The following is a 114,269-nucleotide window of genomic DNA, read 5'->3' as shown; positions in this document are numbered from 1 at the left end:
GCTCCGGGAGCGCGGCATCGACGCCTTCCGCGCCGACCTCGCCGGGCTGCTGCCCGCCATGCCCGCCGCCGTCGCGACGCTGCGCGACTGGGACGAGGTCAGCGTGCTCTCGGTCCGCGTGGACCGGCTCACCCGGTGGCACCTGCCCGGGCTGCTGGTCATCGGCGACGCCGCGCACGCCATGTCCCCGGTCGGCGGGGTCGGCATCAACCTCGCCATCCAGGACGCCGCCGCAGCAGCACGGCTGCTCGCCGCCCCGCTGCGCGACGGCGGGCCCGGGCCCGCGGTGCTGGCCCGCGTGCGGTGGCGTCGCCTGCTGCCGACCGTGCTGACCCAGTTCGGGCAGCGGCAGGTCCAGCAGCGGCTGCTCGCCCGCGTCCTGGCCGGCGACGTCACCGTCACCGCTCCGCGGCTGTTGCGGCTGCTGCAGCGGTACCCGCGGCTGCAGGGCGTGCCCGCCCGCGTCGTCGGGCTCGGGGTGCTCCCCGAGCACGCGCCGCGCGTTCTCCGCCGTCGCCGACCGGTCGGGTCGCCCACCCCCTGACCCCGTACCGGGCCTTCCTCAACTGACACCCAGTGCCATAACCTGTGGCGCGCATCACACGTCGAGGAGGAGGGAGCCTGGCATGGGACGGGTCGAGGGCAAGGTCGCGTTCATCACCGGCGCCGCGCGCGGGCAGGGTCGCAGTCACGCGATCCGGCTGGCCGAGGAGGGCGCCGACATCATCGCCGTCGACCTGTGCGCGCAAGTGGACACCGTCCCGTACCCGATGGCCACACCGGAGGACCTGGCCGAGACGGTCGAGGCCGTGGAGGCGCTCGACCGGCGGATCGTCGCCACGCAGGCCGACGTCCGGGACCTCGGCGCGATCCGGGCCGTCGTCGACCAGGGAGTGGCCGAGCTCGGCCGGCTCGACATCGTCTCGGCCAACGCCGGCATCGCCAGTACCGGGACCACCACGTCGGACATCAGCGAGGAGAGCTGGGCCGACATGGTCGACATCAACCTGACCGGCGTCTGGCACACCACCAAGGCCTGCGTGCCGCACATGGTCGAGGCGGGCAACGGCGGGTCCATCGTGCTGACCAGCTCGGCGGCCGGGCTGATGGCCTACCCCGGCATCGGGCACTACGTGGCGGCCAAGCACGGCGTGGTCGGGCTCATGCGCACCCTCGCGCTGGAGCTCGCCCCGCACATGATCCGGGTCAACAGCATCCACCCGACCCAGGTGGACACCGACATGATCCAGAACGAGACCATCTGGGGGTTGTTCGCCCCGGACGACCCCCATCCCTCCCGGGAGGCGTTCGCCCCGGTCTCGCAGGAGATGAACGCCCTGCCGATCCCGTGGGTCGAGGCCCGCGACATCTCCAACGCGCTGCTGTTCCTGGCCTCGGACGAGGCCCGCTACATCACCGGCGTCGCGTTGCCCGTCGACGCCGGCGCCGTCATCAAGTAGGGACCTGCGCGAGAGGAGACCGACCGTGACCGGACGCGTGGAGGACAAGGTCGCCTTCGTCACCGGCGCCGCGCGCGGGCAGGGGCGCAGTCACGCGATCCGGCTGGCCGAGGAGGGCGCCGACAGCGGTTCGATGGTGCTGACCAGCTCCACCGCCGGCCTCAACGCCCTGCCCATCCCGTGGGTCGAGCCGCGGGACATCAGCAACGCCGTGCTGTTCCTCGCCTCCGACGAGGCGCGCTACATCACCGGCGTGACCCTGCCGGTCGACGCCGGCTCCACCCAGGAGTGAGCGCGCGAGGAAGCGAGGAGCCGTCCTGAGCACCGACCCGGGCCGCGTGCCCGACGACATCACCGCCGTCCGCGCCCGGGTCGCCGCCCGGATCGTCGGCCGCGAGTCCGAGCTCGACCTCGTGCTCGCGGCCGTCGCCGCCGGCCGCGACATCGTGCTCGAGGGCCCGCCGGGGACCAGCAAGACGACCATGCTCAAGGCGATCACCGCGGAGTGGGGGATCCCGCTGCTGTTCGTCGAGGGCAACGCCGACCTGACCCCCGCGAAGATCGTCGGGCACCACAACCCGGCCCGCGTCCTGCGCGAGGACTACAGCAGCGACAACTTCGTGCCCGGGCCGCTGGTGCAGGCGATGCAGGAGGGCGGCTTCCTGTACATCGAGGAGTTCAACCGGGCGCCCGAGGACACGCTCAACACGCTGCTCACCGCGATCGCCGACCGCTCCATCGCCATCCCCCGGGTGGGCAGCGTGGCGGCCCGGCCGACCTTCCGGGTCATCGCCTCGATGAACCCCTACGACAACGTCGGCACCACCCGGCTGTCCACGAGCGTCCACGACCGGCTCTGCCGGCTGGCGATCGGCTACCAGGACGAGGCCGCCGAGCGCGACATCGTGGCGTTGCGGGCCGGCGGGGCCGACGGCGCACTGCGCGGCCGCCTCGTCGCCGACGGCGTGGCCGTGACCCGGGCGACCCGCGCGCACGCCGACGTGCGTCAGGGCAGCAGCGTCCGCGGCGCCATCGACACCGTCCTGGTCGCTACCCAGCTCGCGCAGCTGCGCGGCATCGGCACCGCGGCCGACGAGCGGTACGCCGGCACGGTCCTCGACGCCATGGTGGTGGCCCTGTCCGGGCGCATCCACCTCGACGAGGCCGCCGAGAACTCCCCCGAGCAGGTGCTCCGGGAGATCTGGGAGGACCACTTCGTGCTCGCTCCCGCCGCGGCCGCCCCCGGTTGAAGGCCGGTCGAGGCCGACTCCCCGCTGCGCCGCCCCGGGCCGCCGCGGGCGACGACCCGGCCTCCGCTGCGGCGCAAGCCCAAGCAGCTCACCGAGGACCCGACCCTGTTCGCGCCGTCCCCGGCCGGGGCGGGCGGCACCGTGCTCCCCGCGCTGCCCGGCCGGGGCCGGCGCGCGCCCGGCCCCCGCGGGGGCAGCGCGCCGGGCACCACCGAGGAGCCGGCGTCGGTGGTGACGCTGCCCGCCGACGGCCCCGGACCGGACCCCGAGGTGCGCGCCCGGGCCCGGCAGATCGCCGCGCGCCTGGCAGTGCCGCGACCACGGCTCGACGTGCTGTCCCGCCGCGGTGCCGGCGACCTGGCCAGCGTCCCGTACCGCGGCGGGTCCGACGACATCGACCTCGACCGGACCATCGAGGTGCTCGCCGAGCGTCCGGTGCCCGAGGAGGAGGACGTCGTCGTCCGCGAGCGGGTCCGCACCCGGCGCTCCGTGGTGCTCGCCGTCGACGTCTCCGGGTCGATGCGCGGCGAGCGGATCCGGACCGCGGCCGCCACCGTCGCGGCGCTGGCCGCGGAGCTCGTGCGTGACGACCTCGCCGTCCTCGCCTTCTGGTCCGACGCCGCCGTCCTGCTGCACCTCGGGCAGCCGGTGCAGCCGCTGGCCCTGCTCGACCAGCTGCTCGCCGTCCCGGCCAAGGGGCTGAGCAACGTGGCCTTCCCGCTGCAGCAGGCCGCCCGCGAGCTCTCCCGCGCGCCGGCCCGGGACGCGCGGGTGGTGCTGCTGTCCGACTGCGTGCACAACGCCGGCCCCGACCCCCGCCCGGAGGCCGCCCGGCTGCCCCGGCTCGACGTGCTGCTCGACGTCTCGGGGGAGCACGACCTCCAGCTGGGCCGGGAGCTGGCCCGGGCCGGGCGCGGCCGGGTGGCCCGCATCCGCACCCACCGCGACGTCGCCCCGGCGCTCAGCCGGGCGTTCGCCGGGTAGCCGGCGCGGGGGCCTCGGGCAGCAGCAGCGCCAGGACCTCGCCGACGGTCTCGAACAGGTCCGACCCGGGGTGGGCCAGCCAGTGCTCGTGGGCGGTGAGGGTGGCCGCGAGCACCGCGTGCCCCACCGCGAGCGGGAACACCGCGTCGGCCGGCTGGCCGTAGCGCGCGCTCACGAAGGCCGCCGCGGCGTCCCGCCAGTCGCGGTAGCGGGTCATGGCGTGCCCCTGCAGGGCCGGCACGGTCAGCAGCAGCTGCGCGCGGTGCCGGGCCCAGGTGGCCTCGTCGGGCGGGAAGCGCAGGGCCGCGGCCACCGAGCGCTGCACCACCGCCTCGTAGGACTCGCCGTCGCTGCCCGCGGCGAGGTGGTCGCGCAGCCGCCGCAGCTCGGCGGCCGACTCGACGAAGAGGACGTCGGCCTTGGTGGGGAAGTAGCGGAAGAAGGTACGGCGGCTGATCCCCGCCGCGGCGGCGATGTCGTCGACGCTGGTCTGCTCGAAGCCACGGTCGAGGAACAACCGCTGGGCCACGGCCGCCAGCTCGTGCGGGGTCGTGGCCGCCGGCCGCCCGCCGCGGTCGTCGCGGAGCCGCTCCGGCGTCCCGTCCACGGGTGCATGGTGCCCGACCGGGCCCGCGGAGCGGACCGGTGCGTCAGGCCCTCCGCGCCCGGGAACCGGTCAGCACCCGGCCGAGCACCAGCGCACCGATCCCGGCGAGGACGACGGTCAGCAGGGCCACCCGCAGGCTGGTCGCGTCCGCCACCACGCCCACCAGCGGCGGCGACAGCAGGAAGCCGATCCGCAGCAGCCAGTTGATCACCGTCAGGCCGGTGCCGTGGGCCAGCCCGGGGAGCTCGTCGGCGGCGGAGTAGACGGCCGGGACCAGCGTGGCGACCCCGAGACCGGCCAGCCCGAACCCGGCCAGCGTGAGCGGCACCGACGGCAGCGCGAGGGCCAGCCCCATGCCGACGGCGGTCAGCGCACCCCCGGCCCGCACCACCCGGCGCCGGCCGAACCGGTCGACGACGCGGTCGCCGGTGAGCCGGCCGATGGTCATGGCGACCGACAGCGCCACGAACCCCAGCCCGGCGGTGGCCGGCCCGGCGGAGAGCTCGGTGCGCAGGTACAGGGCGCTCCAGGAGGCGCCGGAGTCCTCGACGAACGCGCCGCAGGCGGCCAGCACCCCGAGGGCGGCCAGCGGCAGGACGGCGGCGCGGCGGGCGCCGGAGCCGGGGGACGCCGGGACCGCCTCGTCGTCGTCCGCCCGGTCGGCCTCGTCGGGGCCGGGCAGCAGGGCCCGGGAGACCACCAGGGCCAGGGCGCCGAAGACGACCGCGGAGACGGCCAGGTGCACCGGGAGCGGGACGCCGAGACCGGCGGCTGCCGAGCCCAGCAGCCCGCCGGCGACCGCGCCGATGCTCCAGATGCCGTGGAACGCGTTGAGGATCGACCGGCCGTAGCGCCGCTGCACGCGCAGGCCGTGCGCGTTCTGGGCGACGTCGACGACGGCGTCCAGGGCGCCGGCGACGAGCAGGGCCCCGGCGAGGGCACCCCAGTTCGGTGCGACGGCCACCGACCACACGGTGACCGCGAGCAGCACCAGCCCGGCGGAGGCGACCCGGCCGGAGCCGAACCGGCGGATGAGCACCGCCGAGGACAGCCCGGCGAGCAGCGCGCCGAGCGGCATCGCCCCCAGCGCGGCCCCGAGGGAGCCGTTGCTCAGCCCCAGCCGGTCCTTCACCTCCGGCAGCCGCGGGACGAGGTTCGCGTAGAGGACGGCGTTGATGAGGAAGCACGCGCCGACGGCGGTGCGCGCCCGGCGCAGCGCCGGGGCGACGGTCGGGGCGGTCACGCCGGTCAGCGGCCGAGGTGGGCGCGGATGGCGGCCACGACCATCGCGTGGTCGGCCAGCTGCGGCAGCCCGGAGACCGCCACCGCACCGATCGGGCCCACCGACCGCACCAGCACGGGGAAGGCGCCCCCGTGCGCGGCGAACCGTGCCGGGTCCAGGCCGAACTCCGCCTCGAAGGTGGTGCCGCGCTCGACCGACGCCTGGCGGACGTAGAGGCTGCTGTGGCCGAACCGGTGCACCACGCGCAGCTTGCGCGCGATCCAGGCGTCGTTGTCGGGGGTGGCGCCCGGGAGAGCGGCCGAGAACAGCCGGTGGCCGTTGCGCTCGATCGCGATCGCCACCGGCGCCTGCTGCGCGCGGGCGGCGGCCACCAGCGCCGAGCCGAGGTCCCACGCGTCGTCGTTGGTGAAGCCGGGGAACTGCAGGTCCTCCTCCTCGGCGGCGAGCTCGGCGAGGGAGGGGAAGGCGTCGGCCATGGGCCCTTCCTACCGGGCACCCCCGACACGGACCGCGCGTCCCGCGGCCGCGGCGGGGTATCGCTGCGGCCACCGGAGCAGACAGGGGTGCGCCATGACGATCGCCGAGCGCCTGGACCGGTTCCAGCGCCGGCACCGCTGGGCGGGGTTCCCGATCGCGGTGCTCTACAAGTTCCTGGACGACGACGGCCACTTCATGGCGGCCCTCGTCACCTACTACGGCTTCCTCGCGCTGTTCCCGATGCTGCTGCTCCTGGCGACGGTGCTCGGGCTGGTCCTCAGCGGGAGCCCGGAGCTGCAGCAGCGCCTGCTCGACTCCGCCCTCGCCGAGTTCCCGGTCATCGGGCCGCAGCTGGGCACGCCCGAACGCCTCGGTGGCGGCGTCGTCCCGTTCCTGGTCGGCGGCCTGGTGGCCCTCTACGGGGCCCTGGGCCTGGGCCAGGCCATCCAGCACACGATGAACACCGCCTGGGCGGTGCCGCGGCACAGCCGGCCGGACCCCATCACCTCCCGCGGCCGCAGCCTCCTGCTCCTGTGCACCCTCGGCCTGCTGGTCCTGGCCAGCACGGTGCTGTCGGCGGCCGGGACCGGCGCGGCCGCCTACGGCGTCTTCAGCACCTGGCTGCAGGTGCTCGTGACGGTGGCCTCCGTGCTGGCCAACGCGGCGGTGTTCGTGGTCGGCTTCCGGCTGACCACGGCCCGCCGTCTCACCGTCCGGCAGGTGGCGCCGGGAGCGCTCGCGGCGGCCATCGCCTGGCAGCTGCTGCAGTCCTTCGGCGGGGTCTACGTGGCGCGCGTCGTCGCCAACGCCAGCGCCGTCGACGCGGTGTTCGCCCTCGTCCTGGGGCTGATCGCCTTCATCTACCTGGCGTCGGTGGTCCTCGTCCTCTGCGTGGAGGTCAACGTCGTCCGCGTGGACCGCCTGCACCCCCGGGCCCTGCTCACGCCGTTCACCGACGACGTCGAGCTGACCCGCGGGGACGAGCGCGTCTACGCCGAGTCGGCCCGCGCCCAGCGCGCCGTCCGCCACCAGCGCGTCGACGTCTCGTTCGAGGACCGGGAGCGCCCGGCGTCGCCGGCCGGCGACGGGCCCGGGTGAGCGGCGCGCATGCCGGCGCGGGGCCGGTGGGTACCGCGCCGGCCATGAGCAGCGGAGCCGGACCGCGGGAGGGCCGCATCCGGCTCCGGGACGGGCGGACCCTCGCCTACGCCGAGTACGGCGACCCCGACGGCCGGCCGGTGCTCGGCTGCCACGGCTCGCCCAGCTCCCGCCTGGAGCGGCACGTCGAGGACCCCGGGGACTACCGCCGGTGGGGTGTGCGCTTCGTCGTCCCCGACCGGCCGGGCTTCGGCCGCTCGGACCCCCTGCCCGGGCGCCGGGTGGTCGACTGGCCGGCCGACGTCGCCGAGCTGCTCGAGGCCCTGGGCGTCGACCGGTTCAGCGTCCTCAGCCTCTCCGGTGGCGCGGCCTACGCGCTGGCCTGCGCCGCCGCCTTCGGGGACCGCGTGAGCGCCGTCGGGGTGCTCGGTGGGGCGCCACCGCCGGACGTCCCGTGGCCGTGGCCGGAGTGGGTGCCCCGCCGGCTGGTGGACGCCGCCCACCGGACCTCGCCGGCCGCGGCGCTGCTCCAGCCGGTCTTCGCGCCGGTGGCCGTGCGCCCGGGGCTGATCGCGCGCTACCTGCAGGTGCGGCTGAGCTCCGCCGACCGGCGGGTCATCGGGCGGCCGGGGGTCCGGCGGGTCCTCGACGAGACCTTCACGGAGGGCCTGCGGAACGGGGCGGCCGCGATGGCCGCCGACCGCGCGCTGCTGTTCCGGCCGTGGGGCTTCCCGCTCTCCGCGGTGCGCCGGCGGGTGCACCTGTGGCACGGCACGCGGGACCGCCAGGTGCCGGTGACGCTGGGCCGGGTGCTCGCGGCGATGCTGCCCGACTGCACTCCGCACTGGGTGGCCGGCGAGGGGCACTTCTTCGTCTTCGACCACGCCGAGGAGGTCTACGCGACCCTGCGCGGCTGAACGGGGCGGCGGGCGGGTAGGGACGACCGGGCGCGCGGGTCGGCGCCTCGTCGCAGCGGGGAGGACGCCGTGGCCGACAGGGGACTGCTGGCACGACTGCGGCACACGCTGGCCGGTTCGGGCGCGGTCCGCCGGCCGGAGCTGCGGACCGGTGACGAGCGGTCGGCCTCCCGGCTGGAGCTCTTCTTCGACCTGGCCTTCGTCCTGGTGGTCGCCGAGCTCGCGACCGCGCTGCGCGAGGACGTGACCTGGCACGGCGTCCTGGTCTTCGCCGGGTTGTTCACCACCGTCTGGTGGTCGTGGGTCAGCTCGACCCTCTACGCCAACCGGTTCGACCACGACGACGTCGTCTACCGGCTCTACAAGCTCGCCAGCATGGCCGCCGTCGTCGGGCTGGCCGCGTCGGCGACCGAGGCGACGGGGGCGCGCTTCGGGGTCTTCGTCGGCTGCCAGCTCCTGCTGCGCGCCATGCTCCTGCTGCAGTACCACCGCGCGTACCGGCACGTGGCCGACGCCCGGCCGATCGCCCGGCTCTACCTCTGGGGTGCGGCCGCGGGCGCGCTGCTGTGGGCCGTCTCCCTCGCCGTCCCCCGGCCGGTCGCCTTCGGGTTGTGGGCGGCCGCGGTGGCAGTGGAGGCGCTGGTGCCCCTGCTGGCCACCCGGGCCTCGGCCGACGTCCCCCTGCACGTGGAGCACCTGCCCGAGCGGTTCGCGCTCTTCGTGATCCTCGTGCTGGGCGAGTCGGTGGCCGGGGTCGCCCACGGGCTGTACGAGTCGGGGTGGGCGGGCGAGGCGCTGCCGGTGGCGATCGCCTCCTTCGTCCTCGCAGCCGCGCTGTGGTGGAGCTGGTTCGACCTGGCCGGGGCCCGCGCCAAGCGGCTCCTGGACGAGGTCGGCGGCGAGCGCAGCGACCACTCCCACGACGTGTACGTCTTCGGGCAGCTGCCGCTGACCCTGGCCCTGGCGGCCGTGGGGGCCGCGATCCAGCTGACCGTCGTGGAGGGTGGTCAGGGTGACGTCCCGGCCGGGACCCGGCTGCTGCTGGCCGGCGGGGTCGCGGTCTACCTGGTCACCATGACCGTGACCGACGCCGGCATGTCCCGCCGCGCACGGCGCGGCTGGTGGTGGCCGCTGGCCGCCGCGGTCCTCGCGGCCCTGGACGCCACCCTGGAACTCCCGGCGCTGGTCGTCGTCGGCGGGTTGGCCGTGCTGGTGGTGGGCGTCGTGGTCGTGGGCACCGTCGAGCGGGCCTCCGGACGGCTGCCGGTCGCGCCGGCCTGACCTCGGGCGGACGGCGGCCCGGCGGATCAGCGGCCGGGTATCTCGCCGGTGTGCGTCACGCGCGCGGCCACCTCGCGCAGCTTGGTGTTGGTGTCGTTGGAGATCCGCACGAGGACGTCGAAGGCCTGGTCGGCGGTCAGCCGGAAGCGCTCCATGACGATCCCCTTGGCCTGGTCGATGACCGCCCGGGTCGCCAGCGCGGTCTCGAGGTCCTCCACGTGCCGCACCGCGCTGTCGTGGCAGTACCGGTTCCACAGGGGGACGACGGCCAGCGCGGCGAACCGCGCCAGCACCGGGTCGCGTCCCCGGTCGGAGCCGTCGGGGAGGTGGAGGTTGAGGCTCCCGGTCACCGGCGTGCGTCCCGGGGCCGGGACCGACAGCACGCCGCGGCAGCTGCGCGCCGCCGCCGCACCGGCCAGTTCCGGCCAGCGGGGGTCGGTGCGAACGTCGGGCACGCCGACCGCCCGGCCGGTGGCCCCCGCGGCCAGGCACGGCCCGGACCGGGAGCCGTACTGCACCTCGTCGAGGTCCTCGGCGACCGCGTCGGTGGCCGCCACCGTCGTCGCGCGCCCGGACTGCAGGACGGTGATCGACGCGGCGGGTGGCGTACCGAGCAGGTCCCCGGCCAGCTCCCTGGTGCGTCGGAGGACCGACTGCAGGGAGTGCTCGGGGAAGGGGAGGAGGGCGAGCGCGACCAGGGCGGTCGACACGCGGTCGTCGTCGGGGCGGTCCACGGGGGTACCCCGGTGTGCCAGTGCTGCCGGAACCGCTGGGCGCCGGACGCGGACGCGCGACCCTGGGGATTCCAGGACCACGCTGGGGAGGGCCTCCAGCCCCCGCTCGCGCCGGCTGCCTGACGCGCGAGGGGCAGGGTACCGGTCACCCCCTGCCCTGACGGGGAGGGGGCGGGCGTGGGGACGGCGTGCCGCGGGGACCCGGGCCGGTCCCCGGGGGGTTGCCGCACCGGGTGAGCCGGAGGACGATCGTCGCCGCCACCGGCCGCAGGGCCCGGTGTGGTGCCGCTGCGACGTCCCGAGGAGGGCGAGGGATGGACCGCGCGCAGGAGCCCGACGGCGACTACGGCTACGACATGGCGCACGAGGCGCTCGGCACGCGGCCCGAGCCGGCACCGGCTCCGGAGCCCCGCGGGCCCGCACCGGCGCCGGGCGGGGTCGACCCCGGCAGCGACCTGGCCTACGACGAGAGCCACGACTTCTGAGGCGATCCCCGCGGCCGGGGCGGCGGCGGGAGGACCGCGGACCCGTCGCGGGCGGGGCTATTTTGCCGCCGTGTCGTCGTCGGAGCAGGAACAGTCCCGGTCGGTGCGGCCGCTCGAGAGCTCGATCCGCACCGACCTCACCGGTGCCACGACCTACGCCGGCTACCTCGACCTGGAGCACCTGCTGGCCGCCCAGCACCCGAGGAGCAACCCCGAGCACCACGACGAGCTGCTGTTCATCGTCCAGCACCAGACCAGCGAGCTGTGGCTGAAGCTGGTCCTGCACGAGCTGCGCGCCGCCTGCCGGTACCTGGCCGCGGACGCGCTGGCCCCGGCCCTGAAGTGCCTGGCCCGCGTGAAGCACGTCCAGCGGACGCTGATCGAGCAGTGGTCGGTCCTCGCCACGCTGACCCCGCGCGAGTACGCCCAGTTCCGCGGCGCCCTCGGGAGCGCGTCGGGCTTCCAGTCCGCCCAGTACCGCGCCGTCGAGTTCGTCCTCGGCAACAAGGACCCCGCGATGCTCGCGGTCTTCGCGGGTGACCCGCCCGCGCGGGACCTGCTGACCGAGCTGCTGGAGAGCCCGTCCCTCTACGACGAGTTCCTGCGTCACCTGGCCCGGCTGGGCCTCGCCGTCCCGGCAGCGGTGCTGGAGCGCGACGTGCGGCAGCCGTGGACGTACCGCGCCGACCTGCTCCCGCTGTTCCGGGGGGTCTACGAGTCGGAGGACACCCCGTGGGGGGTCTACGAGGCCTGCGAGAGCCTGGTGGACATCGAGGACAACGTGCAGCTGTGGCGGTTCCGCCACCTGCGCACCGTGCAGCGGACCATCGGGGCCAAGACGGGGACCGGCGGGTCGTCCGGCGTCGGCTTCCTGCGCCGGGCGCTGGACCTCACCTTCTTCCCGGAGCTCTACGCCGTCCGCACCGAGATCGGCACCTGAGCGCCGGTCAGCGGGCGCCGGCGCCGGTGCCCCCCACCAGCGCCAGGGCGGCCTCGACGGTCCGCGCGGTGGCCGTCCCGGCCGGCACCGGCGCCGGCGCCGCGAACGGCACGTCCTGCGGGCAGACGGTGTCCTCGGCCGGCAGCGTCCCGGCGACCAGGTAGGAGTCGGTCGCCGAGTCGATGCAGGCGGAGTTGCCGCCGTAGACCCCGTGCCCGTCGCCGTCCATGGTCAGCAGGACGGCGTTGCCCAGCTGCTCGGTCATCGCGACCGCGCCCTCGTACGGGGTGGCCGGGTCGTTGGTGCTCTGGACGACGAGCACCGGGGAGGCGTCGGGCGAGGCCACGAACGGGCCGCCGAAGGCGTCCTCGTCCTCGACCGGCCACAGGCCCCAGGGGATCTCGGAGTACGCCCAGCCGCCCCAGAAGTGCGGGAAGTCGGCCCACTCCTCCGCGCCGCGCTCGAGGTAGGCGTCGACGTCGGTCGGCCACTGCTGCTCGCTGGCGGAGATGGCGAAGAACCGGTCGGGCGAGGCGTCGTTCTCCGGGTAGACGACCAGGTCGACGAGTGCCCGGAAGACGGAGGCGTCGCCGGTCTCGGCCTGGGCCAGGGCCGCGGCGAGCAGGCCCCACAGGTCCTTGGAGTACAGCAGCGTGGCCGTGACCTGCCGGATGTCGGTGCCGCTCACCGGTGCCGGGTTCTCCGGGTAGTTGGGCGCCGGGATGGGCGTCTCGTCGGCCTGCGCGGTCAGGTCGTCGTAGGCGGTCGAGGGGTCCTCGCCGCCGAAGCCGGAGCACGCCGCCTGGTCCTCGGCGCAGGCGGCGAGGAACCGGTCGAGGGAGTTCTCGAAGCTGGCCAGCTGGTCGCGGCTGCCGGCGACCGGGTCGTTGATCCACTGGTCGGGGTCCAGCGCGCTGTCGAGGACCATCGCCCGGTAGCGGTCGGGGAACAGGGAGGCGTAGGTGGCGCCCAGGAACGTGCCGTAGGAGAACCCGAGGTAGTTCAGCTGCTCCTCACCGAGGCCCTCGCGGATCGCGTCGAGGTCGCGGGCGACGTTGGCCGTGGACAGGTGCTCGAGGATCTCGCCGTTGTTGGCCAGGCAGGCGTCGACGTAGGCCTGGGCCCGGGTGACCAGCGCCTCGGCGTCGACGTCGAGGGGGGTCGGCCACGGGTTGGGCGAGTACCCCGCGGTCTCGTCGTCGACCTGGCAGTCGACGGCCGGGGTGCTCTGCCCGACACCGCGCGGGTCGACCGCGACGATGTCGAAGCGCTGGTTCAGCGCGGCGAAGATGCCCGGACCGAGGGCCTGCAGGTAGTCCACCGCCGGGCCGCCGGGGCCGCCGAAGTTGTAGAAGAGCGAGCCGATCCGCTGCGCGGGGTCGGCGGCCGGCACCCGGGCGACGGCGATCTGCACCTGCTCGCCCTCGGGCTCGTCGTAGTCCATCGGCAGGGCCGCTGTGGCGCACTCGACGCCGGCCGCGGTCGCCTCCGGGGTCGCGCCGCAGGCGGCCCAGGAGAGCGTGACGGGGGTGAGCGACGCGCTCGCCGCGGGAGAGCGGGTGTCGTCGTCGGCCTGCGCGGCGGCGGGGGCGGTACCCACCAGCAGCGCGGCCAGGGCGCCGACGGCAACGTGAGAGCGACGACTCGTCATGCGGGACACCGGTCCTCTGGGGGACGGGGCGCTCCGCGTCGAGCACCCGCCTGCGTGGTCGCGGAGATTGAACCGCGGGCGGCGCGGCCGCCGCTTGCGGAGAGGTCGAGTTCCGATACGCACCGAGCGCGCCGTCACCCTCCGGCCCGGAGCGGTCACGGGCGCTCCGGGCGGGAGCGGGCCGGGGGGCGACGCGCCCGGGACGCGCGTCACCTGCGACGCCTGCGATTGCGCGGTGGCTCCGAGGGCAGGATGCTGCCCCGTACGAAGCCGGAGCAGGCGGCGTCGTCGGCGCTGACGACTCCGGCCCTGGAACGAGGCGGCCCCGCCCCTGCTCCGAGGAGGACCCGGTGACGGCGACACAGGCACGAACGGCCCGAACAGGCGGAAAGCTCCAGGGCCGGGTGGCCTTCGTGACCGGCGGGACCCGGGGGATCGGCGCGGCGATCTGCCGCAGCCTGGCCGCCCAGGGTGCCGACGTCGCGGCGGGCTACAGCGGCAACACCGAGCGGGCGGAGATGTTCGCCCAGGACTTCGCCGGGGCCTACCCCGACAGCCACATGAGCGTGCACCGCGGCGACATCGGCAACCCCGACGACTGCCGCCGCACCATCGGCGAGGTGATCGACCGGCACGGCCGGCTCGACATCCTCGTGAACAACGCCGGCATCACCGCCGACCGGACGGCGATGAAGATGACCGACGACGACTGGCGGCGGGTCATCGACGTCAACCTCTCCGGGGCCTTCTACCTGTCCCAGGCGGCGCTCAAGCACATGCTCGAGCGCGGCAGCGGGCGGATCGTGATGATCTCCTCGGTGATCGGGGAGACCGGCGGCATCGGGCAGGTCAACTACGCGTCGGCGAAGTCCGGCCTGTTCGGCCTCACCAAGACCCTCGCCCGGGAGGCCGCGATGCAGCTGCAGCGCAACGGCCAGGCCGACGGGATCGGGGTGACCGTCAACGCCGTCACCCCCGGCTACATCGCCACCGAGATGCTCGAGACGGTGCCCGACAAGGTGCTGGAGGGCCTCAAGGCCAAGATCCCGCTGGGCCGGCTGGGGCAGCCGGAGGAGATCGCCCGCGTCGTCCACTTCCTGGCCGCCGACGGGTCGGGCTACATCACCGGGCAGGTCTGGGGCGTCAACGGCGGGTTGGACATGTAGTCCCGCGCGCCCGGTCCGCCCAGCACCACCGACGCAAGGAGAGGCTCGGGTGTTCAACCGCATCGTCGTCGTCAACCGGGGGGAGCCGGCCGTCCGGCTCATCAGGGCCGTCCGGGAGCTCGACGCCGAGCACGGTTCCCGGACCCGGGTCGTCGCCCTGCACACCGAGGCCGAGCGGCGGGCGACGTTCGTGCGCGCCGCCGACGAGGCGGTGCTGCTCCGCGAGACCGGCGCCGCGTCGCCGTACCTCGACCACGACGAGCTGGCCCGGGCGCTGCGGGCCAGCCGGGCCGACGCGGCCTGGGTGGGCTGGGGGTTCGTCGCCGAGGACCCGGCCTTCGCCGAGCTGTGCGCCGACCTCGGCATCGTCTTCGTGGGCCCGCCACCGGAGGCGATGCGGCTGCTCGGGGCCAAGATCGAGGCCAAGGTCCTCGCGGAGAAGGCCGGCGTCCCGGTCGCGCCGTGGAGCCGCGGCCCGGTGGAGGGGCTCGAGGACGGCCGCCGGCACGCCGAGGTCATCGGCTACCCGCTGATCGTCAAGGCCCGCAGCGGCGGAGGTGGCCGCGGGATCCGTGTCGTCCGCACGGAGGCCGACCTCGCCGACGCGCTGGAGCGCACGCAGACCGAGGCCGAGCGCACCTTCGGCGACCCGGTCGTGTTCATGGAGCGGCTCGTGGAGGGCGGCCGCCACGTCGAGGTGCAGGTCATCGCCGACCAGCACGGCACCGTGTGGGCCCCGGGCGTGCGGGACTGCTCCGTGCAGCGGCGCAACCAGAAGATCATCGAGGAGTCCAGCTCCCCGGTGCTGAGCCCGGCCCAGGACGCCGCCCTGCGGGAGTCGGCCATCGCGCTGGTCAAGGCCGCCGGCTACGTCGGGGCCGGCACGGTGGAGTTCCTGCACCAGCCGCAGGAGCAGCTCACCACGTTCCTGGAGGTCAACACCCGGCTGCAGGTCGAGCACCCGGTGACCGAGATGACCACGGGGCTGGACCTGGTGAAGCTGCAGCTGCACGTGGCCGCCGGCGGCCGCCTGGGCGAGGGCCCGCCCGAGGCCGTGGGCCACGCGGTCGAGGCCCGGCTGAACGCCGAGGACGCCGAGCAGGGGTTCGCCCCCGCGCCCGGCCGGGTCGAGCTCATGCGCCTGGCCACCGGCCCCGGCGTCCGCGTCGACACCGGGATGGGCGTCGGCGACGTGATCCCGCCCCAGTACGACTCCATGATCGCCAAGGTGATCGCGTGGGGGCGGGACCGGCCCGAGTCCCTCGCCCGGCTGCGCTGCGCCCTGCGCGAGACCACCGTCGTCCTCCGCGGCGGCACCACGACGAAGTCCTTCCTGCTCAACCTGCTCGACCGGCCGGAGGTGGTGGAGGGCACCGCCGACACCGGCTGGCTGGACCGCACCGGCGTGGGCGGCGGAGCCCGGCCGGTGGGCACCGCCTGGGTGGCGCTGGTCCAGGTGGCCGTCGACCTGGCCGAGGCCGAGGAGGCGCGTGAGCGGCTGGCCTTCCTCGCCTCCGCCCGCGGCGGCCGGCCCCGGGCACCCCACGAGGTGGGGCGGACCTTCGAGCTGGGCCACCGGGGCCAGGTCTACCGGCTGACCGTCGCCACGGTCGACCGCGGCCGCTACCGGGTCGGCCTCGACGGCGCGGTCGTCGACGTCGAGGTCGACCGGCTCGGCCCGCTGGAGAGCCGCCTGACCGCGGCCGGGCAGCGGTTCTCCGTGGTGTCGGTGGAGGGCCCCGGCTCGCACCTGGTCGAGGTCGACGGGGAGACCCACCGGGTCAACCGTGACGTCGGCGGGGTCGTGCGGGCCCCGGCCCCGGCGGTCGTCGTCGCCATCCGCGCCGGGGTGGGGGAGGAGGTCGAGGCCGGCCAGGCGATCGTCGTCCTGGAGAGCATGAAGATGGAGACGGCGGTGCGCGCGCCGTTCGCCGGGCGGGTGCGGGAGCTGCGCGCCGCGGTCAACGCCCAGGTGGACGCCGGCGCCCCGCTGGTGAGCCTGGAACGGACCGGCGGCGAGGTCGAGGAGGCCACCGGGGAGCGGGTCGTGCTGCCCACCCGGGACGAGGCCCCGGACGGCGAGCCGCGGGAGCGCGCGCTGGCCCTGCAGCGGGCGCTGCGGGCGTTGATCACCGGCTACGACCTCAGCGCCGCCCACGCCCGGCAGCTGGTCGCCGAGTACGGCGCCGCCCGCGACGCGCTGCCGCTGGACGACGACGAGCTGCTGCACGGCGAGCTCGCCGTCCTCACCACCTTCGCCGACCTCTGCGAGCTGTCCCGGAACCGCCCGGCCAGCGAGGAGGAGGAGGCCGACGCGCAGGTGCACAGCCCGCGCGAGTACTTCCACGCCTACCTGCACTCCCTCGACGTCGAGCGCGAGGGACTGCCGGAGGCCTTCCGGGCCCGGCTGCGCCGGGCGCTGCTGCACTACGACGTCGACGACCTGGAGCCGGGGCCGGCGCTGCAGGAGGCGGTGCACCGCATCTTCCTCGCCCAGCAGCGGGTCGCCGAGCAGCTGCCGGCCGTGCAGGCGCTGCTGGACCGCTGGCTGACCGGCGCCCGGGTGCCCGAGGGCCCCTCCCGCGCGGAGGTCGGCGAGGTGCTCGACCGGCTGGTCGTGGCCACCCAGCTGCGCTACCCCTCGGTCGGCGACCTCGCCCGCGCCGTCCGCTACCGGTACTTCGAGGAGCCGGTGGTCCAGCAGGGTCGCCAGGAGGTGCTCGACCGCGCCGCCCGGCTGCTCGACGAGCTCGACGAGGCCGCCGCCCGCGGTGACACCGGCGAGAGCATGGCCCGGATGGAGGCCCTCGTCGCCAGCCCCGAGCCGCTGGTCCGGCTGCTCGCGCAGCGGTTCGGCCGCCCGACCGCGGTCCCCGACCCGGTCCTCGAGGTGCTCACGCGGCGCTACTACCGCAGCCGCAGCCTCGAGGACGTGCGGTCGAGCCTGCTCGACGGGCGGACCACGGTGTGGGCCGACTACGACCTCCAGGGGGTCCGGCTGCACCTGGTCGCGCTCATGGCCGAGATGGCCGACCTGCCCGCGGCGCTGGAGTCGCTGGCCGGCGCGCTCGCCGACGTCCCGGACCCCACCCAGCTGGTCGTCGACCTCTACCTCTCCTGGCCCGACCGCCCCGCCGACGCCGACGAGGTCTCCGACCGGTTGCGCGCGCTGCTCGCCGGCGTCCCGGCGCTGGGCACCGGCCGCCGGGTGACGGTGACGGTGTGCACCCCGGCGGGCGAGGTCGAGACGGTCACCTTCCGGCCGGCCCCGGGTGGCGGGCTGGCCGAGGAGCGGGTCATCCGCGGCCTGCACCCGCTGACCGCCCAGCGCTTCCAGATCTGGCGGCTCAAGGAGTTCGACGGCGAGCGCGTCCCGTCGGCCGAGGACACCTACCTGCTGCACGTCACGGCCAAGGAGAACCCGAACGACGAGCGGTTCATCGCCATGGCGGAGGTCCGCGACCTGACCCCGCTGCGCGACGAGACCGGCGCGGTCGTCGGCTTCCCGACGGTGGAGCGGCAGCTGACCTCCTGCCTGGACAGCCTCCGGCGGGCCCAGTCGCGGCGGCGCTCGCGGCGCCCGCTGGAGCACAACCGGGTCCACCTCTACGCCTGGCCCTCGATCGAGGTGCCGCTGGCGCAGGTCGCCGACTTCGCCCGGACGGCGGCGCCGCTGACCCTCGGCGCGGGCATCGACCAGATCGTGCTGCTGGCCCGCCTGCAGGAGGAGGAGGGCCGCGCGCCCCGCGACGTGGCGCTGCGCTTCTCCTACCGGCCCGGCACCGGGGTGCGCATGGAGGTCACCGACCGCCCCACCGAGCCCATGCGCCCGCTCGACGACTACACCGCCAAGGTGCTCAGCTCCCGGGCCCGCGGCGCGGTGTACCCCTACGAGCTCAGCGGCCTGCTGGCCGGCCCGCGGGGGACGTGGGTGGAGCACGACCTCGACGAGCACGGCCGGCTGGTGCCGGTGGAACGCCCTCCGGGACAGAACCGGGCCGGCATCGTCGCCGGGGTCATCAGCACCCCCACGGAGCGCTATCCCGAAGGGGTCACCCGGGTGCTGCTCATGGGCGACCCGACCAAGCAGCTCGGGACCGTCTCCGAGCCGGAGTGCGCGCGGGTGGTCGCGGCGCTCGACCTCGCCGAGGAGCGGGGCATCCCGGTCGAGTGGTTCGCGCTGTCCTCCGGGGCGCGCATCTCGATGGACAGCGGCACGGAGAACATGGACTGGGTCTCCCGGGCGCTGCGCCGGATCATCGAGTTCACCCAGGCCGGCGGGGAGGTCAACGTCGTCGTCGCGGGCATCAACGTCGGCGCCCAGCCGTACTGGAACGCCGAGGCCACGATGCTCATGCACACCAAGGGCATCCTGGTGATGACGCCGGACAGCGCCATGGTGCTCACCGGCAAGCACTCGCTGGACTACTCCGGTGGGGTGTCCGCGGAGGACAACTTCGGCATCGGCGGCTACGACCGGGTCATGGGCCCCAACGGGCAGGCGCAGTACTGGGCGCCGAACCTGACCGCCGCGATGGACCTGCTGGTGCAGCACTACGAGCACACCTACCGGGCGCCGGGCGAGCGCTGGGCGCGGCCGGCACCCACCGCGGACCCCCGCGACCGCGACGTCCGGGAGTTCCCGCACCAGCACCCGGACAGCGACTTCACCACCGTCGGCGACATCTTCTCGGCCGAGACCAACCCCGACCGCAAGAAGCCCTTCGACATCCGCACGGTGATGCGCGCGGTCGCCGACGCCGACCACCCGACGCTGGAGCGCTGGGCGGGCATGGCCGACGCCGACACCTCCGTCGTCTTCGACGCCCACCTGGGCGGGCACCCGGTGACCATCCTCGGCATCGAGTCCCGGCCGATCCCGCGGCGCGGCGCCTACCCGGCCGACGGCCCCGACCAGTGGACGGCGGGCACGCTGTTCCCCCGCTCGTCGAAGAAGACCGCGCGGGCGATCAACGCCACCAGCGGCAACCGGCCGCTGGTCGTGCTGGCCAACCTCTCCGGCTTCGACGGCTCCCCGGAGTCGCTGCGCAACCTGCAGCTGGAGTACGGCGCCGAGATCGGCCGGGCGATGGTGAACTTCGACGGCCCGATCGTCTTCTGCGTGGTCTCCCGCTACCACGGCGGCGCCTTCGTCGTCTTCTCCGGCGTCCTCAACGAGAACATCGAGGTGCTGGCGGTCGAGGGCTCCTACGCCTCGGTCCTCGGCGGTGCCCCCGCGGCCGCGGTGGTCTTCACCCGCGAGGTCGACAAGCGCACCGCCGCCGACCCGCGGGTGCGCGACCTCGAGGCGGCCGTGGCCGCGGCCGAGGGCGTCGAGCAGGCCCACCTGCGGGCCGAGCTGGCCACGCTGCGCAGCACCGTGCGCTCGGAGAAGCTGGGCGAGGTGGCCGACGAGTTCGAGTCGATCCACGACATCGAGCGCGCCCGCCGGGTGGGCTCGGTGCACGCGATCATCCCCGCCGCCGAACTGCGGCCCCGCCTCATCGACGCCGTCGAGCGGGGCATCGAGCGCGTGGGCGGCTGACGCCCCGTCGACAGAGAGGACCCGCATGAACGCCTTCGTCCTGAACCGGCACGGTCGCATGGTGTTCCCCTCGAACGTCATGCCCGAGCTCGACTTCTCGACCGTGGAGTCGCTGGAGCAGCTCGACAGCGTCATCCGGCGCGACTTCGAGACGAAGGCCCCCAGCGGCACCGACATCCTGGACCGGGTCCGCACCGGGGCCTACGGCAGCCGCTACGAGCTGATGCGCGACCTCGCCCTGAACCTGTTCTGGGCCAACCGCTTCTCGATCACCATGTACGACAAGCGGCCGACCCGCTGGGCCGACGTCCCGCGCAACCGCCCCGACGTCTTCCTGCCCGTGCTCGAGCCGTGGGAGGAGGGGGAGACCAAGGTCGCCGCCGTCCAGGAGGCCTACCCGAACCTCCCCGCCCGCTGGGACGACGCCTGCGAGGACCGGATCTTCGAGATCCTGTTCGACGTCTTCGCCAACCGGAGGCACCACGCGACCACGCTGCCGGCGATCAAGCCGACCGTCGCGGAGTTCCTCGAGACGCCGGGCAACCTCACCTTCCGGCTGCCCGACTACGACCCGGACTACCCGGTCTACGACTACACCGACATCCTCGACGTCTCCGAGGACGTGCCCGAGCTCGAGGCCCTGCACCGGTGGGCCATGGTGCTGCACAACCAGTACCCCTGGGATCGGACCAAGCTCGAGCTGGCCCAGGCCGGCGACCTGCGGGACGACGACTACGTCGTGGCCTTCCACCCGCGGGACAAGGAGGTGCGGGCGTTCCTGCGCCGGCTGCGCGACCCCGAGCCGGCCCGGTCGGTGGCACCGCCCCGGGAGTCGCGGCCACCGGTGCGGCCCTACCCGGCGATCGACGTGCGCAGCCGCTTCACGGTGATGCCCCGGATCGAGGCGCTGGCGGCCGTGCACGGCGACCAGGTCTGCAGCAACGACGACCTGATCCGCAACACCGCCTACAACTGGTCGCCGATGAGCGCCGAGGAGATCTCGACCAAGACCGGCATCGAGCAGCGCCGCTACTCCTCGCTGCCCGTCGAGGACCTGGCGCTGCAGGCGGCCGAGGCGGCGCTGGCCAAGGCCGGCCGGGAGCCGGAGGAGATCGGCGGCGTGCTGGTCTGCACCTGCACCAGCTCCCGGCTGATCCCGTCGCTGGCCACCTACCTGTGCGGCCAGCTGGGCATGCACCAGGTGTACGCGGCCTACGACCTCATCGCCGCCTGCGCCGGCATGCCCTACGGCGTCGCCGACGCGGCCCGCCTCCTGCAGGAGGTGGAGCGGCCGGTCCTCGTCGTCTGCGTGGAGAAGTTCTCCGACAAGATCGGCAACGTCCGCACCTCCCGGATGATCTTCGGCGACGGGGCGTCGGCCCTGGTCATCGGTCCGGCGCCGGAGGGCGCCGAACCCAACATCGACTACCTGAAGACCTACGCCAGCGGGCCGGCCAGCGAGGTGAACTCGATCCTGTGGCCCAACCCCGAGTTCGACAACAACATCACGGTGTTCGGACCGCAGGTGAAGGCGCTGGCCGGCCGCTACCTGTCGCAGATGATCGAGGAGATCGGCCAGCTGCCCGACCCGACCGGGAAGACCGGGTCGCTGCTGGAGAGCATCGACCTGATCGTGCCGCACCAGGCGAACAAGACGATGGTCATCCAGCTCGCCGAGCGGGCGGGGCTCTCCGCCGACCAGCTCTACTTCAACATCGAGCAGGTGGGCAACACGTCGTCGGCGAGCATCCCGCTGGCCATCCACGACGCGGTCCGCGACGGCGTGATCACCGAGCCGCTGCGCGTCTTCGCCCCCGGCTTCGGTGCGGGGGCCGTCGCGGGCTACGCGGTCATGCGGGTCGACCCCGCGGTCGTCGCCGTCCAGGGCCCGCCGGTCGCGCACGAGGGGACCATGGACACCCCGGCCCCGACGCAGGGCGAGGCGACGCAGGGGTCCGACGAGGTGCAGCAGGCCTTCGGCTGAGCCCCGTCCTGCCGAGCGGGTGGGCACACCATGACCGATCGCGTCCCCGAGGGCGACACCGCCGACAACGAACTGCTGCTGGAGGGACACCGGGACGGTCACCCCGTCGCGCCCTACCGGGCGCTGTGGGCGGTCCTGCTGCTGGGCTGGGTGGTCAGCTACGCCGACCGTACGGTCACCGGCCCGGTCATCGCCTGGATGATCGAGACGGAGTCCGGGTTCATCGGGGACGCGAGCAACCCGGCGACCGTCGGCGGGCTCGTCGGATCGATGTTCTTCCTCGGCTACATGCTGACCCAGTACCCCGGCGGGCGGCTGGGGGACCGGTACGGGCACCGAGAGATGATCGTCGTCTCGCTGCTGGCCGCCGCCGTGCTCACGGTGGTGTCCGGGCTGGTGGCCGGCCTGGTGGCCTTCGTCGCCGCCCGCGTCCTGACCGGTCTCGGCGAGGGCGTCTTCTACTCCAACGACCGCACGCTGATCATCAACCACACCCCGGTGGCCCAGCGCACGCTCGGCCTCGGGGTCGTGATCACCGGCCTGTCGATCGGCCTGACCCTGGGCATCATCCTCACGCCGGTCCTCATCAACTGGGGGAGCTCCCTCGGCATGGGGGACGGCGCCTGGCGGATGCCGTTCTTCGTCTTCGCCAGCGCCACGTTCGTGGTGGTCACGATCGCCTTCGCGTTCTTCAGGGCGCGGCTGGGCGGGGCGCTGGGGCTGGGGGCGCCGTTCGTGCGCCTGGTGCTGTTCTCCGCGCCGACGTTCGTCGTCATCGTGGCGCTGTTCCTGCTCGCGGACACCTTCGGCTGGCCCGAGTGGCTCACGGCGTCCATCGCCTCGGTGATCGCGGTGGCGTACATCGCCGTCATCGTGCGGGGCGTCCAGCGGTCCGGCCGCGGGGCGGCGCTGCTCAACCGCGACATGTGGCTGATCTACGTCGCCTACATCGCGATCCTGTGGAACCTCTGGTTCTTCAGTTTCTGGTCGGTGCAGATCGTCCGGGAGGCGGCGCAGAGCAGCCTGGTGGCAGCGGCGCTGACCGCGGCCTTCAACGCCGGCGCGGGGATCCTCGGCTTCCCCGTCGGCGGGTGGCTGGCCGACCGGGCCGTCCGCACCGGCCGCGGGCGCAAGCTGCTGGCGCTGGCGTGCACCGGTGTCTACTCGGTGCTCGTCCTCGTCTTCGGCTGGAGCATCTCCGGCGGGCGGGAACCGTCGCTGCTCCTGCTGGGCCTGCTGCTCTTCTCCTCCGGGGTCTTCTTCAACGCACTGCAGCCGATCGTGCAGGGCATGACCGGCGACATGGTGCCTGCCGCCGAGCGCGGGGCGGCCTTCGGCATGCTCAACCTGGTCTCGGAGATCGGCGCGGTGCTCAGCCCGGTGGTCAGTGGCATCCTGCGCGACGCGACCGGCAGCTGGGCCGCCGGCGTGTACGTCGCTGCCGGGATCATGATCGTCAGCTTCTTCTTGTACGCGCTGGTGCACGAGGCGCCGGCCCGCCACGAGGACCCCATCCCGGCCTGACCGGCCCCCTTCCCCGGAGGACCCGATGTCGCAACCTGCTCGGACCGGAGCAGCGACCGCCCACGCCGAGTTCCGACACTTCCCGTCCAACGCCTGGTACGCCGCGGCGTGGGACCACGAGGTCGGCCGGAACCTGTTGGCCAAGACCGTCGCCAACCGCCCGATCGTCTTCTACCGCACCACCGGCGGCCGCGCCGTCGCCCTCGCCGACGCCTGCTGGCACCGGCTGGCACCGTTGTCGATGGGGAAACTGCGCGGCGACGACGAGATCATGTGCGGCTACCACGGCATCTGCTACGACGCCGACGGCCGCGCCACCTTCATGCCGGCGCAGGAGACGATCAACCCCAGCGCGACGGTGCACTCCTACCCGGTGGTCGAGCGGCACCGCTACGTGTGGGTCTGGCCGGGTGACCCCGCGCTGGCAGACCCGGACCTCGTCCCCGACCTGCACATGAACGACCACCCCGACTGGGCGGGGGACGGCAAGACGATCCACGTCGACTGCAGCTACCAGCTGATCGTCGACAACCTCATGGACCTCACGCACGAGCAGTTCGTGCACGGGTCGAGCATCGGCCACGACGCGCTGTCGGAGTCCGACTTCGAGGTCACGCACGACGACCGAACGGTCACGGTGACCAAGTGGATGCTGGGGATCGACCCGCCGCCGTTCTGGAAGCGCAACCTGCAGGACCGCTTCCCCGACTACGAGGGCCCCGTCGACCGGTGGCAGATCATCCACTACACGGCCCCCTCCACCGTGGCCATCGACGTGGGGGTGGCCAAGGCCGGCACCGGCGCCCCGGAGGGCGACCGCAGCCAGGGGGTCACCGGCACGGTCATCAACACGATGACGCCGGAGACCGACCGCACCTGCTTCTACCTGTGGGCCTTCGCCCGCGACTGGTGCCTGGACAAGCAGGTCATCACCACGCGGCTGCGCGAGGGGGTCTCCGGGGTGTTCTTCGAGGACGAGGTCATGCTGGAGGCGCAGCAGCGCGGCATCGAGGCCAACCCCGGCTACGACTTCTACAACCTCAACATCGACGCGGGCAGCATGTGGACCCGCCGGATCGTCCAGCGCATGATCGACGCCGAGCTCGGCTCGGACGCGCAGCCGCCGAGCGAGACCGCCGGTGACGCCGCGGTGGCCATGGGCGCGGTCACCGGTGCGGCCAACGCCGGTGAGGCTCATCGCGAGGAGGGCACCGGGTTGGCCGCCGAGGTGGCCGGTGGGATCGCCGGACACCGGGAGCAGCCGACCGTGGGCCTCATGGGCCGCGGGCTGTAGCCGGCCGCGCGCGATGGCCGCCACCAGCCACAAGAAGTGGCGCAGGGCACGGGTGCTCGACGTCTGCGAGGTCGCCCAGCACGTCCGCCAGGTGGTGCTGGAGCCCGAGCACCTGGAGGCACCGGCCCCGCCGGGCAGCCACATCGACATCGGCGTGTACGTCAACGGGCGGGCCGACGTCCGCTCCTACTCCGTCGTCGGGATGGGCGCCTACGGCACCGAGATCGTCCTGGGGGTGCAGCTGGCCCGGCAGAGCCGGGGCGGGTCGGCGTACATGCACGCGCTCCGCCGCGGTCAGGAGGTGTCGATCACGCAGCCGCTGCAGAACTTCCCGCTCAACTACGGCAAGCCCGGCTACGTGCTGGCCGCCGGCGGCATCGGCATCACCGCCCTGGTGGCGATGGGCACGGCGCTCCGGACCCGCGGCGCCGACTACCGCTTCGTCTACGGCGCCCGTGCGCGCGGGCTCATGGCCTTCGCCGACGAGTTGGCCGCCGAGCACGGCGACCGGCTGGAGCTGCGCGTCGACGACGAGGGCACCGGCCTGGACGTCGACGCGCTCGTGGCGAGCGTGCCCGCGGGGGGAGAGCTCTACGTCTGCGGTCCCACGCCGATGCTCGACGCGATCAAGGCGGCCTGGGCCACCGCCGGCCGGCGACCGGCCGACCTGCGCTTCGAGACCTTCGGCAGCAGCGGCCGCTTCGCCCCCGAGGCGTTCACGGTGCGGATCCCACGGCTCGGCCTGGAGACGGTCGTGCCGCACGACGTGTCGATGCTCGAGGCGCTGGAGGCCTGCGGCGCGGACATGATGTTCGACTGCCGGCGCGGCGAGTGCGGACTGTGTCAGGTCAAGGTGCTCGAGGTCGACGGGGTCATCGACCACCGGGACGTGTTCCTCAGCGAGGCCCAGCACCAGGCCGGCGACCGGCTGCAGTGCTGCGTCTCCCGCGTGGTCAGCGCGCGCACCGGCGGGCTGGCCGGCGCTGACGGCCGGCCCGCCGGCATCACCATCGACGTGCCGTGAGCCCCCGGGCCGGGGTGCCTCAGCCCGGGCCGGGACGGCGGTCGCGGACGTAGGAGCCGGGCGCGGGCTCCAGCGGCGGGTGCGCCGCGCTGCCCAGCGCCTCTGGCGCGGGCGTCTCCTCGCCTGAGCGCTCGAGCGCCCAGTCGGCCCAGGCCTCCCACCAGCTGCCGGTGTGCTGCTGCGCCGTGGACCGCCAGGCGTGCGGGTCCGGGCCGGGTTCCCCGCCGGTCCAGTAGTGGGCCTTGGGGTTGCCGGGCGGGTTGACCAGGCTCTGGATGTGGCCGCTGTAGCTGAGCACGAACGTGCTCGGCCCGGACAGCAGCTGGGTGGTGCGGTAGCAGCCGACCCACGGGGTGAGGTGGTCGGTCAGCGCACCCTGGACGAACGTCGGGATGGTGATGCGGCTCAAGTGCACCGGGGTGTCGAGCACCCGCAGCGCGCCCGGCCGCACCAGCGCGTTCTCGCCGAAGATCTCGAGGAACTGCTCGTGCAGCCGCGCCGGCAGGTTCGTGCCGTCGGCGTTCCACGAGAGGATGTCGAAGGCCGGCGGGTCCTCGCCCATCAGCCACTCGGAGACCAGGTAGTTGAAGATCAGGTCGTCCGGGCGCATCCAGCTGAAGACCGTCCCCATGTCCCGGGCGCTGATCACGCCGCGGCGGCGGGAGTTGCGCCGGGCCCGCTCGATCAGCTTCGGGCCGGAGAACGCGCCGAGCGGGGCTCGGCGGGAGAAGTCCAGCAGCGTGACCGCGTAGCCGGCGGCCGAGACGCGGTCGTCCCCGGCGGCGGCCAGGTGGTTGAGCGCCGTGGTCATGACCTGCCCGCCGGCGCACAGGCCCAGCGTGGTGACGTCGGGGGAGCCGGTGACCTCGCGGGCGACGTCGACGGCGCGGACGACGGCGCCGGCGTAGGTGTCGAGGTCCCAGTCGGCCTGCTCCGGCGTCGGGTTGCGCCAGCTGATCATGAAGACCTGCAGGCCGCGGCTCACCGCGTACTCGACCAGGCTGCGCCCTGGCCGCAGGTCCAGGAAGTAGAACCGGCCGATCGGCGGCGGGACGATCACCAGCGGGCGCGTCCGGACCCGGTCGGTCGAGGGCGTGTACTGGATGACCTCGACCACCTCGTCCCGGTGGACCACGGCGCCCGGCGTGATCCCGAGGTCCTTGCCGACCACGTAGGCGTCCCGGTCCACCTGGCGGGGCAGGCCGCCGTTGTGCCGCAGGTCGGTGAGCATGTTGCGCATGCCGCGCAGCACGCTGCGGCCGCCGGTGTCGAAGGCGCGCTTGAGGGCGGCGGGGTTGCCCAGCAGCGTGTTGGTCGGTGCCATGGCGCTGGTGACCGCGGTGAGGGCGAACCGGGCCTGCTCCACCTGGCGCCAGTCGGCGCCCCCGGACTCGTAGGCCTCGACCAGCCGGGTGAGCGCCCCGGTCGCCGCCAGGTAGCCCTGCGCCAGCCGCCGGTACCCCGGGTTGCCGCTCCAGGCGGGGTCGGCGAAGCGCTTGTCCCGCGGCGCCGGCGTGATCGCGTCGGTCCCCGCCAGGATGCGGATCGCGTCCTTGCCGAGGCCGGCCGCCTCGCGGGCGACCGGCCCGGGCTGGGTCAGCACGGACAGGACGCTGCGGGCCATCCCGCGGGGCGAGGGCAGGCCGACGTCCTCGGCGCCCTCCACCGAGCCGAGGGCCTCGGACTCGGTCCGCGGCACGGGCGGACCGGCCTCGTGGCGCCGGGCAGCAGGAGAACCGGTCCGCTCGGGGTGGGTCGTGGCCACGGGCACCTCCGTGTGATCTGGGTCACTCTCCACGCCGACCGTAGCGCGGGGTCCCAGGATCGCGGGTGCCCGACCGACGGGGAAGTGTGCGTCCGCCCACAGCCGGCCCGGGCGGCGGTCAGGGCCGGGGGATGTTCCGCAGGTTGCTGCGGGCGAGGTCGACCATCTTGCCCACGCTCCCGCCGAGCACCATCCGGCTGGCCGACAGGGCGAAACCGCGGACCTGCTCCCCGGTGATCGCCGGCGGGATGGACAGGGCGTTGGGGTCGGTCACGAACTCCATGAGCACCGGCCCCGGCTGCGCGAGGCCCTCGACCAGCGCGTCCCGGACCTCCCTCGGGTCCTCCACCCGCAGGGCGGGGATGCCGACGCCCTCGGCGATCGCGGCGAAGTCCGTCGGCTCGTGGTCGGTCTCGAAGTCCGGGATGCCGTCGACCATCATCTCCAGCTTCACCATGCCGAGCGAGGCGTTGTTGAACAGCACCACCTTCACCGGCAGGCGGTGCAGCCGGACGGTGATCAGCTCGCCGAGCAGCATGGCCAGCCCGCCGTCGCCGGACATGGACACCACCTGCCGACCGGGTGCGGCCAGCGACGCGCCGACGGCGTGGGGGAGGGCGTTGGCCATCGAGCCGTGCCGGAAGGAGCCGATCACCCGGCGCCGCCCGTTGGGGGTCAGGTACCGGGCGGCCCAGACGTTGCACATGCCGGTGTCGACGGTGAAGACCGCGTCGTCGTCGGCGAGCTCGTCGAGCTGGGCGGCGACGTACTCCGGGTGGATGGGCCGCATCCGCTCGACCCGGTGCGTGTAGGCGTCGACGACCTCCTCCAGCGCCTCGGCGTGGGCGCGCAGCATCGAGTCGAGGAACCGCCGGTCGCGCTTGCGCTCCAGCAGCGGGAGCACCGCCCGGATCGTCGCGCCGACGTCCCCGTGGACGGCGACCTCCAGCGGGGTGCGCCGGCCGAGGTGTGCCGCCTCCGCGTCGACCTGGGCGGTGTGCCGCTGTGGCAGGAAGTCGGTGTACGGGAAGTCGGTGCCCAGCAGGAGGAGCAGGTCGGCCTCGTGGGTCGCCTTGTGCGCCGCCCCGTAGCCGAGCAGGCCGTTCATGCCGACGTCGAACGGGTTGTCGTACTGGATCCACTCCTTGCCGCCCAGCGCGTGCCCGACCGGGGCCAGCACCCGCGCCGCCAGCTCCATCACCTCGTCGTGGGCGCCGCGGCAGCCGGCGCCGCAGAAGAGGGTCACCGTCCGCGCGCGGTTGAGCGCGTCGGCGAGCTGCTGCACCTGCTCGGGGGCCGGCGTCACCGGCGAGGGCTCCGACACCATCGCGGTGGGCACGGTGGGGCCACCGGACTCCTCGGCGGCCAGGTCGCCGGGCAGGACGACGACGGAGACCCCGCGCCGCCCGATGGCGGTCTGGATCGCCACGCGGAGGGTGTGCGGCATCTGCTTGGGGGTGACCACCTCGCACCAGTGGGAGCAGTCCTGGAAGGTGCGCTCGGGGTGGGTCTCCTGGAAGAAGGCCATCCCGATCTCCTGGGACTGGATGTGCGAGGCGATCGCGAGCACCGGGGCGCCGCTGCGGTGGGCGTCGTACAGACCCTGGAGCAGGTGGGTGTTGCCCGGCCCGCAGGAGCCGGCGCAGGCGGCCAGCCGGCCGGTCACCTGGGCCTCGGCCGCGGCGGCGAAGGCCCCGCCCTCCTCGTTGCTGACGTGCACCCACTCGATGCCGGGGGTGTGGCGGACGGCGTCGACGACGGGGTTGAGGCTGTCGCCCACCACCCCGTAGACCCGCTCCACCCCGGCGTCCCGGAGCATCTGCACCAGCTGGGCGGCGACCGTGGGGTTGGCCATGTCGGCCCTCCTCGCTCTCGTGGGCGACGGCCGGGGCGACCGCGTCGGGTCCCGCCCTACCCGGCCTCCCGGGGTCGCACCCCGACCGGCCGGCCCCTCACGGTCAGCGGGCCAGGAAGTGCACGCCCAGCCACAGCCAGACCAGCAGGACGGCGACCCGCCCCGGCGTCGTCTGCATGGCCGCACCGACCGCCGCGGCGGCGGGGGCCGCGACCCGGCCCCGGCGGCCGGCGACCTCGAGCGCGAGCGCCGCTCCCAGCAGGACGGCGACGCCGAGGACGCCGGCCGCGGTCCCGGTCACGCGCGCCGCCGCGGACGGCGGGCCAGCCAGAGGCCGGCCACCAGCCAGGCTCCGGTCGCGGCGGCCCGGACCCCCGGGTGGGCGAGCACCGGGTCGGCGAGGTCGCTGACCGTCGGCAGGTCGTCGTCGGCGAGCGCGACCGCCTCCCACACGAGGGCGGCGGCCAGCCACGCCAGCCACGGCAGCCCGCGCCGGCCGACGGGCGCGGCGCCCGCCCCCGCCCGGCGGGCCACGGCGACCGCGCAGACGGCCAGGCCGGCCGTGCCCACCGCGACCAGCGCACCCGTCGACAGCTCACCGGACACCGCCACCCCGGCGGCGCACGCGGCGACCCCTGTCGCGCCGAGCAGCCGACGGGGGAGGGGAGTGGGTGCCACCCCCGCATGCTGGCGCAGGCGACAGCGGTCGAGTGGGGGAGCCGCCCCCGCGCTCCTAGACTCCGGCGGGATGGGGAACGCGAGGTGGCGCGCCGCGCTGGCCGTCCTCGCCGTCCTGGCCGGCGCCGCGGCCGTGCTGGTCGACGTCACGCTGTTCCCGCTGTACTCGCTCAACCGCGACGACTCGGTCTACGTCGCGATGGCCCGGCTGCTGGAGTCCGGCTCGGTCACCCTCCCGGCCGGCGACGACGCCTTCCGGCCCTGGGCGTCGGCCGTGGTCGGGGACCGGGTCGTCCTCAAGTACAGCCCGCCGTGGCCCGCCGTGATCGCGGCCGCCGACCTGCTCACCGGCACGCCGCGCGCGGCCCTGGCGCTGACCGCCGCGGCCACCGTGGTGCTCACCGCGGTCCTCGCCGCGCAGGTGCTCCGGGACCGGGTCGCCGGGGTGGTGGCGGGGGTGCTCCTGCTCCTGTCGCCGGTGTTCCTCGTGCAGGCCGGGACGTTCCTGCCCTACCTGTTCCAGCTCGCGCTCGGCCTGGGGTTCGCGACCCTGCTGCTGAGCGCGGTCCGCCGGCGGTCGACGGGCCGGCTGGTCGCGGCGGGCGCGGTGTGGGGGCTGGCGGCCTTCGCCCGGCCCTTCGACGCGGTGCTCGTCGCGGCGCCGTTCGTGCTGTACGCCCTGGTCGACGCCTGGCGGGCGCGCCGCGCGGGCGAGGGCGGCTGGAGCTGGACCGGCTGCACCGTCCGCCTCGCCGCCGGCGCCGCGCCGCTGCTGGCGCTGTCGATGGGCTACAACGCCGTCGTCGTGGGCGGGCCGCTCCGGCTGCCGTTCACCGTCACCGGGGCGCAGGACGGCTTCGGCTTCGGGCAGCGCGGGGTCTTCCCGGGGTCGACGGTCCCGTTCACGCCCGCCGACGGCCTGTCCGGCCTCGTGGAGAACCTGCGGTGGACGCCGAGCTGGGTGTTCGGCGGCATCGTGCTGGTCGCCGCCGCCGTCCTCGGGCTGGTCTGCACGAGGGGGCCGGAGCGCTGGCCGGTGGCGGCGCTGGCCGTCGTCGTCCCGCTGGGCTACCTGCCGTTCTGGGGGCCCTACGCGATGAGCCGGCTCTGGCAGGGCGTCGAGCTGTTCGGGCCGTACTACCACCTGCCGGTCGTGGTGCCGCTGGTCGTGCTCGGCGCCGCGGGGCTGACCTGGCTGGGGCGCCGGGCCGGTGCGGCTCCGCGCGCGCTCACCGCGGGGACGGTGGCGGCGATGGTGCTCCTGACCGCCCTGGCCGTCCCGGACAAGGTGGCCGCCAACGCCGCGGTGCGCGACGACCTGCGGGCGGTGCAGCGGTTCGTGGCGGCGCAGGACCTGGACGACGCCGTCCTGCTGCTGCCCCGGCGTGGGGACCAGGGGTTCCTCAGCACCACGCCGTTCCTGGAGAACGACCCCGGGCTCGACCAGCCGGTGCTCTACGCCGAGGAGCGGAGCCCCGGCGTCTTCGCGCTGCTGGACCGCTTCCCCGACCGGACCTTCTCCCGGCTCGCGGAGGACCTGCCGCCCGGCGAGCTCACCGGCGGGGACCTGGCGATCGAGCGGCTCACCGTGGAGTCCGGGCCGACGGTCACCCTGCGCGCCCGGCTGACCAACCCCACCGACCGCCCGGTCGTCGTGGCCTACCTCGACGACGGGGAGACGGTGCGGACGCAGGTCCTCGACCGCGCCTCGGCGCGGGGCCGCAGCTACGAGGTCGCGTGGACCGTGGCCGCACCCGGGGCGGCGGCGGGGCCCGACGCGGTCCGGCTGCCCGCCGGCGTGGCCCCTGGCGAGCTCGCCGTCGGCCTGGACCTGCGCGGCTCCGCGGACGGCGACCGGCCCGGACGCCGCTGGGAGCGCCGGGTGGCCGCCCGGGTCGTGGACGGGGGCGCGACCGTCGAGGTGCTCCGCCCGGGGCGCGGCTTCGCCCGTGACGACGCCCCGGGCAGCTCCTGGGTCGAGGCGGGCGCCGACAACCCCGTCGAGGACCTGCCTGCGGCATGATCCGGGCGGCGCCGGCCGGATGCAGGACGGGAGGGCCCCCGCGTGGACGCTGTCCTCGTCGTCGACGACCTGGTGGCCGTCTTCGTCGTGGCGCTGCTCGCACCGGTCGTCGTCGGGCTGCTGCCGCGGCTGCCCGTGCCCCAGGTGGTGCTCCTGCTCGCCGGGGGGATCCTGGTCGGCCCCGACGTCCTCGGGCTGAGCACGCCGGGCGGGGTCCAGGTGCTCGCCGACGTCGGCCTCGGGTTCGTCTTCCTCCTGGCGGGCTACGAGGTCGACCTGCGGCTGTTCCGGGAGGACGCGGGGCGGCGGGCGGTGCTCGCCTGGACGGTCTCGCTCGTCCTCGCCGTGGGCGTGGTGGGCCTGCTGGCGGCGGCGGGCCTGGTCCGCGCGTTCGTGCCCGTGGCGCTGGGGCTGACCACGACCGCGCTGGGCACGCTGCTGCCGGTGCTGCGCGAGCACGGCCTGCTGGGCGGCCGGCTGGGGCGCTACCTGCTGGCGGCCGGTGGGGTGGGCGAGCTGTTCCCGGTGCTGGCGATCGCCCTGTTCCTCGGCAGCCAGAACCGCTGGACGGCGCTGGCCTCACTGGCCGCCGTCGGCGTGCTCGCGGCGCTGCTGGCCCTGGCCCGCCGCGGGGTGCGGGAGGGCGGGCGGCTGGCGACCGTGGTGCTGCTCGGCCAGCACGAGACCGCCCAGATCACCCTGCGGGCGACGATCCTGCTGCTGATCGCGCTCATCGCCGTCACCGACGAGTTCCACCTCGACGCCGTGCTGGGCGCCTTCCTCGCCGGCGTCGTCCTGCGGCGCTGGGTCGGGGGCGGGGCGCCGGCGCTGGAGTCCAAGCTCGACGCCGTCGGCTACGGCTTCTTCATCCCGATCTTCTTCGTGTACTCGGGCATGAGCCTGGACCTGTCCTCCATCGCGGAGGCACCGCTGCGGGTGCTGCTGTTCCTCGCGCTGGTGATCGCCGTGCGGGGGCTGCCCGCCCTCGCGGTCTACCGCGGCGTGCTGCCCGGGCGGCAGCGCGTCCAGACCGCGCTGGTCACCGCGACCGCGCTGCCGGTCCTGGTGGCGCTGGCCGAGATCGGCCTGCGCAACGGGACCATGCTCCGGGAGAACGCGGCCGCGCTGGTGGGGGCCGGGGTGTTGACCGTCCTGCTGTTCCCGGCACTGGCCGTCCTCCTGGACCGGCCGGCCCGCTCAGCCGGGGGACGGCGCGAGCCGGCCGAGGAGGGCGCGCTCCAGCGGACCGGTGAAGAACAGCAGGAACAGCCCGAGGTAGTTGACCCGCGGGAACAGCAGGCCGAGGACGAGGGCCACGAGGAAGGTCCCGGTCGTGACCAGGCCCGCCACGGGCGGCGCCGGACGCGACCCGGGACGGCGCAGTGACGGGCGACGCCAGACCAGCAGGCTCAGCGTCGTCAGGCAGGCCGAGCTGACCGCCATCGTGCCGATGTAGACGGCGACCGCCAGCGGGTCGGCCCCGTAGACGGCCACGAGCTGCGTGGCGAAGGGCAGCAGCACCACGGTGAGGATCCACACGAGGTTCACCCCGATGAACGGCCGGTCGTAGCCGCCGACCTGCTCGACCAGCTGGTGGTGCACCAGCCACAGCCGGGCGATGACGACGAAGCTGAGCAGGAAGGCGCCGAACTGGCCGGCGTCGGCGAGCAGGACCTCGGCGAGGTCGTCCCCGGGGGACGCGTCGGCCAGGACCTCGACCAGCGGCAGCACCAGCAGGGTGATGGCGATCGCCACCACCGCGTCGAGGAAGGTGATCAGCCGGTCGAGCCCGCGTTCGGTGCCCACCGCCCGGAGGCTAGGGGCTCGGCCGCGGCGGCGGGGTCATGCCGGGACCTGCTCGTCGAGCCAGTCGAGGACCCGCTCGCCGCGCAGCCCGACGGCGACCGGCTCGCAGTGCCCGTCGGCGCCCTCCTCGGCGGTGAACCGGACCAGCGCCCTCGGCCCGGTCAGCAGGTCGTACAGCCGCTGCGACTGGCCCGGCCAGAACTGCTCGTGCTCAGGGTCGGTGACCAGCAGCGGGCAGGTGATCCCGCCGACGACGTCCTCGGTGAGCGTGTACTCCCGCGCCGCGGTGAAGAAGTCGAACGGCGAGGTGGTCCCGTAGGGCCGCATCCGCCAGGTCATGAGGGCCCGGGTGCGCGGGGAGACCTTCAGCCCCCAGGCGATCTCCTTGTCGAACACCTCCCGGTTGCCGGTGTCGAGCAGGTCCACCAGGTGGTGCGGCAGGTGGGTGAGCATCGCGGCGGAGACGTCCACGACGCCGGGGTCGGCCACCGCGGCGGCGATCCGGTGCTCGAAGGCGACCGCCCGGGGCACCCAGTAGCCGCCCTGGCTGACCCCGACCAGCGCCAGCCGCCGAGGGTCGACGTCGGGCCGGGCGGCGAGAGCGTCGACGACCGGGGTGACGACGTGCTCCCAGTCGGGCCGGAAGTGCAGCCCCTGGCGGAGGAGGGCGGCGTTCTGGCCGGGGCCGTCGAAGGTCATCGCGTTCCAGCCGCGGGCCAGCGCGTCGGCGATGCCGCGCACCCACGCGCCGACCACCGAGCCGTCGCTGCCGTTGTTGTAGACCAGCGTGCGCCGCGGCTCGCCGGCCGGCCCGGAGCGGAACAGGTAGCCGGGCAGCGTGGTGCCCTCGTAGGGGATCTCCAGGCGCTCGACGGCCACGCCGGTGGCCTCGCCGGTGGTGTCGACGAACGCGTCCCAGGCTGCGCGGTGCCGCTCCCACAGGCGCGGGAACAGGCCGGCGTCGTCCGTGCGGTCGGCCATCTCCGTGGCGGCGGCGTAGTAGGCGGCCGCGCGCAGGGAGCGGGCCGCCGCCGAGTGCGGCCGTGCCGTGCGTGCCTCGGCCGCGAGCCGGTCGGCCGTGGCGGTCCACTCGTCGACCCAGGACTGCGCGTGGCCGTCGGAGATCCGTGCCACGGTCCCGAGCACCTCGCCGACGTCGGCGGCGCGGGCGTACACCCCGCCGAGGACGTTGCGGGTCGCGAAGTCGAAGTCCTCGTCCTTGAACAGCGCGCGCACCGCGACCGCCTCCTCCGTGTCGGGGGACGACGATGCCGTCCCCCCGGCCCGCGCAGCACCCCTCCCGGCTCGGGTCCCCGCACGTCGCGGCAGCGAGCGAGCGCGGCGACCGGCTGGGTGACGGCGGCTCAGCGGTTGATCTCCACGAGCAGCACCCACGCGTTGGCCGTGGCGCCGGCCATCCCGAGGACCACGGCGGCGGCCAGCCAGTACAGCCCGCCGCCGCTGCCCGCCAGCAGCGTCGCCCCGCAGGCGACCAGCGCCGCGGCCGGCACCAGGACGATGACCGCGGCCCCGACCACCCGCCGCTCCGGGGACGCGGCGTCCGGGCGGACCCGCAGCAGGGCCGGCAGCGTGCCGGCGGCCAGCAGCAGCCCGGTCCCGCCGATCTCGACGCCGAGCGCGGCCCGGGGCTGTCCGGGGGCGAGCACCAGCACGCCGGCCGCCAGGAGGGCGACGAGCAGTCCGAGGGTCTGCGCGGCACGGCCGGGGAGGTTGGGGAAGGCGAGGATGCGCGCGAGGTTGAGCGAGACGGCCACGAAGATCAGCCCGGCGAGCGCGGCGCAGGCGCCCACGGTGGCCACGGCGAAGTCCGACCAGGCCTCGGGCCGGTAGGCGTCCAACGTCCTCGTCCTCCCGACGGCGGTGGCTCCCCGGGCCGGAGGGGTCCCCCGGGCCGGGACGTCGCGAGCATCATGGCCCGGTGGACGGCCTGGCCGGGGTGCTCGCGCTGGTCGCGGCCGTCCTGTTCGCCCTCGCCTCGGTCGTGCAGCAGCGGTCGGCGTCGGAGGTCCCCGACGACGAGGCCCGCGGCCTGCTGCTGGTGCGCTCCCTGGTCCGCCGTCCCCAGTGGTGGGCCGGGACGGTCAGCGACACCGCCGGGTACGCCGCCCAGGCCGCGGCCCTCGGCCTCGGGTCGCTGCTGCTGGTCCAGCCGCTGCTGGTCACCACCGTGCTGTTCGCCCTCCCGCTCGGCGCCCGCTGGGCCGGCCGCCGGCTGAGCCGGTCGGACTGGACCTGGGCGGCGCTGCTGGTCCTGGCGCTGGCCGTCTTCGTCGTGGCCGGCGAGCCGACCGCCGGTGCCGACCGCGCCGGCTGGCGGCCCTGGCTGCCGGCCGGGGCCGTGCTCGCCCTCCTGGTCGCCGGCTGCCTGCTGGGTGCGGCGGTCCGCCGGGGGACGACGCGGGCACTCCTGCTGGCGGTGACCGCGGGCGTGGCCTACGGCGTCGCGGCGGCGCTGACCAAGGGCGTCGTCAGCCTGCTCGACGACGGCGTCGGTGCCCTGCTCGGCAGCTGGGAGACCTACCTGCTCGCGGGGACCCTCGCCGGGGGCACGATGGCGCAGCAGTCGGCCTTCCAGGCCGGGGCGCTGGCGGCCTCGCTGCCGGCGGTGACCGTGGGGGAGCCGCTGGTGGCCGCGGTCCTCGGCGTGGTGGTGCTGGGGGAGCGGCTGCAGGCGGACGGGGCCGAGTGGGCGCTCATCGCGGTGCTGGTCGTCGTCCTGGTGGTGAGCACCGCGGCGCTCGCGCGGTCGGCGGCCCGGTCCGGGACACCGGCCGAGGTCGCGGGGTGAGCGGTCAGCCCGCCGGCGCGGGGACCGGCTGCCGGGCGGCGCGGCGCCGGGCGAGCAGGGCGAACACGAACGGCGGCAGGGACAGCACCACCGTGGCCAGCGCCAGCAGGAGCACGTAGACGACCGGGTCGCCGGTCTGCAGCTGGCTGGGCGGCACGAACCCGAGCAGGAACGACACCGCGCAGCCGGCCAGCCCCACCCCGCCGACCAGCCAGACGCCCGGCAGCCCGCCGGGGATCCGGTAGGGCCGGGGGACGTCGGGCCGGGTGTGCCGCAGCCGGATCACCGAGGCGAACACCAGCGCGTACATCACCACGATGACCTGCGCGGTGACCGCCGAGAGCATCCAGTACGACGTGCTCACGCTGGGCACGAACACGAACAGCAGGGCGAACAGCGAGCCGGCGACGCCCTGCACGAGCAGCAGCCCGACCGGGACGTCGTGGCGGTTGGTCCGGCCCAGCCGCTCCGGGGCGAGCCCCTCCCGCGCGACGGCGGCGACACCCGTGGCCGGACCGAGCACCCACGGCGTCAGGTGCGCGACGCCACCGAGCGCCACCACGACCGCCAGCGGGGCCAGCAGCCAGCCCATCGAGAGGGTGTCGAGGACGCTGGAGAACAGCTCCATGGTCCCCGAGACCAGGCTGATCTCGTGCCGCGGCAGCACGAAGGCCAGGAACAGCGAGCCGAGCACGGAGAACGCCACCGTGATCGCCACCGCCAGCGCGATCGCGCGGGGCACGGTGCGGCCGGGGTCGCGCGTCTCCCGCGCGTGGAAGCCGGCCATCTCCATGCCGGTGAACAGCAGGATGATGCCCCCCAGGAAGGCGACGTCGTCCAGGTGCACCTCGGGGACCAGCGCGCCGGCGGAGAACGGGATCTGCGACGGGTCACCCCGCAGCAGGAACGCCGCGCCGAGGACGACCACCAGCAGCGCCGGCAGGATCGAGCCCGCCACCGTGCCGATCGAGCCGATCAGCGACGACGTCCGCACCCCCCGCAGCGCCGCGGCCGTGGTGCCCCAGAAGAACACCAGCATGACCGTGACGAGGAAGAGCTTGTCGTTGGCCAGCGCGGGGTCGATCGCGTAGGCCAGGGACGCCGCGATGAACGACAGCACCGTGGGGAACCAGGCGACGTTCTCGGCGTAGTCGCACCACACCGCCAGCGCTCCGGTGCGCCCGCCGAAGGCCTCCTTCACCCAGGCGTACACCCCGCCGTCCCGCGGCCAGGCGGTGCCGAGCTCGGCCGCCGCCATGGAGATGGGCACCAGGAAGACCACGATCGACAGCGCGAACAGCAGCAGCATCGACCAGCCGTACTCGGCCATGACGGGCAGGTTGCGGGCGCTGACGATCGAGGCGACGTTCACCATGGCCAGCGCCAGGACGCCCAGCCGGGCGGTCCGCGCCGGGCCGCTCACCGCGCACCGGCGGCGCGCAGCGCGGCCTCGAGCCGGTCGGCGGCCTCGCGGTCGGCCCCGCCGCGCAGGAACACCGTCGCGCTGCCGAGGGTGGTGACCGCTCCGCTGCCCCGGGGGCGGACCAGCGACTCGAACCGGCGGGCGGCGGCGTCCCGGTCGGCGGCGGTGGCGAACCGGTCGACCACGACGGTGACCGCGCCGTCCCCGCAGTCGACCGCGACCTCGTAGGCGCGGCTGGCCACCGCCCCGACCGCCAGCCCGTCGGGCTCGTCGGCGACCGCGCACACCTGCAGGCCCGCTCCGGCGACGGCGTCCTCCACCTCCGCGAAGCCCGCGTCCCCGAACGGTGCCCGCTCCCGGCTGGCCCACTGCGCGAGGCCGAGGACGGCCAGCAGCGCGGCGAGGACGACGGCTCCGGCCAGGGCCGCCCGCCCCGCCTCCCTCACGCCGCGGCCCGTTCCTCCGGCGCCGACGGGGAGGGGACGCCCCCGACGGCCTTGGGCACCAGCAGCTCGCCGATCCCCGGCAGGGCCAGGAACCCCTCCGCACCGGCGTAGCGCAGCCCCACCCGGGGCAGGTCGGACCGGCGCCGGTAGGCCAGCACGCGCGGCAACCACTCGGGGTCGAACCGGGCGTTGAAGTCGCGCAGCGAGCGGATCTGGAAGAACGGGTTGAGCAGGCCGACCGCCCAGCGGGCCGCGCGCTGGGCCGGCGTGAACGGGACGTCGTCGGCGAACAGCCGCCCCCACATCGCGAAGTTCATCGACAGCCGGGCCACGCCGCGGGCGCCCAGCGCGCTCGCGGCCGACGCGATGAGGAACTCGGTCATCCCGTTGGGCGCGTCGGGGTCGTGGCGCATCAGGTCCAGCGTGTAACCGAACGAGGGGCCGTAGGCGGGCACGAGGCGGAGGAACCCGCTGGGCCGGCCGTCGGCGTCCAGCGCGACGCACAGCAGGAACTCCGGGTTGGCACCGGCGCCGCGGACGTCCTGGGACAGCGCCATGGTGAACCCGCGCTCGGGGTGCTTGCCGCGCCAGCGCGCGCTGATGGCGTTGAGCTGGTCGACCAGGGCCGGAGGTGCGTCGGACTCGGCGAGCAGCCGGAAGCGGTGCGTGCGCCCCACCCGGCGGACGGCGGCGCGCAGGCCCTTCTTCGCCGAGCCCTCGAGGGTGAACCGGCGGCAGTCGATGATCGCCTCGTCGCCGAGGTAGAACGCGGTGAAGCCGCGCGAGGAGTACAGCGGCATGCTCGCCTCCCGCACCGCGAGGAGGGCCGGGGTCCAGGCGCGCTCGTCGCACATCGCGAGGAACTCGTCGAGGACCCGCACCACCGACTCCCGCGCGCCGACCGGGTCGCCGGAGACCAGCGCGTAGCCGTCGAGGTAGGTGTAGGCGAGGAAGGCCTCGCCGTCGCTGGAGAAGAAGAAGCTCTTGTCGTCGCGCAGCGCGAAGTAGGCCAGCGTGTCCCAGCCGTAGGTGTGCACCAGGCGCTCGGCGTGGGCCCAGTCGTCCTCCGTGTGCGGACGCCGGGCGACCACGGGCCGGAAGAGGAGCACGGCGAGCACGACCAGCCCGGCGACGCCCAGCGCGAGGAGGGCGGCGGGGAAGCCGACCGCGAAGGAGCGCGACGAGTACGTGTACGGCCCGTCGAGCCCCACCAGGCCGCCGAGGACGGTCTCCAGCGCGCCGCCGACGGTGAGGCCGGGCTCGACGCGGGAGCGCTCGGCCCAGAGCGCCGCCATCCCGAACAGCAGCACCGCGGCCAGGTACAGGGGGACGACGCGCGCCAGCCGCAGCAGCGAGGGCGGGTCGGCCGGCGCGCGGAACGCCGACCGGTACCGGACGAGTACGCCGAGCCCGACGACGCAGATCGCCACGGCCACGGGGTGCGGCCCCTTGACCACGTGCAGCACCGCCCCGAGGGCGAACAGCACGACCGCCAGCCGCCAGGCCAGCACCTTGCGGCGGGCGAGCTGGCCGGCCAGCAGCAGGAGCAGCAGCCCCACCACCACCGACCCGACCCAGCCGGTGACCGGGACCCACAGCGGGCCGACCGCCGCCGGCAGGCCCAGCCGGTCGTGCACCACCGGCAGCGCGCTCAGCAGCTGCAGGACGCCGCTGAGCGCGGTCAGCGCGGCGGCTCCCCGCACGGCCAGCGGGTGCGTGCCCGGCGCCGGAGGAGGCGCCGGGACCGGGCCGGTCGAGGGCGCCATGGGGGGCAGCGCGACGACCGAGCCGCCGTCGTCGGGCACGGGGGTGCCGGTCCCGGCCACGCTGCCGGCGGGGATCGGCGTGGGCGCCACCAGCGGGCGGACGGCGCCGTCGGGGCCGGTGCCGGGGAGCGCGGGGGTCTCCGGCCGCAGGGTCGGGAACAGGATGACCTCGCGGATCGAGTCGACGCTGGCCAGCAGCATGACCAGCCGGTCGATGCCGATGCCGAGCCCGCCGGTGCACGGCATCCCGCGCTCCAGCGCGCGGACGTAGTCCAGGTCGACGTCGCCGGCCTCGGGGTCACCGTGGGCCTTGGCGCGGGCCTCGGCCTCGAAGGCGGCCAGCTGCGCGACCGGGTCGTTCTGCTCGGAGTAGGCGTTGCACAGCTCGAAGCCGGCGACGATCAGCTCGAAGCGCTCGACGTAGGCGGGGTCGTCGCGGTGCACCCGGGCCAGGGGGGACACCTCGCGCGGGTAGTCCACGCAGAACACCGGCCCGACGACCGAGTGCTGGACCCGCTCGTCGTAGACCTCCTTCATCAGCCGCCCGGAGCCCCAGCCGGCCTCGTAGGGGATCCCCAGCCGGTCGAGGACCGCCCGGGCCTCGGCGACCGGCATGTCCGGGTGCATCGTCGCGCCGGTGGCCTCGGCGATCATGTCCGCGAAGCGCTTCCGCGGCCACGGCGTCGCGGCCAGGTCGATGGCGTGCCCGCCGTAGTGCACGGTGAGCCGGTCTCCGAGCGCCGCCCGCGCCGCGGCGGTGACCAGGCCCTCGGTCAGGTCCATCATGTCGGTGTAGTCGGCGAAGGCCTGGTAGGCCTCCAGCATCGTGAACTCGGGGTTGTGCCGGGTGTCGATGCCCTCGTTGCGGAACACCCGGCCGATCTCGAACACCCGCTCCAGCCCGCCCACGATGAGCCGCTTGAGGTGCAGCTCGAGCGCGATCCGCAGGTACAGGTCCAGGTCGAGCGCGTTGTGGTGGGTGACGAAGGGCCGCGCGCTGGCCCCGCCCTGGATGGTCTGCAGCACCGGCCCCTCGACCTCGGTGAAGCCGCGGTCCTCCAGGTGCCGGCGGATGGCCCGCACCGCGGTGTGCCGGATCCGGAAGACCTCCCGGGTCCTCTCGTTGACCTCCAGGTCGGCGTAGCGCTGCCGGTAGCGGGTCTCGACGTCGGGCAGGCCGCGGTGCTTGTCGGGCGGCTCGAGCAGCGCCTTGCCGAGGACGGCGAAGTCCTCGACGCACACCGACAGCTCGCCGCGGCGGGTGGTCATCACCGTGCCCTCGGCGCCGACCCAGTCGCCGCGGTCGACGTCGTCGAACTCGGCGTGGCGGGCGGCGCCGAGCACGGAGCTGTCGACGAAGAGCTGGACGGCGCCGGTGCGGTCGCGCAGCGTGGCGAAGGTCAGGAAGCCCTGGCGGCGGATCAGCTCGACCCGGCCGGCGATCCGCACGCGGTCGGTCGTCCGCACGTCGGGGCCGAGGTCGGGGTGGGCCGCGCGGATGCCCGCGACCGTGGCGTCGGTGGGGTAGCGGTAGGGGTAGGCCGCCACGCCCCGCGCCTGCAGCGCCTCGAGCTTCGCCAGGCGGTGCGCCCGCTGGTCGGCGCGTCGGCCGGCGACGTCGGCCTCGGGAACCATGCCGGCCATGATGGGGACGGGCGCGAGGTAGGGGAGCCTTGCCTGCGGCGGGGGTGCCGGGCCCGCGTGGGCAGCCCGGTGGGTCGCTGCGCTCGGTGGGCGCTCATCGCTCCGCGTGCGGCGCGCCCACCACGGCCCGGGGCCCGTGCGCGTGCGGCACGTCGGCGAACAGGTCGACCAGCGCGTCCCAGCGGGTGCGCCGGCCCGGCGGGAACCGGGCCTCCGCCCGCCGCCGCCGGGACGACCCGGACGGGTACCACCGCCGACCCCAGAACGAGTGCGGGCGCGCCAGCCGGACCGCGGCAACCGCCGCCACGACCGGCACGAAGACCCCCACCACGCCCAGCACCGTCCGGCCCTTGAGGATCGCGACGAGGGCGAACGCGAGGTTCAGGACGACGGTCACCGCGATCGGCAGCTCGCCGGAGACGTCCTGGGTGTCGAACGGGTTCGCGCCGACGAGCAGCAGCACTCCCACCACGACGGCGATGAGCACCGCGTCGATGGAGCTGCGCCCCTGCTGGGACCAGTAGACGTCCTCGAGGTGCAGCCACAGGGCGAACTCGTCGAGGGTCAGCGCCGCGCCGACCCCGAAGAGGACGGCGAGCAGGTGCTGCCACCCGCCGTCGGGCCGGTAGGTGAGCTCGACCAGGCCGGTGCCCAGCAGCAGGAAGATGCCGTACACCTCGTGGTGCACGTGGACCCCACCGACGCTGGCGTCGCGGAACGGGCCGCGGCCGGTCCGGATCGCCCGCGTGATGAACCGCGTGACCAGGAAGGTCACCAGGAACGCGCCCAGCATCCAGGCGACCACGACCCGGCGGCCGGTCAGCACCGGGACGAGCTCCACCTCGATGCCCACGCCGTCACCCGCCCTCTCCGCGCCCGACCTCCGATCGCGCAGGGCCCCGATCGTGCAGGTCCGGCCCGAGCAGGGCCAGGGGCCGCCGTCCGAGGGACCGCCGCCCCTGGCGCCCGGGCGCTGCCGGCGGGACAGTCCGCGTCGACCGCCGGAGACCGCGGAGGGAGAGCCCCGTGCGAGAGCCCCGACCCACCCGCCCGTCCCGCCGCGCCCGCTGGGTGGCTGCGGGGGTCGCCGGTGTCCTGGCGCTGGCCGGCTGCGACGCGGGCAACGACGCGGAGACCGCCGAGGAGACCCCGGACGTCGCCGGTGTCGACGGCACGGTGGGCCAGGTCTCGCTCGACGACGTCTTCCTCGACGCCGAGGACACCGTCGCCGCCGGGGCCTCCGTGCCGCTGCGGGGGGTCCTCACCAACGACGCCGAGGAGGCCGACCGGCTCGTCGGCGTCACCACCCCGGCTGCGGAGTCGGTGCAGCTGCTGGACGAGTCCGGGGCGGCCAGCCCGGACGGCGTCGAGCTGCCCGCCGGCGGTCAGGTGGAGGCGGTCACCGGCCCGGTGCGGATGCAGCTGGAGGGCGTGACCGGGTCGATCGCGCCCACCGACACGGTGCAGGTCACCTTCACCTTCGACCGCGCCGGCGAGGTCGCGCTCGACGTGCCCGTCGCCCCGGGTCCGGGTCCCGTCGACTAGGGCGCCGCCGGCCGCCAGCCCAGCGCCGGCCCCAGGCGCGTGGCCAGGTCGGTGAGGATCTGCTCGTAGTCCTCGTCGGCGAAGCTGAACGGCAGCGCGAAGACGACCTCGGTGACCTCCCGGAAGCCGGCGTGCGCGTACAGCGCCTCGGCGATCTGCTCGGAGGTGCCCAGCAGGTCGCGGGCGAACAGCAGCCGCGCCGGCCCCTGCGGGGTCGCCGTCCGCGGGGTGCGGGCCGCGACGTAGTCGGCGTACCGCTCGCGCTGGGCGGCGGTCGCGCTGTCGGTGGGGATGACCACCAGCCCCTGCGACACCCGCCCGCCGGGGTTGGCGGCGCGGAAGGCGCGGACGTGCGCGGCCTGGATCGCGGCGAAGTCCGCCGACTCCTCGGCCTTGACCACGCTGGAGGTCAGGAAGTTCATCCCCTGCTCCCCGGCCCAGCGGGCCGAGGCCAGGCTGCCGCCGCCGTACCACATCCGCGCGCGCAGCCCGGGGGAGTGCGGCTGCACCCGGGCGGAGAACTCCTCGACCACGCCCTCGCGCCCGGAGAAGGTGCTGGCCCGCTCGCCCGCGACCAGCCGCAGCAGCCGGGACACCCGCTCGTAGGAGAAGTCCTCGGCGGCGGCGGTGTCCGGGTAGAGCGCGTCCCGGACGTCGTCCCAGTGCATCGGCGGGCCGACGCTCACGCCGGGGTTGAGCCGGCCCCCGGAGAGGACGTCGACGGTGGCGAGGTCCTCGGCCAGCCGCAGCGGGTTCTCCCACGCCAGCGGGATCACCGCGGTGCCCAGCCCGATCCGCCGGGTGCGCTGGGTGGCGGCGGCCAGGACGGCGACCGGCGAGGAGATGCCGTACTGCAGGTGCCGGTTGCGCACCCAGGCGCTGTCGAGGCCCAGCCGCTCGCCGAGCTCGATCACCCGCAGCGTCGCCTCGTGCCCGGGGCCCGGGTCGGCGCCGTCGAACGTGCCGATGGTGAGGAAGCCCAGCTTCTCCAGGGGGACCGAGGGGTCGGGCATGCCGCCGATCATGCCGATCAGGGCGCTCGCCGCCCTCCGGGGGGTCAGGAGGCGCGCGGGGAGCGGCGCTGGAAGTCCAGGGCGATCTCGTCGAAGGTCGCCCAGCGGACGCCGTCGTGCCGGTTGACGTGCTCGATGACCCGCTCCAGGGCCAGCAGCACCTGGGGGCGGCCGGAGACGTCCGGGTGGATGGTCATCGTGAACACGGCGTAGTCGTACTCCCGGTGGACCCAGTCGAACTGGTCGGTCCACATCTGCTCGATGTCGCGGGGGTTGACGAAGCCGTGGCTGTTCGGGCTGGACTTGACGAACATCATCGGCGGCAGGTCGTCGAGGTACCAGTTCGCCGGGATCTCCACCAGGTCGGTCTCGTGCCCGCGGACCAGCGGCTGCATCCACGTGTCGGCCGGGGCCGAGTAGTCGATCTTCGTCCAGCGGTCGCCGACCCGGACGTGGTAGGGCTCGAAGTCCCGGTGCATGAGCGAGTGGTCGTAGCGGATGCCGCGCTCGAGCAGCAGCTCGTTGGTGACGGGGGAGAACTCCCACCACGGGGCGACGTAGCCGGTGGGCCGCCGTCCGGCTCGCTCCTCGATGAGGTCGATGCAGCGGTCGAGGACCGCCTCCTCCTGCTCGCGGGTCATCGCGATCGGGTTCTCGTGGCTGTAGCCGTGGACGCCGATCTCGGAGCCGGCCGCGACGCAGGCGTCGAACTGCTCGGGGAAGGTCTCGATGGAGTGCCCGGGCCAGAAGAAGGTCTGGGTCAGCCCGTTGCGGGCGAACAGGTCCAGCAGCCGGGGCACACCCACCTCCCCGGCGAACAGCCCGCGGGAGATGTCGTCGGGGGAGTCCGCGCCGCCGTAGGACCCCAGCCAGCCGCCCACCGCGTCCACGTCGACGCCGAAGGCCACGAAGATCTCCTTGCCGCTCATCCCTGGGCTCCTTCCCGGGTCGGCCGCGCGCGGCGGGGAGGAGCCGCGCGGGGGGCACAGCGGCCCCAGCGCACCACGGTGCGGCGCCGTCCGCACGTCGCCGGCGCCCCGGCTCCTGGCGGGAGTCGACGAACCGGCTGTCGACTCCACGGCAGCCGCACCGCCGTCGCCGACCGCGACACGCCGGGGGCGCGGCACGCCGGTCCGGCGCCACTGTGACCCGACACACCCCGGTCGCTGACCAGGCACGCTCCGCGCAGGGGTCGCGGCGGGCTTGACGACCCCGGGTCGGCCTCACCTAACGTCGTCGCCCGAACACCCCCTGTGTGCGGATCCGGCCGGGTGTGCCGGCCGCCGCCCGCGCGTCCCGGTGGCGCCCGGCGGGGCGGTGTCCGCGGGCGTGCCGCCGCCCGGGTCGGTCGGTGACCTGGGGCGCGCCCGCGCGGGAACGCACAGGAGAGCACCTCATGCACCACCCCCGGAGCCGCCGCCGTGCGCCACGCCAGGGCCGTCCGTGACGGCGGTCCTCCAACGGGTCACGTCCGAGCACGCCGCCGTCGTCCCCGGGGTGCCGCGCTCCCGGCGCGCCCCCTCGGCCGAGGGCCGGGCGGTCGGCTGGCTGGCCGTCCACGTGCTCATCGCGGTGGCTCCGCTGGCCCTCTGCTCCACCGAGGTCCGGCCGGGCCGCGGTTTCGCGGTGAACCTCTCGGTCGCGCTGGGCTTCCTCGCCCTGTCGGTCCTCGGCCTGCAGTTCGCCCTCGCCGCCCGGTTCTCCCGGCCCACGGCGCCGTTCGGGATCGACTGGGTCCTCCGCTACCACCGGCAGGTCTCCTTCCTCGCCGTCGTCGCGGCCTTCGGGCACCCGGTGCTGCTGTTCCTCGTCGACGACCGCTACCGGGTGCTGCTCGACGTGGTGCACGCGCCGCTGCGGGCGAAGTGCGCCTGGCTGTCGGTGGCCGCCCTGGCCCTGCTGATGGTCACCTCGATCTGGCGGCGCGCGCTGCGGCTGAGCTATCCGGTCTGGCACGTGCTGCACTCGGTCCTGGGCGTGACGATCGTGCTGGCCGGCCTCGGCCACGCCTTCCTCGTGGACTACTACTTCAGCGAGACGTGGGTCCGGGTGGCGTGGACGGTGTACGCCGCGGCGTTCCTGTGGCTCGCGGTGTGGGTCCGGCTGGTCAAGCCGCTGCGGCTGTGGCGGCGCCCGTGGCGGGTCGTGGAGCTGTGGCCGGAGCCCGGTGGCAGCGTGACCGTCGGCCTGGAACCCGCGCACCGCCACGGTGGGCAGAGCTTCAGCTTCCAGGCGGGGCAGTTCGCCTGGATCATGCCGGGGCGCATGCCGTTCCGGCCGACCTACCACCCGTTCTCGATCTCCTCGAGCGCGCTGCGGCCGCGGGTGGAGTTCACGATCAAGCAGGTCGGGGAGTTCACCCGGTCGATCCGCCGGCTGCGGGTGGGGGACACCGTCTACGTGGACGGCCCGCACGGGTCGTTCACCCTGGAGCGGCACCCGGGGGTGGGCTTCGTCTTCCTGGCCGCCGGCGTGGGGGTGACCCCCTTCCTGAGCATGCTGGCCACCCTGGCCGACCAGGGGGACCGGCGGCCAGTCTGGCTGTTCCTCGGCAACCGCTCCGAGGACCAGATCACCGGCATCCGCCAGCTGCAGCGGCTCGAGGGGCGGCTGGACCTGACGGTGGTGCACGTCATCAGCCGCCCCTCGGAGCACTGGCCGGGGGAGCGCGGGCGCATCGACGCCCGGGTGCTGGCCCGGCACCTGCCGGAGCACCACCGGAGCCTGCAGTACTTCATCTGCGGGCGCGAGGAGATGGTGCACGCCGTCCGGTCCTCGCTCGGCGAGCTCGACGTGCCCGCCGACCGCGTCCACAGCGAACACTTCGGGATGGTCTGACATGCGCTCCCTGGGAACCACGACCGCCGCCTGGATCACCAGCTGGGTGATGCTCGCCCTCTGCGTCCTCTGGGCGGCCGCCCAGCACTGAGCGGCCGGCGCGCGGAACGGCCGGGTGGGGAGCAGGCTGGGCGGACCGGCCCGCCCTCGACCCCGGGGAGTCCCCATGCCGCATCGGCGGACCACGCTGGTCGCCCTGCCCCTCCTCGCCTCCGGCGTCCTGGTCGCGGGCGGTCCCGCCGGGACCGCCGGTGCCGCGCCGGTCCCGGAGCGGGCGCCCCTGGCCATCGGGACCGGGGGCGCGGTGGCCACGGTCGACCCCGACGCCACCCGGGTCGGGCTCGAGGTGCTGGCCGCCGGGGGGAACGCCGCGGACGCCGCGGTGGCGGCCGCCGCCGCGCTGGGGGTGAGCGAGCCGTACTCCGCCGGGGTGGGCGGCGGCGGGTTCTTCGTCTACTTCGACGCCGCGACCGGGACGGTGTCCGCCATCGACGGCCGGGAGACCGCGCCGGCCGCCATGGGCCCCGACGCGTTCCTCGACGACGCCGGCCAGCCGCTGCCGCTGCAGGAGGCGGTGCAGAGCGGGCTGTCGGTCGGCACGCCGGGGACGCCGCTGACCTGGGAGCGGGCGCTGGCCGAGTTCGGCACCGTGGACCTCGCCGAGGCGCTCGGCGGTGCGATCGCGCTGGCCGAGGACGGGTTCGTCGTCGACGAGACCTTCCGCCAGCAGACCGCGGACAACGAGGAGAAGTTCCGCCGCTTCGCGCCCACCGCGGAGCTGTTCCTGCCCGGCGGCGCCCTGCCGGAGGTGGGGACGGTGTTCCGCAACCCCGACCTCGCCGACACCTACCGGCTGCTGGCCGCGGACGGCGCGGCGGTGTTCGCCACCGGGGAGCTGGCCGCCGACGTCGTCCGGACGGCGCAGGACCCGCCGGAGGCGCCCGGCGCCGCGCCGGTGCGCGCGGGCCTGCTCGAGGCGGCCGACCTCGCCGCCTACGACGCCCCGGTGCGGACGCCGACCCGCGTCGACTACCGCGGCCTGGCGGTCCACGGGATGGCCCCGCCCTCCAGCGGCGGGTCCACGGTCGGTGAGGCGCTCAACGTGCTGGAGCACCTCCCGCTGGGCTCACTGCCCCGGGCTACCGCGCTGCACGCCTACCTGGAGGCCTCCGCGTTGTCCTTCGCCGACCGCAACGCCTTCGTCGGCGACCCCGACGCCGTCCCGGTGCCGCTGGACGAGCTGCTCTCCGAGGGCTTCGCCGCCGAGCGGGCCTGCCTGCTCGACCTCGGCCGGGCCCTGCCCCGGCCGGTCGCGCCGGGCAGCCCCGACGGCGAGTACGGCCCGTGTCCCGCGCCGGCGGGCGAGCCGGCGAGGGCGGGCGCCGAGGGGCCCTCGACCACCCACCTGACGGTCGCTGACGCCGCGGGCAACGTGGCCAGCTACACGCTCACCATCGAGCAGACCGGCGGCAGCGGTATCACGGTGCCCGGCCGCGGCTTCCTGCTCAACAACGAGCTGACCGACTTCACCTTCACGCCGTCGGACCCGGCGCGGCCGGAGCCCAACCTGCCCGGCCCGGGCAAGCGGCCGCGCAGCAGCATGGCGCCGACGATCGTGCTGCAGGACGGCGAGCCGCTGATGGCGCTGGGCTCGCCGGGCGGGGCCACGATCATCACCACCGTCCTGCAGACCCTGGTCGGCCGCGTGGACCTCGGCCTGGACCTGGCCGAGGCGATCGCCGCGCCGCGGGCCAGCTCCCGCAACGGTGCCGCCGTCGAGGCCGAGCCCGCGTTCCTCGCCGCGTCCGGCGCGCCGCTGGAGGCGCTGGGGCACACCTTCACCGAGGTGCCCGAGATCGGCGCGGCGACCGGCGTCGAGTTCCTCCCCGGCGGGCTGCTCCTGGCCGCCGCCGAGCCCGAGCGCCGGGGCGGCGGGGCGGCCGGCGTCGTCGAGGACGTCCTGGGCGGGGCCTGAGGCGGTCAGTCCGGCCGCGCTCGGCGTCGCGCCAGGCTCACCAGCGTCGCGGCGGCCACGGCGAGCGACCAGGCCGACTCGACGAGCATGAGGACAGGTCGGCCGCGACCACGGCCTGCCACGGGCGCCGCACCCCAGCCGAGCGCAACCGGCACCGCGTGCCCGCCGTAGCCGACGAGCAAGCCCTGCGTCGGCCGCAGGTATGAGGCTCGGCTTGTATGAGCGCTAGCTGAATCGTCGGGCCGTGCACGCCTTCGACGTCCTCAGCGATCCCGTCCGCCGTCGGATCCTGGAGCTCCTCGCCGAGGACGAGCGCTCAGCGGGCGCGATCACCGCGGTGGTCCGCGAGGAGTTCGGCATCTCGCAACCGGGGGTCTCCCAGCACCTGCGCGTCCTCCGGGACAACGGGTTCGCGCACGTGCGAGCCGAGGGGGCGCGTCGTCTGTACGCCGTCGACGCGGCTCCGCTGCGGGAGGTCGACGCGTGGCTGGACCGGTTCCGCCGGTTCTGGGGCCAGCGCCTCGACGCCCTCGCCGTCGAGCTGGCTCGCGCCCGGCGGGAACGCCGCACCGGCGGCTCGCCGTCCCCGGGGGACCCGATCCCGAACACCGAGGAGGACACGTGAAGGGCATCCCGGACGAGTTGGCCGGCACCTCGCGCGGGGTGCGCCGGCAGCGGACCGACGGCACCGAGGAGGTCGCCGTCGTCCTCCGGCGCCGCTACGACGCGCCGGTCGAGGACGTCTGGGATGCCCTCACCGACCCCGACCGGCTCCGCCGCTGGTTCCTGCCAGTCACCGGGGACCTGCGGCCTGGCGGCACCCATCAGCTCGAGGCCAACGTGGGCGGCGAGGTGGTGCGCTGTGAGGAGCCGCAGCGGCTCACGGTGACGTGGGGTGGGCCGTTCAGCGTCGTCGACGTGCGGCTGTCCGCCGGCGGCGACGGCGCCGTCCTCGAGCTCGAGCACACCGTCCCCGTCGAGGTGGCCGGCAGCGGTGCCGGCGCGCTCTTCGTCGGGCCCGGCTGGGACGTCACGGTGCTCGCCCTCGGGCGCTTCCTGGGCGGCGTCGTGGTGGAGGACCCGACGGCGTGGGAGAACACGCCCGAGGTGCAGCGCTACAACGTGCGGACCATCGCGGCCTGGGCCGACGTGGTGGCGGCGAGCGGCACCGCGACCGAGGACGAGGTCGCGGCGGGCGTCGAGATGGCGCGGGCCCAGTTCACGCCCGATCTCGCGGCGAGCGGGGACCACGGCGCCGGCGACTGAGACCGGCGCCTCCGGGGCTCAGGGGACGATGACCACCGGCCAGCGCCCGGTGCGGACCAGCCGGCTGCCGACCGAGCCGGCGAGCCGGTGGGCCGTCCGGGCGGAGGCGCCCACCACGACGACGTCGGCCCGCAGCTCCGTGGCGATCCGGGTCAGCTCGGCGAAGGGCTCGCCGCGGACGGCGACGAACTCGGCGGGGACGCCCGCGTGGGCGGCGCCGGCCTCGACCTCCCCGCGCAGGTGTGCGGTGCGGTCGGCCATGGCCTCCTCGAGCGGCCAGGGCTGGTCGGGCACCAGCAGCGCCAGCACCGGCGGCGTCATGACGTGCACCGCCACGAGCCGGGCGCCCTCGCGGCGGGCCAGCCCGGCGGCGTAGGCGCCCGCCCGGAGCGACGTCGGGGAGCCGTCGAAGCCGACGACGACCACGCGAGCGCCGTCGGTGCCCAGCTCGAAGGCCGATCCGCGCGGCGCGGTCTCCTCAGCCACGGTCGTGCTCCGTCCGGTGGCGCGGGTGGCCGGAGCTCCGTGTCGGGTCGTCCGCTGCGGAGGTGGTGCTCGGCGTCGCCGGGGTCGCCTGGGCCGGTGTCGCCGGGGCGGGCTGGGGCGGTGTCGCCGGGGCGGGCCGGGGCGCTCCGGCCGTCGCCCCCGCCGGGGTGCGGTCGATCGGATCGTCCCCGTCCTGGGGGGTCTGCGCCGGGCGTGGCTGCTCGGTCGCCGTGGGTGCGGTCCCGGGCACGGGACCGGCGGGGTCGGCGGGGGAGCCGGCGGCCACCGGTGCCGGGACCCCGGCCGGGTCCGCCGCCGGCGACGGCCCACCGGCCGCCGGCCGGGGACCCGCCGCGGGCGGGGGCTGGGAGGCCGTGGTCGGACGTCCGGTGGCCGTGGTCGGGCGGTCGGTGGCCGCGGGCTGCGGCGCTCCGGTCGTCCCTGCGGGGCTGGCGGTCGTGACCGGGAGCGCGGCCTCGGGCGTCCCGGTCGCCGGGGTGGTCGCCGGTCCCGTGCCGGCGTCGGACGACGGGGCGGCCGCCACCGCCGCCCGGCCCTGCTGCGCCGACGGCTCGCCGTCCCCGCTCCCAGCCAGGAACACCCCGGCGGCGAGCACGGCCGCCCCGGCGCCCACCGCCACCGCGGCCAGCGCGCGGCGCGGCGTCCGGCGGGCGGTGACCGCGCCCGGTGCCGGACAGGGAGCTGCCGCGGCCGGTGGTGCGGGCTCGGCGGCGAGGATGCGCAGCGCGGCCTGCGCCGGCGGGCGCAGCGGGCGTCCGGCACGGAGGTCGGCGAGCACCAGGTGTGTGAGGTCCCGCCGCAGGACGTCGTCGACGTCCGTCATGGGGTGCCTCCTCTCGGACGGGTCGGTGGGAGGTCAGCCGCGGGCCGACCCGAGGGTCACGTCGTGGGCGACCTCGGTGCCGGCGGGCACCCGCAGCGCCTCGGCCACGGGCGCGAAGCCACTGGTGGTGAGGGTGTAGGAGCCGGGCAGCAGGTCGTCGAACTCGTACCGGCCGGTGCCGCCGGTGCACGTGGAGGCCAGCACGTTGCCGTCGGCGTCGAGGAGGGTCACGATCGCCTCGGGCAGCGGCCGCCGGTCGCTGGCGGCGCGCACCACGCCGGTGACGCGGGCGCCACCCACGAGGACGAGGTCGCGCACGGCGGTCCCGCCGTCGGCGAGCTCGACGGGGACGGCGAGCGGCTGGTGGCCCGGTGCCCGGCCGGTGAGCGTGTAGCTGCCGGGCACCAGCTCGGCGAGGGCGAAGGCCCCGTCGTCGGCGGCTGCCGTGCTCGCCACCACGTCGCCGGAGGCGTCGGTGAGCGTGACCAGCGCGGCCGACAGGGGGGCTCCGTGCCCGTCGCACACCGTTCCGCGCAGCGCTCCGCTGCCGGCCAGCACGACGTCGCGGTGCACCGGGGACTCGGCCACGGCGACCATCGCGGCGTCGGGCGTCAGGTGCGGGGCCGACGCGATGAGCAGGTGGGTGCCGGCGGTGGCAGGCCGCAGACGGTAGCCGCCGTCCGCGCCGGAGCTGGCGCGGTCGACCTGCCGCCCCGCGACGTCGGTCAGGGTGACCGACGCGCCGGCCAGCGGCCGGCCGTCCCCGCGCAGGACGCGCCCGAACACCAGCCGGCCCTCCAGGACGTGCCCGTTCACCGCGGCGGTCCCGGCCGTGTCCCCGCCCGCCGGGACGGCGGATGCGACGGGGACGGGCCGCGTCGGGGTGGGCGTCTCCTCGGCCGGGCTGTTGCTGCGCCGGAGCGGCACCTCCCGGATGAACAGGACCGCCAGCACCGCCACGGCCGAGATGACCGCCGCGATGACGAACACGTCGCCGATGACGTCGCCGTAGACCCCGCGGACCAGGTCCTGGACCGGAGCCGGCAGACCGGCCAGGTCGAGGGACTCCGAGCCGCCGCCCTCCGGCGCCGGCAGGCCCATCGCCACGAGCCCCTCGGCCACCCGGTCACTGACCCGGTTCGCGGCGATCGAGCCGAGGACCGAGACCCCGGCGGCGCCGCCCATCGAGCGGAAGAAGGTCACCACGGAGGTCGCCGCGCCGATGCTGCTCAGGTCGACGGTGTTCTGCACCGCGAGCACGAGGTTCTGCATCGTCATGCCGACTCCGAGGCCCAGGAGCGCCATGTACCCGGCCATCAGGGTGTAGCTCGTGGTGTGGTCGATCGTGCCCAGCAGGCCCATGCCGCCGACGAGCAGGAGGGTGCCGGCCACGAGGTACCGCTTCCACTTCCCGAAGCGGGTGATCAGCTGGCCGGAGACGGTCGAGGAGAGCAGCAGCGCCGCGATCATCGGGATGGTCGCGAGGCCGGCCTTCGTCGGGGACCAGCCGCGGGCGATCTGGAAGTACTGGCCGAAGAAGACCGAGGCACCGAACATCCCGACGCCGACCGCGACGGAGGCGATGATCGCCAGCGCGGTGGTCCGGTCGCGCAGGATGGGCAGCGGGATGATCGGCTCGCGCACCCGGCTCTCGACGAACACCACGAGCAGCAGCGCGACGGCGCCGCCGCCGGCCATGGCCGCGGACTGCCAGGAGAGCCAGTCGAACTCGTTGCCGGCGAAGGTGACCCAGATCAGCAGGTCGCTCACCGCAGCGGTCAGCAGCGTCGCGCCGACCCAGTCGATGCTCACGTGCCGCCGCAGGGTCGGCAGGTGCAGCGTCTTCTGCAGCAGGACCAGGGCGACGAGGGCCAGGGGCACGCAGACGTAGAAGGTCCAGCGCCAGCCCAGCCAGGAGGTGTCGACGATGACCCCGCCCAGGAGCGGGCCGCCGACGGTGGCCACGGCCATGACCGCGCCCAGGTAGCCGGAGTACTTGCCCCGCTCCCGCGGCGGGATCATCGCCCCGATCACGACCTGGGCCAGGGACTGCAGGCCGCCCATGCCGATCCCCTGCACCACGCGGAAGGCGATCAGCGTGCCCATCGACTGCGAGAGGCCGCAGAGCGCCGAGCCGACGGTGAAGACCACGATGGCCAGCTGGACCAGCAGCTTCTTGCTGTAGAGGTCGGCGAGCTTGCCCCAGATCGGCGTGGACGCCGTGGCCGCGAGGAGGGCCGCGGTGACCACCCAGGTGTACTGGGACTGGGTGCCTTCCAGCCGGGCGGTGATCGTGGGCAGCGCGTTCGACACGATCGTGCTGCTGAGCAGGCCGACGAACAGGGCGAGCAGCAGCCCGCTGAGTGCCTCGAGCGTCTCCCGCTTCGTCATGGCCGTCGTGTCGACGGCCGCCGTCCGCTCGGCCCGGTGGGTCGTGCTCATGCAGGGTCCTCCGCAGGGAACGGCCGCCGGCCGGGTGCGTGTACTGGGAGTGGGCGGGGGCTGGGTGTCACCGCCACAAGTTGTAATACGCAACGATAAGTCGACTTCTTCCCGACCGCGTGGAGACGGCGCTCACTGGGGGCTTGAGCCACTGGCCGCGAGCCTTGAGCCGCGGGCCGCGCGCCGCGCGCCGCGACGAATGTGTCTCGCTCCGGGGACGGCGCGCGTCCCCGGTCGGCGGGAGGATGGCGACCGTGGACGCGGAGTCGGGTCTGGAGCCGGACCGGGAGCCGAGCCTGGACGAGTTCGTGCTCGCCCGGATCGCCGAGGACAAGCGGATCGCGGCGGAGGCCGCCGCAGCCAGCGGCCGCGAGGAGTGGGACGTGGGGGACGCCTCGGGGTCGCCCCAGGGCGCAGGCGAGCACGTCGCCCGGTTCGATCCGGCACGGGTGCTCGCCGAGTGCGCGGCGCGCCGGCGACTCGTGCTCGCCTGCCGGGAATCCCGGCCGGACCTGCGCTTCCTCGGGTCCCGTCCCCAGGGCCTGGCCGACTTCCCGCTCACGCCGACCGACCAGCACCAGCTCGCGGCGCTCACCCTCGCCCTGCTGGCCATGCCCTACGCGCAGCACCACGAGTACCGCGCGGAGTGGCGGCCCTGAGCTGCCGGCCGGGTGGCCCGGCGAGTTCCGGTTCGGGGACGTTCTGCCCTACGGGTGCGGACCCGGGCGGAGTTGGGTGACACTCGGCAGGACGAGCCGGTGGTCGGTCGAGGACGGACCCGTGGCCGAGGAGGCGCCGTGACCGGGATCCCCAGCCCGCCCAGGTCCTCCGGTCCGCCGCGCCCGGAGTGCTGAGCTGATGCGGCCGAGGGAGCTGCCTCGCGACCGTCTCGTGGGAGCAGCGGGGTGAACGCCCGGCGAGCACGCCGGTTCCGGTGGGGGAGCGCCGCGGCCGTCGTCACCGCTGCACTCGTCGCGACCCCCACGGCGCACCCGCAGCCACCTCCCGCGCCGCGGTCGGATCCCTCGCCGCTGCTCGCGCGCACGCAGCTGCTCGGTGCTCCCAGCGCCTCCGGGTCGTCCGCCGCCGTCCCCCGTCCGGCTCCCGTCCCAGCGCCCCTGCCGGCCCCCGTCCCGGCGCCGCCGAAGCCCGCGACGGCCGGCGGCGCGGCACCTCCAGCGCAGTCGGCACCTCCACCGCGGCCGGCGGCGACCGGGCCCGCGTCCGGGCTGGCGGCCGCCGGTGTACCGGCCACTGCACTCGAGGCCTACACGGCGGCGGCCGCGGCCGCTCCGGCCGGTTGCCACGTGCACTGGTCGCTGGTGGCGGCCATCGGCCGGGTCGAGTCCAACCACGGCCGTTTCGCCGGCGCGGTCCTGCACACCGACGGGCGCTCGACGCCGCCGGTCCTCGGCGTGCGGCTGTCCGGCGGCCCGGGCATGGCGGTGGTCCTGGACACCGACGGGGGACGGCTGGACGGCGACGCGCAGTACGACCGCGCCGTCGGGCCGATGCAGTTCATCCCGTCCTCGTGGGCCCGCTACGCGAGTGACGGCGACGGTGACGGCCGGCGCGACCCGTTCGACATCCACGACGCCGCCGCCGCGACGGCCCGCTACCTCTGCGCCACGGGCGGGGACCTCTCCGGTCCCGCCGGCAAGGCGCGGGCGGTGTTCGCCTACAACCACTCGAACAGCTACGTGGCGACGGTCCTGGCACTCGCCGCCGCCTACGCGGGGACGCCGGTGCCGAGGGTGCCGGTCCCGGTACCGGACCCCGCACCGACGGTCGAGCCCGCGCACCCGGGCCCGCCGCCCGCCGTCGACCCGCCGGCCGAGCCCCCCGTCATGGACCCGCCCGCCGAGCCCCCCGTCATGGACCCGCCCGCCGAGCTCCCCGCCGCACCGCCGGAGAGTGACCCGCCGCCGGCCGAACCGCCCGACGTGTCCGTCCTGGCGGCGCCGCCGACGGTCCCGCCCGCGGACCCCCGGTCGGAGGAGCCCGGGACGACGGGTCCGTCCGAGCAGACGGTCCCGCCCCAGGAGCCTCCGACCGTCCCTCCGGAGGAGCCGCCGCAGGCGCCGACGGCCGGTCCCGACACGGAGGCGTCGGGGGAGGCGCCGCCGACCGAGCCGTCGCAGGAGGAGCCCTCGACTCCCGCTCCGGAGACCCCGGCGGACGAGCCGTCGACGTCGGGCCCTGACGCGGACGCACCGGAGCAGGTGCCCGCGGAGGAGCCCTCGACTCCCGCTCCGGAAACGCCCGCCGACGAGCCGTCGACATCGAGCGCCGACACCCAGCCGTCGCCGGAGGAGCCGTCGGCACCGACTCCGGAGACGCCCGCCGACGAGCCGTCGACGTCCAGCGCCGACACCGAGCCGTCGACACCGGCTCCGGAAACGCCGGTGGACGAGCCCTCGACCTCGACGGCCGACACCGAGCAGTCGCCCTCAGCTCCGGATCCACAGCCCGCCCCCGAACCACCCCCGACGCCCGAGCCGCCGACGCCCGAGCCGCCGGCGGTCCCCGAGGCACCGGCCCCGGAGCCACCGTCGGCGCCCCCGGCGCCGGAGCCCCCGTCGCCGGAGGAGCAGGCTCCCGAGACGCCGGCGACCGACTGCACCGCATCCGCGCCGGTGGACGTCGTGGACGCCTCCGGCAGCGGCGTCGCCGACGAGGTCGCGGCCGCCCTCGCCGCCGCCGGCCTGGTCGTCGGCACCGTCACCGAGAGCTCCGGGCGGCCCTCCTCGGCCGTGCAGTACGCCGACGGCCAGAGCGCCGGGGCGCAGCAGATGGCCGACGTGCTCGACGTGGCGGCCGAGCCGGGTGCGGTCGACGGCATCACCCTCGTCGTCGGCACCGACGGCGTGCCCGCCCTGCTCGCCGTCCTGCCGGGCGTGCCGGCACCGCCGGGCGACTGCGCGGTCGACGACGGACCGGCCGGCTGAGCCGCCGCCTCAGCCGTTGACGAAGGGGTCCACCGGGCCCAGGACGCCGACCGCCGCCTGGATCGCCGCGGCGGCGTCGAGGGCGCGGTCGTCCCGGAACGGTGCGGCCATGCACTGGACGCCGACCGGCATCCCGTCGGCCAGGCCACCGGGCGTGGCCGCCGCGGGCAGGCCGAGCAGGTTGGCCGGCATCACCGGCCGCAGCAGCTCGAGGGTGGCGGGCACGTGGTCGGCGTCCCAGCCGTGCGGGAACGCCGGCTGCGACCAGACCGGCGTGAGGACCACCGGGTAGCGCTCGAAGAACTCCAGCCACGCCCGCGCGACCTGCCGGCGGCGGACGAAGGACCCGACGTAGGCGTCGAGGTCGAGTCGCGGGGTGCTGTCCAGGGCGACCTCGAGGAACCGCCGGGCGACCGGGCCCATCAGCTCCGCGAGCACCGGCTGCATCGTGCGCAGGTCGGTGAACAGCCACGCGTGCCACAGCTCGATCGCGGCCTCGTAGTCCGGCGGCGTCACCTCCTCGACCTCGTAGCCGGCCGCCGCGAGATGCGCACCCGCCTGCCGGACCACTGCGGCCACGGCCGCGTCGGTGCTGCCCCCGGGCGGCTCCGCCACCACCGCCACGCGCACCGGGCCCCCGGAGTCGGGGAAGGTCAGCGGCGCCGGCACGGACGCCGGGTCGCGCCGGTCCGGGCCGTTCATGACCCGCAGCCCCAGCCGCACGTCGGCGACGTCGCGCGCCATCGGGCCGTTGACCGCCATCAGCTGGAACGACAGCGGCCCGTCCTCGGGCGGCAGCACGGTGGCGTGCGGGACCCGGCCGCTGGTGGGCTTGAGCGAGGAGACGCCGCAGCAGTGGGCGGGGTTGCGCAGCGACCCGCCGATGTCGTTGCCGGCGCCCAGCGGCGACATGCCCGAGGCGAGCGCCGAGGCCTCACCTCCCGACGAGCCGCCCGCGGTGAGGTCGCGGTGCCACGGGTTGCGGGTCAGGCCGCGCAGGCTGCAGTCGGTCGAGATCCGCAGCCCCATGTCCGGGAGGTTGGTGCGGCCGACGACGATCGCCCCGGCCGCGCGCAACCGCTCGACCAGCGGGGCGTCCGCCGACGGGATCGCCTCGCCGAGCGCGACGACCCCGTTGGTGGTGGGCGTCCCCGCGACGTCGATGTTCTCCTTGACCGTCACCGGCACGCCGTGCAGCGGCCCCACCTCGCCGCCGCTGCCGAGCCGCTCGTCGGCGAGCTTGGCCGCCGCCAGCGCCTCGTCGGCCAGCACGACGACCACGGCGTTCAGCTCGCGGTTGACGGCGTCGATGCGCTCCAGGTGCGCCTCGACCACCTCCACCGACGAGACCTCGCCGGCGCGGATCATCCCCGCCAGCTCGCCGGCACCCCTGCGCCACAACGGATCGGTCATTCCGCCTCCTCGGGAGTGCGCGGACCGTACTGCGCCCGCGCCGCCCCGGGGAGCCCTATCCCCGCCCGACGTAGGGCATCGCCGTGGCCAGCACGGTCAGGTTCGCGACGTTGGCGTCCAGCGGCAGACCGGCCATGTAGACGACGGCGCGGGCGACGTCCTCCACCGCCATGCGCGGCTCGGGCCGGACGCTGCCGTCGGCCTGCCGCACCCCGGCCGCCATGCGCTCGGTCATCTCCGTGGCGGCGTTGCCCACGTCGATCTGGCCGCAGGCGATGCGGTACGGCCGGCCGTCGAGGGACGTCGCCTTCGTCAGGCCGGTGACCGCGTGCTTCGTGGCCGTGTAGGCCGCCGACATCGGCCGCGGCACCTGCGCGGAGATCGAGCCGTTGTTGATGATCCGGCCGCCCTGCGGCCGCTGGGCCCGCATGACGCGGAAGGCCTCCCGGGTGCACAGGAAGGTCCCGGTGAGGTTCACCGCCACGACCGCCTGCCACACGTCGAGCGGGAGGTCGCCGACCTCGGCCTCCGCCGCGGACCGGCCGGCGTTGTTCACGAGCAGGTCCACGCGACCGGATCCGGCGACGGCCGCGTCGAACAGCGCGCGCACCGACGCCTCCTCGGTGACGTCCGTGGGCACCGGGTGCATCCGCCCGGCCGGCCCCCGGTCGGCGACCGCCCGCAGCGGCTCGGGCCGCCGGCCGGCGAGCACCACCCGCCAGCCCGCGTCGGCGAGGGCCAGGGCCGTGGCCGCCCCGATGCCGCTCCCCGCGCCCGTCACGACCGCGACCCCGTCCTCCACCGTGCCTCCTCGCCTGGACGTCGCAGCGATCCTGCCCGCTGCGACCGGATCGGGAGTAGCGTCCGCACCCTCCTCCACCGGCGCGGACGGCGGGAGACGTCGCGATGGGCGCAGCACCGCAGCAGACCGGCACCCCGGCCATCGGCTCGCCGACCGTCGTGCGGCTGCGGGACCTCGACGCGTCGTCCCTGGCCCTGGCCGGGGGCAAGGCCGCCAACCTCGGCGAACTCCTCCGCGCGGGCCTGCCGGTGCCCGACGGCTTCTGCGTGACCACCCGGGCCTACGACGACGTCGCCGCCGCGGCCGACCTCGCCGACGTCGTCGCGCGGCTGGCCGCCTGCCCGCCCGACGACCAGGCCGCCGCCGCACGCCTGGCCCGCGAGGCCCGGGAGCGGGTCCTGGCCACGCCGATGCCCCCGCCGGTGGCCGAGGCGGTCACCGCCGCGCTCCGGGACCTCGGCGGGTCCGACCCGGTGGCCGTCCGGTCGTCGGCCACCGCCGAGGACCTCCCCTCTGCGAGCGCCGCCGGCCAGCAGGACACCTTCCTGGGCGTCGTCGGGACCGACGCCGTCCTCGACGCCGTCCACCGCTGCTGGGCGTCGCTGTTCACCGAGCGGGCGGTGGTCTACCGGCTGCGCAACGGGATCGACCCCGCCGGGGTGCGGCTCGCGGTCGTGGTGCAGCGGATGGTCGACGCCGCCGTGGCCGGCGTGTTGTTCACCGCCGACCCGGTGACCGGGCACCGCGGGCACACCGTCGTCGACGCGAGCCCTGGCCTGGGGGAGGCCGTGGTCAGCGGCGCGGTCGACCCCGACCACTTCGTGCTCGACAGCGCCACCGGGAGCGTCCTCGAGCGGCGGCTGGGGGCCAAGCGCCTGGTCGTCCGCCCGCGGACGGGTGGCGGCACGGAGACCGTCGAGCGCGAGGCGTCGACCGCGGCGAGCCTCGACGACGAGCAGCTGCGCGCCCTGGTCCGGCTGGGCGGCCGCGTCCAGGAGCACTTCGGCCGGCCGCAGGACACCGAGTGGGCGATCGACGCGGCGGGCACGCTGTGGCTCACCCAGGCCCGCCCGATCACCACGCTGTTCCCGGTCCCGGACGCGGGTGCGACCGACGGCCCCCTGCGGGTGTGGTTCTGCTTCAGCCTCGCGCAGGGGTTGACCCGGCCGCTGACCCCGATGGGCCTGTCGGCCATGCGCGTGGTCGCCTCCTCCGTCGCCCGCCTGTACGGCCGCCCGCCGGCGGACCCGGTCGCCGGCCCGCCGCGGGTCCGTGACGCCGCCGGGCGGCTGTTCCTCGACGTCAGCGTGGCCCTGCGCAACTCCGCCGGACGGGCGGTCTTCCCCCGCGTGCTCGACGTCATGGAGGCGCGGTCGGCCACCGTGCTGCGCGGCCTGCTCGACGACCCGCGGCTGTCGGTGGTCTCCGGGTGGGGTCCGGTGGTCCGCCGGCTGGCGTGGATCGCGGCGCGGTACGGCATCCCACTGCAGGTCGCCCAGGCGATCGTGCGCCCGCCGGCCGCGCGCCGGAGGGTCGACCGCCTGGGCACCCGGCTGCGGGAGCGCGCGCTGCCGGGGGAGGGCGCGACTGCCCGGGAGCGGCTGGACGTCGTCGTCCGCCTGCTGCTGGACGTCGCTCCCTCCGTGGCGCCGCGGATCGCCCCGCCGGCGGCCACCGGCTTCGCGGCGCTCGCCCTCGCGGGGAGGCTGCTCGGACCCGACGCCCGCCCCGGCGACCTCGCGACGGTCCTGCGGGGCCTGCCGCACAACGTGACCACCGAGATGGACCTCGCCCTGTGGCAGCTGGCGACAGCGGTCCGCGGCGACGGCGAGGCCGCCGAGGTGCTCCGGGCGACGCCGGCGGCGGTGCTGGCCGAGCGCTCCCGGGAGGGCACCCTGCCCGAGGTCCTCGACCGAGGGCTGCGCGGCTTCCTCGACCGCCACGGGTCCCGCGCCGTCGCCGAGATCGACCTGGGGGTGCCGCGCTGGGGCGAGGACCCCACCCACGTCCTCGGCGTCCTCGCCAACTACCTGCGGCTCGAGGACCCCGCCGCGGCCCCCGACGCGGTGTTCGCCCGCAGCGCCGCGGAGGCCGAGGCCATGGTCGCCACGCTCACCGCGCGGGCCCGGCGCCGCGGCGCCCTCCGCGGGCGGGTCGTCGGCCTCGCCCTGGACCGGACGCGGCAGCTCGCCGGGCTCCGCGAGCTCCCGAAGTACGACATCGTGCTGGTGCTCGGCCAGGCGCGGGCGCAGCTGCGCGAGATCGGTGCGGACCTGGCGGCCGCCGGCGTCCTCGCCCGGGCCGACGACGTGTTCCTGCTCGACCTGGGGGAGGTCGCCGCCGCCCTCGACGGCCGGGACGTGCGCGACCTCGTCGTCCGGCGACGCCGCGACCTCGAGCGGGAGACCGCCCGGCGGCACGTCCCGCGGGTGCTGCTCAGCGACGGCAGCGAGCCGGAGGCCGCGGCGCTGCCCGGGCCGGGGGCGGACGGCGCGCTGCGCGGCACCGCGGCCTCCGCGGGGACGGCGACCGGCCCGGCGCGGGTCGTGCTCGACCCGACGGGGGCGTTCCTCGCGCCCGGCGAGATCCTCGTCGCGCCCTCGACCGACCCCGGGTGGACGCCGCTGTTCCTCACCGCCGGCGGCCTGGTCATGGAGATGGGCGGGGCCAACTCGCACGGGGCCGTGGTCGCCCGCGAGTACGGCATCCCGGCGGTGGTCGGCGTCCCGGGCGCGACCGCGCGGATCACCACCGGCCAGCAGCTCACCGTGGACGGCAGCCGCGGGCTGGTCACCCCGGGGCCGTAGGTCCGCCGTCCAGCCTCAGCCGTGCAGCCGTACCGGCAGGCGGGTCAGCCCGCGGATGAGCATGCTCGACCGCCACGTCAGCTGGTCCGGGTCGGCGGCCAGCGCCAGGTCCGGGAAGCGGCCGACCAGTGTCCGGAACGCGACGTCCCCCTCCAGCCGGGCCAGGGGCGCGCCCAGGCAGTGGTGCAGGCCGAAGCCGAAGGCCAGGTGGCCGCCGGCGTCCCGCTCCAGGTCGAGGGCGTCGGGGGAGGGGAAGTGGCCGGGGTCCCGGTTGGCCGAGGACAGGGCCACGAGGACGACCTCCCCGGCCGGGATGGTCGTGTCGGCGATCTCCACCGGCTCGACCGTGTGGCGGAACGTGGCCAGGTCGACCGGCCCGTCGAACCGGAGGAACTCCTCGACCGCGCGGGGGGTCAGGTCCGGGTCGGCGCGCAGCCGGGCGAGCGCCTCCGGGTGGCGCAGCAGCGCGTACACCCCGTTGCCGATGAGGTTGACCGTGGTCTCGTGGCCGGCCACCAGCAGCAGGAAGGCCATCGCGACCGTCTCCTCGGCCGAGAGCCGGTCGGCGTCCTCCGACGCCGCGACGATGGCCGAGAGGACGTCGTCCCCGGGGGAGGCGCGCTTCTCCTCGACGAGCGCGGCCAGGTACCCCGCCATCGACGACGCCGCGCTGGTGCGCTCGGCGGTCGCGTCGTCGGAGGCCAGCAGCGTGTTCGACCACGTCCGGAACGCCGAGCGCTCGCGGTCCGGGACGCCGAGCAGCTCGCAGATCACGCTCATCGGCAGCGGGAAGGCGAAGGCGTCGAGCAGGTCGACCTCCGCGGGCCCGGCCGCCATCGCGTCGGCCAGGTCCGTCGCGATCTGCTCGATCCGCGGGCGCAGCCCGGCGATGGCCCGCACGGTGAACGCCCGCCCCACCAGCTTGCGCAGCCGGGTGTGGTCGGGCGGGTCGGAACTGAGCATGTGCCGGGTCAGCTCCCGGGCGAAGACCACCCGCCGCTCCGGCGGGACGGGGGAGGAGTCGAGGACCTCGGCGAAGCGGGCGCCGTCCTTGGACAGCCGCGGGTCGGTGAGCGCCGCACGGGCGTCCTCGTAGCGGGTGACCAGCCAGACGGGCAGGCCCACCGGCGTCCGCGCCCGGACCACCGGCCGCTCCTCCCGCAGCGTCGCGAACACCGCGTGCGGATCGGCGAAGAAGGACCGGTCGAGCTGCACCACCAGGTCGTCGGTCCGGGTCACGAGTCACCGACCAGGGTCTCGTCGGTCTCGCGGTCCTCGTCGACCAGGTGGACGGCGGCCTCCTCGGCCGACGCCGCACCCCCGTCGATGCCCCGGTCGGAGGCGACCAGCTCCGACTCGGTGTCGGACCCGATGCCCTCGTCCTCCTCGACCAGCCGCCCGGCGCGCACACCCCCGACCTCGTCGTCGAGCAGCTCGCCGTCGGTGTCGGAGGCGTCCCCCAGCCCGTCCCCGCCCGGGTCCGCGCGATCGGGGAGCTCGCGGGCCAGTCGACGGTCCAGCCCCTCCCCGGCTCCCTCCTCCTCCCCGGTCGTGCCCCAGTCGTCGACGGCCCACGGCCGCTCGGCCGGGGACCAGCCCTCGTCGAGCGGGTCCACGCCCCGGTCGTCGAGGGAGTCCTCCGGGTCCAGGACGCCGGAGTCGTTCTCGCCGTCGAGGTCGTCGGGGGTGGTGTCGAAGGGCTGCACGGAGGCTCCCTGCGGTCGCCGGTCGGTGGGCACCGGCCGCGGGCGGGTGCCCCGACCGGACCTCGTCAGCCTGCTCCGCTCGCGGCGGCGTGACCAGGACCCGGCACGCGGTCGTCCGCCCGGCGTGACCACCCCCCGCGGCGGCGTGCCCGAGAGGCCGGACGGTGCGGTACCCGTTGACCGTGCGCCGGGACGCGAGGACAACGACAGTGCCCGGACACCCGACACCGGGAGGAGGAGCCATGGACACCCAGCCTCTGGAGCACGCCACGTTCGACCAGCCGGACGAGGTCCGGGAGGGGGAGAACTGGCGGCTCGAACTGCTGAACCTGAGCGGGGGCGCCCAGGTGGGGCGGATCACCGTCCAGCCCGGCTGGCGGTGGTCCCAGCACGTCCGGCCCGTGGCCGGGACGGAGCTGTGCGAGGCGCCGCACCAGCAGTACCAGATCTCGGGCCGCATCCACGTGGTCATGGCCGACGGCACCGAGCTCGAGGCCGGTCCCGGCGACGTGACGTCGCTGCCCCCGGGCCACGACGCGTGGGTGGTCGGGGACGAGCCCGTCGTCGCCATCGACTGGCACGGCGCGTCGGTCTGGGCCCGTCACGCCTAGCCGATCTGCGGCGCGGCCCGGCATGGTCAGAACTGACCATGCCTGGCCCCAGCGCAAGTGGGCCAGTCCTGGTCATGTGCCGGGGTGCGGCAACGGCCAGAGTGAGAGCGCTCACACCGTTCGGAGTCCGGAGGAGCTGACATGGCCGCGGTCACCCGCGTCGCACCAGAGGCGGACACGCCGCTGCGTCCGGGCCGGGACCCCCGCGTGTCGGACATCCGTCCCGGCACCCGGTGGCTGCTGCGGGCGTTCTCGGCGCTCACCCTGCTCGCCGTCCTCGCCCTGCTGGTCTCGCCCGAACGCGCGCAGGCGAACTTCGCGTGGAGCATCAAGATGGAGCTCACCGCGGCGTTCCTCGGTGCGGCCTACGCCTCCGGCACGGCGCTCTCGCTGCTGGCGCTGCGGCGCCGGACGTGGGGCGAGATCCGCGTCGCCGTCATCACGGTCGCGGTGTTCACCGTCCTCACCCTCGTGGCGACGCTCATCCACGCGCACCGGATGCACCTGGTGCACGGGGAGGGCGCGGGCCAGGCGGCCGCGTGGTTCTGGCTGGTCGTCTACCTGGTCGTCCCGGTGGCCTCCGGGGCCGTCGTCGTCCTCCAGGAGGTCGGCCGGCGTCCGGTGCGGAGCGTCGGCCGCGGCATGCCCCGGTGGCTGACCCGGCTGCTGGGCGTCCAGGGCGCGGTCCTCGCGGCGGCCGGCCTGGCGCTGTTCCTGGGCGGGCTGGCGGTGCACCACGAGTCCGAACCGGTCACCCGCTTCTGGCCGTGGGACCTGATGCCGCTGAGCAGCCAGGTGATCGGCGCCTGGCTGATCGCCCTCGGGATCGGTGCGGCGCTGGTCATCCGGGAACGGGACCTGCACCGCCTGCTCGTGCCGGCGGTGGCCTACACCACGTTCGGGGCGCTCCAGCTGGGAGTGCTCGCCCGGTACCGGACGGACGTGGACCCGGGCGACCCGTGGCTGTGGGCGTACGTGGCGGTCTGCGTCGTCATCGTCGTGACCGGCGGGTACGGCGTGCGGGCGGCCCGGCGGCCGGCGACTCCCGTGCCCGCCGCCGACCCACCGGCGCGCGCGGACGCCGCCCACCACGCCGGGCAGCCGGCCGGGGCCGGGCGCGACCAGCGGGTGCTCGAGGTCTGCTGACCGGCCGGGGTGCACGTGACCTCCGAGGGGACGGCCCGCGCGGGGTCCGCGGGGGCCGTCCCCGCCCCGTCCCCGCCGACCCCGCTGCGGGCGGCGACCCGCGCGCTCGCCGGGGTGCGCAGGCTGCCCGTGGCGCGGGTCCTCACGACCGGGCCGGTGCTGCGGGCCTCGGCGTACGCGGTCGCCGCGGCGGTCGTGGGCCGGGTGGTCCGCTCCCTGGCCGGCCCCGGCCGGCCGGTCGGGCCCGTCCGGACGCCGCCGTCGGTGGCCCGCGGCCTGCCGCCGCCCGCCGGCGGTGCCGACGTCCGGGTCACCACCTGGACGGCGGTCGAGATCCGCTGGCGGACGGACTGAGCCGGCGCGCGAGCCACGCGGCGCGGCAGGCCGGCGGCCGGTGCTGGTCACTGCGCTACCATGGACGGCGTAGGGGAGTACCCCTCCACGAAGCGTCGTCAGTACGACCTGCCACCAGGTCCGGCGCGTCGGCCCGGGAGACCACCGGGCGGGGGAGACCTGCCGACCGTGTGGCGGAGGCCCCCTACCGTGAGTACTGCTGACCTGTCGACCGTCGCGCCGTCCGTCGAGGCCGAGGGCTGGGTGACGCCGACGTGGGAGCAGGTCGTGCGCGAGCACTCCGCCCGGGTCTACCGGCTGGCTTACCGGCTGTCGGGCAACCCGCAGGACGCCGAGGACCTCACCCAGGAGACCTTCATCCGGGTGTTCCGCTCGCTGGCGGACTTCTCACCGGGCACCTTCGAGGGCTGGCTGCACCGGATCACCACCAACCTGTTCCTGGACATGGTGCGGCGCCGGCAGCGGATCCGGTTCGACGCGCTGCCGGAGGACACCGAGCGGCTGCCCGGCACCGCGCCCAGCCCCGAGCAGGTCTACGCCGACACCCACCTGGACCCGCAGGTGCAGGCGGCGCTGGACGCGCTGTCGCCGGAGTTCCGGGTGGCAGTCGTGCTGTGTGACATCGAGGGACTGACCTACGAGGAGATCGCGGCGACCCTGGGCATCAAGCTGGGCACCGTGCGCAGCCGCATCCACCGCGGCCGCGTCCAGCTGCGCCGGGCGCTGGCCCACCTCGACCCCCGCGTGCGCGCCGACCTGGCGGAGTAGGCGGCCTCAGCCGAGGACGTGGGTCTCCAGCCGGTCGTCGGCCGAACGGCCCCGCGGGTCCAGCCGCTCGACCAGGCGCACGGGGAGCGCCGAGCACCGACGCGTCGGCGCCGCGTGGTTCCCGGCACACCCCGGATGACGCGGCCGCCGGCGCGTGTTGTGCAGGGGTCCAACCACCGGCCGGTGGTCCGACCCGGCCATCAGAGAGAACCACCATGGCACTGCGCACTCCCTGCTCCCGCCACGCCCGCTCCGTCTGGATCGCCAGCTGTGCCGACTGCACGGCCTGGCACCTCGCCGGCGCGCTGGCCGACCGCGACAACCCGGCGCCCGGAGCTGCCGGGTCCCCGCCCGAGCCCCGGGACCCCGCCCGCGGGTCGGGCCGGGCCGAGGCCGCCTGAGCGCCGCTCCCCTCGGCACACCGGCTCCCTGCCGTCCCGGACGTACCGGACGCAGCTGTTCCGCTCCGGGACGGCAGGGGTAGCGTCGAGGGCACGGGCCGGGTGTCGGGTGACCCGTTCCTCGCCCCGGCCCACGACAGAGGGGGGCCGACGTGTCGGCAGTGCGCCCGACCGGCGACTGGGACGGATCGGGCTTCGCCCACGAGGCCTTCGCCTTCGCCACCGACCAGGAGGTCCTGGACCGCGTCGTGCCCTTCGTGCTCGAGGGGCTCTCCCGCGGCGAGCCGGTGCTCGTCGTCGCGGGCGAACGGGTCCGCACCGTGCTCGCCGGGCACCTGGGACCGGACGTGGAGCGGCTGGCGACCTTCGCCCCGGCCGAGACCTGGTGGCGGGGCGGGCACGAGACGCTGCACGCCTACGACCGGGACCTGCGTGCCCTGCGGGCGTCGGTGCCCACCTGGCGGCTCGCTGCCGAGCCGGTGTGGCTGGCGTCGGAGGACGGGCGGGAGTGGAGCCGCTTCGAGGCGGTCGCCAACCGCTGCTACACCTCGATGCCCTACTACAGCCTGTGCCTGCACGACCGGCAGCGCCTGTCGCCCGACGTGCTGGACGCGGTCGCCCGCACCCACCCGCTGACCTGGGGGACGGGCGCTCCCGTCCCGGCCGCGGCCTACGAGGACCCGCGGCACTTCATCCGGTCGGCCCAGCCGGCGTGGCGCGAGCGGCCGGCCGGGGCACCCCCGGTCGCGGTGACCGCGCCGGGGCCGGCCCGCCGGCTCGCCGCGACGGCGGCGGCGGCCGGGTGGACGACCCGGGCCGACGACGTCGTCCTGGCCGTGCACGAGCTGGTGACCAACGCGCTGCGCGTGGCGGCGTTCGCCTCCGTGTCGGCCTGGGCCGAGGGGGACACCCTCGTCGTCGAGGTGGCCGACGCCGGGCCCGGGCTGCCGGACGAGACGCTGGGCTACGTCCCGCCCGACGAGGACCCCGCCGGTGCGCGCGGGATGTGGCTGGCCTGGGGCGTCGCCGACGACGTCGCCGTGGCCTCCGGGTCCGCGGGCACGGCCATCCGGCTGTTCTTCCGCCGCTGAGCGCCGCTGGTCCCGTGCGGAGCGCCTGCGGGAGGAGGGTGACCCCATGGACATCACCACCGTCAACGACCGCCACCTGTACCAGGCGCGGGTCGTGGTGCGCGACGCCGAGGACCCGGGAGGACCGGTCGAGCTGCCCGGCCGGGTCGTCCGGTTCGGGCCACCCGGCTGGCTCACCGTCGTGGACCAGCTGACCGACGACGCCGACGTCGAGCTCTACCCGATGACCCGGGTGCTGGCCGTGACGCACCTGCGCGAGTACGGCGGCGCCGCACTGCGCTCCAGCGCCGACCACTGACGCGGTCAGGGCACGGCGGCCGGGGCGGGTCCGCCCGGTCAGCCGCCGGCCAGCAGCGCGCGGACCGCGTCGACGGTGTCGGCCTCGGCCGGGGTCTTGTCGGGGCGGTAGCGCAGCACGCGGGCGAACCGCAGCGCGACGCCGCCGGGGTAGCGGGGGCTGCGCTGGGCGCCGTCCAGGGCGATCTCGACGACCAGCTCGGGCCGCAGGAGCACGCCCCAGTCCGGGCGCTCCCGGGCCAGCTCGGGGAAGGTCCGGGTCTGCCAGTCCAGCAGCTCGTCGGTCATGCCCTTGAAGGTCTTGCCCACCATGACCGGCTCGCCGCCGTCGGGGTCGCGGGCCCCCAGGTGGATGTTCGACAGCTTCCCGGAGCGGCGCCCGTACCCCCACTCGGCCCCCAGCACGACCAGGTCGAGGGTGTGCACGGGTTTGACCTTCTGCCACGCCCGGCCGCGCCGACCGGCGGCGTAGGGGGCGTCGAGGGCCTTGACGACCACGCCCTCGTGGCCGGCCGTGAGCGCCCCGTCGAGCACCTCGGCCGCCTGGCCCGGCGAGGGACGGCGGACGCCGGGCATCCGCAGCGGGGCGTGCGCCTCGGCGGCGAGCAGCCCGGCGAGCGCGTCGAGGCGCACGCGCAGCGGCTCGTCGAGCAGGTCCGCCCCGTCGAGGTGGAGCAGGTCGAAGAAGAACGGGCTGAGCAGCACGTCCTCGCCGCCGTCGCTGCCGAAGCGGCTCATCGTGTCCTGGAAGGCGCGCGGGCGGCCGTCGTCGTCCAGCGCGAGGGTCTCCCCGTCGAGGACGGCGGTGGTGCACGGCAGCGCCCGCACGCGCTCCACCAGCTCGGGCACGCCGTCGGTCACCTCGCGCAGCGTGCGGGTCCACACCCGGACCACGTCGCCGTCCCGGTGCACCTGGATGCGGGCGCCGTCGAGCTTGTACTCGACCGTGACGTCCTCGCCGAGGTCGGCCAGGGCGGCGTCGAGCGAGGAGCCGGGGCTGGCCAGCATGGGCCGCACGGGCCGGCCGACCCGCAGGCGCACGGCGGCCAGGGCGTCGACGCCGCCGGCCAGGGCGGTCGCGGCGGTCGCCGGGAGGCTCCCGGAGAGCATGAAGGCCCGGCGGGCCTCGGCGGCCGGGACGCCGGCGGCCGCGGCCACCGCGTCGAGCACCACGCCCTCGAGCGCGCCCTGGCGCAGCTCCCCGGTGAGCAGCCGGACGAGGAACCGCTGCTCGTCGGCGGTCGCCGCGGTGAACAGGCCACCCAGGACGGCGTCGCGACGGGCCGCGGAGCCGGGACCGGTCGTTTCGGCGAGGTCGGTCAACGCCCGGTCGACACCGGTGACGGTCAGCGTCGGGACCGGCGCGGGGTCGTGCGCCCGCTGCGACAGGGTCCGCCAGCCCACGCCGAGCCGCCCCTGCAGCGTCTCCCCGGAGAGCCAGGCGGTGACCGGCTGCACCTCGTCCGCACCGGCCCGCCGGAGCAGGTCGGCGATCGCCGCGGCCTTCGCCGTGCGGGAGCGAGTGGCGGCGACCGCGGTGGACGCGGCGAGGACGTCGCTGAGCAGCACGGCGCGATCGTCGCAGCAGCGACCGACGTCCGCCGACGTCAGGCCGCCGTCCGCCGCCGTCAGGCCGGGCGGCTCAGCAGCTCGCGCAGCGTCTTTTCGATGAACTGGTTGTCGGGGGCGTGCACGCCGAGACCGGCGAAGTGCCCGTAGACCGTGTCGATCACCCGGACCTCGCCGTTCGGGATGAACTGCGCGGCCCACTGCTCGTCCTCGGGCGGGAAGTACAGGTCGGTCCGGGCCGGCATCGACACCAGCGGGCAGCGGATGGACCGCAGCGCAGCCTCGGTGTCCCCGTCGAAACCGGGCGTCCGGCCGACGTCCCCGTGCTCCCAGGTCCACAGCATGGCCAGCAGGTTGTTGGGGTCGCGGTGGTCGAGCCAGAAGCCCTCCCAGAAGCCCACGAGGAAGTCCTCGAGCGAGGAGTAGCCCATCTCCCGGTACTCGCGCTGCCAGTAGAACGCCTGGGACAGCCCCCACCCGGCGTAGATCCGGGCGAAGGCACGCAGCCCGGCGGTGGGCGGGGCGTCGGCGGAGTAGTGCCCGCCGCGGAACGCCGGGTCGAGGGTCAGCGTCGCCCGGAGGCTCTTGAGGAACACCTGGTTGTGCTCGCTGGTCCGCGGTGACCCGACGATCGGCGCGGCGCGCTTGACCATCTCGGGGTGGCTGACCGCCCACTGGTAGGTCTGGCCCGCCCCCATGGAGGACCCCAGGACCAGCTCCAGCGACTCGATGCCCCACTTCTCCGTGAGCAGCCGGTACTGGGCCTCGACCTGGTCGTGGAAGGTGACCGGCGGGAAGTGCGGCCCGTCGAACGGGGGCGGTGTGTTGCTCGGGGACGACGACAGCCCGTTGTTGAGCTGGTTCGGGACGACGACGAAGTACCGGTCCGGGTCGCACGCCAGACCCGGCTCGATGGTCCACTCGTTGGCGTCGTGCCAGGCGCTGAACCAGGTCGGGTGGAGGATCACGTTCGACCGGTCGTCGGCCAGCCTGCCGTAGGTCTTGTACGCCAGCTTCGCCCCGCGCAGGGTCCCGCCGGACTGGAGGGGGAGGTCCCCCAGGTCGAACAGCTCGTGGTCGGTCGGTGCCGGCATGGCGCGCCTCCGTCGGCTCGGGAGCCTCCGGGGCAGCCTCCAACCGGCCGGCGGTGATGGCAATGCCTCCGAGCGTGGCGCGGGACGCCGTCGGGGCGGGGGCGGCGGGCGGCCCGGATCGGCCGCCCGCCACCTCACCGGCGGGTCAGGCGCCGCCCTCCTGACCGATGCGCTGGTCGGCGAGGTCGCCGGCCTTGTCGGTCTGCGCGTCGAACTTGCCGCCGCTCTTCTCGTCGGCGAACTGCTCGGCCTTGTCCAGCGCCTGGTCGCTGCGCTGCTCGCCCTGCTCGCTGTTGAGGGCGTCCTTCGCCTTGTCGCCGAGACCTCCGACGTCCATGTCGTTCCCCTCTCTGTCGGTGTCGAGGTCGTGCCCCTACCCGGCCCCGGCCGCACCGACGCCCCGGCGAGGTCCTGCCGTGGCCGGGCTCAGAGCAGCGGTCGGGCGGCGCAGCGGGCGTAGGCGTCGGACCAGGGGCGCAGGCGCTCCACCCACGCGCTCGCGGCGAGCACGTCGGCGTCGCCGTAGCGGCGGCGACCAGCTGCATGCCGACCGGCAGCCCGTCGACGTCCCCGGCCGGGACGGAGGCGGCCGGGTGCCCGGTGAAGTCGACCGGGTAGGTCAGGCACCAGCCGATGAGCGGGTCGACCTCGACGCCCTCGATGCTGCTCGGACCGACGGTGTTGCCGTCCGTGGCGTTGTCCACCGGCAGCGCGCCGAGGGTGGGCGTGACCAGGAGGTCGGAGGTCCGCAGCACCTCCTGCACCCGGTCGTGGACGGCGGTGCGCACCCGCTGGTCGCGGAGCACGTCGAGCGCACTGAGCCGGTACCCCTCGTCGATCCAGCGCAGGTACTCCGGCGTGAGTCGTCGCGGTGCTCCCCGAGCACGTCGACCCCCAGGGCCGCCAGCCCCTCGAGGCCCTCGATGTTCAGCGGCGCGATCAGCCGGCACCACAGGTCGCTGAGCTCACGCTGGTCGGCGTCGAACCGCAGGTCGACCTCCTCGACGACGGCGCCGGCCTCCTCGAACACGCGCACCGCATCGGCGACGACCGCGGCGACCCGGCGGTCGACGGGGAAGCCGCCGAAGTCGGGGCTGTAGGCGATCCTCAGGCCGCGGATCGAGCGGCGGGGAGCGCCGGCGAAGGTGGTGGGGTCGTCGAGCGCGAAGGGGTCGCGGTCGTCGTAGCCGGCCAGCACGTCGAGGGCCAGGGCGGCGTCGTCGACCGTGCGGGTCAGCGCGCCCTCGAAGAGGAACGGGTTGAGCGAGCCGAAGGCGTTGGGCCGGGAGATCTGCGGCACGCGGCCGTAGGAGGCCTTGAACCCGTAGAGCCCGCACCAGGACGCCGGGATGCGGATGGAGCCCCCGCCGTCGGTGGCCTCGGCCAGGGGGAGCAGCCCGTCGGCGACCGCGGCCGCGCTGCCGCCGGAGGAGCCGCCGGTGTTCTTCGTGGTGTCGAACGGGTTGCGCGGGGGGCCGAACAGCGGGTTGTCGCAGGTCCCGCGGAAGCCCATCACCGGGCTGTTGGTCTTGCCGTCGAGGATCGCCCCGGCGGCCTCCATCCGCTCGGCGTACGTGCACCGGGCGGGCACGCTGAAGTCCCGCAGTGCGCGGACGCCGCCGAAGGTCGCCGGCCAGCCGGGCTCGAAGTCGAACAGGTCCTTGAGCGCGGTGTGGACGCCGTGCAGCGGGCCGAGGGCCTCGCCGGAGGTCAGGGCCCGCTCGGCCTCCCGCGCCCGGTCGCGCGCCTCGTCGAACGCGGTGAACACCAGCGCGTTCAGGGTCGGGTTGCGCGCCTCGATGCGGTCGACCACCGCGTCGAGCAGCTCCACGGGGGAGAGGTCGCGGCGCCTGATCCGGGCGGCGAGCTCGGTGGCGGGGGCGTAGGCGAGGTCGTCGGACACGGTCGTCCTCCGCACTGCGTCGTGGGGGTCCCGCGGTGTGCGGAGTCTGCCCACGTGCGCCCACCGGGACGAGGGCGAGCGTTCAGCCCGTCGCCGGGAGCCGGCCGTGCGCGGCCAGCGTCTGCAGCGCCCGGAGCGTCACGCCGCCCCGCCACTCGACCCGCTGGCCCTCCGACCAGGCCAGCCAGGAGAACTCCCACCCGCCGTCCGCGCGCTGCCCCGCCTCCAGCCGGTCCAGGTCGGCCTCGATCTGCCCGGGGGTGAACAGGGCGCGGCTGCGCAGGCCCGGGCGGGGGGAGAGCTCCACCGGGGTGAGGTGCTCGCCCTCCGTCCCCCCGGGGACCGGGATGGTCCCGTCCGGCCCGATCGCCGGGCGGAGCCCCTCGACCGCCGCGCGGGCGCGGTCGTCGTCGGGGACGGCGTCGAGGAAGTCGAGTGCGAACTCCACCCAGTAGGCGCCCAGCTCCGCGGGGGCCTCGACCCGCGACCAGCACCAGCCGGTGGCGTCGGCCAGCCAGGCGCCGTCCCCGCCCGCCCGGGTGAGCAGCGCGACGACGGCCAGGGTGAGGAACGAGGGACCGCCGTCCGGCGCCATCCACGGTGCGTGCGGCGCGCCGGCCGCGCTCGGCAGGACGAAGGGCAGCGCCGCGTCGGGGCGCGCGGTGCGCGCCGCCCACTCCGCGGCGCCGGCGACCATGGGGTCGTCGAGCGCCCCGACCTCGGCGAGCACCTCCAGCGCGTGCAGCACCGCAGCCGGCTGGCTGGCGGGGTCCCGGACGTCGGGTTCCAGGGCGTGGCCGAAACCGCCGTCGGGGTTGCGGTAGGCCCGCAGGGCGGTGAGGACCGGCTCGACGGGGCCCCCGTGCAGCAGCACGGCGAGGCGGTGCCGGTCGAGCAGGCGGGCGGTGTCGAGCACGAACCGTTCGGCGGCGGCGACGTCGACGGGCATGCTGCGCACGCTAGGGAGCGGCCGGACCGCCGTCTTCCAGGAATCGGACAGGGGTCGTCCCGGTCAGCCGGCGGACCTCGTCGGTCATGTGCGACTGGCTGGCGTAGCCGGCGGCCAGCGCCCGGCCGGCCAGGTCGGGGTGGGGGAGGGCGCGGAGCCGGGCGAGACGCCCCACCCGGGCCAGCTGCTTGGGGCCGTAGCCGACCGCGGCGAGGGTCCGCCGGTGCAGCCGGCGCTCGGTGACCCCCAGCTCGGCGGCCACCGTCGCGACCCGCGCGCGCGGCGCGGCGAGCAGGCGGGCGGCGGCCGCGACCAGGGCGTCGGGAGCCGCCCGCCGGGAGAGCACGGCCTCCAGCAGCAGCGCGCGACGACGGGCCGGGCCCGCGCCGGCCAGTGCCGCCCCCAGCTGTCGGGCGGCCTCGCCCCACAGGTCGGCGAGCTCGACCTCCCGGTCCCGCAGTTGCGCCGCGTGCACGCCCAGCGCCGGGCCGGCCGCCCCCGGGCGGAGGCGGACGCCGGTCAGCAGCGTGCCCGCGGGCAGGGCCACCAGGCGGGGACCGGTGTCGGCTCCGGCCACGACGGGGTCGCGCCCGCCTCCGGAGATGACGTCGAGGCAGCCGTCGGGGACGACGAGCTGGACGTGGTCGGCCGCCGTCCGCTGCTCCCAGACGCACGCCACGACGGCCGCGGCCGCACCGGACGGGAACAGCTCCCGGTACTCCGACGTCACCCCGCGACCCTACGACCGCACCCCGGCAGACGTCCTAGACATCTGTTGCGAGACGGCCCGGTCCATCGGAGACTGCCCGTGGGCGGGGCCCCGGGGCGTACCTCGGGTGCGCCCCGCCCGCCAACGTGACCCCGCACGGGGGGTCAGCCGCCGTACGGCCGGGTGGTGATCTCGAGGACGTGGCCGTCGGGCTCGTGCCAGCGGACGCCCCGGCCGCCGGGACGTCGAGCGAGACGTCGTCGTCGAGCCGGACGACGGCGGAGGGCCCGGCGCTCGTCGGCGGCGCGAGGCCCGGGACGTCGGCGAGGGAGGCCGCCGACCGCTGCCTGTCGCGTGCGGCGACGACGGTGTGGTCCAGGCGGACCGGGGCAGGGCGGTTGGGCCCTGTCCGGCGGCGGGGCGTGCGGGCGAGCATCGCACCGGACGCCCGAGCCGACGACCCCCCGGGGGGACACAGACGATGCTCGACCAGCCCACCTCCGACGGCGGCCGCTTCCTCGAGGGACCCTTCGCCCCGGTCACCGAGGAGGTCACGGCCTTCGACCTGCCGGTGACCGGCCGCCTGCCCGCCGAGCTCTCCGGACGCTACCTGCGCAACGGGCCCAACCCGCTGGGCCTCGACGAACCGGTCCAGCACTGGTTCCTCGGCCCCGGCATGGTGCACGGCGTGCGGCTGCGGGACGGCCGGGCCGAGTGGTACCGCAACCGGTGGGTCCGCTCGCGGGAGATGGCCCGGGCGCTGGGGGAGGAGTGGGCCGGCGGCCCCGTCCACGCCGACTCGGACTTCGCCGCCAACACGCACGTCATCGCCCACGCCGGGCGCACCCTCGCCACCGTCGAGGCCGGCCCGCTGCCCTACGAGCTCTCCGACGAGCTGGAGACCGTGGGCCCCTGCGACTTCGACGGCACCCTGCCCGGCGGCTACGCCGCGCACACCAAGCTCGACCGGCGCACCGGCGACCTGCACGCGGTCGCCTACTACTGGGGGTGGGACCACCTCCAGCACGTCGTCGTCGGCCCCGACGGGAGGGTCAGCAGCACCACCGACGTCCCCGTCGCCGACGGGCCGATGGTGCACGACTTCGCCCTCACCGAGCGGTACGTGGTCCTGCTCGACCTGCCGGTCACCTTCGACCTGTCCGCGGCGATGGCCGGCGTCCGGCTGCCCTACGCCTGGAACGCCTCCCACCCGGCCCGGATCGGCCTCCTGCCCCGGGACGGCGCGGTGCGCGAGGTCCGGTGGGTCGACATCGACCCGTGCTGGGTCTTCCACACGCTCAACGCCTTCGACGACGCGGACGGTCGCGTCGTCGTCGACGTGTGCCGGTACGAGGGTGCCTACGACCTGTCTGCGCTGTCCGGTCAGGGACCGCTGACCCTGGACCGCTGGACCGTCGACCCCGCGGCCGGCCGGGTGTCCGCGGTGCGGCTCGACGACCGCGAGCAGGAGTTCCCGCGGGTCGACGAGCGGGTCGTCTCCCGGCCGCACCGCTACGGCTACAGCGTCGCCGTGGGTGAGCTGAGCCCGGCCACCGTGCACCCGGCGGGCCTGTTCGATGACGGCGCCTTCGCCAACGCGCTGCTCAAGCACGACATGGCCGCCGGGACCGTCGAGGCCCACCCGTTCGGCCGGGACGCCACGGTCGGCGAGGCCGTGTTCGCGCCGTCGTCCCCGGACGCGGCAGAGGACGACGGCTACGTCCTCGCCTTCGTCCACGACCCCGACCGCGGCGCCACCGACCTCGTCGTCCTCGCCGCGCAGGACTTCACCGGCGACCCGGTGGCGCGGGTGCACCTCCCGGCGCGGGTCCCGCTCGGCTTCCACGGCAGCTGGGTCGCCGACGCCTGAGGTCCCGGCCTCCCGGCCTCCGTCGCACCCCTCGGGGAGACTGCCGGGGTGAACCGGGTCGTCCTCGTCCGCCGCGGCGAGGGCGTCGTGGAGGCGCGGGAGTGCACCGACGAGGGAACGCCGGTCGCGGTCACCGCGGTGCCCGGCGGACAGCTCGCCGGGTTCGTCCGCGAGCGCGAGTCCTCGCCGGTCCGCTGGGTGTGGGACGACACCACGCGCTGGTACCCCGCGCTGCTGGCCGCCGGCGTCCGGGTCGAGCGCTGCACCGACCTGCGGCTGGGCCACGCGCTCCTCCGGAGGTCGCCGCTCGCCGACTCCTCGCTGCTCCGCGGGGAGGAGTCGCCGGGGTGGGACGCGCTGGAACCCGTGACGGAGGCCGACCCGGCGCTGTTCCCGCTCGACGACCCGGCCGACCGCCTCGACCCGGTCGCCGAGCACGACCGCCAGCAGGCGGTGCTCGCCGCGTCGGCGCAGCGGGCGCGCCTGGGCCTGCTGGTCGCGGCGGAGTCCTCGGGCGCGCTCGCGGCCGCCGAGATGACCTGGGCCGGGCTGCCGTGGCGGGCCGACGTGCACGAGCGGCTGCTCGCCGGCCTGCTGGGTCCGCGGCCGGCGGCCGGGGGCCGCCCGTCGGGGCTGGAGGCGCTGGCCCGGGAGGTGCGCCGGGCGCTGGGCGTGCCCGACCTCAACCCCGACTCGCCCGGCGCGCTGCTGCGGGCCCTGCAGGACGCCGGGCTGCCGGTGCGGGACACGCGGTCCTGGACCCTCGAGCAGCTCGACCACCCCGTCGTCCCGCCGCTGCTGGAGTACAGGAGGCTGTCCCGGCTCCTGACGGCCAACGGCTGGAACTGGCTGGACACCTGGGTGCGCGACGGCCGGTTCCGCTCGGTGTTCGTGCCGGGGGGCGTGGTGACCGGGCGGTGGGCGTCCAACGGCGGGGGTGCGCTGTCGGTGCCCGTCCAGGTCCGCCCCGCGGCGGTCGCCGACGACGGCTGGCGGTTCGTCGTCGCCGACGTCGCCCAACTGGAGCCGCGGGTGCTCGCCGGGATGAGCGGGGACGCCGCGATGGCCGAGGCGGCCCGGTCGTCGGACCTCTACCAGGGCATGGTGGCCGCCGGCGCGGTGGCGACCCGCGCCGAGGCCAAGGTCGGGATGCTCGGGGCGATGTACGGCGGCACCCGCGGGGAGAGCGGCCGCATGATGCCGCGGCTGGCCCGCCGGTACCCCCGCGCGATCGGCCTGGTGGAGGAGGCCGCCCGCGCGGGGGAGCGCGGCGAGGTGGTGCACACCCTGCTCGGCCGGGGCTCCCCGGCGCCGGACGGCGCGTGGGCGCAGCGGTCGGTCGACCTCGGCGAGCCGTTCGACGAGGGGGCTCCGCGGGAGGAGCGGGACCGGGCCCGCCGCGCCTGGGGCCGGTTCACCCGCAACTTCGTCGTCCAGGGCACCGGTGCCGAGTGGGCGCTGTGCTGGCTGGCCGACCTGCGCAACCGGCTGTGGCGGCTGGGCGGCACCGGGACGGTCGACCAGCGACCCCACCTGGTCTTCTTCCTGCACGACGAGGTCGTCGTGCACACGCCTGAGCACCTGGCCGACGACGTGGTGGCCGCGGTGCGGCTGGCCGCCGCCGAGGCGGGCCGGCTGCTGTTCGGCGCGTTCCCCGTCGACTTCCCGCTCGACGTCGCCGTGGTGCGGTCCTGGGCCGACGCCGGCTGAGCGCACGGGACGCCGGTGCGCGGCTGGGGACCTCGCCCGCGCCGCGGAGGGTCGTCCCGGCCGACACGCGGCAGGGGTGCGCCGGACGCCCCCTGTAGCGGCACACGCGCGCAACCCCCGCGTGCGGCGCGGCGGCCGGGGTCCGGTCCGGCTGGACCTCGACACCCGCGTCCGTGCCGGGCTACGGTCCCGCCCCACCACGGGCGCCCCGCGTGCCGCGTGCCCCGCCGGCCCCGCCCGTGGCGCTCACGACCGGGCACCCTCTGCTGCGGGTGCCAGTCTGGACCGTGGACCGTGTCCGACACCTCCTCCGCAGGCACCCGCGACCGCAGCCGACGACCGCTGCACAGGGCCGGCTCGGCCGCCGCGGTCGCGACGATGACGGCGCTGACCGCGGCGTGCGCGGCGGCCGGCGGTCCCGTCGGTGCCCCGGCGGCGTCCACGACACTGCCCCCCGCGCCCCCGGCCGCGGTACCACCGCTGCTGACCCAGGACCAGGTGGACACCGCGGTGGCCGCGCTGGACGGGCTGGTGACCGACGCGATGGACCGGACCGGGGTGCCGGGTGTGGCCGTCGCCGTGGTCCACCGCGACCGTGTCGTGTACTCGGAGGGGTTCGGGGTCCGCGAGGTCGGCCGGCCGGAGACGGTCGACCCGGACACCGTCTTCCAGCTCGCCTCGGTGTCCAAGCCGCTGGCGTCCACCGTGATCGCCGGCGTCGTGGGGCAGGGGACGATCGGCTGGGACGACCCGGTCCGGGCGTCGGACCCCTCCTTCGCGCTCAGCGACCCCTACGTCAGCGAGCACGCGACCTTCGCCGACCTGCTGTCGCACCGCAGCGGCCTGCACACCGGGGCGGGTGACCTGCTCGAGGACCTCGGGTGGGACCGGCGGTACATCCTCGACCACCTGGACCAGCAGCCGCTGGACCCGTTCCGGTCCAGCTACAACTACAGCAACTTCGGGTACACGGCGGCCGGGGAGGCCGCGGCCGTCGCCGCGGGGACCCCGTGGGAGGACCTGGCCCGGCAGGTCCTCTTCGACCCGCTGGGGATGACCTCGACCAGCTACCGCCACGAGGACTACGAGGCCGCGCCGAACCGGGCCGCCATCCACGTGCCGACCGGAGACGGGACCTGGGCGGCCCGGTACACCCGGGACGCCGACGCGGAGGCGCCCGCCGGCGGGGCGAGCTCGTCGGTCCGTGACCTGGCCGAGTGGATCCGCCTGCAGCTGGGCAACGGCGTCCACGCCGGCACCGGGGTCATCGACCCGGCCGCACTCGACGTCACCCGCGTCCCGCACTCGGTCTCCGGCCCGCCGGCGACCCCGGAGGCCCGCACCGGCTTCTACGGCCTCGGGTGGAACGTCTCCTACGACGACCAGGGCCGGCTGCAGATCGGCCACTCGGGCGCGTTCGCGCTGGGCGCCGCCACGACCGTCCTGATGCTCCCCGGCGAGCAGCTGGGCATCGTGGTGCTGACCAACGGGCGCCCGCAGGGCATCCCGGAGGCGATCGCCGCCGGGTTCTTCGACGTCGCCAACCACGGCGAACCCACGGTCGACTGGCTGACCTTCACCGCCGCGGTCTTCGAGCAGATCGAGCAGGCCGACGCTCCGGAGACCGACTGGACGCAGCCGGCCGCCGACCCGGTGACGGCCCGGCCGCTGGAGGCCTACACCGGGACCTACGCCAACTCCTACTACGGCCCGCTCACCGTGGCCGCCGACGGTGGCGCCCTGACGATGTCGATGGGGCCGCCGGACCGGCCGACGACCTTCGCCCTGACGCACCACTCCGGGGACACCTTCACCTTCGAGACCATCGGCGAGAACGCCAACGGGACGGCCGGCGCCGTCTTCACGGTGGACGGCGGCTCGGCCGCGACCGTCCGGCTCGACTTCTACGACCGCACCGGGCTGGGCACCTTCACCCGCACCTGACAGGGCGTCGGTCCGCCGCGCAGGACGGGAGTCCATGAGTGGGCGGCACGGGACGGGGATAGGTTGAGCCGCATGTCGATCGAGTCGTCGGGAGGAGTCCCGGCGGGGACGATCCGGGAGCTGGGCCTGCCCGGCCGGGCGGTCACCGCGCTGCTGCGTGCGGGGGTCACCAGGACCGAGGACCTGGCGCGGCTGTCCCGGCGCGACCTCGCGGCGATCGGCGGTCTCGGCCCGGGCATGATCGCCGCGATCCGGAACGTCGTCCCCGAACCGGTCGCCCGCGTGCCCCGTGCCGCGGCCCCGTCGGAGGCCGAGGTGCACACCGAGGCCGTGGCCGCGGGCATCGAGCCGGACGAGGAGGAGGGGCCGCCGTCGCCGGCGATCCCGTCGTTCGAGTCGCTGCGGGGTCCGCGGCGGCGGACGACGGTCGACCTGATCGTCCCGGCGACGCCGCCCCCGGCCGAGTCGGCGCCCGCTCCGGACCGGGCGAAGCGGACCGCTGCCGCGGAGAGGCCGCGGCCGGCCGAGTACGCCGACCTGCTGCGCCTCTGCGCGCGTGGGGTCCGCGCCGCGGCCGGCGTGCCGGTGCGGCTGGCGTGGTGGTCGCTGCGGGCGCCGGTGGCGGGGCTGCGGCGGCTGCTCACCGACCAGGCGCGGTAGGTGCCGACCGGGGCCCGCGACCGCCCCGGGGCGCTGGCCCTCGCCGCCGGGCTGGTGCTGCTGCTGGGGACCTGGAACAACCTCGTCGTGACCCGGCTGCCCGGGGCCCCGGCGTCCTACGTCCCGGCCAACCTGACCGCCGCGGGCGTGCTGCTGGCGGTTGCGCGTGCCGCCGGGCTGTCCTGGGCCGACCTGGGCCTGGCGCGGTCACGGCTGGGTGCCGGGCTCCGCTGGGGCGGGGTCCCCGCGGCGCTGGTGGCCTCGGGGTACGCCGTCGCCGTCGTCGTCCCCGCCCTGCGGCCGCTGGTGCGCGACGCCCGGGTGGCCGGGGCCGACGGCGGCGAGATCGCCTACCAGGTCCTCGTCCGGATCCCGCTGGGCACCGTCGTGTGGGAGGAGGTCGCCTTCCGCGGCGTGCTCCTGGCCGTCCTCGGGCGGGTGCTCCCCGTCCGCGGCGCGGTCGCGGTGTCCGCGGCGGTCTTCGGGGTCTGGCACGTCCGGCCGACGCTCAGCGGCCTGGCGGCCAACGACCTGGTCGAGGGTCCCGTCGCCCGTGCCCTGGCCGTCGCGCTGCTGTGCTCCGGGACGGCCGCCGCCGGGGTGCTGTTCGCCTGGCTGCGGCTCCGCAGCGGGAGCCTGCTGGCCCCCGTCGTGCTGCACCTGTCGACGAACACCCTCGGGACCCTCGCCGCCGCCGCGGCGCACCGCCTCTGAGCAGCAGTGACCCGGAGTCCTCAGGAGCCCGCGCCCGACCGCCGTCCGGCCGCCACCACCTCGGTCAGCGACGCGTCGTCCCGCGCGACCCACGCCCGGCCGTCGTCGGTCAGCACGAGCGGACGCTGGATGAGCCGCGGGTGCTCGGCCAGCACGCGGATCCACGCCTCGGCGTCCCGCGGCAGGTCCCGCAGCCCGAGCTCCCGGGCGAGGGGCTCGGACATGCGGGTGATGTCCCACGGCTCCAGCTGCAGGGCGCGGAGCGCGGCGCGCAGCTCGGCCTCCGTCGGCGGGTCGTCCAGGTAGCGGCGCAGCGTGTACTCGACGCCGGCCTCCTCCAGCTGGGCCCGCGCGGTGCGGCACTTGGAGCAGGACGGGGTGAACCAGACCTCCACGGGGCCCACCCTAGGCCGCCCTCGCGGGTGTCCGGGGCGTCCCGACCGGGTAGACGGTCGCCGGTACGGAGCCCAGCCGCAGGCACCGCCGTCCGAGCACCCGGGGGCTCCGCTCCCGGCGAGGAGCGCACCGTGACCGCGTCCGATCCCCAGCCGGGTCAGCCCGGGCCGACCGGCGACGGCCCGAAGTCGTCCGACCTCCGCCGCTGGCTGAAGTGGGTCGTGCTGGCCCTCGTGGCGCTGGTCGTCGTGCTGACGCTGACCGTGTCGCTGAGCCGGTGCGGCTCCGACGACGGCCCCAGCGGCGGCCCCGAGAACGCGATGGGGACGTCGGTGGCCGACACCCGGCCCGCGCTCTCGTCCTGACCGCCCGCGGGCGACCGGGCCCTACCGCGCCGCGCGCCGTCGGGGCGCGTGCGGATCGTCGGCGCCTACACCACCTGGCCGTCGACCGGGGGAGGCGCGACGCACATCACCCGACGAATCGACGGGCTGCGATTGTCACAAACCCATAACGCCCGTTACGGTGGTCAGGTCCGGCCGGTCCTCACGTCCCCTGCCGGGGAAGCCGAGCGGACGCCGCCGAGTCGCCCTCCGGGGCGAGCCGGGGACCCACCGCAGTACTGGGGTGAACCCCGCTCCCGGGCCGTCGTCCGGGTAGCGGGCAGGGCCGCTTCCCGCCCGAACCCGTCAGCTAACTCGGTAGGCGGCCATCGGAAGAACGGAGAGCCGCCGGATGGCGTGCCCCAGCCCTGCCGGATGCCCACCCTCACCCCGGCACCGCCGGCTCCGGGCGCACCCCCGCACGTGATCGCACGCGGCCGTCCCTGACCCGCCTCCCGCGGACCCACCCGAGCACCCTCGCTCGACCGGCGTTGCCGCCGTCTCCGTGGTGTCCCGCACCGGCCGGCTCCCCAGGACCGCCGACGTCCTCCCCCCGACCTCCCCGCAGGCCGCGCCCTCCCGTGCGCACCTGCGCCCGCACCCCCGGAGCACCCCACCCCATGGACCCCCGCACCACCACCTCTCGCCGCGCCGATCGCCGCGGCCGGATCGCCCCCTCGCGCCGTCGCCCGGCCCTCCTCCTGGCCGCCGCCGCGGCCGGCGCGGTCGTGGCCAACGTCGTCATCGGCGCGGAGCCCGCCGCCCAGGCCGACGCCGGGGCGTCGGAGTCGGTCAGCGTCGCCGCCCAGCTCGGGCTTACCGGCCAGTCCGTCCCCGTCGAGGTCGACGCGGCCCGGGACCTGCAGCCGCTCGCCGACCTCGCCGCCAGCCGCAGCACCCGCGAGGCGGCGCAGGCCGCCGCCCAGCAGGCGCAGGCCGCCGCCGACCAGGCCGTGCTCGACCGGCAGAAGGCCGAGGCGGAGGCCGCCGCCCGGGCCGCGGCCGAGGCCGAGGCCGCCGCGCAGGCCGCCGCGCGGCAGCAGGCGGAGGCCGCGGCCGCGCAGGCCGCCGCACCGGAGCCGGCCGCTCCGGCCCGCGCCGCCGCGGCCGCAGCGGGTGCGGTCGCGCGCATCACCGACACCGCCGGGAGCATCAAGCCGGCCGCGCAGGCGGCCGCCAACGCGGTCGTCTCCAACGTGCCGGGCGCCGCCGGCATCACGCTGGGCGGGACCCGCGCCAGTGCGGCCGACCCCGGTGGTCACCCGTCCGGCCTGGCGGTCGACTACATGGTCATGTCCGACGACGCCCTCGGCGACGCCATCGCCCAGTACCACATCGACCACTGGGACGAGCTCGGCGTCGAGTACGTCATCTGGCAGCAGCGGATGCTCTCCTCGCCCAACGGCTCCTGGAAGCCGATGGCCGACCGCGGGGGCGTGACGGCCAACCACTTCGACCACGTCCACGTGAACTACCGGGGCTGACGCCCCGCCGGTCGCGCCTGGCGCGGCCGGAGGCCAGGGTCCGGCCCCCGTCCGCGGGGCGACCGGGCTGGGGTGGCGGCGCTCGTCGGCCGGGTGTGGCATGGGGCTCGGGCACCGTCCCCGCACGACCCCACGAGAGGCCTCCCCGGATGAAGCTCCTGCTGCCCGACTCCGTCCCGCTGGCCCCGGACCTGCCCGAGGGCGTGCACGCGGTCCTCTACGACGCCGCGGCCCCCGTGCCCGACGAGCACCTGGACGCCGAGGCGATGGTCGTGTGGGGCAGCTCCACCGCCGACCTCGCCGCCGTCGCCGGCCGGATGCCGCGGCTGCGCTGGGTGCAGACGCTGGCGGCCGGGCCGGACGCCGTCCTCGCCGCCGGCTTCCCCGAGGACGTCGTCGTCACCGCCGGCGCGGGCCTGCACAGCGCGACGGTCACCGAGCACGCCCTGGCGCTGACCCTCGCCCTGGTGCGCCGCCTGCCCGCCGCCGCCCGGGCGCAGGCCGAGCACCGCTGGGCCCGCGAGCTCGGCGGGCTCCAGCCGCTGCACCCCGAGGGCGCGGTGACCACCCTGATCGACGCCCGCGTGCTCATCTGGGGGTTCGGCGCCATCGGGCAGACCCTCGCGCCCGTGCTCGCCTCGCTGGGCGCCCGGGTGCGCGGGGTGGCCCGCAGCGCGGGGGAGCGCGCCGGGTTCGCCGTCGTCGCCGAGGAGGACCTGGAGTCCGAGCTCGAGCGGACCGACGTCCTGGTCATGATCCTGCCGTCGACCGCCGGCACCACCCGGGCCCTGGACGCCGGCCGGCTGGCCGCGCTGCCGGCGCACGCCCACGTGGTCAACGTGGGCCGCGGCTCGACAGTCGACGAGCCCGCCCTCGTCGCGGCGCTGAGGGAGGGTCGCATCGCCGGTGCCGCCCTCGACGTGACCGAGACCGAGCCGCTGCCCCCCGACTCCCCGCTCTGGGACGCCCCCAACCTCCTGCTCACGCCGCACGCGGCCGGCGGCCGGCCGGTCGGCGCCGACGACCTGGTCAGCGCCAACCTCGCGGCGCTGCTGGACGGCGGCGAGCTGCGCAACGTGGTGGAGCGGTGACCGACGTGCTGGCCGCGCTCGGCCGGGCGCGGCTGGTCCCCGTCGTCGTGCTCGACGACGCGCGGGACGCCGAGCCCCTCGCCGGCGCCCTCGTCGAGGGCGGGCTGCCGGTCGCCGAGGTCACCTTCCGCACCCCGGCCGCGGGCGACGCGCTGCGCGCCATGGCCGCGCGGGGGGACGTGCTCCTCGGGGCGGGGACCGTCCTGACCCCCGCGCAGGTCGACGAGGCCGTCGCCGCGGGTGCGGCCTACGTGGTCTCACCCGGTCTGAGCCGCGCCGTCGTCGAGCGCTGCGCCGAGCACGGCGTCCTCGCGCTGCCCGGTGCCGTCACCGCGACCGAGGTCCAGGCCGCCCTGGAGCTGGGCCTCACCACCGTCAAGTTCTTCCCCGCCGGCACGTCCGGTGGTGCCCGGGCGATCGCCGCCCTCGCGGCACCGTTCGGCGACGTGCGCTTCATCCCCACCGGTGGCGTGGGTCCGGCGAACGTGGGGGAGTACCTCGGCGTCGATGCGGTCGTCGCGGTCGGCGGCTCCTGGATGGTGCCCCGCGACCGCATCGCGGCCGGCGACTTCGCGGCCGTCCGCCGGCTCACCGCCGAGGCCGTCGCGCTCGTGCTGGGCCCGGCGGCGCCGGCGACCGGGGGCTGAGACGCCGCCTCAGTGGCTGTGGCGCGGGACGCCCACGGTCGGCGCGACGCGCTGGTACCCCACCGCGGGCCGGAGGACCATGCCCTCGGACAGCTGGCCGACCATCGAGCGTTGGATCTCCTGCCACGGTGTCTGGGAGGGCGGCACCGGGTACCCGCCGTCCGCCTCCAGCCGGCGGCGCCGTTCGGCCAGCTCCTCCTCGGGGACCAGGACGTCCGCCCGGCCGGCGGGGAGGTCGATCCGGACGACGTCCCCGGTCTGCAGCAGCGCCAGCCCGCCGCCGGCCGCGGCCTCGGGGGAGGCGTTGAGGATCGACGGGGAGCCCGACGTCCCGGACTGGCGGCCGTCGCCGATGCAGGGCAGCGCGTGCACGCCCTCCTTGATCAGCGCCGTCGGCGGCTGCATGTTCACGACCTCCGCCGACCCCGGGTAGCCCAGCGGGCCGACCCCGCGGATGACCAGCAGGCAGGTCTCGTCGATCGCCAGCGCCGGGTCGTCGATGCGGGCGTGGTAGTCCTCCGGTCCGTCGAAGACGACGGCGCGGCCCTCCATCACCCCGGGGTGCTCCGGGTCGGACAGGTAGCGCTCCCGGAACTCGGCGGAGATGACGCTGGTCTTCATGATCGCGCTGTCGAAGAGGTTGCCGCGCAGCACCAGGAAGCCCGCGTCGGGCAGCAGCGCCCGGTCGAAGGTGCGGATGACCTCGCGGTCGGTCGCGGCGCTGTCCCGGCAGTTCTCACCGATCGTCGCGCCGTTGACGGTGCGGGCGTCCTCGTGGATCAGGCCGTGCGCCATGAGCTCGTGGACGACGGCGGGCACGCCCCCGGCCCGGTGGAACTCCTCGCCGAGGAACCGCCCGGCCGGCTGCAGGTCGACCAGCAGCGGGACGGTCAGCCCCAGGTCCTGCCAGTCCGCCACGTCCAGCGGGACGCCCATGTGCCGGGCGATGGCGTTGACGTGGATCGGCGCGTTGGTGGAGCCCCCGATGGCGGAGGTGACGACGACGGCGTTCTCGAACGCCTCCCGGGTCAGGATCGACGACGGCGTGAGGTCCTCGTGCACCATCTCCACGATCCGCCGGCCGGTGAGGTAGGCCACCCGCCCGCGGTCCCGGTGCGGCGCGGGGATCGCCGCGCTGCCGGGCAGGCTCATGCCGAGGGCCTCGGCGATCGCGTTCATCGTCGAGGCGGTGCCCATGGTGTTGCAGTGGCCGGGGGAGGGGGCCGAGGAGGCGACCAGGTCGACGAAGCCGGCCTCGTCGATCTCCCCGGCGGCGAGCATCTCCCGGGCGCGCCAGACGATCGTCCCCGAGCCGGTGCGCTCGCCGTTGAACCAGCCGTTGAGCATCGGCCCCCCGGACAGCACGATCGCGGGGAGGTCGACGGTGGCCGCGGCCATGAGACAGGCCGGGGTGGTCTTGTCGCAGCCGGTGGTCAGGACGACGCCGTCGAGCGGGTAGCCGAAGAGCACCTCGACCAGCCCGAGGTAGGCCAGGTTGCGGTCCAGCGCCGCCGTCGGCCGCCGTCCGGTCTCCTGGATGGGGTGGACCGGGAACTCCAGCGCCACCCCGCCGGCGTCCCGGACGCCCTCGCGCACGCGCTTCGCCAGCTGCAGGTGGTGCCGGTTGCACGGGGAGAGGTCCGAGCCGGTCTGGGCGATGCCGATGACCGGCCGGCCCGACTGGAGCTCCTCGCGGGTGAGCCCCCAGTTCAGGTACCGCTCGACGTAGAGCGAGGTCATCCCGGGGTCCCGGGGGTCGTCGAACCACTCCTGGCTGCGCAGCCGTCGCCCGGGGGTCGCGTCGTCGTCCACCGGAGCTCCTCTCGCCGGTCGGTGCCGGCCGCCGTGGGACGGCCCGGCCCTGTCGAGCGCGATTGTGGTCCGTCGGACGACGAGCGCGCCGCCCAGGAGCCTGCGACGCTGGACGCGGCCGGGACCCGGCCGGTCGTCACCGCCACGACCACGGAGGCGAGGGACATGGCAGGCCAGGCGCCGCTCGAGCCCGTCTCGACCGCTCGGCAGGTGCCCCGGTGGTCCGAGCTGCGCGAGGTCGTGCAGTTCCGCAAGCCGCGCCTGGGCCGCACCGCCCGCCGCCTGGAGCGCGCGCTCACCGTCCGGGACCTGCGCGCGGCCGCCCGGCGGACGACGCCCCGCGCGGTGTTCGACTACGTGGACGGCGCGGCGGAGGAGGAGATCACCGCGGCCCGCAACGTCGCGGCCTACCGGCGGATCACGTTCCGCCCCGATGCGCTGCGCTCGGTCGCCGACCCCGATCCGGGCGTGGAGCTGTTCGGGTCGCGCATCGCGATGCCGCTGGTCTTCGCGCCCACCGGCTACACCCGGATGATGCACCACCACGGGGAGGCGGCCGTGGCGGGCGTGGCGGCGCACGTCGGCGTCCCGTACGCCCTGTCGACGGTCGGCTCGACCTCGATCGAGGACGTGCGGGCCGCGGCGCCGGGTGGCGACCTGTGGTTCCAGCTGTACTTCACCGCCGACCGGGAGGTCAACGCGGGCCTGCTGGCGCGGGCGGAGGCGGCCGGCTACTCGACGCTCCTGCTCACCGTCGACACCACGGTCTCCGGGATGCGGCTGCGGGACGTGGTCAACGGCCTCACCATCCCGCCGACGCTGACGGCCCGCACCTTCCTCGACATGTCCCGGTTCCCGGTGTGGTGGTTCAACAAGCTCACCACCGGCGGGCTGGCCTTCGCCTCCCTCGACGCGGTCCCGGGCAACCCCACCCCGGGCGAGGTCGCCAGCATGGTGTTCGACCCGGGCCTGGACCTCACGTCCCTGGACTGGGTCCGGGAGCGCTGGCGGGGCAACCTGCTGGTCAAGGGCGTGACGACGCCGGCGTCGGCCGGCGAGGTCATGGAGCGCGGAGCCGACGGCGTGGTCGTCTCCAACCACGGCGGCCGCCAGCTGGACCGCTCCGCCGCGACGCTGGACGTGCTGCCCGACGTGCGCGCGGCCGTGGGGGAGCGGGCCACGGTGCTCATCGACGGCGGCGTCCTCCACGGCCAGGACGTCGTCGCGGCCCGGGCACTGGGTGCCGACGCCGTGATGATCGGGCGGGCCTACCTCTACGGGCTCATGGCCGGCGGCCGCGACGGCGTCCTGCGCGCCTACCAGATCCTCGCCGAGGAGTACCTGCGCTGCATGCAGCTGCTCGGTGTGCGGCGCAGCGCGGACCTCTCCGAGCGGCACGTCGCCTTCACGCCGCACGGCACGGGGGACTACCCGAACGTCTCGGTCTGAGCACGCCCCGCACCCCCGGGTTGCCGCCGGGGCGCAGACGTGCAGGAATGGTCCCGCGCAGGAAGTGACGCAGCTCACAAGGGGGCCGCGATGGTCACGACCCGTCCGGGAGGCCGCCCCTCCTCGGTGGTGGACCTGTTCCCGACCAAACACCTGGCCGCACCGGCCGTGCGGGACATGCCGGAGCCGCCGTCGAGCTTCCGACACGTCATCGGACCGGGGATCATCGCCGCCGGCGTCGGGATGGCCAGCGGCGAGTTCATCCTCTACCCCTACATCGCCTCCCAGGTCGGCCTGGTCTTCGTCTGGGCGGCCTTCGTGGGCCTGGCCACCCAGTACTTCCTCAACATGGAGATCGAGCGGTACACCCTCGCGACGGGGGAGACCGCCCTCACCGGCTTCAGCCGGTACTGGCGGCACTGGGGCCTGGTGTTCGCGATCATGGCCTACTTCGCCAACATCTGGCCGGGGTGGGCGACGAGCTCGGCGACGCTGGTCACCTACCTCGTGGGCGGCAGCGTGGTGCCGATCGCGATCGGCTTCCTGCTCCTGATCGGGATCATCCTCACCATGGCGCCGGTGGTCTACCAGGCCCTCGAGAAGATCGAGATGGTCAAGGTGGCGGCCGTCCTCCTGCTCATCGTCGTCGCCTCGATCGCCGCGATCGGCGCCTCGACCTGGGCGGACGTGCCGCAGATCGTCACCGAGGCCGGGCTGCCCGCCGAGGAGCTCGGGTTCGCGCTGTTGCTGGGGGCGCTGGCGTTCGCCGGGGCCGGCGGCGGGCAGAACCTGTGCCAGAGCAACTGGATCCGCGACAAGCGCTTCGGCATGGGCGCCTACGTGCCGCGGATCGTCAGCCCGGTGACCGGCCACCCGGAGGCCGCGCCCTCCACCGGCTTCGTGTTCGAACCGACCCCCGAGAACCTCGGCCGGTGGCGCCGGTGGTGGAAGTTCGCCAACACCGAGCAGCTGACCACCTTCGTGGCGATCAGCTTCCTCACCATCCTGTTCACCTCGCTGCTGGCCTACGCCACCGTGTTCGGCCAGGAGGGGCTGGCCAGCGACATCTCGTTCCTGGAGGCGGAGGGGGAGGCGCTCAACGCGACCGTCGGCGGCTGGTTCGGCACCTTCTTCTGGATCATCGGCGCGTTCTCGCTGTTCGCCGCCGCGCTGGGCATCGTCGACTACACCAGCCGGCTCGGCGCCGACGTCCTCAAGACCGCGTACCTGCGCAACGCGAACGAGAGCAAGATCTACTTCGCGCTGGTGTGGGGCCTGGTCACGATCGGCGTCGTCGTGCTGCTGTCCGGTCTGTCGCAGCCGCTGGTCCTGCTGGTGATCTCCGCGGTGACCGGCGGGTTGATGATGTTCATCTACTCGGCACTCCTGCTGCTGGTCAACCGGCGGACGCTGCCGAAGGAGATCCGTCCGGGCGCCCTCCGGATCGCCGCGCTGGTCTGGGCTTTCCTGCTCTTCGGCTTCCTGTCCGTGCTGACCTTCAACGAGCAGCTGCAGAAGCTCTTCGGTGGGTGAGCCGGGCGAGGTGGCCGTGCCGCGGGTGGTCACCGCGGGGGAGACGATGGTCCTCGTCGTCCCCACCGCTCCCGGCCGGCTGCGGCACGCGGGTGCGGTGACGTTGTCGATCGGCGGCGCGGAGAGCAACGTCGCCATCGGGCTGGCGCGGCTCGGCGTCCCGGCCAGCTGGGTGAGCGCCCTCGGCGAGGACGAGCTCGGCGAGCTGGTCCTGCACCGGGTGCGCGCCGAGGGGGTGGACACCAGCGCCGTGCGGCGGGACCCGGACCGGCCCACCGGCCTCTACCTGCGCGAGGAGGTCGGCGGCGCGCTGCGGGTGTACTACCACCGGCGCGGGTCGGCCGCCTCGGCGCTGGCGCCGGGCGCCTTCGACCCGGCCGTCCTCGACGGCGCCGCCTTCCTGCACCTCACCGGGATCACCGGGGCGCTGTCGCCGGAGGCGGCCGAGTTCCTGCCGTGGGCGGCGCGGACGGCCCGGGAAGCCGGCGTCCGCGTGAGCTTCGACGTGAACTACCGCAGCCGGCTGTGGGAGCCGGCGGCCGCCCGCGCCGCCACCGAGGCGCTGCTGCCGCACGTCGACGTCCTGCTCGTCGGAGACGAGGAGGCCCGTGCCCTGTGGGGGTGGGACGACGAGACCTGCCTGCAGCGCCTCGCCGACGCCGGCCCCGGCGAGGTCGTGCTCAAGCTCGGCGCCCGCGGCTGCGCGGCGACGGTGGACGGCGAGCGGCTGACCGCCCCCGGCTTCCCCGCGCGCCAGGTCGACCCGATCGGGGCGGGGGACGCGTTCGCCGCCGGGTACCTCGCCGCGACCCTGTGGGACCTCGACCCGGTCGAGCGCCTGCGGACGGCGAACGCGATGGGCGCCTTCTGCGTGCAGAACCTCGGTGACTACGAGGGCCTGCCCAGCCGCCGCGAGCTGACCGCGTTCCTCGACCGGACCGTCGACCTCGGGAGGTGACGATGCCCAGCGACCCGGCCGAGCTGCTCGAGGGTGTCTACGTGGCCAACGTGACGCCGTTCCGCGACGACGAGCGCTGCTCCATCGACGTCGACTCCTACCTCGGGCACGTCCGGTGGCTCGCCGACCAGGGGGTCACCGGCGTCATCCCGTTCGGGACCAACGGTGAGGGCCCCTCCGTCGCGACCGGTGAGAAGCGCGCCGTGCTGGAGGCGCTGGTCCCCGCGGCGGGTGCGCTGCACGTCGTCCCCACGGTCGCGGAGGGCAACCTGCCCGACACCCTCGACCTGCTGGCGTTCCTCCAGGACCTGCCGGTGCGGGCGGTCCTGGTGCTGCCGCCGTACTTCTTCAAGCCGGCCTCGGCCGAGGGGCTGCGGCTGTTCTACGAGCGCGTCCTGGCCGCCACCAGCCACCCGGTGGTCGTCTACCACATCCCGAAGTACGCCGTCCCCGTCCCGGCCGACCTGGTGACCGGCCTGCCGGTGTGGGGCGTCAAGGACTCGGGCGGCGAGGCCGGCTACGCGCAGACGGTCGCCGCGGCGGGGAAGGGGGTGCTGCTCGGCACGGAGGACGACCTGCCGGCCCGCCTGCGCACCGCCACCGGGTCGATCTCCGCGCTGGCCAACATCGTCCCCGAGCAGGTCGTCGCGCTCTACCGGCACGTCCGCGGCGGGCGATCCGCCGAGGCGGCGTCCCTGTCCGCGCACCTGCAGCAGGTGCGCGCGATGACCAAGACGCACGCCAGCCCGGGGGTGCTCAAGCGCATCGCCGAGGCGCGGCACGGCCACCCGATGGGCACCGTGCGCCCACCTCTGGTCCCCGTGCCGGCGTCGTTCGACGCCGCGGCCGCCGCCGAGCGCGCCGCCGCGGTCCCCGTCGGCTGAGACGGCGCGGGATGCGCGTCCTGGTCACCGACGCGGACTACGGGGACTCCGACGTCGAGGCCGACGTCCTCGCCGCGGCCGGACACGAGCTGCGCACCGCGCAGTGCCGGACCGCGGCCGACGTCGTCGCCGCCGCCGGGGACGCCGACGCCCTCCTCGTCCAGTACGCGCCGATCACCGCGGAGGTGCTGGCGGCGCTGCCCCGGCTGCGGCTGGTGAGCCGCTACGGCGTGGGGGTCGACGTCGTGGACACCGACGCCGCCCGCGCCCGCGGGGTCTGGGTGTGCAACGTGCCCGACTACGGCACCGCCGAGGTCGCGCTGCACGCGGTCGCGATGCTGCTGGCGCTCCTGCGCAACCTCGCCGGGCACGACCGGGAGGTGCACGCGGGACGGTGGGACCACCGGCTCGGCGGGACGCTGCGGCGTCCGGGCGGGCTCACGCTCGGGGTGGTCGGCCTCGGCCGGATCGGCCGGATGACGATGGAGCGGGCGGCGCCCTGGTTCGGCGCCTGCGTGGGCTACGACCCCCACCTCCCGGACGACGCGTGGCCGCCCGGGGTCGAGCGGGTCGGGCTGGAGGAGTTGTTCACGCGCAGCTCCGCGGTGACGCTGCACCTGCCGCTGACTCCCGAGTCCTCCGGCCTCGTGGGGGCCGACCTGCTGCGCCGGCTGCCGCCCGGCTCCCACCTGGTCAACACCGCGCGCGGCGGGCTCGTCGAGGTCGACGCGGTGCTCGCCGCACTGGCGGACGGCCGGCTCGCCGGGGTCGCCCTCGACGTGTTCCCCGAGGAGCCGCCGCCCGCCGGCCACCCGCTGCTCACCCACCCGCGCGCCCTGCTCTCCCCGCACGTCGCGTGGTACTCGGAGGAGGCCGAGGTGGAGCTGCGGCGCAAGGCGGCCGGGAACGTCGTCGACTGGGCGCGGACCGGACGGCCGACGTACCCCGTCGTGGAGGGCCGCTGACGTCGGGCCGTCGGGCCGGGCCCCGGACCGCTGGTCAGGGCGTCGGACCGGCCCGGTCGGCGGCGGAGCGCTCGCTGTAGGACGCCGCGCCGCTCACCGAGTCGACCGCGAAGGTCACGTGGCCGACCGGGACCCGGCCCGCCACGGCGCCCGCCACGGCGGCGGCCGCGGCGAGACCGAACCCACCGCACAGCTCGATGAGCTCGACCCCCTCGTCGACGAGGGCTCGTGCCACCTCGGCGGCCACCGCCGCGTCGGGGACGGGGACCAGCAGCGTCCGCTGCCCGCTCCGGTCGATGACCACACGGTCGAGGGCCGGGTCGGTGCCGGGGTGCTCGTAGACGTAGGCCCAGCTGACGGTCACGGATCCCTCCGGTTCTCCTCGCGTCCGTCCCGGACGGCAGGTGGTCGGGGTGGTCACTGGTGGACGAGCGTGTTCTGGCGGGCCAGCACCTGCCAGCGCCCGTCGCGCCGGACGAAGACGTACAGCGCGGTCATCGCGTGTCCGACGTCGAGGGGGCGGCCGTCGGCGTCGGTCACCCGGGCGTGCTCCTGGAGCACGGCGACGTCCGGTGCCGGGAGGGCGACGCGGACGACGTCGTAGCGCGCGTAGTCGTAGCGCGCGTACTGGTCCCGCAGCGGCCCGCTCAGACCGCGCCGGTGGGCCTCGAGCAGGGCCTCGCGCCCCTCGGCCTCACTCCCGGCGACGGTGACCGTCCAGGCCTCGGGGAGGAAGTGCGTCACCGACAGCACCGGGTCCTTTGTGTTGGACCCGCGTTCGATGTCCGCGATGACGGCTGCCCACTGGTCCCTGTCGGCGTCCCGGTTCCCCATGACCCCTCCGATCCCACGCCTGGTCCCAGCGTCGGAGGTGCAGCGCACTCGAGGTCAAGCGCCCCGCTCTGACGAGGACGGCGGCAGCGACTCGGGGCCGGCCAGGCGGCCGACGATGTCGGAGGTCGGCGCGTGGACGACCCCCATGAGCGCGGCCTCCTCCAGGTGGGAGGGCCGTACCCCGGAGACGGCGTCGGAGGCGATCAGCACGCGGTAGTCCCGCGCGCTGGCGCCGTAGACGGTCGCCCGCGGGCAGTTCGGGTAGTTGCACCCCGCGAGGACGACGGTGGTGACCCCGAGTCCGCGCAGGTGGTCGTCGAGCGGGGTGCGGTGGAAGGCGTCCCAGCGGGGCTTCCACACCGCCCACTCGCCGTCCGCCAGGGCCTGCACCACACCGGCACGCAGCTGGTCCGGGTCGAGCGGCGCCGCGCCCGGGGGACGCAGCTCCGGGACGATCTGGGAGCCCGCCGAGCCCGGGCGCACCACCGGCGCGCCGGACGCGATCAGCGTGCGCCGGACCAGGTCGACGTCCTGCCCCTCGTACAGCCGCACGACGTGCACGACCGGGCGGCCGGCGTCCCGGTAGGCCCGCAATAGCGCGGCGATCCCGGGGACCACCTCGCTGGTCCCCGGGATCGGGCTGGCGCCGCCGTCGACGAAGTCCACCTGCGTGTCGATGACCACCAGTGCGGAGCGGTCGAGCTCGGGGGCGATGTGCGGGTCGAGGTCCTCCGGCCAGGCGCCCATGCGTGCTCCCTCCGGGTCGTGCGGTGGCGCGGTGCGAGTCCGTGCCGCCACTGTGGCGCAGCGGCCGCGCGACGTCACGGGACCGCGCGACGTCCGGGCTCCGCGGCGTGGCCCGTCCGGGTGGTCGGGCCCCGGCGCTGGTCCTGCTCCCTTGACGTTCAGGAACTCATCCGTCCACGATGCGCGACGTGACGCACATCACTCCACGTCCTGGTCGCCGGACCGGTGCACGCACCGCCGATCGGACCCAGGGGGCTCCCCGGTGAGGCTCGTGTCCTTCGCCGGCGAGGGCGGGGTGCGCCTGGGGGTCGAGACCGCGGCGGGCGTGGTGGACGTCCGCGCGGCCGCTCCCGGCGCCCCGGCCACGGTGCGGGAGCTCATCGCGGCCGGCCCCGAGGCGCTGGAGGACCTGCGGCAGGCCGTGGACTCCGCGACCGACGCCGTGCCGATCGAGCAGCTCCGGCTGGCCGCGGCCGTCCCGGACCCCGGGAAGATCATCTGCGTCGGCCTCAACTACTCGAAGCACGCCGCGGAGGGCGGGCAGCCGGTCCCCGAGCGGCCGATCTACTTCGCCAAGTTCCAGAACAGCCTGGCCGGCTCCGGGGAGGACGTGGTCATCCCGGCGGCGACGAGCAGGGCCGACTACGAGGTCGAACTGGTCGCCGTCATCGGGCGGCGGGCCCGGAAGCTGTCCCCGGAGCAGGCGCTGGACGCCGTCTTCGGCTACGCCACCGGCAACGACCTGTCCGCCCGCGAGCTGCAGATGCGCAGCAGCCAGTGGACGTACGGCAAGGCGATCGACGGCTTCGCGCCGTTGGGCCCCTACCTCGTCACCGCCGACGAGGTCCCCGACCCCCAGGCGCTGGACCTGCAGTGCTGGGTCAACGGGGAGCTGCGGCAGAGCTCGAACACCCGGGACATGGTGTTCTCCGTCGCCGACCTGGTCAGCGACCTGTCCCAGGTCATGACCCTCGAGCCCGGGGACGTCGTCTACACCGGCACCCCGGAGGGCGTGGTCATGGGCATGGCCGACCCCGTCTGGCTGCAACCGGGCGACGAGGTGGTCTGCGAGGTGCAGGGGCTGGGGCGCCTGGTGACCCGCCTGGTGGCCGACTCGACCTGACCGACCTCGCCCGCACCACCCCACCGCCGAGGAGCGCCCGTGGAACCGTCGCTGCTGTCCCTGCTGCCTCCCCTGGTCACGATCGTCCTGGCCATCACCACCCGGCGGATCCTGGTCTCGCTGGGCGTCGGCATCGTCCTGGGCGCGCTGCTGTTCGCCCAGTGGGACGTCGGGACCGCCGTGGACCTGGTGGTCGACACGGCCGGCGGGTTGGTCGTCGCCGACGGGGAGGTGGCCGAGGAGGTCTACATCCTCGCCGTCGTCGTGCTGCTGGGCGTCCTCACGTCGTTCATCTACGTCTCCGGCGGACTCCTGGCCTTCGCCTCCTGGGCGGTCACCAAGGTCCGGACGCGGGTGCAGGCGGCCTTCGTGCCCGTCGTCATCGGCTTCGTGATCTTCTTCGACGACGCGTTCAGCAGCCTGGTCGGTGGCACGGTCAGCCGGTCGATCACCGACCAGTACCGGATCTCCCGCGCGAAGCTCTCCTACTTCGTCGACTCCACCGCGGCGCCGGTCATCATCCTGGTGCCGATCTCGGGCTGGGCCGCCTTCATCGCCGCCACGATGACCGGCATCCTCGACGAGAACGGCGTCACGGACATGAACGGCTACGAGGCGTTCCTCCGGACCATCCCGGCGATGTTCTACCCGATCACGGCGCTGCTGCTCGTCATCGCGGTCGCCTGGCTCACCATCGACCTGGGGCCGATGCGGCGGCACGAGCGGGCCGCGATCGAGCGGGGCGTGCTGTTCGACGACAGCCGGGGAGCCGTGCCCGGGGAGACCGACCGGAACCTGCCGACGCGGGGCGACGGGCGGATCGGTGATCTGCTCTGGCCGGTGGCCACGCTGCTGGGGGTCACCGTCGTCGGCGCGGTCTGGCTGGGGATCGCCGGAGCAGAGGGCTCGCTGAGCCCGATGGACATCCTCACCAACACCGACGTGATCCTCGCGCTGTTCTACGGGACCATCGCCGCCACGCTCGTCTCGGCGGCGATCCTCGTGGCGCGCCGGACGCCGGGCGGCCTGCTCGGCCGGGTGGCCTGGGCCGGTGTCCGGTCGATGCTCATGGCCGCGGCGGTGCTCTTCCTGGCCTGGATGACCGCCGAGATCATCTCCGAACTGGGCATCGGTGAGTACCTGGCCGGGGTGGTCGACGAGGCGCTGCCGCTGGCCCTGCTGCCCGTCGTCCTGTTCGTCCTGGCGAGCTTCATCTCGTTCTCGATGGGCAGCACCTTCGGCACGTTCGGCCTGCTGCTGCCGATCGCCGGTCAGATCGCCGTGGCCCTCGACCCGGGCCTGCTGATCCCGGTCTTCGGGGCGGTCCTGGCCGGCGCCATCTTCGGGGACCACACCTCACCGCTGTCGGACACGACCATCCTGTCCTCGATCGGGTCGGGCGTGCACCTCATCGACCACGTCACCACCCAGCTGCCCTACGCCCTGGTCGCGGCCGGCGCCTCGGCGGTGGGCTTCGTGGTCTCCGGGTTCACCGAGAGCACCGGCCTCGGGCTCCTGGCGGCCGTGCTGGCCCTCGCCGGAGCCGTCGTCCTGCTGCGCGCCCGGTCCTCGGGCGTCGTGGCGGGTCCGGCGCCCGTCGAGGGCACCGGGTCCGCGCCCGGGAACGACCTCAGGCGCTGAGCGGGACCCGGCGCTGCAGGCGCAGGCGACGCCGCTCCCGCTCGGAGAGGCCGCCCCAGATGCCGAACCGCTCGTCGTTGGCGAGCGCGAACTCCAGGCACTGCGACCGCACGGGGCAGCCGGCGCACACCCGCTTGGCCTCGCGGGTGGACCCGCCCTTCTCCGGGAAGAACGCCTCCGGGTCGGTCTCGGCGCAGAGCGCGTCCAGGCGCCACGACTCGTCGCCGGCCGGGACGGGGGCGGCCCAGGACTGCGCCGGCGGCTCGGCGGGGACCGTGGGCGCGAGGGTCAGGTGCGGACGCGGGGAGGACGACACGGAGAGCTCCTCAGGGGGTCGGGACGATGCATGCCGGCGTGACGAACCGGTACGCCCTGATTTCGTTCCGTAACGCTACGGTCCCGGTGCGCCGCCGGGCACTGGCACAACGTGGAGGACATCGGCCCGCAGGCTTGGCGGGATCTGCCCGACTCGCCGGGCCGCCGTCCCACGCCGTCCGGGTCGCGTGCCCGTGGTGCCGCCCGGCGGATCCGGGGATGATCGAGGTGCCGTCGGTGAGCACCGCCGGCACGCGCGAGGGACGTACGGAGGCGCGGCCATGGCGCGCAGCGACTTCCACGTGGCGCTGGCCAATGCACTGGCGCTGGCCCTGCCGCCCGAGGTGCCGGAGGAGTACGACATCGAGGCGGTGGTCGACCAGTGCATCGCCCTCCTGGAGCGGCGGGGCTGGCGGTTCACCCGCAGTCCCTCGGCGGGCTCGAGCCGCGGGCCGGGGCCGCGACCGTCGGCGTGAGGGTGGATCGGCCCGCCGTCAGGCGAGGATGCGGCGGCCGTGGAGGCGGTCCGCGGCCTCGGCGGCCAGCAGGATCCGGCGAGCCGGGCGGTAACGGCCCTCGCGCAGGCTGCGGGCCTTCTCCGGATCCGTCCGGGCCAGTTCCGCGTTGGCGGCGAGGTTGCGCTTGTTGTCGGCCAGCTCGACCAGGCGACCGAGCGGATGGGCGGCGGCGCGGTGGATCAGTCCGGCGATGTACGGCTCGCCGGGGCGCCGCGTGACCGCGTCGATCGCCTCGACCACCACCTCCGGGACGCCGAGGGAACGCAGCCGGTCGAGGTCGTAGCGGCGATCCGGGTCGGGGTGGTCGCGGGTGTCCTCGACGATGTCGTGCAGCGCACCGGCCATCTCCGCGTGCGGGCCGTACGGACGCAGCGCCTCGGCGATCGGCTGCAGGTGCGCGAGGTAGTGGTCGCGGCCGTGCTGGTCCACCTGCCCCTCGTGCGCCCGCAGTGCCAGCAGGTGAGCATCGGGAACGGTGAAACCCACGGCCCCGAGGTTAGGCGTCGTCGCCGGACGCCGACGTCAGGACCGCGCCGTCGCGGCCGCTGTCCCCGGCGGCGGCTCTCGCCGGATGGGTGACGCGCGTGCCGCGCACCCTCAGGCCGGCTCGGGGTGCCGATCAGGCGTGAACTCCTCCCGCAGCCGGTACTTCTGGATCTTCCCGGAGCCGGTCAGGGGGAACCGGTCGACGAACCGCCAGTACCGCGGCGTCTTGTGGGGTGCCAGGCGTTCGCGGCAGTGGGCCACGAGCTCGACCTCCGTGGGCCGGGAGGCCGGCGCCGGCCGGATGAACGCGGCGACCTGCTCGCCCCAGACCGGGTCCGGGACGCCGACGACGGCCACCTCGGCCACCCCGGGGTGGACGAACAGCACGTCCTCGATCTCGCGCGGGTAGATGTTCTCGCCCCCGCGGATGATCATCTCCTTGAGCCGACCGGCGATCCGGCAGTACCCGCGCTCGTCCATGGACGCCAGGTCGCCGGTGTGCAGCCACCCGTCGGCGTCGATCGTCGCCGCGGTCTGCTCGGGCGCGTCGAAGTAGCCGGTCATCACGGCGTAGCCGCGGGTGCACAGCTCGCCGACCGTGCCCGGGGCGACGGTGGTGCCGTCCGCCGGGTCGACGATCGCCACCTCGGTCGCGGGCAGGGGGCGCCCCAGGGTCTCCGCCCGGTCGGCGGGGTCGTCGTCGGCCCGCGTCATCGTGATGCCGGGGGAGGCCTCGGTCTGCGCGTAGATGATGTGCATCGGCACCCCGAGGGCCTGCTCGACGCGGCGGACCAGCGGTGGTGGCACGGGCGCCCCGCCGGAGAGGGCCCAGCGCACCGACGTGGTGTCGGTGCGGGGGAAGTCCGGGTGCGCCAGCAGCGCGAGCAGCATCGTGGGGACGCCGGCGAAGCCGACGCTGCGCTCCTGCTCGACCATCTGCAGGTGCAGGCCGGGGTCGAAGGACGGCAGCAGCACCTGCGTGCCCAGGCTCGCGATCGACGACAGCGTGGCCAGCACGCACCCCGCGGTGTGGAACAGTGGCATGGCGTTGACCGCCGCCTCGCCGGGCCGCAGGCCCAGCACCTCGACGTAGGCCAGCCGCGCGTTGTTGGTGATGCCGCGGTGGTGCAGCACCGCGCCCTTGGGCAGGCCGGTGGTGCCGGAGGTGTACTGGATCTGCGCCGGCGCGTCCGGGGCCACGGCCGGCAGCGCCTCGGTCGGTGTCCCCGAGGCGCAGAACCGGTCCCAGTCGTCGAACAGGACGATCTCCCGCAGCTCGGGCAGGTCCGACCGCACCGCCTCGAGGGTGTCGGCCATCGGGTTGCCCCGGCACTCGCGGAGCAGGAAGACGCCGGAGGTGCGGGACTGACGCAGCACGTGGCGCAGCTCGTCGCCGCGCAGCGCGGGGTTCACCGTCACCAGGGTCAGCCCGGCCAGTGCCGCCGCCATCTCCAGGAAGACCCACTCGGGGACGTTGTTGGCCCAGACCGCGACCCGCTCGCCCGGGGCGAAGCGGCCCAGCAGCGCTCGCGCCGCCCGTTCGGAGCCGGCGAGGAGCTCGCCGTAGGACCACCGGCGGCGGTCCGGACCGGTCACCCCCTCGACCAGCGCCGTGGTGTCCGGTGCCCGCTCGGCGGCGCTCCGCAGCAGGTCACCGACCGTCTGCTCCTGCACCGCCTCGGTGCGCTCGGCAGGCCAGTACGCAGTCGTCAGCATGCGTGCCCCCTCCGTCCGGCCCCGCTCCGCCCATCGTCGGGCGGAGGCGCCCGGACCTCCACGGCCCTTGGGCCCGGGCACGGACGCGGCGAGGGCCCGGGTGCCGGCGGGGCTCAGGTGCCGACGCGACTCAGGTGCCGATGCGGGTCACCGGGGAGACCCCGAAGCGCTCGGCCACCATCCGCTTGATCCCGGCCGGGAAGTCGGCCGTCGCGGCGCGGTGCGCGGCGGTGAGCTGGACCTGGGCGCCGCCGTCCCCCGCGAACGCGGCGATGCACGGTTCGGGCGCGGCGTTGGCCAGCGCGAGCAGCGCGCCCGCGACGCCGATCGCCCCGCACATGGTCAGCAGCGTCGCGGAGCCGGTGTAGAGCTCGCCGTCGAAGACCTCGACCTCGTCGAGCAGCCGCTCCGCGTCGCCGGAGGAGTCCTTGAGACCGGAGACCGGCAGGTCGGGCAGCAGGTGCACCGGGACCCCGGGGCTGGACGCCATCGGGAAGTGGTACGCCAGCAGCGGCCGTCCCGCGGCGGTCTTCGCGATCCGCTCGTAGTACGCGCGCGGGTCGGCGACCCCGGGGGGAGACAGCGCCAGCGCGGCGTCGGCACCCGCGTCGAAGGCCTGCTCGGTCAGCGCGGCGGCGCGGGCCCCGGTCGGCGCTCCGGTGCCGGCGATCACCGGTACGTCCGCGGGCACCGCCGCGCGGACGGCGCCGACGAGGGTGCTGCGCTCCTCGGGGGTGAGCGTGGACGCCTCCCCGGTGGTCCCGGCCACCAGGACGGCCCGGACGCCGGCGTCGACCAGCCGGGCGGCCAGGTCGGCGGTCGCCGGGGCGTCCAGGTCGCCGGCGTCGTCGAAGAGGGTGACCAGCGCGACACCGACACCGGTGAAGGAGGCAGACATGGGGCCATCCTGCTCGGCCGACCGCCGGCGCGACAACGGTCGCCGCGGCGGCTCGACGCCTCCGGGCGGGTCGCCCACGCGGTGTGCCACAGTGCCGCATGAGGCGCTGGTTGGTGTCCCTCGTCGGTCCCGTGCTGCTGGTGCTGCCCACCGCGCCGGCCGCGGCGGCGGAGCAGGCGTGTGCGGCCGGGGAGGTCCGCCTGACCTTCGACGACGGACCCAGCAGCAGCGCGACCCCGCTCATCCTCGACACCCTCGCGGCTCGCGGTGTGACGGCGACGTTCTTCGTCGTCGGTGCGATGGCCGCGGCCAGCCCCGGCATCGTGCGCCGTGCCAGCGACGAGGGCCACGAGATCGGCAACCACTCCTGGAGTCACCCCGACCTCACCACGCTGGACCAGGAGCAGGTGGAGACGCAGTTCCGGCGGACCGACGACGCGATCCGGGCGGCGACCGGGACCGCTCCCACGCAGTGGCGCCCGCCCTACGGGGCCACGAACGCCGCCGTCGCCGCCACGGCCCGGGACGTCGGCCTGAGCTCGATGGTGCTGTGGACCGTGGACCCGGTCGACTGGGCCGATCCCCCCGCGACGACGATCCGGGACCGCGTGCTGCAGGCCGTGCGGCCCGACGGCATCGTTCTGCTGCACGACGGCTCCGGCGCCAACACCGCCGAGGCCCTCCCGCTGATCCTCGACGGGCTGACCGAGGAGGGGTACTGCGTCCGGTGACCGCCGGGCCGCAGGGGTCGTCGCAGTGGCACCCCGGCCGTCACCCCCAGCGTGGCGGGCGCTTCTCGGCGAAGGCCGTGCGGCCCTCGACGTGGTCGGGGTGTGCCGCGGCGTCGCCCTGGTGGCGGGCCTCCATCGCCAGGGCCGCGGCGAAGGAGAGCTCGCCGACGGCGCGGAACTGCCGCTTGGTGAGCGCCAGGGCCCGCGCCGGACCCGAGGCTAGCTCCCGGCCCAGGTCCCGCGCCCGCTCGGCGAGCCGGTCGGCGGGGACGACCTCGTCGACCAGGCCGAGCTCCAGGGCCTCGGCCGCGGGGACCGCGCGGCCGGTCGCGGCCAGCCGGAACGCCCGGGTGTAACCGAGCTCGCGCACCAGGTACCACGACGCGGCGGTGTCGGGGACCAGCCCCACCTTCGCGAAGGCACACGAGAACGACGCCGTCTCGGCCGCCAGCCGCAGGTCGCAGGAAAGGGTCAGGCCGAGACCCGCGCCCACCGCCGGGCCGTTGACCGCGGCGACCACCGGCTGGGCCATGTCCGCGATGGTCTGCGCGATCGGGTTGTAGGAGCCGGCCACCGTCTCGTCGGCGTGCTCGAGCTCCTCGACCGCGGCGAGGTCCTGGCCGACACAGAAGGCCCGTCCGGCTCCGGTGAGCACCACGGCGCGCACGCCGGCGTCCGCCGCGACCTCCCGGAGGGCGCCGACCAGGTCCCATCGCGTGTCACGCGCCAGCGCGTTGAGCCGGTCGGGGCGGTTGAGGGTGATCGTCGCGACCGCGCCGTCCCGGGTGACCTCGACGGCGCTCACCGGGCGCCGCCCGGACCGTGGGTCGCGGCCTCGGGGTGGACGGTGCTGCGCTCCGCACCGGGCACCGAGTAACCCCGCTCCGCGTAGGGGAAGCCGTCGAGCTCGGTGGTCTCCGGCCGCATCTGGTAGTAGGAGCGGATCTCGCGGATCAACCCGTCCGCGCACGTGAACCACTCGGCCCCCCGGGTGGCCACCCGCTCGGGTGCCCCCTCGGGCGACCACCACATCGTCCACTCGATGACCGCCTGGTCCGGGGTCGCGCAGATGCTGTCGACCACCCACCGGGCCTGCAGCATCCCGGTGACCCGGCGCCAGTAGCGGGCCAGGTGCTCGGCCCCCTCCACGGCCGTCGACCCGGTGTTGGGCGCGAGGAACCAGTGGACGACGTCGGGATGGAGGGTCCCCAGGATCAGGTCGACGTCGCCGTCGCTGCAGCCGTCGTAGTAGCGGCTGATGAGCGCGGTCCAGGCGGCGGTCGGGTCGGCCGCCGTCCGGGGGTCGGCCAGGTCGGCCATGCGGTGTCCTCTCAGGCGTGGCGGCGGGAGCCGGAGGCGGTCGTCAGTGGTGCAGCGTGCAGGCGTCGGCTGGTCGCGGTCCCCCGGGCTGCGCGGCGGGTCGGCCGGCCGTGCCGTTGGCCCGTCGGCGCTGCGCGGCGTCGAGCGCGGCCTTGACCAGGTTGACGTAGCCGGTGCAGCGGCACAGGTTGCCGACCAGGGCGTCACGGACGTCCTGCTCGCTCGGGTCGTCCTCGGCGTCGAGCAGGTCCCGCGTGGCGAACAGGTGACCGGGGAGGCAGAAGCCGCACTGGAAGGCGTCGTTGTCCCAGAAGGCCTGCTGGACCTCGTCCAGCCCGCCGTTGGGTCCGCCGACGCCTTCGATCGTGGTGAGCTCGGCTCCGTCGGCCGAGGCGGCCAGCACCAGGCACGACTTCGTGATCTCGCCGTCGACCTGCAGCGTGCAGGCGCCGCAGTCGCCGTTGTAGCAGCCGATCTTCGTGCCGATCAGACCGAGCTGGCCGCGGACCACCTCGACGAGGAGCTGACGGTCGTCGATGCGGACCCGCCTCCGCCGGCCGTTCACGGTCAGGGTGATGACGCGACCGGGGACGTCCTCGACGTCCTCGGGGAGGGGGGACGGGGTCTGGTCGACGGTCATGCGGGCACTCCCTCGAGTTCGGAGACGGCGCGGGCGGCGACGGCGCCCGCGATGCGGGCCCGGTAGTCACCGGGAGCGAGGACGTCGGTCCACGGTGCGGTGACCGCGCTGCGGACGCGGTCGGCCAGCGCCGCCCGGTCCACGGGGCCGTCGGTGACCAGGTCGGACACGTCCACGTGCAGGGGAGTGGCCTGGACGCTGCCGAGGGTCACGGTCATCGAGCCGTCGGACCGGCGTGCGGTCGCGGTGGCGATCGGCCAGCTTCCGGAGCTGTGCTTGACCTTGGCGTAGCCGGTCGTGGCAGCCGTGCGCGGCACGGTGATGGCCCGCAGGAACTCACCGGTGCCCAGGGTGGTGGCGAACGCGTCGACGTAGAAGTCCGCCGCGCGTACCTCTCGTTCGCCGTCCGGCCCGCTGAGCCGGAAGGTGGCGTCGACGCCGACCAGGGCCGCGGGCGCGTCCGACCCCGGCATCGCGAAGCAGGCGGAGCCCGCCAGCGTGCCGGTGTTGCGGATCTGCCGGCCACCGGTCACCCCGTGTGCGACCCGCCGCAGGTGCGGGGCGGCCTGACCGAGGTCGGCGGACCGGAGGACGTCGGCGTAGGTCACGAGTGCCTCGAGGACGACCTGCTCGTCGGTCACCTCGATGCTGCGCAACCCGAGCCCGCGGAGGTCGACCACGTGGCCGACGTGTACCTGGTCGCGGTTCATCTGTGGCAGCAGCTGGGTGCCGCCACCGAGCACGGCGACGTCCCCGGCGTGCGCCACCAGCAGGGCGCTGACCTCCTCGGGCGTGGTCGGCCGGTGGTAGCGCAGTGCTGTGCGGATCACCGGGCGCCTCCGCGGGTGGTGGCCGCGTCGAGGGCGGCGAGGACGTGAGGGGGGTTCAGCGGCAGCTGGTGGGCCGTCGCCCCGAGCGGGCGCAGCGCGTCGTTGACGGCGTTGACGCAGGCGGCCAGGCCGCCGCCGACGCCGCTCTCGCCGGCGCCCTTCGTGCCGAGCAGGGTGAAGGGGCTCGGCGTGTGCTGGGAGTCCAGCCGGATGGTGGGCAGGTCGCCGGCGCGGGGGGTCAGGTAGTGCTTGAACTGGGTGGCGACCGGCAGCCCGTCGTCGGTGTAGGGCTGGTGCTCCCAGAGGGCGCCGCCGATGCCCATGCTGATGGCCCCGTAGAGCTGCCCCTCGACGAAGCGCGGACTGACGACGTTGCCGCAGTCGTCCACGGCGTGGAACTCGAGCAGGTCCACGACGCCGGTCTCGGGGTCGACGTCGACGACCGCCACGTGCGCGGAGTACGGGAAGCTCGGGTACGCGCTGAACCGGCCCTGGTCGTCGGGTGCGTGGTGGAAGTTGTGCGGCAGGTCCACGCGGGTGACCTCGAGCAGGGGCTGGTCCAGGCCCGGCGCGGCGAGTCCCCGGCGGTACACCGTCTCGGCCACCTCCGCGAAGGCCAGGCCCGCCGTCCGATCGCTCGCGGAGGTGACCCTGCCGTCGGCGAAGCGCAGGTCGCCGGCGGGGCGGTCGAGGAGGGCAGCCGCGGCGTCGGCCATCCGACTGCGGATCTCCCGGGCGGCCAGGACGGCGGCCGCACCGCCCGTGGCAAGGCTGCGGCTGGTGAAGTTGCCGAACCCGTACGGGCAGGTGTCGGTGTCGCCCTGGACGACGCTCACCTGTTCGCTGGGGATGCCGAGCTCCGCGGCCACCAGGTGCGCGATGCTGGTTTCGTTGCCGGTCCCGGGGCTCGTCACGCCGGTCAGGACGGTGACGGCGCCACTGGGGTAGACCCGGACCGTCGAGGTGTCGAACCCGCGGACGAAGCTCCCCGCGAAGTCGCCGCCCTCGGGTGTGAGCTCGAAGGCCAGGCCGACGCCGAACAGCCGGCCTCCGGCACGCGCCTGCTCCTGACGAGCGCGCAGGGCGGGGTAGTCGGACAGCACGAGCACCTTGTCCAGGGCGCCGGCGTAGTCGCCGCTGTCGAGGTGCTTGGCGGCGGTCCAGAAGGGGAACTCGTCCGCGGGGATGAAGTTGACCCGCCGCACCTCGGCCGGGTCCAGCCCTCGCTCTGCGGCGATGAGGTCGACCATGCGCTCCAGGGCGAGGCAGGCGGTCTCCTTGCCGTAGCCCCGGGCTCCGTTCCAGGGGGCCTTGTTGGTGACGACGGCGTGCGACCGGATGTCGTAGTCGGCGACCTTGTACGGCCCCGGGAAGGTCATCCCGGCCGGGAAGGTCATGCTCCAGCCGCCCCAGGTGCCCAGGGCGCCGATGTTGCCGACGACCCGGTCCTGGATCCCGAGGATCCGTCCGGTGTCGTCGTAGCCGACGGTGAACCGGTGCGAGAACTCCCGCGCCCCCACGAGCAGGGCGTCCGCGCGGGTCTCCACCCACTTGACCGGGCCTCCGGCGGCGCGTGCCAGCAGGCAGACCAGGGGCTCCTCCGGGTAGCCGTTGAACTTGTGGCCGAACCCGCCGCCCAGGCGGGTGGCGATCACCCGGATGCGGTCCTCCGGCAGCCCCAGGACGGTGGAGAGGTTGGTGCGCAGGGGGTGCGGGTTCTGCGTCGAACCCCAGAACGTCAACCTGCCGGCCCGGTCCCAGCTGGCGATGTAACCGCGGGTCTCCATGGGGGCGGTGTGGTGGCGCTGGGTGTGCAGCTCGCCGGAGAGCTGGTGAGGGGCGGCTGCGATGGCCGCGGCCGCGTCCCCTTCGGCGAACGGGAAGACCGCGAGGACGTTGTCGCCCCACTCCTCGAAGACCAGCGGCGCGCCGGGGGCCATCGCGTCCTCGGCGTCGACGACCGCGGGCAGGACCTCGTACTCGACGTCGACGAGCGCCAGGGCGGCCTCGGCGTCGGCGAGCGTCTCGGCCGCCACGGCCGCGACCGCCTCACCGACGTAGGTCACCTTCTCGCCGGCCAGCATCCGGAAGGTGCTGGTCTTGCCGCCCACGATCGAGGGCTCGAAGAAGGCCGGCAGGGGAGCGGCCTGGGCGTCGGCGTCCGCCGGGGTGAGCACGGCGCGCACGCCGCGGGCCCGCCGGGCCGCGGTCGCGTCCACGCGCAGGACCCGGGCATGGGGGTGCGGGCTGCGCAGCACGGCGGCGTGCAGCAGGCCGGGTAGCGCGACGTCGTCGAGGAACTCCGCCCGACCGGTCAGCAACAGGTCGCCGTCCCGGCGCAGAGGGTGGGTCCGGCCGGGGGAGGGCTCCCGGTCGACGGCGGTGTCGTCGTCGGCCTCCGGCGTGACGGCGAAGGGCGGCGGCGTGGTGGCCTCGCCGTCGTCGCGGGGACGGGGACGAGGGGGCGACTGGGTCACGGGCTGGTCCTTCCCGGCACGCCGATGTGCCACCGAGGGTTCTACCTTCCGGCCGGTAGGCGAGTGTTGTGGCGCACCTCACGCCTGTCAAGGAGGCCGGGGTCCACCCGCGCAGGGGACGCCCGGCTACCGGCCGGTTGGTAGGTTCGGCCGCTGACGGCGACCGCCGTCGTAGCGCGCGCCGGCGAGGAGCGGGGACCTGACATGGCCGACCGGACCGACGGGGTCTCGCGTCGAGCGCAGATCATCGACGTGGCCGCCCGGCTCTTCGAGCAGCGCGGCTACCACGAGACGAGCATGGAGGTGCTCGCCCAGGAGGTGGGCATCCGGAAGGCGTCGCTGTACTACTACTTCTCCAACAAGGACCTCATCCTCGTGGAGATCCACGAGGAGATGATCGACCACCTGCTGGTCCGGGCCCGCGAGCGGGCCGGTTCGCCGGTGGAGCGGCTCGACGGCATCGTCTTCGACCTGGTCAGCCTGATGGAGCTCTACCCCGGCCGGCTGCGGATCTTCTTCGAGCACTACCGGGAGCTGCCCGCGGAGCAGCGGCGCGGGATCACGGTCAAGCGGGACGAGTACCACGGGCTGCTCCTGGCGACCCTGCGGGACGGCGTCGCCGACGGGAGCTTCGCCATCGAGGACGTCGAGGTCGCCGCGCTGGCGATCCTCGGGATGTGCAACTGGACCTACCAGTGGCTGCGACCCGGTGGCGCGCTCAGTGCCCGTCAGGTGGCCGACCGGTTCCTGACGCTCGTGCTCCAGGGGATCCGCGCGCCCTCGACCGTGCCCGGTCGGTAGTCCGACCGCCCGCCACGGGGGAGCCGCCGACACGGGCCCGTCAGCGGACGGCCAGGGCGCTCACCGGGGAGCCGATGCCCCCGGTGAGCGGCAGCGGGTCGGCGCAGAAGAAGAAGTCGGAGTGGCCGTCGCCCGCGCAGGCCCGGGCGATCGCCTCGAGGTCGAAGATCTCGCCGATCGCCAGCCCCATGTGGGTCAGGCCGACGATGTGGAAGGGTTGGAAGAAGCCGATCTCGTTCGGCCGGACCTCGACCCCCCAGGTGTCGGTGGCCACGGCGGCGACCTCCCGCTCGTGCAGCCAGGGGAGGGTGTGCAGCGACAGGCCGGGCGCGTCCCCGCCGCGGCCGAAGTCGCCCCAGTCCCTGCGGCGGTGCTCCAGGAAGCCGGTGCGGACCACGAGCGCGTCGCCGGTGCGCACCTCCACCCGCTGCCGGGCGCAGGCGGCCTCCAGGTGCTCGACGGTGATCGGGGTGCCCTGCGCGAGGTGGTCGACCCCCAGGAGGCGGGGGACGTCCAGCAGGACGCCGCGGGTGACGAGGCGGCCGTGGTAGTGCTCGATGCCGTTGTGCCGGGCCCCGTGGCTGTCCACCTCGGCTGCCGAGCGGCCGTTGTACATGCACCCGTCGAAGAAGACGTGGGCCAGGGAGTCCCACTGCGTCCCGACCTGGGTCGGGGTGACCAGGTAGTCGTCGGCGTACCCCATGCCGCGGGCCGGCCCCCAGGACCCGGGCAGGGGGTCCTGTCGCCCGGCCAGGTAGTCGGTCCCCGTGGCCAGCGGGAACAGCTGCGGGTTGTTGCGTCCGATCCCACCGATCTGGGGGCCGGCGGAGTCGTAGGGAGGGTCATCGACACCACCTCGCCGGTGCGGATGCACTCCCGAGCGGCGAGGACCTGCTGGGGACCGATGTGGTTGAGCGTGCCGCGCTGGTCGTCGGGCCCCCAGCGGCCCCAGTTGCTCAGCCGGTCGATCATCGCCCGCAGCAGGACCTCGTCGGCGTCGCCGCCGGCCGCTCCCTGCCCGGCCTCAGCCACGCGCGCGCCGATGGTGTTGCGCAGGACGCCGATGCCCTCGGCCTCCAGTTCCACGACGTCGCCGGGCTGGAGCCAGGGGAAGGCCTCGCCGCCGTGCAGGCCGGCCAGTTCCATGATGCAGCCGGTGGCCGCCGTCCCGGACCCCAGGACGTCACCCGGCCGCAGCCGGGACGCCGTCGAGGCGTGCGCGATGAGCCGGGCGAACGAGTGCTGCATGTTCCCGAGGTCGTCCCCGCCGTACTCGCGGCCGTTCACGCGGGCCCGCACCCGGCTGCGCGGAGCACCCGGTGCGCCCCCGAGCTCGTCCGGTGTGGCCAGGCACGGGCCGAGGGCGTGCGCGAAGTCCTTGCACTTGCTCGGCCCCAGCCCCAGGGCCATCTCGACCCGCTGCACGTCCCGGGCCGAGAAGTCGTTGAACAGCGTGTACCCCGCGATCAGGTCGGGCGCCTCCTCGACCGACACGTCGCTGCCGCCCCGCCCCAGCACGACGGCGACCTCGAGCTCGTAGTCCAGGCACTCGGTCTCCGGGCGGGGGATCTCGGCGTCCGGTCCGTGCACCACCGCGGGGTTGGTGAAGTAGAAGACCGGCGTGCGGTACCACTCGGCCGGGATGTCAGCGGCCCCGGTCTGGCCGAGGAGGAAGTTGGCGTAGTGGTCCTCGAAGGTGAGGAAGTCCCGGATGCTGGCCGGCTGAGCCAGCGGCGACAGGAGGGTCACCTCATCGACCGGCACCGCCGGCCCGGTCTCGTCGGGCCGCTGCCGACTCATCGCGATCTCGAGCAGCCGCGCGTCGCCGTCCTGGTCGGCCGGGGCCACGGGGACGACGGTCCCGCCCGACAGGACGCCGATGGAGGCCGGACCCTCCGCGGTGGTGAACCGGACCAGGCGCACTGCCGTCTCCTTCGGTCGACCGGTCTGGCGGCCCGACCGTAGCGCCCCTACCGTCCGGACGGTAGACGGGCGCACGGTGCGATGACGCGGCCGGTGTCGCTCGCGCCACATCCGGGCCCAGGGCCGTTCGCCGGCTCCCGGCGGGGTACGGGACGACGATGCCGAAGCCTCAGTTGAAGCCAGTGCACGAGCAGGTCGTCGTCGTCATGGGCGCATCCAGCGGGATCGGCCGGGCGACTGCTGCCCGGTTCGCCGCGGAGGGGGCGCGGGTCGTCGTCGCAGCCCGGGGGGAGACCGGGCTCCGGTCGCTGGTCGAGGAGATCCGGGCCGGTGGCGGGGAGGCCTGCGCGGAGGTCGCCGACGTCACCGATCCGGCCCAGGTGCGGCGGGTGGCCGAACGAGCCGTGACCGAGTACGGCCGGCTGGACACCTGGGTGCACGCCGCCGCGGTCCTGCTCGTCGCGCCGTTCGAGGAGACGACGCCGGAGGAGTTCCAGCAGGTCGTCGACGTCAACCTGATGGGCCAGGTGCACGGCGCGATGGCCGCCCTCCCGCACCTCCGCCGGCAGGGCGGCGCGCTGGTCTCCATCTCGTCGATGGGCGCGAAGCGGGGGGTGCCCCTGCAGACCGCCTACTGCGCCGCCAAGCACGGCATCGACGGGTTCGTCGAGACGCTCCGGATGGAGGTGCGGCGCGAGCAGCTGCCGGTCAGCGTCACCAACGTCATGCCCGCGACGATCAACACGCCGCTGTTCGACCAGGCCCGGACCAAGATCGGCGTCAAGCCGGTCGCCCCGCCACCGATCTACCAGCCCGACGTCGTGGTGGACGCCGTCCTGCACGCCGCGCAGCACCCCGTGCGGGACCTCGTGGTCGGCGGGTCGGCGAAGGCGCTCATCCTGGGCGAGAAGGTCGCCCCCCGCCTGCTCGACGCGCTGCTCACCCGCTTCGGGTTCGAGGCCCACGACACCGGGGAGCCCAAGGCGGCCGACGCCCCGGACAACCTGTTCGCCCCGCTGGATGGCCGGCACGACACCGCCCGGGACGGGTTCGACCGCAGCGCCTGGCCGCGCAGCCTCTACACCTCGCTGCAGCGACACCCCCTGGTCGGCCGGATCCCGCTGGCGGCCGACGCGCTGGCGCTGGCGGGGTTCGTGCTCAAGCCCGTGGTCCGGTAGGCCGCGCGGCGGTCCCGGGCCCGGCCGCGGCCACGGCGTCGTCGACGAGCCGGATCACGCGCGTGGGCACGTCGGCGACGGCGCTGTGGCCGGCGCCGGGCAGGACGCGGAAGCGCGCGCCGGGGACCAGCAGCGCCAGCCACGCGGCCTGGCTGAGCGTGAGGACGTCGTGGGTGCCCTGGGCCACGACGACCGGGCACGAGACCGACCAGTAGTCGATCGTGGCCTCGGGCAGGACGGCGTGGCGGAGCAGGCGCCAGAAGTCCTCGGCCTCCGCGAAGCCGCGGACGAGGGCCGCCGCCTCGTCGGCGGTCGTGCGCCACCCGCGCGCCCGGAGCAGACCCAGGACGGCGGTGCGGAGGACGGCCGGGCGCAGGAGCCGATCGGCGGCCGGGGCGAGCGCGCCGAAGCCGAGCCGGGTGCCGGCGAGCGCGGCCGCCTGGTAGGCGCGTTCGGGAGGGGTCAGCGGACCGGTCGGGGCGATCGCGACCACGGACCGTGCCCGCTGCCGCCGGGCCAGCTCGAGACCGAGGCGACCGCCGAGGGACACGCCCAGCACGTGCGGCGCGCCGACCCCCTGCCGGTCGAGCTCCCGCTCCACGGCGTCGGCCAGTGCCGGGACGCTGGGCCGGACCGTCCGGGGGAGGGCGGGGGACCGGCCCTGCCCGGGCAGGTCGAGGGCCAGCACGTCGTAGCGCCGGGCCAACTGCGGCACGACCGCCCGGAACTCCGCCAGCGTGCTCCCCAGACCCGGCAGCAGCACCAGGGCGGGACCGCTGCCCTCCCGGTGCACGTCCAGCCTCGTCGTCCCGTCCACGCGGCCGATCCAACACCGCCACCGGCCGGCCGGGCGCGGGGTCCGGGCTCAGGGCGCGTCGAACCAGGTCACCTCCTCCGGCGAGGCGGTGAAGGGGTTGGCCCACTCCGAGGCCGCCCCGGTGATCGGCGCGGCGTCGGTGACGACGACGAACGGCGTGCCCGGGTACACGGCGAGCACCCGCGAGGACGACGACAGGTGCTCGGTGCGCTCGACGAGCTCGCCGCGGCGGAGCTGCCGCGTCGTGCGCCGTCCGGTCAGCTCCTCCCCGACCTCGGCGACCCACACCGCCCCGTCGGAGGAGGAGAAGGCGATGGAGTGCACGCGCCGGCCGGCCGGGGCCGGCTCGCACCCGGCGAACTCGGCCAGGGCGGCGTAGAGCCGCTCCGCCTGCTCGTCGTCGCTCGCCCGCGGGAGGAAGAAGGCAGCCATGTCCCGATCCTCGCCGTCGCCACCGACAGGACGGCGGTGCCGTCGGCGGCGTCCCCGTCCGGGGCGGACGCTGCCGACCCCTGTGACGCCCGCGCCGGGGGGTGGGACGCTCGCGCCCACCGGCCAAGGGGCCGTCGGCGAGCGTGCCGCGGGGAGTCGGCGGGGACCGGGCGAGGGGAGGACCGCATGACCGTGGTGGACCTGGACGGCGTGGTCGGGGAGCTCCGGAGCGGCGTGAGCGGGCCGGTGCTCACGCCGTCGGACGACGGGTTCGGCCGGGAGGTCGCTCCGTTCGACCTCGGCGTGCGGTACCGGCCGCGGATCGTGGTGGGCGCCGCGGGCGTCGACGACGTGGCCAGGGTGCTGGCCGTCGCCGAGGAGCGCGGGCTCTCGGTCGCCGTGCTGGCCACCGGGCACGCCCCGGTCGGACCGGCCACCGCGGACGTCCTGGTCACGCTGCGGCGGATGGCGGAGGTCACGGTCGACCCCTCCACCCGGACGGCGACCGTCGGGCCGGGCGCCACCTGGGGGGACGTCCTGGCCGCCGCCACGCCGTCGGGCCTCGCGCCGCTGTGCGGGTCGGCTCCGGGCGTCGGCGTCATCGGGCTGCTCCTCGGCGGGGGGATGGGACCGGTGGCCCGCACCTTCGGGTTCTCGGCCGACCACGTCCGGGCCTTCTCGGGTGGTCACCCGGGGCGGCGAGGTGCGCGACGTCGACGCCACCGGCGACCCGGAGCTGTTCTGGGGCCTGCGTGGCGGGCGCGGCGGGCTCGGGGTCGTGACCGCGGCGACCGTGGACCTCCTGCCGCTGGCCACCCTCTACGGCGGCGCTCTGTTCTTCGGGGCGGACGACGCCGCCGCGGTGCTGCGCGGCTGTGCCGACTGGCTGGCCGCCGACCCGGTGGCCGACGCCCTCACGACCTCGGTGGCGATCATCCGGTACCCGCCGCTGGACGCGCTGCCCGCGCTGCTGCGTGGCCGGTTCGTCGTCCACCTGCGGGTGGCCTTCGCCGGACCCGCGGCCGAGGGGGAGCGGCTGGTCGCCCCGCTGCGCGCGCTGGGGACCCCGTTCCTGGACACGGTCGCCGAGATGCCCTACGCCCGGATCGGCACCATCCACGACGACCCGGTCGAGCCCGTGGCCGCAGCCTCGGGTGGACTGCTGCTGCGCACCCTCGACGGCGACGCGGTCGAGACCCTGCTGGACGTCGCCGGGCCGGCGGTCGAGGTCCCGCTGTCCCTCGTGGAGCTGCGGCACATGGGCGGGGCGCTGGCCCGGTCGCCGGTGCCGGCCGACGCGGTCACCGGGCGGGACGCGGCGATGGGGCTGTGGGTGGTCAGCGCGCCCGTGGCGGAGGCGACACCGGCCGCACTCGCCGAGGTCGCCGTCCCCGTGCGCGGGGTGCTCGACGCGCTGGCCCCGTGGAGCACCGGCGGGACGCAGGTCAACTTCCTCGGCTCGGTCAACACCGCCGAGGAGTACGAG

At 75.4% G+C, this 114,269-nt stretch carries 101 protein-coding genes, 5 pseudogenes and 1 riboswitch (2 of these 107 only partly in view); of the genes and pseudogenes, 56 read left to right on the top strand and 50 right to left on the bottom strand.

Features of this window, described 5'->3' with window-relative positions; all coding sequences use genetic code 11:
* The 5 genes from ACI79I_RS11945 to ACI79I_RS11925 form a co-directional block, all read left to right on the top strand.
* On the top strand, window positions 1-544 hold the 3' portion of the coding sequence (locus ACI79I_RS11945) for an FAD-dependent oxidoreductase (protein WP_456992553.1). It extends 713 nt beyond the left edge of the window; the window shows 544 of its 1,257 coding nt (coding positions 714-1,257); the start codon falls outside the window, past its left edge; it ends in the stop codon at window positions 542-544.
* An 82-nt stretch (window positions 545-626) separates the two neighbouring features.
* On the top strand, window positions 627-1,460 hold the full coding sequence (locus tag ACI79I_RS11940; protein ID WP_456992552.1) for a mycofactocin-coupled SDR family oxidoreductase: 834 nt from the start codon (window positions 627-629) through the stop codon (window positions 1,458-1,460).
* 25 nt (window positions 1,461-1,485) lie between these two features.
* Window positions 1,486-1,752, top strand: coding sequence for an SDR family oxidoreductase (locus ACI79I_RS11935; RefSeq protein WP_456992551.1), 267 nt, complete (start codon window positions 1,486-1,488; stop codon window positions 1,750-1,752).
* Between the two features lie 46 nt (window positions 1,753-1,798).
* Entirely contained in the window at window positions 1,799-2,710 is a 912-nt protein-coding gene (locus tag ACI79I_RS11930; protein ID WP_456992550.1) for an AAA family ATPase, read from the top strand.
* A 228-nt stretch (window positions 2,711-2,938) separates the two neighbouring features.
* Window positions 2,939-3,694 carry a vWA domain-containing protein gene (locus tag ACI79I_RS11925; protein WP_456992549.1) on the top strand — a complete coding sequence of 252 codons (756 nt, stop codon included), beginning with the start codon at window positions 2,939-2,941 and terminating at the stop codon, window positions 3,692-3,694.
* On the opposite strand, the gene ACI79I_RS11920 is transcribed toward ACI79I_RS11925, so the two are convergent.
* From ACI79I_RS11920 to ACI79I_RS11910, 3 genes are read right to left on the bottom strand one after another with little or no spacing between them, the layout of a single operon-like run.
* The gene (locus ACI79I_RS11920) at window positions 3,672-4,301 is read right to left on the bottom strand and encodes an acyl-CoA-like ligand-binding transcription factor (protein ID WP_456992548.1); all 630 of its coding nucleotides are present in this window, start codon (window positions 4,299-4,301) and stop codon (window positions 3,672-3,674) included. The two genes, ACI79I_RS11925 and ACI79I_RS11920, sit on opposite strands and share 23 nt — an antisense overlap.
* Before the next feature lie 43 nt (window positions 4,302-4,344).
* Complete coding sequence (locus tag ACI79I_RS11915) at window positions 4,345-5,544, bottom strand: MFS transporter (RefSeq protein ID WP_456992547.1); 1,200 nt, start codon at window positions 5,542-5,544, stop codon at window positions 4,345-4,347.
* A gap of 5 nt (window positions 5,545-5,549) precedes the next feature.
* Window positions 5,550-6,020: a heme-degrading domain-containing protein gene (locus ACI79I_RS11910; RefSeq protein WP_456992546.1), complete on the bottom strand. Its 471-nt coding sequence runs from the start codon at window positions 6,018-6,020 to the stop codon at window positions 5,550-5,552.
* Between the two features lie 94 nt (window positions 6,021-6,114).
* Here ACI79I_RS11910 and ACI79I_RS11905 point away from each other — a divergent pair, with 94 nt between their 5' ends.
* The 3 genes from ACI79I_RS11905 to ACI79I_RS11895 all read left to right on the top strand — a co-directional run bounded on the left by ACI79I_RS11905 (window position 6,115) and on the right by ACI79I_RS11895 (window position 9,317).
* Window positions 6,115-7,119, top strand: a complete 1,005-nt coding sequence (locus ACI79I_RS11905) for a YihY/virulence factor BrkB family protein (protein ID WP_456992545.1) — start codon at window positions 6,115-6,117, stop codon at window positions 7,117-7,119.
* A gap of 44 nt (window positions 7,120-7,163) precedes the next feature.
* On the top strand, window positions 7,164-8,036 hold the full coding sequence (locus ACI79I_RS11900; protein ID WP_456992544.1) for an alpha/beta fold hydrolase: 873 nt from the start codon (window positions 7,164-7,166) through the stop codon (window positions 8,034-8,036).
* Window positions 8,037-8,105: 69 nt separating this feature from the next.
* Window positions 8,106-9,317, top strand: coding sequence for a low temperature requirement protein A (locus tag ACI79I_RS11895; RefSeq protein ID WP_456992543.1), 1,212 nt, complete (start codon window positions 8,106-8,108; stop codon window positions 9,315-9,317).
* Window positions 9,318-9,343: 26 nt separating this feature from the next.
* Here ACI79I_RS11895 and ACI79I_RS11890 read toward each other — a convergent pair whose 3' ends face one another.
* A complete protein-coding gene (locus tag ACI79I_RS11890) occupies window positions 9,344-10,051 on the bottom strand; it encodes a GAF and ANTAR domain-containing protein (RefSeq protein WP_456992542.1) in 708 nt (235 codons plus the stop codon).
* A gap of 314 nt (window positions 10,052-10,365) precedes the next feature.
* Between ACI79I_RS11890 and ACI79I_RS11885 the strand changes: the two genes are divergently transcribed.
* Window positions 10,366-10,536 carry a hypothetical protein gene (locus ACI79I_RS11885; protein WP_456992541.1) on the top strand — a complete coding sequence of 57 codons (171 nt, stop codon included), beginning with the start codon at window positions 10,366-10,368 and terminating at the stop codon, window positions 10,534-10,536.
* Between the two features lie 70 nt (window positions 10,537-10,606).
* Complete coding sequence (locus tag ACI79I_RS11880) at window positions 10,607-11,476, top strand: tryptophan 2,3-dioxygenase (protein WP_456992540.1); 870 nt, start codon at window positions 10,607-10,609, stop codon at window positions 11,474-11,476.
* A gap of 7 nt (window positions 11,477-11,483) precedes the next feature.
* Here the strand turns inward: ACI79I_RS11880 and ACI79I_RS11875 are convergent, their stop codons facing one another.
* Window positions 11,484-13,127, bottom strand: a complete 1,644-nt coding sequence (locus tag ACI79I_RS11875; RefSeq protein WP_456992539.1) for an alpha/beta hydrolase — start codon at window positions 13,125-13,127, stop codon at window positions 11,484-11,486.
* Window positions 13,128-13,477: 350 nt separating this feature from the next.
* Here ACI79I_RS11875 and ACI79I_RS11870 point away from each other — a divergent pair, with 350 nt between their 5' ends.
* The 6 genes from ACI79I_RS11870 to ACI79I_RS11845 are packed head-to-tail and all read left to right on the top strand — an operon-like array spanning window position 13,478 to window position 25,664.
* A complete protein-coding gene (locus tag ACI79I_RS11870) occupies window positions 13,478-14,293 on the top strand; it encodes a beta-ketoacyl-ACP reductase (protein ID WP_456947184.1) in 816 nt (271 codons plus the stop codon).
* Window positions 14,294-14,342: 49 nt separating this feature from the next.
* Entirely contained in the window at window positions 14,343-19,838 is a 5,496-nt protein-coding gene (locus tag ACI79I_RS11865) for an ATP-binding protein (RefSeq protein WP_456992538.1), read from the top strand.
* Window positions 19,839-19,863: 25 nt separating this feature from the next.
* Window positions 19,864-21,822, top strand: a complete 1,959-nt coding sequence (locus tag ACI79I_RS11860; RefSeq protein ID WP_456992537.1) for a 3-oxoacyl-ACP synthase III family protein — start codon at window positions 19,864-19,866, stop codon at window positions 21,820-21,822.
* Between the two features lie 30 nt (window positions 21,823-21,852).
* Window positions 21,853-23,346, top strand: a complete 1,494-nt coding sequence (locus ACI79I_RS11855) for an MFS transporter (RefSeq protein ID WP_456992536.1) — start codon at window positions 21,853-21,855, stop codon at window positions 23,344-23,346.
* Between the two features lie 25 nt (window positions 23,347-23,371).
* On the top strand, window positions 23,372-24,640 hold the full coding sequence (locus ACI79I_RS11850) for an aromatic ring-hydroxylating dioxygenase subunit alpha (protein ID WP_456992535.1): 1,269 nt from the start codon (window positions 23,372-23,374) through the stop codon (window positions 24,638-24,640).
* 13 nt (window positions 24,641-24,653) lie between these two features.
* Window positions 24,654-25,664 carry a PDR/VanB family oxidoreductase gene (locus ACI79I_RS11845; protein WP_456947189.1) on the top strand — a complete coding sequence of 337 codons (1,011 nt, stop codon included), beginning with the start codon at window positions 24,654-24,656 and terminating at the stop codon, window positions 25,662-25,664.
* A gap of 19 nt (window positions 25,665-25,683) precedes the next feature.
* Here ACI79I_RS11845 and ACI79I_RS11840 read toward each other — a convergent pair whose 3' ends face one another.
* The 4 genes from ACI79I_RS11840 to ACI79I_RS11825 form a co-directional block, all read right to left on the bottom strand.
* On the bottom strand, window positions 25,684-27,429 hold the full coding sequence (locus ACI79I_RS11840) for a PHA/PHB synthase family protein (protein ID WP_456992534.1): 1,746 nt from the start codon (window positions 27,427-27,429) through the stop codon (window positions 25,684-25,686).
* A gap of 118 nt (window positions 27,430-27,547) precedes the next feature.
* A complete protein-coding gene (locus ACI79I_RS11835; protein ID WP_456992533.1) occupies window positions 27,548-29,284 on the bottom strand; it encodes a pyruvate dehydrogenase in 1,737 nt (578 codons plus the stop codon).
* 103 nt (window positions 29,285-29,387) lie between these two features.
* Window positions 29,388-29,585 carry a DUF6186 family protein gene (locus tag ACI79I_RS11830; protein WP_456992532.1) on the bottom strand — a complete coding sequence of 66 codons (198 nt, stop codon included), beginning with the start codon at window positions 29,583-29,585 and terminating at the stop codon, window positions 29,388-29,390.
* Entirely contained in the window at window positions 29,582-29,962 is a 381-nt protein-coding gene (locus ACI79I_RS11825; RefSeq protein ID WP_456992531.1) for a hypothetical protein, read from the bottom strand. Before ACI79I_RS11825 ends, ACI79I_RS11830 begins: the two co-directional genes overlap by 4 nt.
* A gap of 70 nt (window positions 29,963-30,032) precedes the next feature.
* On the opposite strand from ACI79I_RS11825, the gene ACI79I_RS11820 reads away from it, so the two are divergent.
* Together ACI79I_RS11820 and ACI79I_RS11815 are read left to right on the top strand one after the other, a co-directional pair.
* On the top strand, window positions 30,033-31,985 hold the full coding sequence (locus ACI79I_RS11820) for a glycosyltransferase family 39 protein (RefSeq protein WP_456992530.1): 1,953 nt from the start codon (window positions 30,033-30,035) through the stop codon (window positions 31,983-31,985).
* Between the two features lie 42 nt (window positions 31,986-32,027).
* Window positions 32,028-33,143 (top strand): annotated as a pseudogene (locus tag ACI79I_RS11815) (cation:proton antiporter); the annotation flags it as partial.
* Between the two features lie 39 nt (window positions 33,144-33,182).
* Here the strand turns inward: ACI79I_RS11815 and ACI79I_RS11810 are convergent.
* The 3 genes from ACI79I_RS11810 to ACI79I_RS11800 form a co-directional block, all read right to left on the bottom strand.
* A complete protein-coding gene (locus ACI79I_RS11810; RefSeq protein ID WP_456992529.1) occupies window positions 33,183-33,791 on the bottom strand; it encodes a TMEM175 family protein in 609 nt (202 codons plus the stop codon).
* Window positions 33,792-33,827: 36 nt separating this feature from the next.
* The gene (locus ACI79I_RS11805) at window positions 33,828-35,027 is read right to left on the bottom strand and encodes an alpha/beta hydrolase family protein (protein WP_456992528.1); all 1,200 of its coding nucleotides are present in this window, start codon (window positions 35,025-35,027) and stop codon (window positions 33,828-33,830) included.
* Window positions 35,028-35,155: 128 nt separating this feature from the next.
* On the bottom strand, window positions 35,156-35,650 hold the full coding sequence (locus ACI79I_RS11800; protein WP_456992527.1) for a hypothetical protein: 495 nt from the start codon (window positions 35,648-35,650) through the stop codon (window positions 35,156-35,158).
* 80 nt (window positions 35,651-35,730) lie between these two features.
* Here ACI79I_RS11800 and ACI79I_RS11795 point away from each other — a divergent pair, with 80 nt between their 5' ends.
* The gene (locus tag ACI79I_RS11795; RefSeq protein ID WP_456992526.1) at window positions 35,731-36,600 is read left to right on the top strand and encodes a DMT family transporter; all 870 of its coding nucleotides are present in this window, start codon (window positions 35,731-35,733) and stop codon (window positions 36,598-36,600) included.
* Window positions 36,601-36,604: 4 nt separating this feature from the next.
* Here the strand turns inward: ACI79I_RS11795 and ACI79I_RS11790 are convergent, their stop codons facing one another.
* The 4 genes from ACI79I_RS11790 to ACI79I_RS11775 form a co-directional block, all read right to left on the bottom strand.
* Entirely contained in the window at window positions 36,605-38,023 is a 1,419-nt protein-coding gene (locus tag ACI79I_RS11790; protein WP_456992525.1) for an amino acid permease, read from the bottom strand.
* Entirely contained in the window at window positions 38,020-38,469 is a 450-nt protein-coding gene (locus tag ACI79I_RS11785) for a hypothetical protein (RefSeq protein ID WP_456992524.1), read from the bottom strand. Before ACI79I_RS11785 ends, ACI79I_RS11790 begins: the two co-directional genes overlap by 4 nt.
* The gene (lysS, locus tag ACI79I_RS11780) at window positions 38,466-41,870 is read right to left on the bottom strand and encodes a lysine--tRNA ligase (RefSeq protein ID WP_456992523.1); all 3,405 of its coding nucleotides are present in this window, start codon (window positions 41,868-41,870) and stop codon (window positions 38,466-38,468) included. The genes ACI79I_RS11785 and lysS overlap by 4 nt, the downstream gene beginning before the upstream one ends.
* Window positions 41,871-41,973: 103 nt before the next feature.
* Window positions 41,974-42,732, bottom strand: a complete 759-nt coding sequence (locus tag ACI79I_RS11775) for a hypothetical protein (protein WP_456992522.1) — start codon at window positions 42,730-42,732, stop codon at window positions 41,974-41,976.
* Window positions 42,733-42,905: 173 nt separating this feature from the next.
* Between ACI79I_RS11775 and ACI79I_RS11770 the strand changes: the two genes are divergently transcribed.
* Window positions 42,906-43,424 carry a copper chaperone PCu(A)C gene (locus tag ACI79I_RS11770; protein WP_456992521.1) on the top strand — a complete coding sequence of 173 codons (519 nt, stop codon included), beginning with the start codon at window positions 42,906-42,908 and terminating at the stop codon, window positions 43,422-43,424.
* On the opposite strand, the gene ACI79I_RS11765 is transcribed toward ACI79I_RS11770, so the two are convergent.
* Both ACI79I_RS11765 and ACI79I_RS11760 read right to left on the bottom strand, forming a co-directional pair.
* Window positions 43,421-44,437: an LLM class flavin-dependent oxidoreductase gene (locus ACI79I_RS11765; RefSeq protein ID WP_456992520.1), complete on the bottom strand. Its 1,017-nt coding sequence runs from the start codon at window positions 44,435-44,437 to the stop codon at window positions 43,421-43,423. The two genes, ACI79I_RS11770 and ACI79I_RS11765, sit on opposite strands and share 4 nt — an antisense overlap.
* 44 nt (window positions 44,438-44,481) lie before the next feature.
* A complete protein-coding gene (locus tag ACI79I_RS11760) occupies window positions 44,482-45,366 on the bottom strand; it encodes a polysaccharide deacetylase family protein (RefSeq protein WP_456992519.1) in 885 nt (294 codons plus the stop codon).
* A gap of 514 nt (window positions 45,367-45,880) precedes the next feature.
* On the opposite strand from ACI79I_RS11760, the gene ACI79I_RS11755 reads away from it, so the two are divergent.
* The 4 genes from ACI79I_RS11755 (at window position 45,881) to ACI79I_RS11740 (ending at window position 50,516) form a co-directional block, all read left to right on the top strand.
* Window positions 45,881-47,275 (top strand): ferredoxin reductase family protein, encoded by a 1,395-nt coding sequence (locus tag ACI79I_RS11755; RefSeq protein WP_456992518.1) that lies wholly within the window; start codon window positions 45,881-45,883, stop codon window positions 47,273-47,275.
* A gap of 166 nt (window positions 47,276-47,441) precedes the next feature.
* Window positions 47,442-49,250, top strand: coding sequence for a gamma-glutamyltransferase (ggt, locus tag ACI79I_RS11750; protein ID WP_456992517.1), 1,809 nt, complete (start codon window positions 47,442-47,444; stop codon window positions 49,248-49,250).
* Between the two features lie 244 nt (window positions 49,251-49,494).
* A complete protein-coding gene (locus ACI79I_RS11745; RefSeq protein ID WP_456992516.1) occupies window positions 49,495-49,875 on the top strand; it encodes an ArsR/SmtB family transcription factor in 381 nt (126 codons plus the stop codon).
* Window positions 49,872-50,516 (top strand): SRPBCC family protein, encoded by a 645-nt coding sequence (locus ACI79I_RS11740; protein ID WP_456992515.1) that lies wholly within the window; start codon window positions 49,872-49,874, stop codon window positions 50,514-50,516. Before ACI79I_RS11745 ends, ACI79I_RS11740 begins: the two co-directional genes overlap by 4 nt.
* An 18-nt stretch (window positions 50,517-50,534) precedes the next feature.
* On the opposite strand, the gene ACI79I_RS11735 is transcribed toward ACI79I_RS11740, so the two are convergent.
* Genes ACI79I_RS11735 through ACI79I_RS11725 form a run of 3 tightly spaced genes read right to left on the bottom strand, consistent with a single transcriptional unit; the run spans window position 50,535 to window position 54,288 of the window.
* On the bottom strand, window positions 50,535-51,002 hold the full coding sequence (locus tag ACI79I_RS11735) for a universal stress protein (protein ID WP_456992514.1): 468 nt from the start codon (window positions 51,000-51,002) through the stop codon (window positions 50,535-50,537).
* Complete coding sequence (locus ACI79I_RS11730; protein WP_456992513.1) at window positions 50,995-51,846, bottom strand: hypothetical protein; 852 nt, start codon at window positions 51,844-51,846, stop codon at window positions 50,995-50,997. The genes ACI79I_RS11735 and ACI79I_RS11730 overlap by 8 nt, the downstream gene beginning before the upstream one ends.
* Before the next feature lie 33 nt (window positions 51,847-51,879).
* Window positions 51,880-54,288, bottom strand: coding sequence for an MFS transporter (locus ACI79I_RS11725; RefSeq protein ID WP_456992512.1), 2,409 nt, complete (start codon window positions 54,286-54,288; stop codon window positions 51,880-51,882).
* Window positions 54,289-54,542: 254 nt separating this feature from the next.
* Between ACI79I_RS11725 and ACI79I_RS11720 the strand changes: the two genes are divergently transcribed.
* Both ACI79I_RS11720 and ACI79I_RS11715 read left to right on the top strand, forming a co-directional pair.
* Entirely contained in the window at window positions 54,543-54,947 is a 405-nt protein-coding gene (locus tag ACI79I_RS11720) for a DUF6221 family protein (protein WP_456992511.1), read from the top strand.
* A gap of 648 nt (window positions 54,948-55,595) precedes the next feature.
* On the top strand, window positions 55,596-57,236 hold the full coding sequence (locus ACI79I_RS11715) for a lytic murein transglycosylase (protein WP_456992510.1): 1,641 nt from the start codon (window positions 55,596-55,598) through the stop codon (window positions 57,234-57,236).
* A 9-nt stretch (window positions 57,237-57,245) separates the two neighbouring features.
* Here ACI79I_RS11715 and ACI79I_RS11710 read toward each other — a convergent pair whose 3' ends face one another.
* Both ACI79I_RS11710 and ACI79I_RS11705 read right to left on the bottom strand, forming a co-directional pair.
* A complete protein-coding gene (locus ACI79I_RS11710; protein WP_456992509.1) occupies window positions 57,246-58,649 on the bottom strand; it encodes an amidase in 1,404 nt (467 codons plus the stop codon).
* A gap of 55 nt (window positions 58,650-58,704) precedes the next feature.
* Window positions 58,705-59,451 (bottom strand): SDR family oxidoreductase, encoded by a 747-nt coding sequence (locus ACI79I_RS11705; RefSeq protein WP_456992508.1) that lies wholly within the window; start codon window positions 59,449-59,451, stop codon window positions 58,705-58,707.
* Window positions 59,452-59,555: 104 nt separating this feature from the next.
* Here ACI79I_RS11705 and ACI79I_RS11700 point away from each other — a divergent pair, with 104 nt between their 5' ends.
* A complete protein-coding gene (locus tag ACI79I_RS11700) occupies window positions 59,556-62,258 on the top strand; it encodes a PEP/pyruvate-binding domain-containing protein (protein WP_456992507.1) in 2,703 nt (900 codons plus the stop codon).
* A gap of 15 nt (window positions 62,259-62,273) precedes the next feature.
* Here ACI79I_RS11700 and ACI79I_RS11695 read toward each other — a convergent pair whose 3' ends face one another.
* Both ACI79I_RS11695 and ACI79I_RS11690 read right to left on the bottom strand, forming a co-directional pair.
* On the bottom strand, window positions 62,274-63,497 hold the full coding sequence (locus tag ACI79I_RS11695) for a cytochrome P450 family protein (RefSeq protein ID WP_456992506.1): 1,224 nt from the start codon (window positions 63,495-63,497) through the stop codon (window positions 62,274-62,276).
* Complete coding sequence (locus ACI79I_RS11690; RefSeq protein ID WP_456992505.1) at window positions 63,494-63,964, bottom strand: DUF5709 domain-containing protein; 471 nt, start codon at window positions 63,962-63,964, stop codon at window positions 63,494-63,496. The genes ACI79I_RS11695 and ACI79I_RS11690 overlap by 4 nt, the downstream gene beginning before the upstream one ends.
* A 242-nt stretch (window positions 63,965-64,206) precedes the next feature.
* Between ACI79I_RS11690 and ACI79I_RS11685 the strand changes: the two genes are divergently transcribed.
* From ACI79I_RS11685 to ACI79I_RS11655, 7 genes are all read left to right on the top strand, one after another.
* Entirely contained in the window at window positions 64,207-64,575 is a 369-nt protein-coding gene (locus ACI79I_RS11685; protein WP_456992504.1) for a cupin domain-containing protein, read from the top strand.
* A gap of 141 nt (window positions 64,576-64,716) precedes the next feature.
* Entirely contained in the window at window positions 64,717-65,721 is a 1,005-nt protein-coding gene (locus ACI79I_RS11680) for a hypothetical protein (protein WP_456992503.1), read from the top strand.
* A gap of 15 nt (window positions 65,722-65,736) precedes the next feature.
* On the top strand, window positions 65,737-66,075 hold the full coding sequence (locus ACI79I_RS11675) for a hypothetical protein (protein WP_456992502.1): 339 nt from the start codon (window positions 65,737-65,739) through the stop codon (window positions 66,073-66,075).
* A gap of 189 nt (window positions 66,076-66,264) precedes the next feature.
* Window positions 66,265-66,843, top strand: a complete 579-nt coding sequence (gene sigE, locus ACI79I_RS11670) for an RNA polymerase sigma factor SigE (protein ID WP_456992501.1) — start codon at window positions 66,265-66,267, stop codon at window positions 66,841-66,843.
* A 215-nt stretch (window positions 66,844-67,058) separates the two neighbouring features.
* Window positions 67,059-67,244, top strand: coding sequence for a hypothetical protein (locus ACI79I_RS11665; RefSeq protein ID WP_456992500.1), 186 nt, complete (start codon window positions 67,059-67,061; stop codon window positions 67,242-67,244).
* 152 nt (window positions 67,245-67,396) lie between these two features.
* Window positions 67,397-68,335 carry an anti-sigma factor RsbA family regulatory protein gene (locus ACI79I_RS11660; protein ID WP_456992499.1) on the top strand — a complete coding sequence of 313 codons (939 nt, stop codon included), beginning with the start codon at window positions 67,397-67,399 and terminating at the stop codon, window positions 68,333-68,335.
* 46 nt (window positions 68,336-68,381) lie between these two features.
* On the top strand, window positions 68,382-68,633 hold the full coding sequence (locus ACI79I_RS11655; protein WP_456992498.1) for a hypothetical protein: 252 nt from the start codon (window positions 68,382-68,384) through the stop codon (window positions 68,631-68,633).
* Window positions 68,634-68,671: 38 nt separating this feature from the next.
* On the opposite strand, the gene ACI79I_RS11650 is transcribed toward ACI79I_RS11655, so the two are convergent.
* From ACI79I_RS11650 to ACI79I_RS11620, 7 genes and pseudogenes are all read right to left on the bottom strand, one after another.
* On the bottom strand, window positions 68,672-70,201 hold the full coding sequence (locus tag ACI79I_RS11650) for an ATP-dependent DNA ligase (protein WP_456992497.1): 1,530 nt from the start codon (window positions 70,199-70,201) through the stop codon (window positions 68,672-68,674).
* A gap of 59 nt (window positions 70,202-70,260) precedes the next feature.
* Window positions 70,261-71,295, bottom strand: a complete 1,035-nt coding sequence (locus ACI79I_RS11645; RefSeq protein ID WP_456992496.1) for an alpha/beta fold hydrolase — start codon at window positions 71,293-71,295, stop codon at window positions 70,261-70,263.
* Between the two features lie 145 nt (window positions 71,296-71,440).
* Complete coding sequence (locus ACI79I_RS11640; RefSeq protein ID WP_456946801.1) at window positions 71,441-71,632, bottom strand: antitoxin; 192 nt, start codon at window positions 71,630-71,632, stop codon at window positions 71,441-71,443.
* 247 nt (window positions 71,633-71,879) lie between these two features.
* Window positions 71,880-72,101 (bottom strand): annotated as a pseudogene (locus tag ACI79I_RS11635) (amidase); the annotation flags it as partial.
* A 242-nt stretch (window positions 72,102-72,343) separates the two neighbouring features.
* A pseudogene (locus ACI79I_RS11630) lies at window positions 72,344-73,063 on the bottom strand (amidase); the annotation flags it as partial.
* 217 nt (window positions 73,064-73,280) lie between these two features.
* Window positions 73,281-74,147: a hypothetical protein gene (locus ACI79I_RS11625; RefSeq protein ID WP_456992495.1), complete on the bottom strand. Its 867-nt coding sequence runs from the start codon at window positions 74,145-74,147 to the stop codon at window positions 73,281-73,283.
* Window positions 74,148-74,157: 10 nt separating this feature from the next.
* A complete protein-coding gene (locus ACI79I_RS11620) occupies window positions 74,158-74,877 on the bottom strand; it encodes a DUF6597 domain-containing transcriptional factor (protein WP_456992494.1) in 720 nt (239 codons plus the stop codon).
* A gap of 460 nt (window positions 74,878-75,337) precedes the next feature.
* Here ACI79I_RS11620 and ACI79I_RS11615 point away from each other — a divergent pair, with 460 nt between their 5' ends.
* The 5 genes from ACI79I_RS11615 to ACI79I_RS11595 all read left to right on the top strand — a co-directional run bounded on the left by ACI79I_RS11615 (window position 75,338) and on the right by ACI79I_RS11595 (window position 81,754).
* Entirely contained in the window at window positions 75,338-76,726 is a 1,389-nt protein-coding gene (locus tag ACI79I_RS11615; RefSeq protein ID WP_456992493.1) for a carotenoid oxygenase family protein, read from the top strand.
* Between the two features lie 48 nt (window positions 76,727-76,774).
* Window positions 76,775-78,436, top strand: coding sequence for a bifunctional 3'-5' exonuclease/DNA polymerase (locus ACI79I_RS11610; RefSeq protein ID WP_456992492.1), 1,662 nt, complete (start codon window positions 76,775-76,777; stop codon window positions 78,434-78,436).
* A 294-nt stretch (window positions 78,437-78,730) separates the two neighbouring features.
* Window positions 78,731-80,380 (top strand): serine hydrolase, encoded by a 1,650-nt coding sequence (locus ACI79I_RS11605; protein ID WP_456992491.1) that lies wholly within the window; start codon window positions 78,731-78,733, stop codon window positions 80,378-80,380.
* Between the two features lie 72 nt (window positions 80,381-80,452).
* The gene (locus ACI79I_RS11600) at window positions 80,453-81,040 is read left to right on the top strand and encodes a hypothetical protein (protein WP_456992490.1); all 588 of its coding nucleotides are present in this window, start codon (window positions 80,453-80,455) and stop codon (window positions 81,038-81,040) included.
* A complete protein-coding gene (locus tag ACI79I_RS11595; RefSeq protein WP_456992489.1) occupies window positions 81,041-81,754 on the top strand; it encodes a CPBP family intramembrane glutamic endopeptidase in 714 nt (237 codons plus the stop codon).
* A 20-nt stretch (window positions 81,755-81,774) separates the two neighbouring features.
* On the opposite strand, the gene ACI79I_RS11590 is transcribed toward ACI79I_RS11595, so the two are convergent.
* Window positions 81,775-82,149 (bottom strand): ArsC/Spx/MgsR family protein, encoded by a 375-nt coding sequence (locus ACI79I_RS11590; RefSeq protein ID WP_456992488.1) that lies wholly within the window; start codon window positions 82,147-82,149, stop codon window positions 81,775-81,777.
* Between the two features lie 132 nt (window positions 82,150-82,281).
* On the opposite strand from ACI79I_RS11590, the gene ACI79I_RS11585 reads away from it, so the two are divergent.
* The 4 genes from ACI79I_RS11585 (at window position 82,282) to eda (ending at window position 85,755) form a co-directional block, all read left to right on the top strand.
* The gene (locus tag ACI79I_RS11585; protein WP_456992487.1) at window positions 82,282-82,515 is read left to right on the top strand and encodes a hypothetical protein; all 234 of its coding nucleotides are present in this window, start codon (window positions 82,282-82,284) and stop codon (window positions 82,513-82,515) included.
* A gap of 204 nt (window positions 82,516-82,719) precedes the next feature.
* Window positions 82,720-82,873, top strand: a riboswitch (cyclic di-AMP (ydaO/yuaA leader).
* Window positions 82,874-83,153: 280 nt separating this feature from the next.
* Entirely contained in the window at window positions 83,154-84,017 is an 864-nt protein-coding gene (locus tag ACI79I_RS11580; RefSeq protein WP_456992486.1) for a hypothetical protein, read from the top strand.
* A 149-nt stretch (window positions 84,018-84,166) separates the two neighbouring features.
* On the top strand, window positions 84,167-85,108 hold the full coding sequence (locus tag ACI79I_RS11575; protein ID WP_456992485.1) for a phosphoglycerate dehydrogenase: 942 nt from the start codon (window positions 84,167-84,169) through the stop codon (window positions 85,106-85,108).
* Complete coding sequence (gene eda, locus ACI79I_RS11570; RefSeq protein WP_456992484.1) at window positions 85,105-85,755, top strand: bifunctional 4-hydroxy-2-oxoglutarate aldolase/2-dehydro-3-deoxy-phosphogluconate aldolase; 651 nt, start codon at window positions 85,105-85,107, stop codon at window positions 85,753-85,755. Before ACI79I_RS11575 ends, eda begins: the two co-directional genes overlap by 4 nt.
* 9 nt (window positions 85,756-85,764) lie before the next feature.
* On the opposite strand, the gene ACI79I_RS11565 is transcribed toward eda, so the two are convergent.
* Window positions 85,765-87,567 (bottom strand): IlvD/Edd family dehydratase, encoded by a 1,803-nt coding sequence (locus ACI79I_RS11565; RefSeq protein ID WP_456992483.1) that lies wholly within the window; start codon window positions 87,565-87,567, stop codon window positions 85,765-85,767.
* A 165-nt stretch (window positions 87,568-87,732) separates the two neighbouring features.
* On the opposite strand from ACI79I_RS11565, the gene ACI79I_RS11560 reads away from it, so the two are divergent.
* The 5 genes from ACI79I_RS11560 (at window position 87,733) to ACI79I_RS11540 (ending at window position 93,356) form a co-directional block, all read left to right on the top strand.
* The gene (locus ACI79I_RS11560) at window positions 87,733-89,016 is read left to right on the top strand and encodes an alpha-hydroxy acid oxidase (protein ID WP_456992482.1); all 1,284 of its coding nucleotides are present in this window, start codon (window positions 87,733-87,735) and stop codon (window positions 89,014-89,016) included.
* 90 nt (window positions 89,017-89,106) lie between these two features.
* Window positions 89,107-90,549, top strand: coding sequence for an Nramp family divalent metal transporter (locus ACI79I_RS11555; RefSeq protein WP_456992481.1), 1,443 nt, complete (start codon window positions 89,107-89,109; stop codon window positions 90,547-90,549).
* Window positions 90,542-91,507 carry a sugar kinase gene (locus tag ACI79I_RS11550; RefSeq protein ID WP_456992480.1) on the top strand — a complete coding sequence of 322 codons (966 nt, stop codon included), beginning with the start codon at window positions 90,542-90,544 and terminating at the stop codon, window positions 91,505-91,507. The genes ACI79I_RS11555 and ACI79I_RS11550 overlap by 8 nt, the downstream gene beginning before the upstream one ends.
* A gap of 2 nt (window positions 91,508-91,509) precedes the next feature.
* Window positions 91,510-92,391 carry a dihydrodipicolinate synthase family protein gene (locus tag ACI79I_RS11545; RefSeq protein ID WP_456992479.1) on the top strand — a complete coding sequence of 294 codons (882 nt, stop codon included), beginning with the start codon at window positions 91,510-91,512 and terminating at the stop codon, window positions 92,389-92,391.
* Window positions 92,392-92,402: 11 nt separating this feature from the next.
* Complete coding sequence (locus tag ACI79I_RS11540) at window positions 92,403-93,356, top strand: C-terminal binding protein (protein WP_456992478.1); 954 nt, start codon at window positions 92,403-92,405, stop codon at window positions 93,354-93,356.
* 34 nt (window positions 93,357-93,390) lie between these two features.
* On the opposite strand, the gene ACI79I_RS11535 is transcribed toward ACI79I_RS11540, so the two are convergent.
* The 3 genes from ACI79I_RS11535 to ACI79I_RS11525 are packed head-to-tail and all read right to left on the bottom strand — an operon-like array spanning window position 93,391 to window position 94,937.
* Window positions 93,391-93,720, bottom strand: coding sequence for a DUF6506 family protein (locus ACI79I_RS11535; protein WP_456992477.1), 330 nt, complete (start codon window positions 93,718-93,720; stop codon window positions 93,391-93,393).
* A 53-nt stretch (window positions 93,721-93,773) separates the two neighbouring features.
* The gene (locus tag ACI79I_RS11530) at window positions 93,774-94,190 is read right to left on the bottom strand and encodes an SgcJ/EcaC family oxidoreductase (protein ID WP_456992476.1); all 417 of its coding nucleotides are present in this window, start codon (window positions 94,188-94,190) and stop codon (window positions 93,774-93,776) included.
* A gap of 54 nt (window positions 94,191-94,244) precedes the next feature.
* A complete protein-coding gene (locus ACI79I_RS11525; RefSeq protein WP_456992475.1) occupies window positions 94,245-94,937 on the bottom strand; it encodes a cysteine hydrolase family protein in 693 nt (230 codons plus the stop codon).
* 262 nt (window positions 94,938-95,199) lie between these two features.
* On the opposite strand from ACI79I_RS11525, the gene ACI79I_RS11520 reads away from it, so the two are divergent.
* Both ACI79I_RS11520 and ACI79I_RS11515 read left to right on the top strand, forming a co-directional pair.
* Complete coding sequence (locus ACI79I_RS11520) at window positions 95,200-96,060, top strand: fumarylacetoacetate hydrolase family protein (RefSeq protein ID WP_456992474.1); 861 nt, start codon at window positions 95,200-95,202, stop codon at window positions 96,058-96,060.
* 39 nt (window positions 96,061-96,099) lie between these two features.
* Window positions 96,100-97,701 (top strand): Na+/H+ antiporter NhaC family protein, encoded by a 1,602-nt coding sequence (locus tag ACI79I_RS11515; protein ID WP_456992473.1) that lies wholly within the window; start codon window positions 96,100-96,102, stop codon window positions 97,699-97,701.
* Here the strand turns inward: ACI79I_RS11515 and ACI79I_RS11510 are convergent.
* On the bottom strand, window positions 97,691-98,017 hold the full coding sequence (locus ACI79I_RS11510; protein ID WP_456992472.1) for a WhiB family transcriptional regulator: 327 nt from the start codon (window positions 98,015-98,017) through the stop codon (window positions 97,691-97,693). The two genes, ACI79I_RS11515 and ACI79I_RS11510, sit on opposite strands and share 11 nt — an antisense overlap.
* A 280-nt stretch (window positions 98,018-98,297) precedes the next feature.
* Between ACI79I_RS11510 and ACI79I_RS11505 the strand changes: the two genes are divergently transcribed.
* Window positions 98,298-98,492, top strand: a complete 195-nt coding sequence (locus tag ACI79I_RS11505; protein WP_456992471.1) for a hypothetical protein — start codon at window positions 98,298-98,300, stop codon at window positions 98,490-98,492.
* 18 nt (window positions 98,493-98,510) lie between these two features.
* On the opposite strand, the gene ACI79I_RS11500 is transcribed toward ACI79I_RS11505, so the two are convergent.
* The 3 genes from ACI79I_RS11500 to ACI79I_RS11490 all read right to left on the bottom strand — a co-directional run bounded on the left by ACI79I_RS11500 (window position 98,511) and on the right by ACI79I_RS11490 (window position 101,634).
* On the bottom strand, window positions 98,511-99,020 hold the full coding sequence (locus tag ACI79I_RS11500; RefSeq protein WP_456992470.1) for a phosphohydrolase: 510 nt from the start codon (window positions 99,018-99,020) through the stop codon (window positions 98,511-98,513).
* A 111-nt stretch (window positions 99,021-99,131) separates the two neighbouring features.
* Window positions 99,132-100,736, bottom strand: a complete 1,605-nt coding sequence (locus ACI79I_RS11495; RefSeq protein ID WP_456992469.1) for an AMP-binding protein — start codon at window positions 100,734-100,736, stop codon at window positions 99,132-99,134.
* A gap of 130 nt (window positions 100,737-100,866) precedes the next feature.
* Window positions 100,867-101,634 carry a dihydrodipicolinate synthase family protein gene (locus ACI79I_RS11490; protein ID WP_456992468.1) on the bottom strand — a complete coding sequence of 256 codons (768 nt, stop codon included), beginning with the start codon at window positions 101,632-101,634 and terminating at the stop codon, window positions 100,867-100,869.
* Window positions 101,635-101,747: 113 nt separating this feature from the next.
* Between ACI79I_RS11490 and ACI79I_RS11485 the strand changes: the two genes are divergently transcribed.
* Window positions 101,748-102,365 (top strand): polysaccharide deacetylase family protein, encoded by a 618-nt coding sequence (locus ACI79I_RS11485; protein ID WP_456992467.1) that lies wholly within the window; start codon window positions 101,748-101,750, stop codon window positions 102,363-102,365.
* Between the two features lie 40 nt (window positions 102,366-102,405).
* On the opposite strand, the gene ACI79I_RS11480 is transcribed toward ACI79I_RS11485, so the two are convergent.
* Genes ACI79I_RS11480 through ACI79I_RS11460 form a run of 5 tightly spaced genes read right to left on the bottom strand, consistent with a single transcriptional unit; the run spans window position 102,406 to window position 107,632 of the window.
* Window positions 102,406-103,170 (bottom strand): enoyl-CoA hydratase/isomerase family protein, encoded by a 765-nt coding sequence (locus tag ACI79I_RS11480; RefSeq protein ID WP_456992466.1) that lies wholly within the window; start codon window positions 103,168-103,170, stop codon window positions 102,406-102,408.
* Window positions 103,167-103,685, bottom strand: a complete 519-nt coding sequence (locus ACI79I_RS11475; protein WP_456992465.1) for a nuclear transport factor 2 family protein — start codon at window positions 103,683-103,685, stop codon at window positions 103,167-103,169. The genes ACI79I_RS11480 and ACI79I_RS11475 overlap by 4 nt, the downstream gene beginning before the upstream one ends.
* Window positions 103,686-103,728: 43 nt before the next feature.
* Entirely contained in the window at window positions 103,729-104,325 is a 597-nt protein-coding gene (locus tag ACI79I_RS11470; protein ID WP_456992464.1) for a (2Fe-2S)-binding protein, read from the bottom strand.
* The gene (locus ACI79I_RS11465; RefSeq protein WP_456992463.1) at window positions 104,322-105,155 is read right to left on the bottom strand and encodes an FAD binding domain-containing protein; all 834 of its coding nucleotides are present in this window, start codon (window positions 105,153-105,155) and stop codon (window positions 104,322-104,324) included. Before ACI79I_RS11465 ends, ACI79I_RS11470 begins: the two co-directional genes overlap by 4 nt.
* Window positions 105,152-107,632, bottom strand: coding sequence for a xanthine dehydrogenase family protein molybdopterin-binding subunit (locus tag ACI79I_RS11460; protein WP_456992462.1), 2,481 nt, complete (start codon window positions 107,630-107,632; stop codon window positions 105,152-105,154). The genes ACI79I_RS11465 and ACI79I_RS11460 overlap by 4 nt, the downstream gene beginning before the upstream one ends.
* A gap of 204 nt (window positions 107,633-107,836) precedes the next feature.
* Here ACI79I_RS11460 and ACI79I_RS11455 point away from each other — a divergent pair, with 204 nt between their 5' ends.
* Window positions 107,837-108,433: a TetR/AcrR family transcriptional regulator gene (locus tag ACI79I_RS11455; RefSeq protein WP_456992461.1), complete on the top strand. Its 597-nt coding sequence runs from the start codon at window positions 107,837-107,839 to the stop codon at window positions 108,431-108,433.
* Window positions 108,434-108,473: 40 nt separating this feature from the next.
* Here ACI79I_RS11455 and ACI79I_RS11450 read toward each other — a convergent pair whose 3' ends face one another.
* A complete protein-coding gene (locus ACI79I_RS11450; RefSeq protein ID WP_456992460.1) occupies window positions 108,474-109,307 on the bottom strand; it encodes a cyclase family protein in 834 nt (277 codons plus the stop codon).
* Between the two features lie 179 nt (window positions 109,308-109,486).
* Window positions 109,487-110,467, bottom strand: a pseudogene (locus ACI79I_RS11445) (fumarylacetoacetate hydrolase family protein); the annotation flags it as partial.
* Between the two features lie 71 nt (window positions 110,468-110,538).
* Between ACI79I_RS11445 and ACI79I_RS11440 the strand changes: the two are divergent.
* Window positions 110,539-111,534 carry an SDR family oxidoreductase gene (locus ACI79I_RS11440; RefSeq protein ID WP_456992565.1) on the top strand — a complete coding sequence of 332 codons (996 nt, stop codon included), beginning with the start codon at window positions 110,539-110,541 and terminating at the stop codon, window positions 111,532-111,534.
* Here ACI79I_RS11440 and ACI79I_RS11435 read toward each other — a convergent pair.
* On the bottom strand, window positions 111,515-112,351 hold the full coding sequence (locus tag ACI79I_RS11435; protein ID WP_456992459.1) for an alpha/beta fold hydrolase: 837 nt from the start codon (window positions 112,349-112,351) through the stop codon (window positions 111,515-111,517). The genes ACI79I_RS11440 and ACI79I_RS11435 overlap by 20 nt on opposite strands.
* Window positions 112,352-112,399: 48 nt before the next feature.
* Entirely contained in the window at window positions 112,400-112,783 is a 384-nt protein-coding gene (locus ACI79I_RS11430) for a hypothetical protein (RefSeq protein ID WP_456992458.1), read from the bottom strand.
* Window positions 112,784-112,969: 186 nt separating this feature from the next.
* Here ACI79I_RS11430 and ACI79I_RS11425 point away from each other — a divergent pair.
* Window positions 112,970-113,446, top strand: a pseudogene (locus tag ACI79I_RS11425) (FAD-binding oxidoreductase); the annotation flags it as partial.
* A 19-nt stretch (window positions 113,447-113,465) separates the two neighbouring features.
* Window positions 113,466-114,269 carry the 5' portion of a hypothetical protein gene (locus tag ACI79I_RS11420; protein WP_456992457.1) on the top strand. Its footprint extends 105 nt past the window's final position, so 804 of the gene's 909 nt are visible here — the first part of the coding sequence; it begins with the start codon at window positions 113,466-113,468; its stop codon lies beyond the right edge, outside the window.

It is taken from the genome of Geodermatophilus sp. SYSU D01105 (genome assembly GCF_054050095.1).
This window is presented reverse-complemented; position numbering and strand designations above follow the sequence as displayed.

Bases quoted from the DNA above. Each gene is read 5' to 3' on its own strand.
- ACI79I_RS11940 (WP_456992552.1), top strand. From the start codon at position 627: ATGGGACGGGTCGAGGGCAAGGTCGCGTTCATCACCGGCGCCGCGCGC.
- ACI79I_RS11910 (WP_456992546.1), bottom strand. From the start codon at position 6,020: ATGGCCGACGCCTTCCCCTCCCTCGCCGAGCTCGCCGCCGAGGAGGAG.
- ACI79I_RS11905 (WP_456992545.1), top strand. From the start codon at position 6,115: ATGACGATCGCCGAGCGCCTGGACCGGTTCCAGCGCCGGCACCGCTGG.
- ACI79I_RS11900 (WP_456992544.1), top strand. From the start codon at position 7,164: ATGAGCAGCGGAGCCGGACCGCGGGAGGGCCGCATCCGGCTCCGGGAC.
- ACI79I_RS11885 (WP_456992541.1), top strand. From the start codon at position 10,366: ATGGACCGCGCGCAGGAGCCCGACGGCGACTACGGCTACGACATGGCG.
- ACI79I_RS11875 (WP_456992539.1), bottom strand. From the start codon at position 13,127: ATGACGAGTCGTCGCTCTCACGTTGCCGTCGGCGCCCTGGCCGCGCTG.
- ACI79I_RS11860 (WP_456992537.1), top strand. From the start codon at position 19,864: ATGAACGCCTTCGTCCTGAACCGGCACGGTCGCATGGTGTTCCCCTCG.
- ACI79I_RS11855 (WP_456992536.1), top strand. From the start codon at position 21,853: ATGACCGATCGCGTCCCCGAGGGCGACACCGCCGACAACGAACTGCTG.
- ACI79I_RS11850 (WP_456992535.1), top strand. From the start codon at position 23,372: ATGTCGCAACCTGCTCGGACCGGAGCAGCGACCGCCCACGCCGAGTTC.
- ACI79I_RS11845 (WP_456947189.1), top strand. From the start codon at position 24,654: ATGGCCGCCACCAGCCACAAGAAGTGGCGCAGGGCACGGGTGCTCGAC.
- ACI79I_RS11835 (WP_456992533.1), bottom strand. From the start codon at position 29,284: ATGGCCAACCCCACGGTCGCCGCCCAGCTGGTGCAGATGCTCCGGGAC.
- ACI79I_RS11820 (WP_456992530.1), top strand. From the start codon at position 30,033: ATGGGGAACGCGAGGTGGCGCGCCGCGCTGGCCGTCCTCGCCGTCCTG.
- lysS (WP_456992523.1), bottom strand. From the start codon at position 41,870: ATGGTTCCCGAGGCCGACGTCGCCGGCCGACGCGCCGACCAGCGGGCG.
- ACI79I_RS11765 (WP_456992520.1), bottom strand. From the start codon at position 44,437: ATGCCCGACCCCTCGGTCCCCCTGGAGAAGCTGGGCTTCCTCACCATC.
- ACI79I_RS11760 (WP_456992519.1), bottom strand. From the start codon at position 45,366: ATGAGCGGCAAGGAGATCTTCGTGGCCTTCGGCGTCGACGTGGACGCG.
- ggt (WP_456992517.1), top strand. From the start codon at position 47,442: ATGCCGCATCGGCGGACCACGCTGGTCGCCCTGCCCCTCCTCGCCTCC.
- ACI79I_RS11730 (WP_456992513.1), bottom strand. From the start codon at position 51,846: ATGACGGACGTCGACGACGTCCTGCGGCGGGACCTCACACACCTGGTG.
- ACI79I_RS11725 (WP_456992512.1), bottom strand. From the start codon at position 54,288: ATGAGCACGACCCACCGGGCCGAGCGGACGGCGGCCGTCGACACGACG.
- ACI79I_RS11710 (WP_456992509.1), bottom strand. From the start codon at position 58,649: ATGACCGATCCGTTGTGGCGCAGGGGTGCCGGCGAGCTGGCGGGGATG.
- ACI79I_RS11700 (WP_456992507.1), top strand. From the start codon at position 59,556: ATGGGCGCAGCACCGCAGCAGACCGGCACCCCGGCCATCGGCTCGCCG.
- ACI79I_RS11685 (WP_456992504.1), top strand. From the start codon at position 64,207: ATGGACACCCAGCCTCTGGAGCACGCCACGTTCGACCAGCCGGACGAG.
- ACI79I_RS11680 (WP_456992503.1), top strand. From the start codon at position 64,717: ATGGCCGCGGTCACCCGCGTCGCACCAGAGGCGGACACGCCGCTGCGT.
- ACI79I_RS11665 (WP_456992500.1), top strand. From the start codon at position 67,059: ATGGCACTGCGCACTCCCTGCTCCCGCCACGCCCGCTCCGTCTGGATC.
- ACI79I_RS11655 (WP_456992498.1), top strand. From the start codon at position 68,382: ATGGACATCACCACCGTCAACGACCGCCACCTGTACCAGGCGCGGGTC.
- ACI79I_RS11645 (WP_456992496.1), bottom strand. From the start codon at position 71,295: ATGCCGGCACCGACCGACCACGAGCTGTTCGACCTGGGGGACCTCCCC.
- ACI79I_RS11640 (WP_456946801.1), bottom strand. From the start codon at position 71,632: ATGGACGTCGGAGGTCTCGGCGACAAGGCGAAGGACGCCCTCAACAGC.
- ACI79I_RS11625 (WP_456992495.1), bottom strand. From the start codon at position 74,147: ATGCCCGTCGACGTCGCCGCCGCCGAACGGTTCGTGCTCGACACCGCC.
- ACI79I_RS11615 (WP_456992493.1), top strand. From the start codon at position 75,338: ATGCTCGACCAGCCCACCTCCGACGGCGGCCGCTTCCTCGAGGGACCC.
- ACI79I_RS11600 (WP_456992490.1), top strand. From the start codon at position 80,453: ATGTCGATCGAGTCGTCGGGAGGAGTCCCGGCGGGGACGATCCGGGAG.
- ACI79I_RS11580 (WP_456992486.1), top strand. From the start codon at position 83,154: ATGGACCCCCGCACCACCACCTCTCGCCGCGCCGATCGCCGCGGCCGG.
- ACI79I_RS11575 (WP_456992485.1), top strand. From the start codon at position 84,167: ATGAAGCTCCTGCTGCCCGACTCCGTCCCGCTGGCCCCGGACCTGCCC.
- ACI79I_RS11560 (WP_456992482.1), top strand. From the start codon at position 87,733: ATGGCAGGCCAGGCGCCGCTCGAGCCCGTCTCGACCGCTCGGCAGGTG.
- ACI79I_RS11555 (WP_456992481.1), top strand. From the start codon at position 89,107: ATGGTCACGACCCGTCCGGGAGGCCGCCCCTCCTCGGTGGTGGACCTG.
- ACI79I_RS11545 (WP_456992479.1), top strand. From the start codon at position 91,510: ATGCCCAGCGACCCGGCCGAGCTGCTCGAGGGTGTCTACGTGGCCAAC.
- ACI79I_RS11540 (WP_456992478.1), top strand. From the start codon at position 92,403: ATGCGCGTCCTGGTCACCGACGCGGACTACGGGGACTCCGACGTCGAG.
- ACI79I_RS11530 (WP_456992476.1), bottom strand. From the start codon at position 94,190: ATGGGGAACCGGGACGCCGACAGGGACCAGTGGGCAGCCGTCATCGCG.
- ACI79I_RS11525 (WP_456992475.1), bottom strand. From the start codon at position 94,937: ATGGGCGCCTGGCCGGAGGACCTCGACCCGCACATCGCCCCCGAGCTC.
- ACI79I_RS11505 (WP_456992471.1), top strand. From the start codon at position 98,298: ATGGCGCGCAGCGACTTCCACGTGGCGCTGGCCAATGCACTGGCGCTG.
- ACI79I_RS11495 (WP_456992469.1), bottom strand. From the start codon at position 100,736: ATGCTGACGACTGCGTACTGGCCTGCCGAGCGCACCGAGGCGGTGCAG.
- ACI79I_RS11490 (WP_456992468.1), bottom strand. From the start codon at position 101,634: ATGTCTGCCTCCTTCACCGGTGTCGGTGTCGCGCTGGTCACCCTCTTC.
- ACI79I_RS11475 (WP_456992465.1), bottom strand. From the start codon at position 103,685: ATGGCCGACCTGGCCGACCCCCGGACGGCGGCCGACCCGACCGCCGCC.
- ACI79I_RS11470 (WP_456992464.1), bottom strand. From the start codon at position 104,325: ATGACCGTCGACCAGACCCCGTCCCCCCTCCCCGAGGACGTCGAGGAC.
- ACI79I_RS11455 (WP_456992461.1), top strand. From the start codon at position 107,837: ATGGCCGACCGGACCGACGGGGTCTCGCGTCGAGCGCAGATCATCGAC.
- ACI79I_RS11430 (WP_456992458.1), bottom strand. From the start codon at position 112,783: ATGGCTGCCTTCTTCCTCCCGCGGGCGAGCGACGACGAGCAGGCGGAG.